At 66.2% G+C, this 95,543-nt stretch carries 69 protein-coding genes and 1 tRNA gene (1 of these 70 running past the window's edge); 32 read left to right on the top strand and 38 right to left on the bottom strand.

Translation table 11 applies throughout. The annotated features are described in order from the left end of the window. Positions 1-82: 82 nt before the first annotated feature. The 3 genes from ACFPOB_RS15780 to ACFPOB_RS15770 form a co-directional block, all read right to left on the bottom strand. Positions 83-4,606, bottom strand: a complete 4,524-nt coding sequence (locus ACFPOB_RS15780; RefSeq protein WP_377799363.1) for a hypothetical protein — start codon at positions 4,604-4,606, stop codon at positions 83-85. 160 nt (positions 4,607-4,766) lie between these two features. Beyond that, positions 4,767-5,339, bottom strand: a complete 573-nt coding sequence (locus ACFPOB_RS15775; protein WP_377799362.1) for an RloB domain-containing protein — start codon at positions 5,337-5,339, stop codon at positions 4,767-4,769. Further along, positions 5,336-6,562 (bottom strand): AAA family ATPase, encoded by a 1,227-nt coding sequence (locus ACFPOB_RS15770; protein ID WP_377799361.1) that lies wholly within the window; start codon positions 6,560-6,562, stop codon positions 5,336-5,338. The genes ACFPOB_RS15775 and ACFPOB_RS15770 overlap by 4 nt, the downstream gene beginning before the upstream one ends. A 462-nt stretch (positions 6,563-7,024) precedes the next feature. Between ACFPOB_RS15770 and ACFPOB_RS15765 the strand changes: the two genes are divergently transcribed. The 5 genes from ACFPOB_RS15765 to ACFPOB_RS15745 all read left to right on the top strand — a co-directional run bounded on the left by ACFPOB_RS15765 (position 7,025) and on the right by ACFPOB_RS15745 (position 12,373). Continuing rightward, positions 7,025-7,471: a hypothetical protein gene (locus ACFPOB_RS15765; RefSeq protein ID WP_377799360.1), complete on the top strand. Its 447-nt coding sequence runs from the start codon at positions 7,025-7,027 to the stop codon at positions 7,469-7,471. Between the two features lie 10 nt (positions 7,472-7,481). Then, positions 7,482-8,891 carry an exonuclease domain-containing protein gene (locus ACFPOB_RS15760; RefSeq protein ID WP_377799359.1) on the top strand — a complete coding sequence of 470 codons (1,410 nt, stop codon included), beginning with the start codon at positions 7,482-7,484 and terminating at the stop codon, positions 8,889-8,891. A 92-nt stretch (positions 8,892-8,983) separates the two neighbouring features. After that, complete coding sequence (locus tag ACFPOB_RS15755; RefSeq protein ID WP_377799358.1) at positions 8,984-9,931, top strand: hypothetical protein; 948 nt, start codon at positions 8,984-8,986, stop codon at positions 9,929-9,931. Positions 9,932-10,044: 113 nt separating this feature from the next. Beyond that, entirely contained in the window at positions 10,045-11,031 is a 987-nt protein-coding gene (locus ACFPOB_RS15750) for a hypothetical protein (RefSeq protein WP_377799357.1), read from the top strand. Beyond that, complete coding sequence (locus ACFPOB_RS15745; RefSeq protein WP_377799356.1) at positions 10,988-12,373, top strand: AAA family ATPase; 1,386 nt, start codon at positions 10,988-10,990, stop codon at positions 12,371-12,373. Before ACFPOB_RS15750 ends, ACFPOB_RS15745 begins: the two co-directional genes overlap by 44 nt. A 187-nt stretch (positions 12,374-12,560) precedes the next feature. Here ACFPOB_RS15745 and ACFPOB_RS15740 read toward each other — a convergent pair whose 3' ends face one another. Both ACFPOB_RS15740 and ACFPOB_RS15735 read right to left on the bottom strand, forming a co-directional pair. After that, positions 12,561-14,291 carry a tyrosine-type recombinase/integrase gene (locus tag ACFPOB_RS15740; protein WP_377799355.1) on the bottom strand — a complete coding sequence of 577 codons (1,731 nt, stop codon included), beginning with the start codon at positions 14,289-14,291 and terminating at the stop codon, positions 12,561-12,563. An 81-nt stretch (positions 14,292-14,372) separates the two neighbouring features. Next, positions 14,373-14,459: transfer RNA gene (locus ACFPOB_RS15735), tRNA-Leu, on the bottom strand. 181 nt (positions 14,460-14,640) lie between these two features. Between ACFPOB_RS15735 and ACFPOB_RS15730 the strand changes: the two genes are divergently transcribed. After that, positions 14,641-15,642, top strand: a complete 1,002-nt coding sequence (locus tag ACFPOB_RS15730) for a complex I NDUFA9 subunit family protein (protein WP_377799354.1) — start codon at positions 14,641-14,643, stop codon at positions 15,640-15,642. A 6-nt stretch (positions 15,643-15,648) separates the two neighbouring features. On the opposite strand, the gene ACFPOB_RS31165 is transcribed toward ACFPOB_RS15730, so the two are convergent. Both ACFPOB_RS31165 and ACFPOB_RS15725 read right to left on the bottom strand, forming a co-directional pair. Next, positions 15,649-15,741 (bottom strand): zinc-binding dehydrogenase, encoded by a 93-nt coding sequence (locus ACFPOB_RS31165; RefSeq protein ID WP_465248447.1) that lies wholly within the window; start codon positions 15,739-15,741, stop codon positions 15,649-15,651. 59 nt (positions 15,742-15,800) lie between these two features. Next, complete coding sequence (locus tag ACFPOB_RS15725) at positions 15,801-16,796, bottom strand: 2-hydroxyacid dehydrogenase (RefSeq protein ID WP_092155441.1); 996 nt, start codon at positions 16,794-16,796, stop codon at positions 15,801-15,803. Positions 16,797-17,039: 243 nt separating this feature from the next. Here ACFPOB_RS15725 and ACFPOB_RS15720 point away from each other — a divergent pair, with 243 nt between their 5' ends. Next, positions 17,040-17,576, top strand: a complete 537-nt coding sequence (locus ACFPOB_RS15720) for an SH3 domain-containing protein (RefSeq protein ID WP_092155440.1) — start codon at positions 17,040-17,042, stop codon at positions 17,574-17,576. Positions 17,577-17,774: 198 nt separating this feature from the next. On the opposite strand, the gene irrA is transcribed toward ACFPOB_RS15720, so the two are convergent. Beyond that, entirely contained in the window at positions 17,775-18,236 is a 462-nt protein-coding gene (irrA, locus tag ACFPOB_RS15715; protein ID WP_210187991.1) for an iron response transcriptional regulator IrrA, read from the bottom strand. 259 nt (positions 18,237-18,495) lie between these two features. On the opposite strand from irrA, the gene fabA reads away from it, so the two are divergent. The 5 genes from fabA to ACFPOB_RS15690 all read left to right on the top strand — a co-directional run bounded on the left by fabA (position 18,496) and on the right by ACFPOB_RS15690 (position 22,177). Continuing rightward, entirely contained in the window at positions 18,496-19,008 is a 513-nt protein-coding gene (gene fabA / locus ACFPOB_RS15710; RefSeq protein ID WP_092155438.1) for a 3-hydroxyacyl-[acyl-carrier-protein] dehydratase FabA, read from the top strand. Positions 19,009-19,239: 231 nt separating this feature from the next. Next, positions 19,240-20,466, top strand: coding sequence for a beta-ketoacyl-ACP synthase I (gene fabB / locus ACFPOB_RS15705; protein ID WP_092155437.1), 1,227 nt, complete (start codon positions 19,240-19,242; stop codon positions 20,464-20,466). 147 nt (positions 20,467-20,613) lie between these two features. Next, positions 20,614-20,886, top strand: coding sequence for a DUF3303 domain-containing protein (locus tag ACFPOB_RS15700; RefSeq protein WP_092155436.1), 273 nt, complete (start codon positions 20,614-20,616; stop codon positions 20,884-20,886). 108 nt (positions 20,887-20,994) lie between these two features. Next, a complete protein-coding gene (gene fabI / locus ACFPOB_RS15695; RefSeq protein ID WP_377799353.1) occupies positions 20,995-21,828 on the top strand; it encodes an enoyl-ACP reductase FabI in 834 nt (277 codons plus the stop codon). Between the two features lie 103 nt (positions 21,829-21,931). After that, a complete protein-coding gene (locus ACFPOB_RS15690; RefSeq protein WP_092155432.1) occupies positions 21,932-22,177 on the top strand; it encodes a DUF2188 domain-containing protein in 246 nt (81 codons plus the stop codon). 9 nt (positions 22,178-22,186) lie between these two features. Here ACFPOB_RS15690 and ACFPOB_RS15685 read toward each other — a convergent pair whose 3' ends face one another. The 5 genes from ACFPOB_RS15685 to ACFPOB_RS15665 all read right to left on the bottom strand — a co-directional run bounded on the left by ACFPOB_RS15685 (position 22,187) and on the right by ACFPOB_RS15665 (position 26,458). Further along, a complete protein-coding gene (locus tag ACFPOB_RS15685) occupies positions 22,187-22,552 on the bottom strand; it encodes a hypothetical protein (protein ID WP_377799352.1) in 366 nt (121 codons plus the stop codon). A gap of 56 nt (positions 22,553-22,608) precedes the next feature. Next, positions 22,609-23,802 carry an O-succinylhomoserine sulfhydrylase gene (metZ, locus tag ACFPOB_RS15680; protein ID WP_377799351.1) on the bottom strand — a complete coding sequence of 398 codons (1,194 nt, stop codon included), beginning with the start codon at positions 23,800-23,802 and terminating at the stop codon, positions 22,609-22,611. A 99-nt stretch (positions 23,803-23,901) separates the two neighbouring features. Further along, positions 23,902-24,699, bottom strand: a complete 798-nt coding sequence (locus ACFPOB_RS15675) for an ABC transporter ATP-binding protein (RefSeq protein ID WP_377799350.1) — start codon at positions 24,697-24,699, stop codon at positions 23,902-23,904. Then, the gene (locus ACFPOB_RS15670) at positions 24,675-25,427 is read right to left on the bottom strand and encodes an ABC transporter permease (RefSeq protein ID WP_377799349.1); all 753 of its coding nucleotides are present in this window, start codon (positions 25,425-25,427) and stop codon (positions 24,675-24,677) included. Before ACFPOB_RS15670 ends, ACFPOB_RS15675 begins: the two co-directional genes overlap by 25 nt. A 14-nt stretch (positions 25,428-25,441) precedes the next feature. Further along, complete coding sequence (locus ACFPOB_RS15665) at positions 25,442-26,458, bottom strand: ABC transporter substrate-binding protein (RefSeq protein ID WP_092155427.1); 1,017 nt, start codon at positions 26,456-26,458, stop codon at positions 25,442-25,444. Between the two features lie 156 nt (positions 26,459-26,614). Here ACFPOB_RS15665 and ACFPOB_RS15660 point away from each other — a divergent pair, with 156 nt between their 5' ends. From ACFPOB_RS15660 to ACFPOB_RS15645, 4 genes are all read left to right on the top strand, one after another. After that, positions 26,615-27,085 (top strand): Lrp/AsnC family transcriptional regulator, encoded by a 471-nt coding sequence (locus tag ACFPOB_RS15660; protein WP_164547550.1) that lies wholly within the window; start codon positions 26,615-26,617, stop codon positions 27,083-27,085. A 104-nt stretch (positions 27,086-27,189) separates the two neighbouring features. Then, on the top strand, positions 27,190-27,876 hold the full coding sequence (locus ACFPOB_RS15655) for a fumarylacetoacetate hydrolase family protein (RefSeq protein WP_377799348.1): 687 nt from the start codon (positions 27,190-27,192) through the stop codon (positions 27,874-27,876). A gap of 141 nt (positions 27,877-28,017) precedes the next feature. Beyond that, a complete protein-coding gene (locus tag ACFPOB_RS15650) occupies positions 28,018-28,947 on the top strand; it encodes a dihydrodipicolinate synthase family protein (RefSeq protein WP_377799347.1) in 930 nt (309 codons plus the stop codon). 222 nt (positions 28,948-29,169) lie between these two features. Then, complete coding sequence (locus ACFPOB_RS15645; protein ID WP_377799346.1) at positions 29,170-29,328, top strand: hypothetical protein; 159 nt, start codon at positions 29,170-29,172, stop codon at positions 29,326-29,328. 69 nt (positions 29,329-29,397) lie between these two features. Here ACFPOB_RS15645 and ACFPOB_RS15640 read toward each other — a convergent pair whose 3' ends face one another. From ACFPOB_RS15640 to aroQ, 3 genes are all read right to left on the bottom strand, one after another. Further along, positions 29,398-29,877 carry an invasion associated locus B family protein gene (locus ACFPOB_RS15640; protein WP_377799345.1) on the bottom strand — a complete coding sequence of 160 codons (480 nt, stop codon included), beginning with the start codon at positions 29,875-29,877 and terminating at the stop codon, positions 29,398-29,400. A gap of 595 nt (positions 29,878-30,472) precedes the next feature. After that, positions 30,473-31,507, bottom strand: a complete 1,035-nt coding sequence (locus ACFPOB_RS15635) for a Gfo/Idh/MocA family protein (protein WP_377799344.1) — start codon at positions 31,505-31,507, stop codon at positions 30,473-30,475. A 7-nt stretch (positions 31,508-31,514) separates the two neighbouring features. Next, positions 31,515-31,964: a type II 3-dehydroquinate dehydratase gene (aroQ, locus tag ACFPOB_RS15630; protein ID WP_377799343.1), complete on the bottom strand. Its 450-nt coding sequence runs from the start codon at positions 31,962-31,964 to the stop codon at positions 31,515-31,517. A 102-nt stretch (positions 31,965-32,066) separates the two neighbouring features. Between aroQ and ACFPOB_RS15625 the strand changes: the two genes are divergently transcribed. Further along, a complete protein-coding gene (locus ACFPOB_RS15625; protein WP_377799342.1) occupies positions 32,067-32,543 on the top strand; it encodes a hypothetical protein in 477 nt (158 codons plus the stop codon). Positions 32,544-32,556: 13 nt separating this feature from the next. Here ACFPOB_RS15625 and ACFPOB_RS15620 read toward each other — a convergent pair whose 3' ends face one another. From ACFPOB_RS15620 to ACFPOB_RS15590, 7 genes are all read right to left on the bottom strand, one after another. Continuing rightward, positions 32,557-33,522: a succinylglutamate desuccinylase/aspartoacylase family protein gene (locus ACFPOB_RS15620; protein WP_377799341.1), complete on the bottom strand. Its 966-nt coding sequence runs from the start codon at positions 33,520-33,522 to the stop codon at positions 32,557-32,559. Between the two features lie 210 nt (positions 33,523-33,732). Continuing rightward, positions 33,733-34,554 (bottom strand): ABC transporter permease, encoded by an 822-nt coding sequence (locus ACFPOB_RS15615; protein ID WP_091841505.1) that lies wholly within the window; start codon positions 34,552-34,554, stop codon positions 33,733-33,735. 8 nt (positions 34,555-34,562) lie between these two features. Then, the gene (locus ACFPOB_RS15610) at positions 34,563-35,498 is read right to left on the bottom strand and encodes an ABC transporter permease (RefSeq protein ID WP_377799340.1); all 936 of its coding nucleotides are present in this window, start codon (positions 35,496-35,498) and stop codon (positions 34,563-34,565) included. 229 nt (positions 35,499-35,727) lie between these two features. Then, positions 35,728-37,320 carry an ABC transporter substrate-binding protein gene (locus ACFPOB_RS15605; protein WP_377799366.1) on the bottom strand — a complete coding sequence of 531 codons (1,593 nt, stop codon included), beginning with the start codon at positions 37,318-37,320 and terminating at the stop codon, positions 35,728-35,730. A 132-nt stretch (positions 37,321-37,452) separates the two neighbouring features. Beyond that, a complete protein-coding gene (locus tag ACFPOB_RS15600) occupies positions 37,453-39,081 on the bottom strand; it encodes an amidohydrolase (RefSeq protein ID WP_377799339.1) in 1,629 nt (542 codons plus the stop codon). 204 nt (positions 39,082-39,285) lie between these two features. Beyond that, on the bottom strand, positions 39,286-40,773 hold the full coding sequence (locus ACFPOB_RS15595; protein ID WP_377799338.1) for a M81 family metallopeptidase: 1,488 nt from the start codon (positions 40,771-40,773) through the stop codon (positions 39,286-39,288). A gap of 153 nt (positions 40,774-40,926) precedes the next feature. Further along, entirely contained in the window at positions 40,927-42,054 is a 1,128-nt protein-coding gene (locus ACFPOB_RS15590) for a saccharopine dehydrogenase family protein (RefSeq protein WP_377799337.1), read from the bottom strand. A gap of 120 nt (positions 42,055-42,174) precedes the next feature. Here ACFPOB_RS15590 and ACFPOB_RS15585 point away from each other — a divergent pair, with 120 nt between their 5' ends. Then, complete coding sequence (locus ACFPOB_RS15585) at positions 42,175-42,606, top strand: Lrp/AsnC family transcriptional regulator (protein ID WP_377799336.1); 432 nt, start codon at positions 42,175-42,177, stop codon at positions 42,604-42,606. Between the two features lie 2 nt (positions 42,607-42,608). Here the strand turns inward: ACFPOB_RS15585 and ACFPOB_RS15580 are convergent, their stop codons facing one another. Beyond that, positions 42,609-43,433: an IclR family transcriptional regulator gene (locus tag ACFPOB_RS15580; RefSeq protein WP_377799335.1), complete on the bottom strand. Its 825-nt coding sequence runs from the start codon at positions 43,431-43,433 to the stop codon at positions 42,609-42,611. Positions 43,434-43,590: 157 nt separating this feature from the next. Between ACFPOB_RS15580 and ACFPOB_RS15575 the strand changes: the two genes are divergently transcribed. From ACFPOB_RS15575 to ACFPOB_RS15545, 7 genes are all read left to right on the top strand, one after another. Then, positions 43,591-45,147 carry an ABC transporter substrate-binding protein gene (locus tag ACFPOB_RS15575; RefSeq protein ID WP_377799334.1) on the top strand — a complete coding sequence of 519 codons (1,557 nt, stop codon included), beginning with the start codon at positions 43,591-43,593 and terminating at the stop codon, positions 45,145-45,147. 108 nt (positions 45,148-45,255) lie between these two features. Next, positions 45,256-46,233: an ABC transporter permease gene (locus ACFPOB_RS15570; protein ID WP_377799333.1), complete on the top strand. Its 978-nt coding sequence runs from the start codon at positions 45,256-45,258 to the stop codon at positions 46,231-46,233. Beyond that, positions 46,230-47,066 carry an ABC transporter permease gene (locus ACFPOB_RS15565; protein WP_377799332.1) on the top strand — a complete coding sequence of 279 codons (837 nt, stop codon included), beginning with the start codon at positions 46,230-46,232 and terminating at the stop codon, positions 47,064-47,066. The genes ACFPOB_RS15570 and ACFPOB_RS15565 overlap by 4 nt, the downstream gene beginning before the upstream one ends. Further along, complete coding sequence (locus ACFPOB_RS15560) at positions 47,066-48,673, top strand: ABC transporter ATP-binding protein (protein ID WP_377799331.1); 1,608 nt, start codon at positions 47,066-47,068, stop codon at positions 48,671-48,673. Before ACFPOB_RS15565 ends, ACFPOB_RS15560 begins: the two co-directional genes overlap by 1 nt. Before the next feature lie 140 nt (positions 48,674-48,813). Continuing rightward, entirely contained in the window at positions 48,814-50,103 is a 1,290-nt protein-coding gene (locus ACFPOB_RS15555) for an ArgE/DapE family deacylase (protein WP_377799365.1), read from the top strand. Positions 50,104-50,326: 223 nt separating this feature from the next. Continuing rightward, positions 50,327-51,211: a DMT family transporter gene (locus ACFPOB_RS15550; protein ID WP_377799330.1), complete on the top strand. Its 885-nt coding sequence runs from the start codon at positions 50,327-50,329 to the stop codon at positions 51,209-51,211. A 67-nt stretch (positions 51,212-51,278) separates the two neighbouring features. Then, positions 51,279-53,255, top strand: coding sequence for a hybrid sensor histidine kinase/response regulator (locus tag ACFPOB_RS15545; protein WP_377799329.1), 1,977 nt, complete (start codon positions 51,279-51,281; stop codon positions 53,253-53,255). A gap of 6 nt (positions 53,256-53,261) precedes the next feature. Here ACFPOB_RS15545 and ACFPOB_RS15540 read toward each other — a convergent pair whose 3' ends face one another. The 7 genes from ACFPOB_RS15540 to leuA all read right to left on the bottom strand — a co-directional run bounded on the left by ACFPOB_RS15540 (position 53,262) and on the right by leuA (position 62,064). After that, on the bottom strand, positions 53,262-54,284 hold the full coding sequence (locus ACFPOB_RS15540; protein WP_377799328.1) for a LacI family DNA-binding transcriptional regulator: 1,023 nt from the start codon (positions 54,282-54,284) through the stop codon (positions 53,262-53,264). A gap of 224 nt (positions 54,285-54,508) precedes the next feature. Next, complete coding sequence (locus tag ACFPOB_RS15535; protein WP_377799327.1) at positions 54,509-55,633, bottom strand: ABC transporter substrate-binding protein; 1,125 nt, start codon at positions 55,631-55,633, stop codon at positions 54,509-54,511. Positions 55,634-55,710: 77 nt separating this feature from the next. Further along, a complete protein-coding gene (locus tag ACFPOB_RS15530) occupies positions 55,711-56,694 on the bottom strand; it encodes an ABC transporter permease (RefSeq protein WP_377799326.1) in 984 nt (327 codons plus the stop codon). Further along, a complete protein-coding gene (locus tag ACFPOB_RS15525) occupies positions 56,691-57,668 on the bottom strand; it encodes an ABC transporter permease (RefSeq protein ID WP_377799325.1) in 978 nt (325 codons plus the stop codon). The genes ACFPOB_RS15530 and ACFPOB_RS15525 overlap by 4 nt, the downstream gene beginning before the upstream one ends. Next, positions 57,665-59,179, bottom strand: coding sequence for a sugar ABC transporter ATP-binding protein (locus tag ACFPOB_RS15520; protein ID WP_377799324.1), 1,515 nt, complete (start codon positions 59,177-59,179; stop codon positions 57,665-57,667). The genes ACFPOB_RS15525 and ACFPOB_RS15520 overlap by 4 nt, the downstream gene beginning before the upstream one ends. After that, positions 59,176-60,051: a sugar phosphate isomerase/epimerase family protein gene (locus tag ACFPOB_RS15515; protein WP_377799323.1), complete on the bottom strand. Its 876-nt coding sequence runs from the start codon at positions 60,049-60,051 to the stop codon at positions 59,176-59,178. Before ACFPOB_RS15515 ends, ACFPOB_RS15520 begins: the two co-directional genes overlap by 4 nt. A 345-nt stretch (positions 60,052-60,396) precedes the next feature. Continuing rightward, the gene (gene leuA / locus ACFPOB_RS15510; protein ID WP_377799364.1) at positions 60,397-62,064 is read right to left on the bottom strand and encodes a 2-isopropylmalate synthase; all 1,668 of its coding nucleotides are present in this window, start codon (positions 62,062-62,064) and stop codon (positions 60,397-60,399) included. 533 nt (positions 62,065-62,597) lie between these two features. Here leuA and ACFPOB_RS15505 point away from each other — a divergent pair. Then, the gene (locus tag ACFPOB_RS15505) at positions 62,598-62,780 is read left to right on the top strand and encodes a hypothetical protein (RefSeq protein WP_377799322.1); all 183 of its coding nucleotides are present in this window, start codon (positions 62,598-62,600) and stop codon (positions 62,778-62,780) included. Between the two features lie 9 nt (positions 62,781-62,789). On the opposite strand, the gene ACFPOB_RS15500 is transcribed toward ACFPOB_RS15505, so the two are convergent. The 7 genes from ACFPOB_RS15500 to ACFPOB_RS15470 form a co-directional block, all read right to left on the bottom strand. Continuing rightward, on the bottom strand, positions 62,790-63,419 hold the full coding sequence (locus ACFPOB_RS15500) for a Rossmann-fold NAD(P)-binding domain-containing protein (RefSeq protein ID WP_377799321.1): 630 nt from the start codon (positions 63,417-63,419) through the stop codon (positions 62,790-62,792). A gap of 65 nt (positions 63,420-63,484) precedes the next feature. After that, positions 63,485-64,360, bottom strand: coding sequence for an alpha/beta hydrolase family protein (locus tag ACFPOB_RS15495; protein ID WP_377799320.1), 876 nt, complete (start codon positions 64,358-64,360; stop codon positions 63,485-63,487). Continuing rightward, positions 64,357-65,364, bottom strand: coding sequence for an ABC transporter ATP-binding protein (locus ACFPOB_RS15490; RefSeq protein WP_377799319.1), 1,008 nt, complete (start codon positions 65,362-65,364; stop codon positions 64,357-64,359). Before ACFPOB_RS15490 ends, ACFPOB_RS15495 begins: the two co-directional genes overlap by 4 nt. Next, positions 65,361-66,344, bottom strand: coding sequence for an ABC transporter ATP-binding protein (locus ACFPOB_RS15485; protein WP_377799318.1), 984 nt, complete (start codon positions 66,342-66,344; stop codon positions 65,361-65,363). Before ACFPOB_RS15485 ends, ACFPOB_RS15490 begins: the two co-directional genes overlap by 4 nt. Continuing rightward, on the bottom strand, positions 66,341-67,249 hold the full coding sequence (locus tag ACFPOB_RS15480) for an ABC transporter permease (RefSeq protein ID WP_377799317.1): 909 nt from the start codon (positions 67,247-67,249) through the stop codon (positions 66,341-66,343). The genes ACFPOB_RS15485 and ACFPOB_RS15480 overlap by 4 nt, the downstream gene beginning before the upstream one ends. Continuing rightward, complete coding sequence (locus tag ACFPOB_RS15475) at positions 67,246-68,223, bottom strand: ABC transporter permease (protein WP_377799316.1); 978 nt, start codon at positions 68,221-68,223, stop codon at positions 67,246-67,248. The genes ACFPOB_RS15480 and ACFPOB_RS15475 overlap by 4 nt, the downstream gene beginning before the upstream one ends. Before the next feature lie 271 nt (positions 68,224-68,494). After that, complete coding sequence (locus tag ACFPOB_RS15470) at positions 68,495-70,120, bottom strand: ABC transporter substrate-binding protein (protein ID WP_377799315.1); 1,626 nt, start codon at positions 70,118-70,120, stop codon at positions 68,495-68,497. Between the two features lie 97 nt (positions 70,121-70,217). Here ACFPOB_RS15470 and ACFPOB_RS15465 point away from each other — a divergent pair, with 97 nt between their 5' ends. The 6 genes from ACFPOB_RS15465 to ACFPOB_RS15440 form a co-directional block, all read left to right on the top strand. Further along, positions 70,218-71,090, top strand: a complete 873-nt coding sequence (locus tag ACFPOB_RS15465; protein ID WP_377799314.1) for a MurR/RpiR family transcriptional regulator — start codon at positions 70,218-70,220, stop codon at positions 71,088-71,090. A gap of 311 nt (positions 71,091-71,401) precedes the next feature. Beyond that, positions 71,402-71,995, top strand: a complete 594-nt coding sequence (locus ACFPOB_RS15460; protein ID WP_377799313.1) for a TetR/AcrR family transcriptional regulator — start codon at positions 71,402-71,404, stop codon at positions 71,993-71,995. Between the two features lie 207 nt (positions 71,996-72,202). After that, positions 72,203-73,126 (top strand): hypothetical protein, encoded by a 924-nt coding sequence (locus ACFPOB_RS15455; protein WP_377799312.1) that lies wholly within the window; start codon positions 72,203-72,205, stop codon positions 73,124-73,126. Further along, on the top strand, positions 73,120-74,472 hold the full coding sequence (locus tag ACFPOB_RS15450; protein ID WP_377799311.1) for an MFS transporter: 1,353 nt from the start codon (positions 73,120-73,122) through the stop codon (positions 74,470-74,472). Before ACFPOB_RS15455 ends, ACFPOB_RS15450 begins: the two co-directional genes overlap by 7 nt. A 522-nt stretch (positions 74,473-74,994) precedes the next feature. After that, on the top strand, positions 74,995-75,378 hold the full coding sequence (locus ACFPOB_RS15445) for an invasion associated locus B family protein (RefSeq protein ID WP_377799310.1): 384 nt from the start codon (positions 74,995-74,997) through the stop codon (positions 75,376-75,378). 2 nt (positions 75,379-75,380) lie between these two features. Then, positions 75,381-95,543, top strand: the 5' portion of a protein-coding gene (locus ACFPOB_RS15440; protein ID WP_377799309.1) for a leukotoxin LktA family filamentous adhesin. Its footprint extends 462 nt past the window's final position; 20,163 of the gene's 20,625 nt are visible here — the first part of the coding sequence; its start codon is at positions 75,381-75,383; its stop codon lies beyond the right edge, outside the window.

Genomic DNA, 95,543 nt, shown 5'->3' with positions numbered 1-95,543 from the left:
ATCGCCTTAATGGACACTGACCACCCTCACGCGCCAATCATCGGCACATCATCGGCCATCGACATCTGCGGAAAAAGGCGGCTCACGCCGGAGGGCTACGCTCAAGCGCAGGTCTCACAGTCAGCTCAAACGCCTCAAAGATAGCGCCTCCACTGTCGGCACCTGTCGACCAGAGATCAAACCGGGCATCGACAGTTTTCGAGAGCATCACGGAGGCTTGCCAGAAGGTCTCCTGATCCTTCGCGTCGATCATTTGCTGATACCAGACCTTTGACCAGGCATTGCGTTCATAGGCCGCCTGGGCAGCCCGATAGGCCTGTCCAATGAAACCTTGGGCATTTACGAAGCGGGCGAGCACCGCAGAGGCGTGATCGCTGCTATCGGAAAAGCCCGACACCATCAGCGCGAGACAACAATCGATCGGTTCTCCTCGATGAAGAAGCTCATCGACAACCGCCTCGACAATCCCCTGACGTGCGGACAATGAAGCGGCCAGAACCTCGAAAGCGATATCGGCGTCATGATGGCGAGAAACCAATCTCTGCCTGCAGATGGTCTCGATCGAAGCGACGTCCGCGTTAGCCCATAGCAAAAGGGTTTCCATGGGAAGCTTGGCCGCCCCCGTGATACGGCGGATTGTCGGCTTGATATCCGCAACCCGCCGCACCAATGCTAAAGCCGTACCGTTGCCCGTCCTGGAAAGCGCAATACCAAGCTGAAATGCGACGTGGTGGAGGTGACGGAGCTGGGCGTCGTTGGCGGAATCAAGCATCGACAGCCATGTCTTCGCAGCATCGGGATCAGCATCCGCCAGTGCCTTGACGCCGTCATAGGTCAGGTCTGTCAGGATCAGCTTCGCATCGGCTGCAGAAAGTTCGCGGGTGAAGCCCTGATAGGCGCGCCCGATGCGCTTCTGCCGGTCGTTGAACTCGGCAGTCGTTTCCCCGAAGCGATCCAGTTGTTCCCGGTGATCCTGCGCCGGCGGATCCTCCAGCGACATCAAAGGAGGCTTGGGATCCCGAAGGTTCGGCGACGTGGTGGTCATACCCGGCAGCTGAGGCGCGTCGCCATACCCGAGCGCCTTCCGGAGAGCTGCTTCGATCCGCGGAATAACAGCCGCTGCCCCACTTGCACCAAGGCCTATCGCAGCAAACCCATAATGATTGAGATGCATGCGATCGAGCGCATCCTCGATAGACAACTCGCCCAGTTTCGCGGCCTCAAGGATCGCCGAGGAGCCGTACCAGGCCTCGAATGTCGCCGTCTCCGATTTCAGCTTCCGTGCATCCCAACCGGTCGCCACCACTGCGGACAAAAGAGACGGATTAGCAGACGCAGCCGCCACGCCAAGCGCCTGGCTGCGCACAATGGCTTTTTCCGACTGGCAGAGGTCGGCAACAATCCTGAGCGCCCGGTCCGACATCGCGGGGCCGGAATATATCAGCGCGGCGAGCACGGCAGCCTGGGCGCTCTCCGAACCGTTCTGAAGCACCTTTTCGAGAACGCTTTCAACCTTTGCTTCTGACGCCGGCAGAAGCTGTTCGATCGTATTGAGGATAAACAAGTCGCCACGAACATCCGCGATGGCGTCCAATTGTTCGTCCGGCGGAAGATGGGGAACTGCGAGCCGAACAGAGTGCTGAGCTGTCAGCCACTCGTCCCTTCCATCGGCGTCATCCTGCTTATGGGATATCGTGCTGGATTGCCCAGCTACGAGGAAGCCTCTGGCCTGCGCCGGTGTCAAAATGGATGAATGCTCCAGAAGGCCAAGAACACCCTGGCGGCGAGGAAATCCGCTTCTGCCAAGAACGTTATCGGCAAGGGCACGATGAGGAGAAACAGCATCAGCCAGATGGAAGCGCGCCACTGCGCAGCGGGCACCGCCGAAGAAGTGGTCGCCTTCCGCCTGGCCCATGTGAGTGAGCAGCTTGGCGGGATCAATGGCGCGATACGCCTGTGCTGTCGCGTCGACATTGTCCGGCTTTGCCGAAACGGGGTCGCATGGATCTGAGGCGCAGTATCTTTCCCGACGGGAAAAACCGGAGAATGACTCTCGATCGCGGACGAGCCACTCAGCCAGAGTTTCGGCTTTCAGGCCGTCATCGCATGCGCCGGTCGCTCTCAACACCTCGACGCGCGCCCACTTGCCGACGTTGGAGCTTTCAGCCTCGGGCAGAGTTTCCAGCTCCGCCAAAAGAGCATCCCTCGTCGCGTTCCAGTCCGTGCGATTGAAACGGATGAGCTGACGGAACATTTTATCAGCGCTGTGTATGGACGGGCCGTAGGCATCAGAGAAGCAATAGCGCATGAAGAATGGCGCGAAACCGGCCAGAGGCTTGCCGGCAAGCATGTAAAATGTTGTCTTCAGAAGCGGATCGAAATCCCAACGATCTGTCTCGGTGAGATTCTTCTCGATGTAATCCCGCTCAGGTTTCGTAAGATGGCCGGTGGATTCTGAAATTTTCTTCAGACGTTTTTCTCGTTCTTCATCCACCTGCTCGACCGGATCCCGCCCCGGTGTTTTGAACATCATCCGCTCGGGAGCGAGCGAATAATAGGACAGCCAGCTCTTTGCGTTGGATGCGATCTCGCTCCAGACAGCCGGCACATCGCTGTGATGCATCAATGCGTAAAGCAGCCATTCGGCGTTGGTGTAATGGATTCTCGAGCAGTGCACATTTTCCATGGCTGCGAGGAACGCCGCCGGCGCTTTTTTGACCAGAAGTGCGAAAGCGTCGACCTCATCGGCCGGGGGATTCTGTAGCGATACCAGGTGCTCCAGCAGCGCGGTCCTCACCTCGGTGTGAATATCGTCCTTCAGACATGCGACCTGGATGGCCGTAAAGACAACTTTGGCGACTTCATCGAGGGCTGCGATGGGTTCGAGAATTGCCGCCAGGATGTCTCGCGGATTGCGCTTGTTTCGATGTTCCTTGGAAAGGGCGTCGACGAGGTAGAGAGCCAGTCCGACGTTAAGACCGTCCGGCTTTATCTCGTATTCCAGGTCGGAGCCGGCGACAGGTTCAAAGAACCGGGTCGTTGCAGCGGCCTGAAGCGCATCGCGGCTTGTCGCGTTGAAAATCAGCAGGTCATCCGGCGACGGGCCGCTGAGGCGACCGATGACGTCACTCGCCAATTGCTTCAGGAGCTCTGCGAATTCAACAGGCTGGAAAGGAAGAGCACCCGTGACGGTCGCCTTCCGCACCTGTTCGAATATCAGACGCCCGACGCTCAGCTGTCCGATACGCTCGACATCCTTGTTCTCCAAAAGATCGATGGCTAAGCCGAGTACGCGCGGATTGCGCAGAGAATTCAGCACCTCGCTTCGTACCTTGCCGGCGTCGATGCCCCGGCTCGTCAGCAGCGATTTCACGTCTGCAATCGTCCAGGGCGCGATTGTGAGGAGCTTTACCGCCGAGACAAGAGACCGTTGAATGGACGCCCAGTGCGCGGACCTTGTCGTCACGACAACACAGCCGCCCATCGAACCAAGTTCCGCAGCCGCGCGATCGATCCATCTCGCCCAGTCGCCGTTTCGAGGCTGATTGAGGCCATCGATCAACAGCGTTATCCGGACATTGCCCGGCGACGGATTGGCACGCCAACCTTTTATTCGTCTACGCCAACGAGCAAGCGCCCTTTCCGAGACGGACCCGCTGGTCTGCCGGATAAGCTTCCGGACCAAAAACGTCTCGAAATCCGAAGTTGCCTCTTCTTCGAGAAGTTCGTCGGCCGTGCAGATTAAAAGCAGGGACCGCGGAGCTGCCTGAAGCCACGCATTTGCGCAAAGCCATGTCTTTCCGACGCCCTCATCCCCGATAACGACGTAGAGTTCGCCAGCCGGTCGTCCGGAGAACGCATTTATCAGCTCGGATTGCTTCGGCCTGTGAATAGCCGTCAGCCCTGCCGGGTCGAGCGGCGCCAGTGGTTGCCCGAATTCAGCACGCGCGAGGACCCGGCTTTTGAACAACCGCTCCAGCCATTCATGGTTCAGAGTGCGAGCGCTCCCGAGGCCCGCCTCTTCCACAGAAAGCGCCGCCCTCAAGGTTGCGATCCGATCGGGCATATCAGCCTGCCCCGAGAAATAGTCGATGGCCGCGTGCGCCGGCGGGACCAGATGCGCATCGGGCGTTCCCTCGAGCATGTCGGTCAGGAAAATTTTGACTTCGTCTGCGGCCGCAACAGTGCCGATGAGGAGCGCGCCAAGATTTGTGTCGGACCAATCGAGCGTGGCGATCCCGATTCCGAAACGAGCGGCGAAAGCACGTGCGTCCGTGACGGTCTGGGCAACGACTTCGCACGTCGCTCCCAAAACCCACAAATCAACCTGGCCTTTATCATCAATAGCGAGGTCGTACAGTTTCGCTGAGATTTCTTTCTTGTCGGGGCTGGTTTCGTAGCGCTTGCCTTCAAAGTAGGTTTCTCCGCCATCAAATGCGGAATCGCCGTCTCGGCCCCGTTGTGTCCCGGAACTGGCAAGCCGAAAGGGCTGCCCGGTCAACCGGCCAAGCACAATCGCAAGCAGCCCCTCGAATCCGTTGGGACCAGAGTGATAAAGTTTTTGAAGGGCAGCCCGGAGGTCGTCCGAGTGCTTTTTGCCCAGCACATTCATAAATTGGAAGATAGACCGATTCGGTTCAGAAAAAACGCACTAGGGCTTTGAAATCGGAAGAAGAAAATACTGGCTAGTGTGCGGAAGAAATCGCCAATCGGGTAGTGCAAACCAACCCCAGCAGTATTATCAAGCTGTTCCACTACGTCGCCGGTCAGTTCTCGCCGATCAGGCCGATACATCGAAGCATAGCTTTCAAGTCCGGTTCAACGGCACTAGCGCGGACAACGCCTTGTAGATCGACCCTGCGCGCCAACTCCGCTCGGCTGGCAGGTTTAGCGTACCCCGCCCATTCCCGCTCGATCGCGCGCTGTGCAGCCTGGTTATCTGGCGGCCGATTGGCGGCACGATTTGGAAAGTGCCGGAGCAAAAGGGCCTCAAAACATGGCTCCTGCCAAACGATCTGTATCCCCTCTTGCCCGGCGAGACGCCGAGCACGTTCCGCGCGGTCACGGTCCATCTCTGCCTGATCAGTGTCCAGAAGAACAAATCGTTCGACCGGCGCAGCCCGTGTCCTTCTGAGATGGGCCAGCTTTCGCACGGCCATTTCAACGCGGCTAAGGGGGTCACCCGCGCCTGGCCCGAGCACTTCGATCATAAGATGGACGGGGAGGTCCGCTTCTCTGACGAGATCCTGGAGAAAGCCGGCATAGCCCTGTTCAGACTCACCCTCGCAGCCGATGAATATGGGTCTCCGTGGCGGAATAAAGGCGCGGCGCGTTCTCATCCGAGTTTCGGAACCCCGCCATACACACCGCTGAGATATTTTCGGTAGTGGTTGTCGTCGCGGCGGACTTTGACATCCATCAGGCTGTAGACGTTGGTACGGCCATCGCGATCTTTCTCGCAAAGGACGATCTCTTCCTTGTTCAGGTCGTCCAGAAGCGACGCCGAATGGCAGGTGAACCAGAGCTGGGCGTCCAACGGGTTCTTGTTGAGGCAATCGTAAAACCAGCGTGTGATCTCGGGCAGGACAAGCGGATGGATCGCGAGATCAAACTCGTCAATCACGCATAGGCCGCCCCGGCGCAGTGTGATCGCCAGCGCCGGAAACATTCTGATGAAGCTGCGCGTCCCGTGGCTCTCGAGAGCCCAGGGCATTTCCAGCTCGAGGCCGGAATGCTTGAACATGGGCTGCGGTCCGTTCGGTGTGGGCTCGAAGCGCATGCCTTCAACGCCGACGTCGATCCTGTTCAGCTCTTTATTCAGCAGTGGGAGCAGATCCGGTGAAGCGCCCAAGAAGTCGATTACGCTTTTGTCCTGAACCAAGTTCGCGTTGCCGACCAGAAAAAATGCCTTTCGGGCCTCTTCGACAAATAGCGATGCCGCCGGGTGCTGGAACAGCGCGAACGAGGAAATTACCGAGACATTTGGCCTGAGCGTGTTGAGCAGGTGGTGAAAACCCGAAAGCGGAAACGTCTTGGAGTCCTTGACCTGCCCGTCTTCCGAGCGCTCGAAAACCCGCTGCCACTTCCCCTGGCCCTTGGGCTTTTGCCGAAGCGCCTCGGTCAGAATTCGTTGCGGCAGGCCATCTACGACTTCAAGCACAAGCTCATACCGATAGACGCCATATTCAACGTCTTCGCCAGCCTCCATCCGCCGGAGCACGTCGTGAGAGAGATTCATTGCGCCGCCAAGTTCAACGGCCATGCGAATGGGACGCGAGCGCGACGCGTCGTCGTTGAACCTCTCGCATGGAAATCCGGGAACCGTTCGCTGCGCGCTGTCGCGGACTAACGTGAACAGGAATTCGAGCGCGCGGAGCACAGTCGTTTTGCCGGACGCATTGGCTCCAAAGAGCGCGACGACCTTTGGCGCACGCAGTTCCGAGCCCGGGAACACCGGTGCAAAGCGGCAGTCCGGATCGGGCACATTGGGCGCGATCGTGAGATCCAGCACTTGGGGGTCCCGGATCGACGAAAAATTCTCGATCTCCAATCGATAAAGCAACTGAGACTCTCCTGCTACTGTCTATAATAGCCATTTCAACGAAATTTTGTCAATCATCTGATTATAGGCTTCAGAATTCGCGCGATTTTGCGCCGTGCCGTCGCCGCTGATGTCAGCGGCCGCGCTCTATCCCGGCTAGCATGCGCCTGCCTCCACCAAATCGGTACAGAGGCGGTATTATGGACAGGCCTACGATAATGACCTGTCTTCCTGTATTGTCAGACTGCGTATTCGTGGCTCGTAATCCACCCAAAGCGGCCGATTTGCTTGCCCGAAACCGGACGCTCCCAGAGTCGGATATGGGCCAGCCTTTCCCCTCCGTGGCGGGGCGGGGGAGGCGGATTCCTGCCTGATGTCCCAGTGAAGCGAAGAGATCCGGAACCCGAAGTCGGGAACCCCCGGGAATGAGCAGGTGAGGCCGTCCCGGGTCCTGGAACCCGAACGGACCATCCCATGAAGACTGTGAATGACGGCGCTGCGGCGGCCGAAGACGACGCGCGCCCGACGGCCGCTGATCTCGCGCGATATGCGCGAGCCTATCGGCTCAGCACCAAGCATAGCCAGATGTTTCCGATGTGGCAGGCGGCGATGGCGCACGCCCTGCTGCTCGATCATGATGGCGACCGCGTGTACGAAGACCATGGCGGCCTCAATGGCCGGCAGATGGCGGAGGGGGCGCGATCGATGGCGCGAACCTTCGCGCTGCTGATCGCCGAGGTTCCTGCGCGCGATGAGCATGAGCTCGCTCATAAGATCGAGATTTATGAGTCGATGAGCTTTTTGCCGGATGAGATGAAGCGTTCGCGCACGGCGTACATGGTGGAGATCGCCATGCATGCTGATGCGAGCGCGCTCGGGATCGAGCTGCGCAAGACGTCTTACGATGCCGGTCCGAGCGGCGTGCAGTAGGGTCGCCGCCATGTCCTCGTTCATTATCTACGATCTCGAGACGACCGGTCTCGATCCGGCCTGGAACGTGCCGTTGCAAGCCGCCCTCATCTACACGGATGAGGAGCTGCGTCCGCTCGGTGAGCTCTCACTGCGCTGCGCCTTGCCGGCCCATGTCGTGCCGAGCCCCGGAGCGCTGCTGACCACTGGGATCCGGCCATCTCAGCTGGACCAGGCACCCATGTCGTGCCTTGACATGCTCGGCCAGATCGCCCGCGCGATCCGAGCGTGGTCGCCCGCCACGATCCTCGGCTATAACACCCTGCACTATGACGAAGAGGTGCTCCGGCACAGCTTCTTCAGCCATCTCCTGCCGCCCTATTCGACCCAGGCGATGGGCCTGAAGCGAGCCGATCTCCTCGTCATGCTGCGGGCGGCGATCATGCTGGAGCCCGACGCGATCGCGATTCCCGTCGGAGAGGATGGCAAGCGCTCGCTCAAGCTCGGCGCGGTCTGCCGGGCCAACGGCATCCCGCTCGCCGAGGACGAGGCGCATGACGCGCTTTTCGATGCGCGCGCGACGCTCGCGCTGTTCCGCCTGCTGAAGGAGCGCGCCCCGGGGACGGTCGCACTCATGCTCGCCAATGCGCACAAGTCCGGGCCGATCCGGCTGCTCTCCAGCGGCGATCTGATCTGTCTCGGTGGGCATTCGGCGCTGGTGCCGGCGGTCGGCATCATGCCCAGCCCCGACAATGCGACCTCGTGGGCCACGGCCGATCTCTCGATCGATCCGGTGAGCTATCTCAATGGGACGGCGGAAGAGGTCGCGAAGCTGCTGACGCGTTCGGGCTCGCGACCTGTGCGGATGGTGAAGACCAATTCGCAACCGATCGTGCTGGCATGGGAGGATGCGCAGCATGCGCTGTCGGCCGATCGGCTCCCGGACGCGGTCTACCACGACCGCGCACGCATGATCCGACAGCACCAGGCCTTCCAGCGCCATCTCACAGCGGCGCTGCAGAACCGCTTCGCTGATCGGCAGCCGTCGATTTATCCCGATGCGACTCTTTACTCGGGCGGATTCCTGACCGATGCGGACGCGCGCATCAGCGCCCGCTGGCATGAGCTACCTTGGGACCAACGCGGTGCGCTCGTGCGCCATTTGGGGGACGTTCGCCTCCAGGCCTTTGCCAACCGGCAGATGTTCCTGCAGGCGCCGGAATGCCTGTCTCAGGAAGCCAGACGCAAGGGCCGCGATTGGCTGCGCGACCGGCTGACGACAGAAGAAGACGTCCCCTGGCTGACTCTGCCGCGGGCACTTGAGGAGGTCGCGGAACTGCGCGCCGCGGTCGATCAGCAGGATGCTGACAGCAACGCTCATCTCGATGCCATCGAGAGCTGGCTGCGCGAGCGAAATGAGCGCCACCAGACGGCGGCGTGATAGGAAAGTGGCCGGCGCCCAAGGCGCCGGCCGTTCGGAAGGAAAGCGGAGAGGCGCTGCCACGAGGCAGTTACCCCCAAAAACTTCTGGACATGACCATGCAGACCAACATTCCGCCCGCCACCTCGCTCGAAGACATCGTGTTCGAGCCCGCAATTCATCCTGTCGTCGATGATCTCGACGGAATCGCGCGCCAGCTTCGTAGCTCCGGCGATCGCGACGCGGCCTACGCGAACGTCGCGATTGAGCGTTTCCTCATCAGCGCCGCCGCCGGCCGCGCCCTCGGATTCGCGCAGGAGACCGAGCGCTTTCTCGCGCTCGCCCAGGCCTCGCCGAAGCCGCAGGTCGTCGAATGCCTCGACATGCTGACCGCGCTGACGGTGCTCAACTCCGCGTCCACCATCGCGGTGGCGATCATGCCGCCGCGAACCGCCGACGATCTCCTAGCACGCGAGTTCGTCGCCGAGAGCGTCGATTCCAAGCTGCACGTGTCCGGCGATGCCGCCATGATCGAGGCCGCCGCGCTCGCTTTCGAGATCGGTCCTCTGCCGATAGCCATTGGCGAGCGCCAGCGCAGGACCTTTGTTCTGGCGAGCGCTGCCCCGCCCGCTGCGGCGATCATGCGAGACGGCGTTCCCGCCATGTTCCGTCTGGAGCAAGGCCCGAGCTTGGTCGATTTCATGCAGAATCTCCCGCAAGTCGCGGAACTCGTCGAGCGCGCTGGCCTCTTGCTCGACGATGCGGAGCGCATCGCTCGCATGATCGCCGTAGGCAATCTTGGCGCAGAGACGCTCAACCGCCTCGAACGCGCGCGGCGCGGGGCCACGCTGTTGGCAACGGCCGATCTCGCGCGCACTTGCCTCTACGCCGACCTCGTCAACGGAGGCGCGTTCCCCAAGGATCGGGCGCTTGCTCTCGCGCCGCGCCTGCCTGAAGCGCGGCTGCGCAGCATCATCGCCTTCGCCGCCCTGACCGGCGGCGTCATCGGCGAGCTCAGCAGCGCGGCCCAAGCGCTTACCACAGCCATCCGGGGCCACTGAACGTCAAGCACGGAACGAGCGAAGACGAAGGGGCGCCTTTGGGCGCCCCTTCGCGATTCCGGGATCCGGGAGGGGATGCAGTCGAGATGGCTGTCACCCACGGAAAACACATCATGTCCAATAAAGATCAGGGCCGGCTTCCGCCACCCGCCACGAACCTCACGCTTCGCGAAGGCGAGCGCTTTCGCGATCCGATCGAGGCGCTGACCTCTGGCATCGGCAACGATCCCGCGCTCGGCGAGCTGATCGCATTCCGGCAGAGCCAGCCCAACTTGAAGGAGGCCGCGCGGATGTCGCGGCAACTCGACCACGAGGCGCATCGAGTTGCCTATGCCGATGCCCGGCATCCGGAAGCGAATACCATCGCAGCCAGCATGGAGCTCGCGGCGCTTCTCTTCGACAGTTTGGTCTGCGCCTGGCCGGCCGACACGCTCGATGAAGTCGATGCCAAGCTTGCTCTCGCTGACGGGCGTGGACCGTTCGGCACGGATCAGGAGGCGGATTATGTCGCGTCGCTCGACTCGAAGACCGCCCGGCGGATCCGGGTGATGCGGGCCGCCTTCCATGTCGGCGAACTGAGCGTCCCGCCGGCACCGCCGGCTCCCGGACCTGACGACCGCAACCTGTCGGCCTGGCCGCGCAGCCGCTACGATCTGCGCGATGCCCTACCGATCCGCGGCGGTCAGCCGATCCTCGAGATCACGCCCGAAGCGTGGATCGCGTTCGCGCGCAGCGGGCCCAGCTTCAGCCACCTGCGCGAGCGCGTCGTCACGATGTTCACGACCGCCGAGCGCCTGTTCGACCTCGCGCGCTCGAACGTCGACGGCGCAAGCCGCGAGCTGCGGATCGGTGGTGAGGGCGCGCAGATCCTCGCCTATCTCAGCGCCTGCCAGGCGATGATCTGGCCGGCGCGGTTCAAGGCCGATCTCGACGAGAAGCGAGCGGTGGCGCGGATCATCAACGACCGCACCTGCCGCCCCGACCCGCTCCACATGCAGGCGATCGTCCGGCATATGGTTGACGAGGCGATCTGGGTTCATCGCCGGCTGGGACTTCATGACCAGGCGCTGTTCACCAGCGACTGGATCGAGATCGTCTGAGCCAATCATCCGGCTGCGACGACAGGAAGGCGGCGCCACCCGGCGCCGCCTTTTTCGTTGGGATTGCGGCAGGCGGAAGACCGAAGCGGTCGACCCCGCGGAAAGCATCGAGCGCCGCGGAGCGCGGATCACGATGATGCACACACCTGAAGACGAGACGCCGGACGATGCAGATAGCGACGACATCGGAGCTGAGATCCTGCTGACACATCTGACGGACCAGCGGCCCAACGGCGGCCCCGGGAACGCGAACGGTCCTGGACTCTCCGGTCCCGAGATCCCGGAGCCGGAGGCCCAGATCGCTCGCGGGCCGGAGACGGACTGGCGGAAGACCACCGCGCTCATCTTCGGTCATGCCGACGTCGGCGAACAATTGCGTCTTCTCGCCATCGAGAATGGCGACACCTCCCATCTTGGCAATGAGGAGGCGTCTCGCTTCAACAAGCTGTGCTGGCTGACCGAGCAGCCGACCCGGAAGCCGCTTCTGTTCGGGGCGCAACGGATGCGCGAGCAACTCGATGAGCTGCGCAGGACGTCTCCGTCCTTCGTCGCTGTCACCGATCTCGTCGACCGAGCTATGGCGCTCTCGCTGCTAGCCGAGGCGCCGGTTGCGATCCCGCCGCTCTTATTGGTCGGGCCCCCCGGCGTCGGAAAGACGTATTACACAAAGGCGCTGGCGGCCATACTGGGCGTGCCGGTGCACGCATGGTCCTGCGCGATGAACTCCGACGCAATGCAGCTGATCACTGGGCACCCGACGAGCTGGCGCGGCGCCAGGATGGGCCTCCTGACCGAAGCGCTCGTTACGTCATCATCAGCGAGCCCGGTCTTCCTCCTCGACGAGGTCGATAAATTTATGACCCATAGGGATGAGCAGCCTTACAACATCCTGCTCAACGTCCTCGAGGGCGAGAACTCCGCGACCCTGCTCGACGAGTATCTACGCGTTCGCTTCGACGTCTCGCATGCGATCTTCATCGCGACGGCGAACGACGTCTCTGTCCTGCCGGACTTCATTCTGGATCGGTTCCTGGTCATCCCGATTGCCACACCGATAGGTGATGCCCTCATCGCAGTGACGCAGCAGATCGCGGCAAAGATTATCACGCCGCTCGGTCTGCCGATGCCGGGCGACGCGGTCCTCGCCGTCCTCGCCAGGCGCAATCCGCGTCGGATCGGCCGCGTGCTGCGCCTCGCGCTCGGGTTTGCTGCCGCTCAGGGACGAAAAGTCCTCGAGTCGGCCGACATCAGAGCCGCGGATACCCTTGCGTCCCGCGAGGCGAGCCCCGCGCAGATCGGGTTCATGAGGCCCAAGACGGAAGGCGAGGCAGATCGAGAGTGAGGCAAGGTCGGGAAGGCCTCCTGGAGAGAAGGGACCGGCGTTGCCTTCGTCGCCTGCGAGGTGGACTTCAGCGGAAGTCAGTTCGCAAAAGGATGGGCCGCTTCGCCGTTACGACGCGTCCTCCGATCTGGTCGACTGCCTGTCGCAACCAGACCGGTCAGAACGGTAGAATATCGTCAATCCGCGGTTAGGTCTTGTCCGTGTTCATCACACCATCCAGTTCATAGCGGGGATACGCATCGATCCTCATCTTGAGCGCTTTGGGGCGCGCTGAGAAATACCCGTCCGACACATCCTTTCCGTGATTGTGACCGCAGATCTTGTTCACGTAGCGCTTCTTGATGCCGGCCTCTTCGGCGCGCGTGATGAAGGTGTGACGCCAGCCATGGTTCGGGCTGATGTCGTCGTCGAGCTTGACCTGTTCCCGGGTCCACTCGGCCAACTCGCTCGCGCGCTGCTCCTGCTGGGTGCGCGTCGAGCCCGGCTTCTGGGGGGTGTCGCCGACGAAGAGATAGCCGTCCGGCGCCTTCTCACAAAACGCCAGCAGGCCTTCTTCGACGAGAGCATCGTGGATCGGGATCGTCCGCTCGACGTCTGTCTTCGTCTTCTGGAAGTGGATCACCCAGATGCCGTCCTTGATCCTGATGTCCTCGCGCTTCAGCCAGCACACCTCCTGAATGCGGGCGCCGGTATAGGCGCAGATCCATGAGGTCCAACGCCGCGACGCCGCGGCGCGGGGGTAGCGCGGATTGGGACGGGCAGCGCGAGCAGCTTTCAGGATCGCCGCGACTTCGTCGTCGCCAAAGCCCTTGTCATCTTTCTGTGTCTTCTTGTCGGGCTCAACGCTCACCCCCTTTGCCGGATTGACACTGAGAAGCCGTCCCGACGGGTATTGCGTTGCCCATCCTAAGATCGAAGAGATGGCGACGAGGTCGTTCTTGTTGACGGTGTCAGCGCGGACCCCTGGCTTCTTTTCTCGCTGCAAGGCCCACTGCCAGATGTCCTCCTGCGTCAGGAGCCGGACATCCCGATCACCCCAGAATTCGCGGAACGCCGCGATCGAGTGGCCGTAGCGCCTGTATGTAGCTGGCGCTCGTTTCGTTCCCTTGGCCTCCTTCCAGCGCTCGAACAGGGCGTCGATCGTCAGGACGTTCTCGCGGCGAGCCGATTGCAGCGGCTGTGCCTGAGGATGGCGCGGGGGAGGGGTGAATGAAGGCAGGTTCTCGCCGACCGGGTCTCGATAATCGTACTTCGTCAGGCGCCGTTCGGCGGCCTCGACAAAGTCCTGGCCGAGCTGCTCGGCGGCGTTGAGGAGTTTGGCTCGCGTGCCTGCGTCGACCCGCATCTGATACTTCGCGACGAGGTCATCGACCATCGTGCCGAAATAGCGCTCGAGCAGTTCTTCGCGCGAGATCATCGGGTCGCCGTATTTGAGGCCCCAGGCAATGAGCGCGCGCTCGCCCGGCATTTCGATGGCCGCCTCGAGCTCGGCCATCTTCTCGCTCTCGCCCGCCTCGAGATGCTGCGCGGTTACGCTGGCGAGTTCGTCGCGATAGGCTTGGAACTCCTCCGCGATCGCGCCGTCGTGGTCGACCTCGTGGACGGCTTGCTTGTAGATCTCGCCGGCCAGCGCACGCACCTGAACAGGGCCGAGAGTCTGTGGCGGTTGCCCGAGCGATTCATAGAAGGCTTTGAGGGCGTTGAGCGCGAGGGGAAAGCGTTCCTTGGCGACCTTCGCTTCCTTGGTCCGAAGCGAGAGGAAGACCTTGTCGCTGATCACGACGCTGCACTGCTCGCCGGCGACAGGCAGGCTGACGCGCTGCCCCCGGGCCAGCGCGCGAAGGGCCAGCGGCACCTTCACGTTGAGATAGTAGGATCCCGACTTGGTAGCGAAGGGACGAGGCATCTGAAGGGCCATGGTGTGAAACCGCAGTGTGAAAGCGGATACCACCTAACCCGTTATCAATGCTTAACTCTTTGACGCAAAAGCGAGAAAGAGTGGTGCCCAGGAGAGGACTCGAACCTCCACGCCCTTGCGAGCGCCAGCACCTGAAGCTGGTGCGTCTACCAATTCCGCCACCTGGGCAACGGCGGTTCGTTTACGGGGGCCGAACGCGCCTGTCAACGGGCGAAGCCGGCTTTTTGACAATAGTGTATCGGTCGCGCTGGAGGCGGCGTCTCACCGCCTTCACAGCCGCGCTGCTATGCACTAGGACAGGCACAATAGAGTCAGTTTTCAGCGCTTCCAAACGGAGCTTCGCGTCATCATGACGGTCCTGCCTCCCGCTTCGCAACTCGTCACGGTCTTCGGCGGCTCGGGCTTCCTAGGGCGGCATGTCGTGCGGGCGCTGGCACGACGCGGCTATCGCGTGCGCGCCGCCGTGCGCCGCCCGGACCTTGCCGGCTTCCTGCAGCCGCTCGGCAGCGTCGGCCAGGTCACTGCGGTGCAGGCCAATCTGCGCTATCCCGATTCGGTCGCGGCCGCCGTCAAGGGCGCCGATGCGGTGATCAACCTCGTCGGCATCCTGCGCGAGAAGGGCCGGCAGAGCTTCGCCTCGGTGCAGGCGCAGGGCGCGCGCGGCGTGGCGCTGGCCTGCGCCAATTTCGGCGTTGACCGGCTGATTCAGGTCTCCGCGCTCGGCGCCGATGCCGATTCGAAATCGGCCTATGCCCGCGCGAAAGCGGAGGGCGAGGCGGCAGTCCATGCTCTGGTCAAGCAGGCGATCGTGTTGCGCCCCTCGGTGATGTTCGGGCCGGAGGACACCTTCTTCAACCGCTTCGCCTCGCTGGTGCGCATGCTGCCGGTGCTGCCGCTCGCGGGTGCGGACACAAAGTTCCAGCCGGTCTTCGTCGGCGACGTCGCCGAGGCGATCGCCCGTGCCGTCGATGGCAAGGTCGCGGGCGGCAAGGTCTACGAGCTCGGCGGCCCCGAGACGAAGACGCTGCGCGAGCTGGTCGACTATGTCTGCGAGGTCACCGGCCGCAAGCGCCTGATCGCGCCGATGCCGCTCGGCCTCGCCCGCCTGCAAGGCCAGATCCTCGAGATCGCCGACATGCTGACGCTCGGCCTCCTGCCGGACGAACTCATCCTGACGCGCGACCAGGTCAGCCTGCTCGAGAGCGACAACGTGATCTCCGAGACGGCGGAGAAGGAAGGCCGCACCTTGCGCGGGCTCGGCATCGCCCCCGTCTCGTTCGAGGCCGAGGTGCCCGGCTATCTCTGGCGCTTCCGCAAGGCGGGGCAGTTCGCCACCGCCCGCGCCAGCTGATCGACTTCAGGGCACACGCACGAGTTTGCCAGTGGTTTGCCGGCTCTCGAGCGCCGCGTGGGCGGCGCTCGCTTGTGCCAGCGGAAAGCTGGCGCGGATCAGTGCTTGAGCACCGCAAGCGCAGACTGTCGCGTCAGGCGTCAGTCTCGGTAGACCTCTCAGAGCATGCTGGGCAGGACGCGATCCGGCGGCTTGTGCCCATCCATGAAGGTCTTGATGTTGACGATGACCTTCTCGCCCATGTCGGCGCGGCCCTCATGTGTGGCCGAGCCCATATGGGGCAAAACCACGACGCGGTGCTGGCGGGCGAGCTTGAGCAGGCGCGGATTGACGGCCGGCTCATGCTCGAACACGTCGAGCCCGGCGCCGGCGAGCTCGCCGGCTTCCAGCATGCGCGACAGCGCGGATTCGTCGACGATCTCGCCGCGGGCCGTGTTCACCAGGATGGCGTCCGGCTTCATCAGCTTGAGCCGGCGGGCCGAGAGAAGGTGATAGGTCGCCGGTGTATGCGGGCAGTTGACCGAGACCACGTCCATGCGCGCCAGCATCTGGTCGAGCGAATCCCAATAGGTGGCGTCGAGCGCCTCCTCGATCCGCGAATCGAGCCGGCGGCGGTTATGGTAGTGGATCGACAGGCCGAAGGCGGCGGCGCGCCTGGCCAGGGCCTGGCCGATCCGGCCCATGCCGACGATGCCGAGGCGCTTGCCGGTGATGCGGCGGCCGAGCATCCAGTTCGGCGACCAGCCGGCCCATTCGTCATCGGTGATGATGCGGGCGCCCTCGGCGATGCGCCGGGCCACGGCGAGGATCAGCGCCATCGTCATGTCGGCGGTGTCGTCGGTCAGCACGCCCGGCGTGTTGGTCACGGTGATGCCGCGCTGCACAGCGCTGGCGACGTCGATATTGTCGACGCCGTTGCCGAAATTGGCGATCAGGCGCAGCTGCTCTCCGGCCTGGGCGATCAGACCGGCATCGATCTTGTCGGTCACGGTCGGGACCAGCACGTCGGCAGTCTTCATCGCCTCGACCAGAGCGGCCTGGCTCATCGGCGTGTCGTCGAGATTGAGCCTGGCGTCGAACAGCTCGCGCATCCGCGTCTCGACCACGGCGGGCAGCTTGCGCGTGACGACGACCAGCGGCTTCTTCTTCGACATGGGCGGCTCCTTGAAGGCCCGTCAGGCTGCGATCTTCCCAGTATACGCCCTGCCGGGCGCGACCAGTGGCCGCACTGTCGCCTTTCCGCCTCAACCCCCCATTAACCGAGGCGCATCAGGAATTGAGTCGGATAGTTCTTACGATCAGCGGCCGTCTCGTTGTCTAGCAGCGTTGCGGCGGAACACAACCTGACCCTTCGGCGCGGCGCGTGTCGAAAGTGGGCAGGTTTAGGAGTGGGTTGGATGACGGTTCAGACGATGCGCGATGCGCTCGGCTTCGTGCTTGCCGCGGGGCTTGCCATGGCGGCGATGCCGAGTGCCGCCCAGGAGGTCGCCAGCGGGCCCGTCTCGGGCCTGCCGCTACCGCGTTATGTCAGCCTGAAGTCCGACCGGGTCAATCTGCGCGAGGGGCCGTCGAAGGAGCACCGTACCAGCTGGGTGTTCCAGCGCGCCGGCCTACCGGTCGAGGTCACCGCGGAATTCGAGACCTGGCGGCGCGTCCGCGATGCTGACGGCACCGAAGGCTGGGTGCTGCACAGCCTGCTCTCCGGTCGCCGCACCGTTCTGGTCTCGCCCTGGTCGAAGAATAAGGGCGAGACCTTCTCCCTGCGCGAGACGAACAGCGAAAGCGCGCCGGTGGTCGCGACGCTCGAGCCCGGCGTGATCGCCAACGTGCAGTCCTGTCAGAACACCTGGTGCCGCGTTACGGTCAGCAAGATCGTCGGCTACATCAAGCAGGATCGGCTCTGGGGGGTCTATCCCAATGAGACCGTGCAGTAGGGGCCTGTGGTTCCAACAGATTCGTGAAATGAGCCGGTCTTCCCGGGCGTAGCGAAGCGAAGACCCAGGACGCATTCCGGAACCTTTATCGGCAAGGCTCCGGAATGAGTTCCGGATCGGCGCCGCTGGCGTGGCTTGTCCGGGATGGCATGGTGATTTCGGTCGAAGCGCCAAAACACGCCCGCGCCGCCGGGCGCTTCAGCCGCCGACCTTGCGCAGCCTGACCACGACGTCGACCCGGCTGATCTCGTAACCATCGGGCGGCGGGGGCAATTCGGCGACGTCGACGGCCGAGGCCGGGATGTCGATCACCTTGTCCTCGCCATCGACCACGAAATGGTGATGGTCGCTATTGTCGGTGTCGAAGAAGGTCTTGGCGCCGTCGATGGCAAGTTCGCGCAGCAGGCCGGCCTGCGTGAACTGGTGCAGAGTGTTGTAGACCGTCGCGAGCGAGACCGGCACGCGCGCCTTCATCGCCTCTTCATAGAGCATCTCGGCGCTGATGTGCCGGTCGCCCTTGGCGAAGAGCAGCCAGCCGAGCGAGACGCGCTGGCGTGTCGGCCGCAGGCCAACCCGGCGCAGCTTCTGGCGCACATCGTGGAAGGGGCAGCCCTGCCGCGCGTCCGATCCGTAGCCCTGGTCCTGCGTCTGGCCGTCCATGCCGCGCGTCGACTCCGTGAAACCCGTCCCCATGATCGGGACACCATCGTTTGGATTCGATGTAAGGCCTTGGTTGCCCAGCCGCAAGCATCGCGGCGCTGCCGGCAGGCTTGGACGCGGTGCCTTGGCAGGAAACGGGCTGCGATCTTCCACGGTCGAACCGCGCCGACCCTTTTGCTCTGCAGCGACGCCGTGTTAGGCACGTCGCATCGGGAGTTGGCCGACGGATCGTGGCGGCCGAAAGGGAGTGAAGCCGGATATGGAGCGGCAATCGTCATTCAGCTACGAGGAGATCCTAGCTTGCGGGCGCGGTGAGCTCTTCGGGCCGGGCAATGCGCAGCTGCCGCTGCCGCCGATGCTGATGTTCGACCGTATCGCGCAGATCAGCGAGACCGGCGGCGAGCACGGCAAGGGCATGGTGCGGGCCGAGCTCGACGTCCGGCCGGACCTCTGGTTCTTCGACTGCCATTTCAAGGGCGATCCGGTGATGCCGGGGTGCCTCGGCCTCGACGCGCTCTGGCAGCTCACCGGCTTCTTCCTTGGCTGGCTCGGCCTGCCCGGCCGCGGCCGGGCGCTCGGCGTCGGCGAAGTCAAGTTCGCCGACCAGGTGCTGCCCACCGTCAAGCACGTCGTCTATGGCGTCGATTTCAAGCGCGTCTTCAAGTCCAAGCTCGTCCTCGGCATCGCCGATGGCTGGCTCGAAGCGGACGGGAAGCGTATCTATACGACGACCGATATGCGCGTCGGCCTGTTCAAGCCCGAAGCGGCCTGAGCAAAATAAGCCCGAGCGGGATGCAAAAAAGTGGGCACCAATTTTTGCTGAAATCCCGCTCGGAATCATTGAAATCGGTCACCTTTATGATTTTGGATCGAGGTGATCCGAAATCATGGTGATCGAGGCGCCTTGCCTTCGCCGGCCGCGCAGTCCATTTGCGCGGTAGGCGATCTATTACAGGTCCGGGGTTGGCCTCCCGGCCCGTCACCAAAGAGCCGGAGAAGCAGCATGAGACGCGTTGTGGTCACCGGGATGGGCATCGTCTCGTCCATCGGCAACAATACGCAGGAAGTGCTGGCCTCGCTGCGCGAAGCCAAGTCCGGCATCTCCTATGCGGCTGATTTCGCTGAGCACGGCTTCCGCAGCCGCGTCGCCGGCGTGCCCACGCTCGATCCCTCGACCGTGCTCGACCGCCGCGCCATGCGCTTCCATGGCGGTGGCTCGGCCTGGAACCAGGTCGCGATGGAGCAGGCCATCCGCGACGCCGGACTGGAAGAGAAGGAAATCAGCCATGAGCGCACCGGCATCGTCATGGGCTCCGGCGGCCCCTCGACCCGCGCGCTGATCGACGCCTATGACAAGGCGCGCGAGAGCGGCTCGTCCAAGAAGGTCGGCCCGTTCGCCGTGCCCAAGGGCATGTCCTCGACCGCCTCGGCAACGCTGGCGACCTGGTTCAAGATCAAGGGCGTCAACTATTCGATCTCCTCGGCCTGCGCGACCTCGAACCACTGCATCGGCAACGCCTACGAGCTGATCCAGTGGGGCAAGCAGGACGTGATCTTCGCCGGCGGCTGCGAGGAGCTCGACTGGACGCTCTCCGTGCTGTTCGACGGCATGGGTGCGATGTCCTCCGACTTCAACGAGACCCCCGCCGTCGCCTCGCGCGCCTATGATGCGCGCCGTGACGGTTTCGTCATCGCCGGCGGCGCCGGCGTCGTCGTGCTGGAGGAGCTGGAGCACGCCAAGGCCCGCGGCGCCCGCATCTATGGCGAGATCGTCGGCTATGGCGCGACCTCGGACGGCTACGACATGGTCGCTCCGTCAGGCGAGGGCGCCGAGCGCTGCATGCGCATGGCGCTGCAGGGCGTTAAGGCCAAGATCGACTACATCAACCCGCACGGCACCTCGACCCCGGTCGGCGACGCCAAGGAGATCGAGGCGATCCGCACCGTCTTCGGCGCCGGCGAGAAGAGCCCGCCGATCTCGGCGACCAAGTCGCTGACCGGCCATTCGCTGGGGGCCACCGGCGTGCAGGAGGCGATCTACTCGCTCTTGATGCTGAACAACGACTTCATCTGCGAGAGCGCCCATATCGAGGAGCTCGACCCGGCCTTCGCCGACATGCCGATCGTGCGCAAGCGCATCGACAATGCCGGCCTCGGCTGCGTGCTTTCGAACTCGTTCGGCTTCGGCGGCACCAACGCGACCATCGTGATGAAGCGGCTAGAGGCCTGAGAGACCTTCGATCATTCTACCGGCATGGCCGTCTGACACGGCCGCCTGCGCGTCCGGTGCTCACGGACCAATGGTCCGCTCCGCTCCGGTTCTCGGTAACCGCGCCAGCCCACTCACGCTGGCGAATTCTCGGAAGGTCTCTCCTCCATGCTGTTCATGGTGATCGAGCATTTCGACCAGGCGCGGGTGAAGGAGATCTACACCCGCTACCACAAGCATGGCCGGATGATGCCCGAGGGCCTCACCTATATCGACAGCTGGATATCGGCCGATTTTTCCCGCTGTTTCCAGGTGATGCAATGCGACGACGTCACCTTGCTGCAGGAATGGGTGCTGGCCTGGGGCGATCTCGCCCGCTTCGAGATCGTCCCGCTGGCGAGTTCGAAGGACACGGCCGAGGCCGTGCGGAAGCATTTGTAGTGGCCACGGCGGCGCGCTTGCGCTTTATGGTTGATCGGTCGTGCCAGCGGCACTGTAGCGTCCTTCCTCCGTCCCCTCCCGGTTCCTGAATCCGTTCGAGACAGGCATATGCTCCCCCTGATGCACAACAAGCGCGGCCTCGTCATGGGCGTCGCCAACCAGAACTCGATCGCCTGGGGCATCGCCCGGACCCTGCATGCGCATGGCGCCGAGATGGCCTTCACCTATCAGGGCGAGGCGCTGGGCAAGCGCGTCAAGCCGCTGGCGGAGAGTATCGGCTCGAAGCTGGTCATCCCCTGTGATGTCGAGGATGTTGCCACTGTCGATGCCGCCTTCGCCGCGATCGACGAGGCCTGGGGCGGCGATGCCGAGCGCAACACGCTCGATTTCCTGATCCACGCCATCGGCTTCTCCGACAAGAACGAGCTCAAGGGCCTCTATGCCGACACCACCCGCGAGAATTTCTCGCGGACCATGGTGATCTCCTGCTTCTCGTTCACGGAAGCCGCCAAGCGGGCCGCGGCGCGCATGCCCAATGGCGGCAGCATGATCACGCTGACCTATAGCGGCTCGAACCGTGTGATGCCGAACTACAACGTCATGGGCGTCGCCAAGGCGGCGCTGGAGGCGAGCATGCGCTATCTCGCCGCCGATTACGGGCCGAAGGGCATCCGGGTCAACGCGCTCTCGCCCGGGCCGGTGCGGACGCTGGCCGGCGCAGGCATCTCCGATGCGCGCGCCATGTATTCCTGGCAGCGCGCCAACTCGCCGCTGCGCAAATCGGTGACGCTGGAAGAGATCGGCGGCTCGGCGCTCTACTATCTCTCCGACCTGTCGGGCGGTGTGACTGGCGAGGTCCACCATATCGACGCCGGCTACCACATCACCTCGATGCCGGTGCTCGAAGGTCTGCGCGCGGCCGATACCGGCAACGGCGACTAAGTCGAACAGGCTCTTTCGCCGCTCGGGCGGCGGGGCTATCCTCCCCTCCGGTGGAACCGGGGCGTGCGCCAATGGTTCGATCAGTGAGCCATGGAGGACGCTCATGGTCACGGTGAAGTACGAGATCGTCCAGCACGATGGTGGCTGGGCCTACAAGGTCGGCGACGCGCTTTCGGAGACCTTCCGCTCGCATGACGCGGCGCTGAAGGCAGCCAACAAGGCGGCTGCCCGCCAGAAGCGGCCGGGGGTCACCGACGGCATCGTCTACCAGGACGCCAAGGGCGAATGGCACGAGGAACTGGCCGATGGTCGTGACCGGCCCAATACCCGGATCGTCGACGGCGGCTGAGGCGGTGCCTCAGCGCTGCGTGAAGAAGGTCAGCAGCACCTTGCCCTTCTCGCCGATGAGGCAGAGGAAGCGGCGCGGCTTGTCGGACTTGTCGGTCTTCAGATAGGCCTCGCCCATGATGATGCGCGTGACCGGGGTATCTTCGACCTTGGTCTCCGCCACGGCGACCGTCAGCCCGTCCTCGTCGATATAGATGTCCTTGATCTCGGGCTCGCGCGCCGTCAGCGCCGCCATCGCAGTCGCCTTGCAGGCGGAAAGCTCGGGGGAGGATGGCTTTTCCGGTGCAGCAGGCGAGGCCGGCGAGGTGGTCTGAGCCAAGGCCGGGGCGGCGAGCAGAGCGAACAGCGTGGTCGTACAAACGGTCTTGCGGAGCATGTTGAACCTCGGGTTGTTGCCGAGGTTCAAACGCGCCGTCGCCGATCTGGTTCGGATCAGCCGTCGAGCGCCTGCTTCAGGTCGGCGATCAGGTCGTCCGGGTGCTCAAGCCCGATCGAGAGCCGGACCAGCCCGTCACCGACGCCCATGCTGGCGCGCACCTCCGGCGTGAAGCGCTGATGCGTCGTCGTCGCCGGGTGGACAATGAGGCTCTTGGCGTCGCCGAGATTATTGGAGATGCGGATCAACTTGAGCCGGTTGAGGAAACGGTAGGCCGTGTCCTTGCCGCCCGCGACCTCGAAGGCGATCAGCGTCGAGGGGCCGCTCATCTGCCGGGCGATGATGTCGGCCTGCGGATGGTCGGGATCGCCGATGAAGGCGACATGCGGCAGGTCCTTCCGGCCCTTCAGCCATTTGGCCACGGCTGTTGCATTCTGTGCCTGTTGGCGGACACGCAGCGGCAACGTCTCCAGCGATTTCAGCATCACCCAGGCGTTGAACGGCGACAGCGCCGGGCCGGTCTGGCGCAGATAGGTCTGGATGTCGGCCTCGATCAGCGCCTTCGAGCCGAGGATCAGCCCGCCGAGGCAGCGGCCCTGGCCGTCGATGTGCTTGGTGGCGGAGTAGACGACGAGATCGGCGCCGAGCGCGAGCGGACGCTGGAAAAGCGGCGTCGCAAAGACATTGTCGACTACGAGGATGACACCGGCCTCTCTGGCGATCGCGGCGACGGCGGCGATGTCGATCACCTCCAGCGTCGGATTGGCCGGGCTCTCCAGGAAGAACAGTTTTGTGTTCGGCCTGATCGCGGCGCGCCAGGCGGAAAGATCGGTGCCGTCGACCAGGGTCGACTCGACGCCATAGCGCGGCAGGTGATCCTCGATGACATAGCGACAGGAGCCGAACAGGGCGCGCGCCGCGACGACGTGATCGCCGGCCCGCACCGGCGCCATCACCGCCGCGGTGACGGCGGCCATGCCGGTTGCGGTGGCGCGGCAGGCCTGCGCACCCTCGAAGGCGGCCATGCGCTGCTCCAGCATGGCGACGGTCGGGTTGGAAAGACGCCCGTACTGGAAGCCGGGATCGGTGTTGAGGAAGCGGCCCTCGGCCTGCTCGGCGCTGTCATAGACATGGCCTTGGGTCAGGAAGAGAGCTTCCGAGGTCTCGCCGAATTGCGAACGCAGCGAACCGGCGTGGACGAGCTGAGTTTCAGGGTGCAGCGCTGCTGTATCTGCCGCTTCGATTGCCATGATAAGTCGCCCGGTCCGTTCTATATAACGGACGAAGGGAATATCATTGTCGGTGGCGTTCGTAAAGGCGAACGAATTTTCTGCGTAGGGAACGCTTCGTCAAATAGCTGCGCCGTCGGCAACGATGTCCGCACCGAGATCGACGCGCACCGCCCGCACGATCTGCGCCTCCGCTTCTGCTCCGCGCCGGCGCGGGTGAGCCGCCGAAATCTTGTGCTCTGCGATGATCTGGCCGGGCGCGCCGGAGAGCACCACGACCCGGTCGGCGAGATAGGCGGCTTCGTCGATGTCGTGGGTGACGAACAGCACCGTCTTGCCGGTGCGGCGGCGGACCTCGATCAGCTCGTCCTGCAAGGTCTCGCGGGTGAGCGCATCGAGCGCCGAGAAGGGTTCGTCCATCAGCAGGATCTCGGGTTCGACCGCAAGCGCGCGCGCCAGCGAGACGCGCTGGCGCTGGCCACCGGAAAGCTGGCGCTGGCCACCGGAAAGCTGGTGCGGCCAGCGTTGGGCGAGATGGCCGAGGCCGACAAGGTCGAGCGTCTGCTGCGCCTTGGCGAGACGTTCTGCCCGCGGCGCCTGGCCTTCCAAGCCGAAGCCGACATTGGCGATCACCTTGCGCCAGGGCAGCAGCCGCGAATCCTGGAAGACCAGCGCGACCGGCCGCCTTGTATTGTCCCTGGCGTTGATCACGACCTCGCCGCCGCTCGGCCGGGCGAGGCCGGCGATGACGCGCAGCAGCGTCGACTTGCCGACGCCGGAGGGGCCGACAATGGCGAGGAATTCGCCGCGGGCGACCGAGAGGTTCAGCTTGTGCAGGACTTCGGTCGCTTCGCCGTCGCGGGTGAAGGTGAGCGACAGCTCCTTGATGTCGATCACGCTTTCCAACGCAGCACCCATCCCTGGAAGGCGACGAACAGCGTGTCGAGCAGGCCGTAAAGCGCCGCCATGGTCAGCATATAGATCACGACGAGGTCCGTCGCGAGCAGGCTGGAGGCCTGCATCATACGCTGGCCGACGCCGGCGACGCCGAAAATCTCGGCCGCCACGACCGCCATCCAAGCCTGGCCGAGCGCGGTGCGCACGCCGATGAGGATGCCGGGCAGCGCGGCGGGCAGCAGGATCTTGGTGAGGCGCTGGAGCGGCGAGCGGAAGCCGAAGGCGTCGGCGACCTCGATCAGGTCGCGGTCGACGCCGCGGATCGCGCCCTGTGCCGCGAAGAAGACGATCCAGAACACCCCGATCGCGATGATGAACACCGCCGCCTGCGGGTTGACCCCGAACCAGATGATCGCGAACGGCACCCAGGCGAGGCCGGGGATCGGCCGCAGCAGACGGACCACCCAGGCGGTGGTCTCCTCGGCGATCTTGGACATGCCGGTGAAGACACCGAGCGCGATGCCGAGACCGGCGCCGGTGAACAGGCCGATGAAATAGTGGCCGAGCGAGCCCATGATCGCTGCGAGCCAGGCGCCGGACTTGACCTCGCGCAGGAAGGCGCTCGGCAGCGCGCTCGGGCCCGGCAGGAAGGCCGGATTGACGATGCCGAAATAAGGGATCGCCTCCCAGAGCAACAGAAAGGCGACGAGGCCCGTCAGGGCAAGGGCCGGAGCCCGCAGTGAACGCAAATGAATAAGCCCCGTCAGCCCTTGATGGCGCGCTCGTAATACTGCGTCTCGAACAGGCCGTCGAACGGAAGTTCCTTTTCGAGCGAACCGAGCTTGACCTGATAGGCCTGCATGGCGCGGGCGGGCTCGATGATCTTGCGCGGGTCGATCTCGAAACGGGTCGCCGGCGAGGTCAGCGCTTTCTCGATCAAGGCGGGATCGACGATGCCCTTGCCGAGCGCGGCGCCGACATGGGGGGCGGCCTTGGCGGGTGTCTTGACCAGCACATCGGCAGCCTTGACCAGGCTGGAGACCAGCTTCTGCACCGCGTCGGGGTTCTTGGTGGCGAAAGCGCCGGAGACGGCGACGACGGTGCCGGGCTGGCCGGGGAAGACGTCCTCGCCGCCGGCGATCAGTTTGATGCCGGGGTTGCGGGTCTGGATGATGGTCAGGGCCGGCTCGCGCACGATCGCGCCCTCGACGGCGCCGGCGAGCACGGCCTGCTGCGTCGCATCGATGCCCATCGGCACGATCTCGACATCGCCCTTGTCGGCCTTGGCGACCTCCCAGAGCCAGTATTGCAGCACGGTGTTGGGCACTGACCCGGCCGGCTGGGTGGCGAGGCGGGCCGGCTTGCCGGTCGCGGCCTTGTGCGCCTTGAAGGCGGCTGCGGCACTGGTGCCCGTCGTAAAGAATTTCGCCAGGGCCGGGGCAGCGACGAAGACGTTCTCGCCGGTGGCGGTCGAGGCGACGACGCGGATGTCGACACCGCGCGAGCGCGCGACGGCGAGCGGAGCGACGCCGGCGACATAGAGATCGATCGTGCCCGAGGCGAGCGCCTGGATCATGTTCGGGCCGGATTCGAACACGGTGAAGGCAGGCGCGATGCCGGCCTGCTTCAGCCAGCCCTCGCCGTTTGCGACGAAGATCGGGGCGGTGCCGATGATCGGGATATAGCCGATGCGGGCCGGGATCGCCTCCTGGGCGCGAGCGCCAAACGGCAGCGCGGCAGCGAGCGACGAGCCGGCGAGCAGGAACTGGCGGCGGTCCATGATCGGAATTCCCTGAACGGTGCGTGTTTTCGAGCCTATTGACGTCTGATAAAAGGATTTTCTATCTAAAGACAAGCTTAGCTCTTCAAAAAGAAGAAAATTCTCCGTTGCCTCGATCAGGCAAAGGGTTTTTTCTACATCGCCATGGATCGAGAGATGGACGCCATCGACCGCAAGATTCTGACCGTGCTGCAGGCAGACTCCAATATCTCGATCGCGGAGCTCGCCGATCGGGTCGGGCTGTCGCAGACCCCGTGCTGGAAGCGCATCCAGCGCCTCGAACAGACCGGGGTGATCATCAAGCGCGTGGCGCTGGTCGCGCCCGAAAAGATCGGGCTCGGGCTCACCGTCTTCGTGCAGATCGAGACGGCCGACCATTCCGGCCCCTGGCTGGAGAAGTTCGCCCAGAGCGTTGCGGCGATGCCGGAGGTGATCGAGTTCTACCGGATGGCCGGCGACGTCGATTACATGCTGCGCGTCGTCGTCGCCGACATGGCCGCCTATGACACCTTCTACAAGAAGCTGATCGAGACGATCCCGCTCAAGAACGTCACTTCGCGTTTCGCCATGGAGCGGATCAAGGCGACGACGGCCTACAAGGTGCCGGACCTGCCGAAGGCGTCGTAGGCGTCATTGCGGGGAGCGCAGGCCCGCCATCGCATGCCCGGCACTTGCCCCGGCGGGCGCGCTCCCGCATGAACGCTCCCGGATTTCTCGAACGGGGCGCGCCCATGTCCAGCTATGTCATCGATCAGCCGAAGGTCGCCGCCATCCCGGTGGCCGGCGGCGGGCTCTTCCCGGTGCGCCGCATCTTCTGCGTCGGCCGCAATTACGCCGAGCACACGCGCGAGATGGGTGGCGATCCCGATCGCGAGGAGCCGTTCTTCTTCACCAAGCCGTCCGACGCCGTGCTGACCGGCGGCGCCGACATGCCCTATCCGCCCAAGACCGCCGATCTGCATCACGAGATGGAGCTCGTCGTCGCGATCGGTAAGGGCGGCAAGGACATCGCCGAGGCCGATGCGCTCTCCCATGTCTACGGCTATGCCGCCGGCTTCGACATGACCCGCCGCGACTTGCAGGGCGCTGCGAAGAAGGCCGGCAAGCCCTGGGACATGGGCAAGGGCTTCGACGCTTCGGCGCCGATCGGCGAGCTCGTCCCCGCCGCCGAGGCCGGCCATCCCGACGAGGGGCTGATCGAGCTCAAGGTCAACGGCCAGGTCCGCCAGAGCTCCGATCTCGCCAAGATGATCTGGAACGTGCCGGAGACGATCTCCTACCTATCGGGCTTCGTCACTCTGGCTCCGGGAGACCTGATCATGACCGGCACGCCCGAGGGCGTCGCGGCCGTCGTCAAGGGCGATGTGCTCGAAGGCGTCATCGCCGGTGTGGGCACCGTCCGCACCAAGATCGTCTAAAGCCAGATAGTGTCATCCCGGCCGGAGCGTAGCGCAGAGCCGGGATCCATTCCTGAACCGTTCCGGAATGGGTCCCGGGTCTCCCTCCGGTCGCCCGGGACGACCGCTTCTTGAATGTCGTGAATAGCTAGGATCGAGCCCATGCGTCTGACCCCCGAAGCCTCCGGCGTCTTCCCGATCGCGCCGACGCCGTTCCATCCGGACGGCAGCGTCGACTGGACCTCGGCCGACCGGCTGTACGAGTTCTATCACGGCATCGGCTCTGACGGCGTCACCGTGCTCGGCATCATGGGCGAGGCGCCCAAGCTGGAGCCGGAGGAATCGATCGGCATGGTCAAGCGCGCCGTGGCGAAGCTGGGCGGCAAGCCGATCATCGTCGGCGTCTCCGCGCCGGGTTTCGCGGCGATGCGCTCGCTGGCGCGGCAGGTGATGGATCTGGGCGCCGGCGGGGTGATGATCGCCCCGCCGACCAATCTGCGCACCGACGACCAGATCACCGGCTATTACGCGCAGGCGGTCGAGGCGATCGGCACCGACATCCCCTTCGTCATCCAGGACTATCCGCTGACGCTCTCGGTGGTGATGACGCCGGCCGTGATCCGCAAGATCATCCAGGACAACCCGTCCTGCGTGATGCTGAAGCATGAGGACTGGCCGGGCCTCGAGAAGATCTCGACCCTGCGCAGGTTCGAGGCGGAAGGGACGCTGCGCCGCGTCGCCATCCTCACCGGCAATGGCGGCCTCTTCCTCGACTTCGAGATGGAGCGCGGCGCCGACGGCGCCAATACCGGCTATGCCTTCCCGGAATTGCTGATCGATGTGGTCAAGGCCAGCAAGGCCGGCCGCCGCGACGATGCGCACGACATCTTCGACGCGCATCTGCCGCTGCTGCGCTACGAGCAGCAGCAGGGCGTCGGCCTCGCCGTGCGCAAATATGTGATGATGAAGCGCGGCATCCTCGCCAGCGACGCCCAGCGCAAGCCCGGCCCCGGCCTGACCGCCGCGGCGAAGGCCGAGGTCGACTATCTGCTCGGCCGCCTCGCCAAGCACGATCCGCGCGCGAAAATCTGAGGCGTCGGTCGCTGGTCGATCAGTCGAGATGCCAGGCCGCGCGGTCGAGCGCGGCTCTCAAAGCCATGGACGCATATCGCCAGGCTATGCAACCTTGAGCTGCGGCTCAAGGGATTTGGTATGCGTCTTGTTGTTCTGCTCGGCGGTGCCGCGCTTGTAGCTATTGCTTCGTTGGGGTCTGCACCGGCGCAAGCCGGTGGCATCCGGCCGGAATGCCGCAGCATGGGAAATCCGCGCGCCTGCACCTGCGCGCTTAACAATGGCGGCCAGATCAAGAACGATCCGGGCCGCAGTTCCGGGCGCCAGCGCTGGACCTGGGCCAAACCGGGCACGGCGGCACATATGGCCTATATGAACTGCGTCAACGGCTCGGGGCGGTAACCAAGCCGCACTCTAGTTCGCTTATTCGTTGGGGCCCTCGCAGCGCGTAACGCTGCGAGGGCTACCTCGTCAGTTGGCCAGTTGCACCAGCCGGTCGAGCGCCGGGCCGAAACCGTTGAGAGCGATGTTGAACGAGACTACATCGTTGTTCGACAGGTTGAGCGCGGCTGCGGTCAGCGTCTTGCCTTTCTTCATCGCGTCGGTCGCGACGGTCGGAAACGAAACCGGCAGCAGGCAGCCCGACGGCGTGCAGGTCGAGAACCGCAAGCCCTGGCCGAGATCCTTGTCGTCGAGCTTCAGCACCGCGCCGTTCTCGAGCTTGAGCCAGAACGGCATCAGGATCGTGCCCTCGGCGCGGCCATCCTTCGGCACCCGCAGCTCGATCGCGAAGACGCGCTGATTGGTGCGGCTGTCGCCTTGCGATTGCGACAGCAGGCAGAGCTTCTGGCCATCATTGATGCGGCAGTCGACCGTCCAGTCGCCATAGACCTCGTTGACCGCCGAGGCGCCGTTCGGGAGGCGCGCCGTTGCTGTGGCGGGCTGGCCCACGCTCGGTGTCGCGGCCGGTGCCTGCGCGGTGGCGGGGCGAGCGGGTGGGCTTGCCGGGCGAGCCGGTGAGTTTGCGGCTGCCGGGCGCGGTGCGGGAGAAGAGCGGGTGGCCGGGGTGCGCGGCGCTGGTTCAGCCTGCGCTTCGGTCGCCTCCGTCGGTTCGGTCACCTGCGGCTCGCGCTGGGCAAGAGCCGGAGACGCCAGGAGAGCGAAGGCGAGAAGCGAAACGGAGAGAGATGTGCCTGATCGGATCATGAGAGCGTGTTTCGACAGAAGCTGGAGCATCGACCAAGGATCGATGCTGCGTTCTAGCAAAAAACAAGGTAGCGTCTACCATTAAGCTTTCGCTATGATTGTTTTTGGTCATCCATTTAGTGGTTTGATACTGTAATAATTCTAAGATCGAATTCTGTTCATAACCTCGACTTTGACCGCGGGATCAGGCCTCTCGAACCAGGGGCGGAGCGGCGCACGGCTATCGCTGCCCGTCATGGCTGATGCGTTGATCACCACTCCGGCGCGCAGGCACCCGGATGCGGCTCGGGTGTTGACAGGCTAAGCGAACGCCTGTGCTGCGCCTTCCACGGCCGGCGCGTCAGGCGATCTCCACCATCGCTCCGATCTCAACTGAACGCTGCACAGCCGAGATCACCTTCAGCGTGTTCAGCCCCTCGCGGCCGGACGCGATCGGATTTGCGCCGTTGCGGATGACGTCGCAGAAATGCCGGATCTGGGCCCGCAGCGGGTCCTCCTGCACGACGGGAACGCGCTCACGCACCAAGGGCTCCCACCAGCTGCGCTTGCCCGGGTTGGACCAGACTTCCAGCTGCGGGATCGTCAGCGAGCCATGGGTGCCGCCGATCTGGTAGCAGGACTGGTCCTGCTGCGGGTAGACCGGGTTCTCGCCCGTAGTCATCTCCCAGCTCCACGGCGCCACGATCGAGTCCGAAACGGTGACCGTCCCCAGCACGCCACTGGCGAAGCGCAGCAGGATCGCGGCGGTCTCCTCGACCGCATGACCGCGCACTGCGTTCGAGCTATGGGCCTGCACCGAGACGATCTCGCCGCAGAGATAGCGGAACAGGTCGACATCGTGGATCAGGTTGAGCAGGATCGGCCCCGCTCCCTTTTCGCGCCGCCAGTCCGCCTCGAAATAGTCGTCCGGCTTCATCAGCCAGAAATGCCCGCTGAGCGCCAGCACCTGGCCGAGCCGGCCGGAGTCGATGATCTCCTTGGCCTTGCGGATCATCGGGTTGTAGCGCCGGTGATGGCCGATGAGCAGCGGCACGCCCGCCTTCTCGGCCGCCAAGACTAGGCGTTCGCCCTCGGCGAGATCGTCCGCCAGCGGCTTCTCGACGATCGCCGGGATGCCGGCCTCGATCGCCTCGAGCCCACCCTGGACATGAAGCTGATTCGGCGTCGCGATGATCACGCCATCAGGCCGGTCCGCGGCCAGCATCTCGGTGAAGGACGCGAACCAGGGTGCGCCGAGCGCCGCCGCGACGGTGCGGCCCGCCGGGGTCGGATCGACCACGGCGGACAGGATGGCGCGCGGCTCGGCCGCGGCATGCTCGGCATGACGCCGGCCGATCAGCCCGGCGCCGATGACAGCCAGCTTGACCTCGGTCATTGCCGGTTCAGTCCTTGGTTTCGTCGGCGAGCCTGGCGACCCGGCGCAGCGAGAGCAGGTAGCCCTGCGTGCCGAAGCCGGCGATGACGCCATCGGCGCGCAGCGACATGTAGGAATGGTGCCGGAAGCTCTCGCGCTTGTGGACGTTGGAGATGTGGCACTCGATCACCGTGCCGTCGAAGGCGTTGAGCGCATCGAGGATCGCGACCGAGGTGTGCGTGAAGGCACCGGGGTTGATGACGATGCCGACGGCCTGCTCGCGCGCCTCGTGGATCCAGTCGATGATCTCGTATTCGCGGTTCGACTGGTGGAAGCGGATATCGAGGTGGAGCTCCTTGGCCAGCGCCCGGCAGGCATCCTCGACGTCGGCCAGCGTCTCCGAGCCGTAGATGTGCGGCTGGCGCTTGCCGAGCAGGTTCAGGTTCGGACCGTTGAGGACATAGACGAGACGGGACATGGGTACTCCTGAAGCGATGCGCGCAGCATGTTGCCTTTATCCAAGCAGGAGGCAACATGGCGAGCCTTGCCGTTCCGTCATGGCGGGTTTCGGAGGGGTACGATGGAATTGTGGCGCGGTCTCGCTTTGGGTGTGTCCTTTATTGCTCAGTTCGGCTCTGGCGCCTCGGCGCAGCCGGCGGTTCCCGCCGAGGTCGCCAAGGTGCGCGCCGAAATCCGGGATACCTGCGGCGGGCGCGCGACGTTCAAGCCGGGCTTCCAGCGGACGGCCGATTTCAACGGAGACGGCCAGCCCGATTATCTGCTCGATTATGGCCAGTCCGAATGCGTCGGCGGTATCCTGACCAATCCGTTCTGCGGCTCGGCCGGCTGCACCCTCGACATTTTGATTTCGAGCGGCGGCGGCTACCGTCAGGCTTACGGCAGCAACGTCCAGGACTGGTCGCTCGCCCAGGCCGGCGGCAAGTCTGTGCTGGTGTTGTCCCTGCACGGCAGCGCCTGCGGCCGCTCCGGCCATATCGGCTGCCAGCGCCGGCTCGTCTGGAACGGCGACAAATTCGTCGCCGCCGGCCGCCGATGATCGCGTTCGCGCGTCAGACGACTTGAGCGGCGCGAGCGCTGGCGATGCCGAAATGGCAGATCGCCTCGCCGAGCTTGGGCGCGGTGTTCGGGAAGATGATGTAGCCGTCACCAGGCGCCGTCACCTTGGAGCCGTCGGCGCGGTGGGCGAGGGTGGCGCCGGCCTCGACCGCATCGCCGGTGCGCCAGCCGGCCTCCGCGCGGTCGCCCTCCGTCTCGCAGAGCAGGACCTCGACCATCTCGATCACATCGCGCAACGCCGGCTTCGGCAAGGGCGCATCGACCAATTGCAACTGCGCCAGCGTGTTGCGGATCGCGGCATAGCCGATGTCGGCCGCCTTGGGATCGTCATGCGTGCCGCATTCCAGCGTCACCGCATAGCCGCCGCAAAAGCGCATGAACTCGGTCGTGCCATAGCCTTCGGTGACGTTGAGCCTGGGCACTGGCAGGCGCGAGCGGATGTCGAGCAGCCTGGCGTAGTTGTCGAGCCAGCCATGGATCGCCGTCGCGACGCCGAGGCATGACGCGAGCGCCAGCTCCTCCTCCGCGCGGGCGAAGGGCTCGAGCTTGCCGCGATTGTTCGCAGGGCCAAAGAAGACGAAGGGCTCGCCCTCCTGGCGGAAGGAGTGGATGTCGAGCAGCGCGTCGTGCCGGCGCAGCAGGGCGCAGACCGGGTTGCCGATCCGGTCCTCGTAATCGCCGGCCAGCGGCCGCTCGCGCAGGTCGCGGTTGAAGTTGCGGTCGCCCTCACGCGTCTTCTGGCGGAAGGCCTTGGGATTGGTGACGGGCAGGAAGGTGACCTCGCCGCGCAGGATCTTGATCCGGCCGGTCCGGCACTCCTCGATGGCCCGCCGGATCGCGGTCGGCCCGCAGGGTTCGTTGCCGTGGACGGCGCCGGTGACGATCAGTTTCGGGCCGGGCTTCAGGCCGATGAAGCTGACGGTTTCGAGCGGGCCGTCGTCGAGGTCGGTGGTGGTCAAGGGTCGTGTCTTTCGGTGAGAGGATTTTGCACGGAGCCTCCTTCGTCATTCCGGGGCAGGCCGCAGGCCTGAGCCCGGAACCCATGAACACGACGATAGCCCACGATGATACGGGATCCGCCGCGCCTTTCGCTAGGAAGCGGTGTTCATGGGTTCCGGGCTCTTCGCTCCGCGAAGCCCCGGAATGACGAGGGAGGTTCCGTGCGAAGCTCAGGCCTTGCGCGTCTGCGAGTGCGGATCGAGGATGTCGCGCAAGCCGTCGCCGAGCAGGTTGAGGCCCAGCACGGTCAGGAAGATGGCAAGGCCCGGGAAGATCGAGATCCAGGGTGCGGTCGAGATCTGGTCGCGCGCATCCGAGAGCATCGACCCCCAGCTTGGGAAGGGCGGGCGGATGCCGAGGCCGAGGAAGGAGAGCGAGGCCTCGGCCAGCACGGCGCCGCCCATACCGAGCGTGCCGATCACGATGATCGGGCCGGCGATGTTCGGCAGGATCTGCGTGAACATGATCCGGAAGGTGCCGTAGCCCAGCGATCTCGCCGCCTCGATATAGCCGAGCTGCTTGACCGAGAGCGTCGCCGCCCTGGTCAATCGGCAGGTGAAGGACCAGTTGGTCAGGCCGAGCGCGATCAGCAGGCTGGTCAAGCCGGGTTGCAGGATCGCCATGATCGCCAGCGCGAAGACCAGCGAGGGGATCGCCAGCATCATGTTGGTCAGGCCGTTGACGAAATCGTCCCACCAGCCGCCCCAATAGGCGGCGGAAAGGCCGAGCGCGACGCCGATGCAGGTATTGATCAGCTGCGAAACGATGCCGACCGTCAGCGAAATGCGCGCGCCATGCAGCACGCGGCTATAGATGTCGCGCCCCTGTGCATCGGTGCCGAACCAGAATTCGGAACCGGGCGGGACTTCCGCGTTCATCAGGTTGGCGTCCATCACCGGGTCGGTATGGGCGAGCCAGGGCGCGAAGACGCCGCCGGCGACGACGAGGGCGAAGCAGGTGGCGCCGATCCAGAGGTTGGCACGGAACTTCATCGGAAAGCCTAGCTGTATTTGATGCGCGGATCGACGACGGCGCAGAGCACATCGACGACGATGTTCACGACGAGGAAGAAGAGCACGATCGTCAGGATGCAGCCCTGCACGGCCGGGATGTCGCGCCAGGTGACGCTGTCGACCAGGAGCGAGCCCAACCCCGGCCAGGCGAAGAGCTTCTCGACGACGACGGCCTGGCCCAGCACCGAGCCGAACTGCAGGCCGAGCGTGGTCAGGACGATGACGAGCGCATTGCGTGCGACGTGCCAGCGCATGACGCGGTAGGCGCTCGCGCCCTTGGCCCGGGCGGTGCGGACGAAATCGGCATGCATGATTTCGAGCACGGCGGCGCGGGTGGTGCGGGCGAGCAGGGCCAATGGCGATACGCCGAGCGCGATCGCCGGCAGCACGATATAGCGCGGATCGCCATTGCCGTAGCCGAAACTGGGAAACCAGTTCAGCGTCAGCGCGAAGGCGTACATCAGGAGCAGGCCGAGCCAGAACATCGGCAGCGATAGCCCCGAGACGGCAAAGACCATGGAGAGCATGTCGACCCAGCTTCCCGGCCTGAGCGCGGCGAAGAAGCCGCGCGGCACGCCGATGACGATGGCGAAGAACATCGCCGCGAGCGCGAGCTGCAGGCTCGGCCAGAGCCGCTCGCCGATGAGCGTGGTGACGGGCTGGCGGGTGCGGAAGGAATCGCCGAGATCGAAGGTCGCGAGCCCGCCGACATATTTGGCGAAGCGCAGCGGCAGCGGATCGTTCAGGCCAAACTGCTGGTTCATCCGCTCGATCGTCGCAGCGTCGATATTGCTGCGTCCGTCGGCCATCTGGCTCGTGGCGAAATTGCCGGGAATGACGCTGAACAGCACGAAGATCAGCGCGGCGACCGCGAGCAGGATCGGAATGGCCTGCAGCAGCCGGCGAAAGACATAAGGCAACATGATGGAGGGCTCCTGATTGCGACTTGGCTGCGTGTCGCGATCGGAAACATGACGTTCGCGGTCATCCCGGGCGACCCATCGGGTCCGACCTTCGGTCGGCCCGAAGACAGGCTCCGGGAGACCCGGGATCCATTCCGGAACAGTTCAGGAATGGATCCCGGACCGGCGCCGCTCGCGCGGCTTGTCCGGGATGACCGCGCGTTTCTCGCTACATCCGATGGGACGAGGCTTACTTCGCCGCAGGCGAGGTGCTGTCGACCCAGAGCTCTTCATAGCGCTGCAGCGCCAGCTCGGTCGCATTCGGCTGGAGGCCGTGCAGCCAGGGCTGATAGGCCAGCACGGCCTTGTTGTAGTTGAAGAACCAGACGGGCGCCTCTTCCTGCAGCATGGCGTTGGCCTTCTTTAGCAGGTCGAGCTGCTTGGCCGGGTCGGCCTCGTTCGAGGCGTCGTCGATCAGCTTGTCATAAGCCGGATTCTTGAAGGTGGTGTAGTTGCAGGACGAGCGCGGCGTCGAGGAGTGGAAGCACTTCAGCGCCGTCAGGGAGTCCGGGCCCGAGGTGTTCGACCAGATATAGGCCTGGAAGTCGCCGCCGACGACGACGCCGCCGAGCGCCGAGGTCTCGACCGGCTTGACCTTCACCTTGATGCCGACCTTGGCGAGCATCGGGATCGTCGCTTCGACGATCGGCACGCCCCAGCTTTCGTTCGGCGTCGCGGTCCATTCGAACTCGAAGCCGTCGGGATAGCCGGCCTCGACCAGAAGCTTCTTGGCCTTCTCAGGGTCGAAGGCGTAGGGCTTGGCGTCCTTGTCGAAGGCGGGCGAGGACAGCGGCAGCCAGCTCACGGCGCGGTAGGCCTTGTCGCGGACCAGGCGCTTGATGATCAGCTCGCTGTCGATGGCGTAGTTGATCGCCTGGCGCACGCGCTTGTCGGAGAAGGGCTTGAAGGTCGGGTTCATGCCCATATTGCGGGTGAAGACCTCGGCGACCTCGAGGATGCCCTTCGACAGGTTCGGATCGGCCTTGTAGGCGACGTACTGGGTCGAGCCCAGGATCGAGACGTCGACCTCCTTGTTGCGGAAGGCGACGTCGCGCGCCGCCGCCTCGCCCATCGGCGAGATCACGAGCTTGTCGGCATAGGGCTTGCCGGCGAGGAAGTACTTGTCCCAGCGCTCGAAGGCCATGCGCGAGCCCGGCACGTGCTCGACGAATTTGAAGGGCCCGAGGCCGATCGGCTTGTCGAAGAATCCGGGCTGCTGGGCTTCCTTCGCCGGCAGGATCGCGGTCTGCGCCTGGAACAGGAAGTAGCCGGGATCGGCCTTGTCGGTCAGCGTCATCGAGAAGGTCGAGTCGTCGATCTTCTTCAGGCCGGAGATTTCCTTGGCCTGGCCCTTCTGCACGTCGGTCGCGCCGACGATGCGGGCGACATAGCGCGCGCCCGGATAGTTCTTCGAGCCGTCCATGATGCGGGTATAGGACCAGATCACGTCGTCGGAGGTCAGCTTGCGGCCGTTATGGAAGAGCGCGTTGTCGCGCAGCTTGTAGGTGTAGGTCTTGCCGTCGGCCGAGACCTGGACGCTCTCGGCGATGTCGAGCACCGGCTTGCCGTTCTTGGCATCCCATTTGTAGAGCATGCCATGCAGCGCATAGCCGTAGATCTCGTCCTGGATCTGGTTCGAGACATGGCTGTCATTGCTGACGAAGGAGGCGCCGTAGGGCGCGGTAAAGCGGATCGTGCCGCCGCGGCGCGGCTCCTGGGCCTGCGCCTGCAGGGTAAAGGCGGCCGCGACTGTCAGCGCGGTCGTGAAGGCAAGCTTTTTCAACACGTCGAAACCTCCCATTATGTTGGTGAGCTCTTCTGAGGTCGGCGCCGTTGGCCGGCGCCGGTATTCGTTCCATTTGAGACCATAGCGGGCTTTCACGCCCTGTCTTCTTGTTTCCATTGTGCAGCGCGGTCAGGCCATGCCTGAACGCTCGTAGACAACCTTGCCGCCGCGAATGGTGATGTCGCAGCTTGTATCCTTCAGGATCTCCTCCGGCGAGGCCGAAAGCAGGTCGCGTGAGAACACGGCGACGTCGGCGAGGAAGCCGGGCACAAGCTTGCCCTTCACCGCTTCCTGCTTCTGCGAGAAGGCGCCGTATTCGGTATAGGCCTGCAGCGCCTCCTCGATCGAGACGCGCTGGCGTTCATCCATCACCGTGCCGCGCCAGGTCTGGCGCGTCAGCATGGTGTGGAAGTTCGGGAACGGATCGGGGTCGCAGACCGGCGCGTCGCTGCCGGTTGCCGGCTTCAGGCCAAGGTCGAACCAGGTCCGGAACGGATAGCTCGGCAGCGCCCGCTCCTCGCCGAGTACCTTGACGTAGGCGTCGCCGAAATCGTGGATGAAGACCTGCTGCGGGCAGGGATAGATGCCGGCCTTGACCATCCGCTCGTGCTGCAGCGGCGTCGAGAAGCCGCAATGCTCGATGCGGTGGCGCCGGTCGGGATCGGGATGGGCGGCCAGCGCCTTCTCATAGGCGGTGATCAACTGCTCGATCGCGGCATCGCCGATGGCGTGGCAGGCGAGCTGGTAGCCCTTGGCGTGGGCGTCCAGCACCTGCCGCTCCAGATCCTCGTCCGAGAGCATCTGGACACCGGTGGTCTTGTCCTCGCCGAGATAGGGCTCGCTCATCCAGGCGGTGCGCCCGCCGGCCGAGCCGTCGAGGAAGATCTTGACCGCGCCGATCATCAGCATCTCGTCGCCGGTGCCGGAGATCAGTCCTGCCGCATGGCATTGCGGTACGATCGAGCGGCCCTCGTCGCCGAGCAGAGCGAGCCAGGTGCGCACCGGCAGGCGGCCGTCGCGCTTGGCCTTGTGATAGGCGGCGATCTCGTTGAAGCCGGTGACCATCCCGACCGCCGCATCCATGCAGCTGGTGATCCCGAGCGAGAGCAGGTACTGGCCGCCGCGCTCGATCGCGGCGATGAGCTGCTCTTCGTTCGGTGCCGGGATCGCGGCCTTGACCGGGGCGCGGGCGTTCTCCGCCAGCAGGCCGGTGAGCCGGCCGTTCTGCTGCTCGATCAGCCCTCCCGGCGGTGTCGGCGAGGTCTCGTCGATGCCCCCGAGCTCGAGGGCCAGAGAATTGACGATCGAGATGTGACCGCAAGTCCTGACCAGCATCACGGGGTTGTTCGGCGCGGCGCGGTCGAGTTCCTCGCGGAACGGGTGGCGGCCGGTGTCGAGCTTGGTCTGGTCGTAGCCGCGCGCCAGCACCCACTCGCCGGGCTTCGCCTTCGCGGCGCGGGCGGCGATCTGGCCGAGCAGCGCGTCCAGCGTCGGCGCCGCGGCAGGACGGGCATCGACCCAGTCCATGGTTAGGCCGACCGAAATCAGGTGCAGGTGAGAATCGTTCAGCCCCGGCGTCGCCAGCCGGCCGGCGAGGTCGATGACCTTGGTCGAGGGCCCGATCAGGCTGGCGATCTCGGCGTCCTTGCCGGCGGCAAGCACCTTGTCGCCCCAGAGCGCCAGCGCCTCGACCACGCCCTCCTGCCTGCCGCACCAGATCGGCCCGCCGCGCAGCACGATATCGGCCTTGACGCTCATGCCGCTTGCTCCGTCGTCATCGTCGCTTCCTGTTGTCCTAAGGGCTCAGAATTCGGTGGAACACGGTCAGCCCTCATCCTGAGGAGCAAGCGCAGCTTGCGTCTCGAAGGATGCTCCAGTTGGTTCCGGAGCCTCCTTAAACATCCTTCGAGACGCCGCTTTGCGGCTCCTCAGGATGAGGGCTGTAGGTGTGCACGTCACCGCTCAGATATCGTCGAGCGGGAAGATCGGGCGGCGCACCTTGCGATAGGCCCGCCCCTTGAAGTTCTTGGTCGAGAGCGCGCCGGTGTCGACCTCGATCACCTCTCGCGCGATCGGCTCGAAGGCGGCACGAAAATGCTGCATCGATTTGACGATGACGGTCGATTTCCGGGTGGGATCGACGCCGAGCGAGGTGAACTGGGCAAGGTCGGTCGCCTGGCCGTTATGAGTGATGACGATGATCTCGACATCGTCGACCCGCAGCAGGGCCGAGAGCCCGTAATTGCGCCAGACGCCACCGGCCATCGGCCCGTAGCAGATGAAATGCCCGTCGGTCAGCGCGACGACATGGGCATCGAGATCGAGCGGGCCGCCGCCGGTCGACGGATCGACCTTGCCGCCGAGCTTGAGCCTGATGCGGTTGCCGACGCCGGCCGCCTGCGCCGCGAGCGCGGCTTCCGGATCGCGGATCGCGTGGAAGCCGACATTCTTGAGGCCGGCGTCGAGCACGGCGCGCAGCAGATTGGTCGCGTCGCCATAGGCGCCGGAGCCGGGATTGTCGGAATAGTCGGAGATCACCAGCGGCTTGCCTCCGGCCTCCGGCCCGAGCGTGCCTTCGCCGGCCTTGGCCCTGGCCATCGCCTCCTTCAGCGGGGTGAAGTGGATCGAGGAGAAATGCCGCTGCTCCCAGGCATAGTCCATCAGCTCCTCGGCGATGGCCTGCGCCTTGCCGCGATCGTCATGGGTGACTGCGATGGAGGGGCCGATATCGTGGACATCGGCCGAGGAGAAGCCGGCCTGGACGCTGACCACGAGCGCATCGCCTGCCGCCTCCAGCGCATCGCCCCGGCGCAGCAGTTCCATGAAGGGCGGCGAGGTCGTGCGCCCGCCATCGAGCGCGTAGAGGATCGGCCGGCGTGCCACCGCGACGCGCGGCCTGATCTCGCCCTTCATCGCCCGCTCAAGCAGTTCGGCGCCCTGCCAGGTCCGCTCATACTGGTCGATATGCGGATAGGTCCGGTAGGAGATCAGCGCATTGGCGTTGTCGGCCATCAGTTGGGTGAGCGTCGCGTGCAGGTCGAGGATCGCGACGACCGGCACGTCGGGGCCGACCTTGGCGCGGATGCGCTTCAGCAGTTCGCCCTCGCCGTCGTCGGAACTCTCTGTCGCCATCGCGCCATGCAGATGCAGCAGCACGCCGTCGAGCCGCTCGCAGGCGGAAAGGATCAGCCCGGCGAAGACATCGAAGGCCGCATCGGTGACGCGGCCCGAGGGGTTCGCTCCGGTGACGAGCGGGTGGACGAGGCTCCAGCCGAACTTCTCGGCGGCCTCGAAGGCGGCGCCCATCGAGGTCCGGGTGCCCTGGAAGGCGGCCGGCACCTCATTGTCGCGGAAGACGCCGTGATGGCGGAACACCGCCTCATCGGTGAGCTGAACACTGAAGGTGTTCGTCTCATGCATGAATTCCGCGATCAGGACGCGTCTGGCCATCGTGCGATCGTTCCCCCGAAAACGTTCCCTATGGAACCATTTTTTGTTTTGTAGCGTGGGTCCGGGCGTTTGCCAGCCCGGACCCGTTCATGCTCCCCCTGACTTTGGCCCGCTTGCGGGACAGGGGCGAATATGCTTGGCGCCGCCGAATGCTCAGGCGGCGCGGGCCGCATGGGTCTCGCCGGGGGCGTGGCCGAGATCCTCGGGCCGCGCATAGGCGCGGCCGAAGCGGTTGGCGAGGAAAGCATCGAGGCCGATGTCCTCCTGCTTGACGAAGCCCTTCTGCGGCAGCTTGCCCTCTGCCAGCAGGTCGAGCACCGCGCAGATGCCCGACGCCGTAGTGATCTGGATGGCGCTGCGCATCACCCCGCCGATTACGGCGCTATAGACCTTGTTGGCATAGGTCTGCTGAGTCAGCCGGCCGTTCAGCCGGCCGCTGGCGGTGACGAAGATCACGACCACGTCCTGCAGCGTGCTCGGGAGGGCATTCTCGAAGATGTCCTTCAGCACGTCGCGACGCTCGGACAGGCGCAGGTCCTGCAGCAGCGCCTTCATGATCGCGCAATGGCCGGGGTAGCGGATGGTGCGGTAGTTCAGCGTGCGCACCTTGCCGGCGAGCGTGTCACAGAGCGTGCCGAGCCCGCCCGAGGTGTTGAAGGCCTCGTAGGTGATGCCATCGAGCGAGAACTCCTCGCGCTCTTCCATCGCCGGGACCAGAGTCCGTTCGCCGTTGACGACGGCCTCGCAGGGCTCGCAATACTCGTTGATGACGCCGTCCGTGCTCCAGGTCAGGTTGTAGTTCAGCGCGTTCGACGGGTACTGCGGCAGCGCGCCGACCCGAAGCTTAAGGCTGTCCAGCTGGTCGAAGTCGCGGGCGAGGTCGGCGGCGACGATCGAGATGAAGCCCGGCGCCAGCCCGCATTGCGGGATCAGCGCCGCCTTGGCGGTCAGCGCCAGCTCCTTGACGCGGCGGGTCGAGGCGACGTCCTCGGTCAGGTCGAGATAGTGCACGCCCTGGGTGGCGGCGGCCTCGGCGATGCGTGTCGTCAGATCGTAGGGCGCGGCCGAGAGCACGGCGAAGGCGCCGTTCAGGACCTGGGCGAGCTCGGCCGCGTCGGCGATGTCGACCCGGCGTGTGGAGATCGTCGGGCCGGTCTTGATCGCGGCGAGCTGTTCGTTGGAGCGATCGGCGATCACCACGCGGTAATCCCCGGTAGCGCCGAGCAGGTCGGCGATGGTGGCGCCGATCTTGCCGGCGCCGATGACGACCACGTTTTTCATGGTTCCCCCGATGAATCTGTTTCTGCCAGACAGATTCGCTCGGGGCTTCGTCGGATAGAAGTGGGCGACGCGACGATTCATATGGGATTTTTCAGCGAAACGCCGTAAGTTTTCGGCGCTATGCCGATAGACCCGACCGATCGCCATCTCCTGACCCTGCTCACCGAGAACGCCCGCGCCCCGGTGGCCGAGCTCGGCCGCAAGCTCGGCCTGTCACGCACGACGGTGCAGAGCCGGATCGAGCGGCTGGAGCGTCGCGGCATTATCGCCGGCTACACCGCGCGGCTTTCGGAGGATTACGAGAAGGGCCAGGTCAAGGCGCATGTGCTGATCACGGCGTTGCCGAAGCTTGCGGTGCGCGTCGAGACGGAGCTGCGGCGCATCCCTGAGATCAGGACGCTGCATTCGATCAGCGGCCAGTTCGACATGATCGCCGTGGTCGTCGCGCCCTCGATCGGCGAACTTGATGGTTTGATCGACCGGATCGGCGCGCTGGAAGGCGTCGAGCGCACGATGTCCTCGATCATCCTCTCGACAAGGATCGAGCGTTAGCCTCAATCCGGCAGGACGCGTCCTCCGATCCGCGCCGCAGCGTCGCGCAGCGCATCGAGATGCACCGGCCGCCCCTGTGGCGCGACGATCGAGGTCAGCGAGGAGATGCTGAGCGCGCCGGCGAGCGCGCCGGAGCGGTCGAAGATCGGTACGCCGACGCCGGTCAGGCCGATGAAGAAATCGTCGGCGGCGAGTTCCCAGCCCTGCGCCCTGATGCGGTCGGCCTCGCGCCAGAGCAGCTCCGGATCGGTCTGGCTCGCGGGCGCGCGCTTGGGCAGATCGAGCGACAGGGCCAGCCGGCGCTGCTCGTCATCGAGATAGGCCAGCAGCACGCGCGGGCCGCCGCCGCAGTTCAACGGTGCCTGTGCGCCGACCGCGAACCAGGTCGCATCGACATGCGGCAGCGAGGCGCGCACGCGATCGACGCAGAGCCCGCGCCCGGCGATATGGACCCAGAGGAAGGCGGTGGCGCCGGTCTTCTCGGCGATCTCGGTCAGATAGGGGCCGGCGATGTCGCGCAATTCGCGCCCGGTCGTCACCGCGCTGCCGAGCTCGATCAGCCCGACGGCCAGCGCATAGCTCTGGGAATGCTCGTCATATTCGACGAGCTCATTGAGCTGCAACGTCAACAGCAGACGCCGCGTCGTGCCCTTGTCGAGCCCGACCTGCCGGGCGAGCTCACTCAGGCGGAGCCGCGGCTGCTCCGGCCGGAAGGCCCGCAGCAGCGCGATGGCGCGGTCGACGGCGCGGACGATCGGCACGCCAGGTGGCAATTGCGCGGTCCTGTCCTTCTCGTTTCGGTTCATTGCAGGTGCAGCGCGCGCCATGTTCGTTTGCTGAGCGTGTCGCCGAATAACACGCCATGTCAAGCATTGACACGCAATTTGTCTCTCGCTTTCATGGCTAGCGAGCTTGCCAACGGGCACCCGATCGGGTGCGATCGGTGGGAACTTGCCGCGAACGACAAAACGGGGGAGAACGACGATGACCGGATTGAGATTTGGCCTGGCGCTCGCCGCCTCCGTCCTGGCGCTCGGCGTGGCGCAGGCGCAGGAACCGAAGAAGGGCGGCACGGTCCACGTCGTCGTCCAGCCCGAGCCGCCGATGCTGATGCAGGGGCTCAACCAGAACGGCCCGACCAACATGGTCGCCGGCAACATCTACGAGTCGCTGCTGCGCTATAACGAGAAGCTCGAGCCACAGCCCTCGCTGGCCAAGAGCTGGGAGATCTCGCCGGATGCCAAGGTCTACACCTTCAAGCTGCAGGAGGGCGTGACCTGGCATGACGGCAAGCCGTTCACGGCCGATGACGTCGTCTTCACCCTCGACAAGTTCCTGCGCGAGGTCCATCCGCGCTGGCGCCCGATCGTCAACGCCCAGGTCGACAAGATCGAGAAGGTCGACGACCTCACCGTCAAGATCACGCTGAAGCAGCCCTTCGGCCCGCTGATCATGACGCAGGAAGTCGCCTCTGCGCCGATGATCCCCAAGCACATCTATGACGGTACCGATTATCGCGCCAACCCGGCCAACAATACGCCGATCGGCACCGGCCCATTCAAGCTGAAGGAGTGGAAGAAGGGCTCCTACATCCACCTCGTCAAGAACGAGAACTACTGGCTCAAGGGCAAGCCGAACCTCGACGAGATCTACTGGCAGATCATCCCCGATGCGGCGGCCCGCGCCGTCGCCTACGAGACCGGCAAGGTCGACGTGCTGACCGGCGGCTCGGTCGACGTCTACGACGTGGCGCGGCTTTCCAAGCTGCCCAACACCTGCGTCACCACCAAGGGCTGGGAGATGTTCGCCCCCCATGCCTGGCTGACGCCGAATGTCCGCAACGGCATTCTCGGCAACAAGCAGTTCCGCCAGGGGCTGATGTACGCGATCGACCGCGAGTTCGGCCGCGAGGTGGTCTGGGGCGGGCTCGGCAAGCTGCCGACCGGCCCGATCTCGTCGAAGACCAAGTTCTATTCGGCCGACGTGCCGAAATACGCTTTCGACCCGGCCAAGGCGAAGGAACTGATCAAGGCCTCCGGCTACAAGGGCGAGACGATCCGCCTGCTCAACCTGCCCTATGGCGAGACCTGGACGCGCTGGACCGAGGCGATCAAGCAGAACCTCGAGGATGTCGGCGTCAAGGTGCAGGTCGAGAACACCGACGTACCCGGCTGGACCCAGAAGGCCAGCAACTGGGACTTCGACCTCAACTTCAACTTCCTCTACCAGCTCGGCGACCCCGCCATGGGCGTGGCGCGCAGCTACATCACCTCCAACATCGCCAAGGGCAATCCCTTCGCCAATGTCGGCGGCTATTCCAACCCCGAGGTCGACAAGCTCTTCGCCGACGCGGCGATCGCACCGACGGAGAAGGAGCGGCAGGAGCTCTATACCAAGGTGCAGAAGCTCCTTGCCGACGAACTGCCGGTGCTCTGGCTGCTCGAGATGGATTTCCCGACCATCTACCGCTGCAACGTCAAGAACCTCGTCACCACCGGCGTCGGCGTGAATGACGGTTTCCGGGATGCCTGGAAGGAGTGACGTTATCCGACAGGATCACGTCATGCTCGGGCCTGACCCGAGCATCTCCTGCAAGAGATTCTCGGGTCTGCGCTGCGCTTGCCCGAGAATGACGCCAGCGGAACCTGAATGAACCTCGCGCAATTTCTCGCCGGCCGGCTCGCGAAGGGGATCATCGTCCTCTTCGCCATCGCGGTGCTGAACTTCTTCCTGATCCGGGCAGCTCCTGGCGACCCCGCGCAGGTGCTGGCCGGCGAGGCCGGCGCAGCCGACGAGCAATTGCTGATCCAGCTGCGCGAGCGCTTCGGCCTCGACCAGCCGCTGCTGACCCAGCTCTGGGTCTATCTCAAGGGCTATCTCACCTTCGATCTCGGCTTCAGCTACCGCCAGCAGCAGAGCGTGCTCAGCCTGATCCTCGACCGTTTGCCGGCGACGCTGCTGCTCACCGGCGCGGCCTTCATCGTCTCGCTCGGTCTGGGCACGCTGATGGGCGCGCTCGCTGCCCGCCGCGCCGGCCGCTGGCAGGACAGCATCATCACCACTTTGGCGCTGGTCTTCTATGCGACGCCGCTGTTCTGGGTCGCGCTGATGAGCCAGATCGTCTTCTCGCTGAAGCTCGGCCTCGTACCCAATGTCGGCTACGAGACCATCGGTGCCAACTATACCGGGCTCGCCCGTGCGTTCGATATCGCGAGCCACCTCGTCCTGCCGGCGCTGACGCTCGGCCTGTTCTTCACCGCGCTCTATGCGCGGATGATGCGGGCCTCGATGCTCGAGGTCGCCGGCGCCGATTTCGTCAAGACCGCCCGCGCCAAGGGCCTCAGCCCCGGCGCGATCTCGCGCCGCCACGTCGCCCGCAACGCCATCCTGCCGGTGGTGACGCTGGCGGGCCTTCAGGCCGGCCAACTCGTCGGCGGCGCGGTGCTGACTGAGACCGTCTTCGCCTGGCCCGGCATCGGCCGGCTGATGTTCGATGCCCTGGTGCAGCGCGACTATTCGGTGCTGCTCGGCGTCTTCTTCATGTCCTCGGCCATGGTCGTCGGCTTCAACATCCTGACCGATCTCGTCTACCGATTGGCGGATCCGCGCATCGAGGCGGTGTCATGAGCTTCCTTGAGCGCTTTTCCCGCAATCGCGGCGCCCTGATCGGCCTTGCGATCCTGATCGTGGTGATCCTGTTCGCGATCATCGCCCCGCAGCTCTATCCGCAATCGCCCTGGCGGACGGTGGCGCGGCCCTTCCTCGCGCCCTTCGTGATGGACCGCTTCCCGCTCGGCACCGATACGCTCGGCCGCGACATCGCTTCGGGTCTGGCGCATGGCGCCCGCGTCTCGCTGACGATCGGTCTGGTCTCGACGCTGGTCGCGCTGCTGATCGGCGTGCCGCTCGGCGCCATCGCCGGCTATGCCGGTGGCATCGTTGACGATGCGCTGATGCGCTTCACCGAGTTCTTCCAGACCATCCCCTCCTTTGCGCTCGCCATCGTCCTCGTCGCGATCCTGCAGCCCAAGCTCGGCTCGATCGTGCTCGCGATTGGCGTCGTGAGTTGGCCGCCGGTGGCGCGGCTGGTGCGTGGCGAAGTGCTCTCGCTGAAGACGCGCGAATATGTCCAGGCCGCGATCACCATCGGCCAGCCGACCGCGCGCATCATCTGGAGCCAGGTCCTGCCCAACACGATCGCGCCGATCATCGTCATGGGCTCGCTGATGATCGGCTCGGCGATCCTGCTCGAATCCTCGCTCTCCTTCCTCGGCCTCGGCGATCCCAATCTGATGAGCTGGGGGTACATGGTCGGCGCCGGCCGCACGCGCCTGCTCGACGCCTGGTGGATCAGCTTCTTCCCAGGCGTCGCGATCTTTCTGACGGTGCTGGCGCTCAACCTCGCCGGCGAGGGGCTGAACGATGCGATGAACCCGCGCCTTGCCCGGGAGAGGGAATGATGGCCGAGCCCGTCCTCTCGATCGAAGGCCTGAAGCTCGCTCTGCCTGTCATGGCCGACCGCCCCTATGCGGTCGAGGATGCGACGCTGCGCATCGCCGCGGGCGAGACGCTCTGCGTCGTCGGCGAATCCGGTTCCGGCAAGTCGATGATCGCCCATGCGGTGATGGGCCTCTTGCCCAAGGCAGTGAAGCCGGTCGCCGGCGCGATCAAGCTCGCCGGCCGCGACCTGCTGGCGCTGTCGGAAGACGCGATGCAGGACGTGCGCGGCCGCGAGGTCGGCATGATCTTCCAAGAGCCGATGACCTCGCTCAACCCGGTCATGCGCGTCGCCGACCAGATCGTCGAAACTTTCGAGGCGCATAAGCTGCTGAGCAAGCCGGAGCGCTATGCGCGAGCCGTCGCGCTGCTGACAGAGGTCGGCCTGCCCGAGCCGGAGCGGCTGGCGCGCGCCTATCCGCATGAGCTTTCCGGGGGCCAGCGCCAGCGCGTGATGATCGCGATGGCGCTGGCGCTCGAGCCCAAGCTGCTGATCGCCGACGAGCCGACCACCGCGCTCGACGTCACCACGCAGGCGCAGATCCTCAAGCTGATCGACAATCTCCGCAACAAGCACGGCACGGCGGTCTTGTTCATCACCCATGACATGGGCGTCGTCGCCGAGATCGCCGACCGCATCGCCGTGCTGGAGAAGGGCGTGCTGGTCGAGGAGGGCACGGTCGACCAGGTGCTGGGCTCGCCCCGCCATCCCTATACGCAGAAGCTGCTCGCCGCCGTGCCTTCGCTGACGCCGCCGGAGCGGCCGCCGCTGCCGGAAAGCAAGCCGGTGCTCACGGTCGAGAAGCTCGGCAAGGTCTATCGCAAGCGCGCCTTCTTCCGGCCCGGCCGCGAGGTGAGGGCAGCCGACGATGTCAGCTTCACGCTGGCGCGTGGCGAGACGCTCGGCCTCGTCGGCGAGTCCGGCTCGGGCAAGTCGACGGTCGGGCGCTGCTGCCTGCGCCTGATCGAGCCGGATTCAGGGCGCATCACCCTCGGCGACCTCACCATCACCGACCTCAGCGTCGCGGCGCTCCGCCCGCATCGCAAGCGGATCCAGATGGTCTTCCAGGACCCGTTCGCCTCGCTCAACCCGCGCCAGACCGTCGGGCGGATCATCTCGGACGGGCCGGTCGCGCATGGCGTGCCGCGCAAGGACGCGCTGGCGCGGGCGAAGGAGCTGCTCGAACTGGTCGGGCTCTCCGCCAATGCGATCGACCGCTACCCGCATGAATTCTCCGGCGGCCAGCGCCAGCGCATCGGCATCGCCCGGGCCCTCGCGCTCGAGCCGGACGTCCTCGTCGCCGACGAGGCGGTTTCGGCGCTCGACGTCTCCGTGCAGGCGCAGATCCTCAAGCTGATCAAGGACATCCAGCAGCGGCTCGGCCTTGCCATCCTGTTCGTCACCCACGATCTGCGCGTCGCCGCGCAGATCTGCGACAAGATCGCGGTGATGCAGCGCGGCCGGATCGTCGAGGCCGGCCCGACCGCCGTGCTCTTTTCCGCCCCCCAGCACGCCTACACCCGCCAATTGCTCGCCGCCGTCCCCGGCGGCGAGCGGTTCGGGCGGTGAGTTCCATGCGTCATTCTCGGGCGTAGCGAAGCGCAGACCCGAGAATCTCATGACCAGATGGCTGGTTTCCGAGATGGTCGGGTCAAGTCCGACCATGACGAGCCGGCCGAATGCCTGCCTATCTACCGGAGACCCCAGCCATGCCGCTCGATCCCGCCCTGCGCGACCGCATCCTCGCATCTGTCGAAGAAGGCTTTGCCGAGCAGATCGCCTTCACCCAGGAGATGATCCGCTTTCCCTCGACACGCGGCGACGAGCACACCGTCCAGGACTTCATCTTCCGGGCCTTGAAGCAGCGCGGCTTCACCATGGACCGCTTTGCCATGGACCGCGAGGCGATCGGTCGCCATCCCGGCGGCGCGCCGTTCTCGGAGACGCATTCGGACGCGCCGATCGTCGTCGGCATCCACCACCCGCGCGAGGAGACGGGTCGCTCGCTGATTCTGCAGTCTCACGTAGATGTGGTGCCGACCGGCCCGGCCGAGCTCTGGACGCATCCGCCCTTCGATCCGGTCATCGATGGCGACTGGCTCTATGGCCGCGGCGGCGCCGATATGAAGGCCGGCGGGGCGGCCAATCTCTTCTGCCTCGATGCGCTCCGGCGCATCGGCCTGCAGCCGGCGGGAACCGTCTATGTCCAGTCGGTGGTCGAGGAGGAATCGACCGGCAACGGCGCGCTGATGACGCACTTGCGCGGCTACACGGCCGATGCCGTGCTGATCCCCGAGCCGGAGGAGGAGATGCTGGTGCGCGCCAATACCGGCGTGCTCTGGTTCCAGTTCGAGGTCCGCGGCGTCCCGGTGCATGTCCGCGAGATGGGCGTCGGCGCCAATGCCATCGATGCCGCCTATCGCGTCATAGGCGCGCTGCGTGAACTCGAAGAGGAGCTCAATCGCGAGAAGGCGGGACGGGAGCATTTCGAGGAGATCGCCCACCCGATCAACCTGAATATCGGCAAGATCGAGGGTGGCGACTGGGCTTCCTCGGTGCCGTGCTGGTGCCGGGTCGACTGCCGCATCGGGCTTTATCCCGGCATGTCCGCCGAGGAACTCGGCAAGCGCATCGAGGCCAAGGTGCTGGCCTTCGCGCGCTCCGATACGTTCCTCTCGAACAACCCGCCCAAGGTCGTCTTCAACGGCTTCTGGTCGGAGGGTTACGTGCTCGAACCCGGCAGCGAGGCTGAAGCCGTGCTCGGCAACGCCCACAAGGCCTCGACAGGCCAGGCGCTGAAGAGCTTCATGACACCCGGCTATCTCGATACCCGCGTCTATGCGCTCTACGACAAGGTGCCGGCGCTCTGCTACGGGCCGATCTCGCAGAACATTCACGCCTTCGACGAGCGCGTCAGCCTCGCCTCGCTGAAGCGGATCACCGGCACCATGGCGCTCTTCGTCGCCGAATGGTGCGGGGTGGAGGCGATCGAGGAGTGAGTTCCTCCCTTCCCCCTTGTGGGGAAGGGTTGGGGATGGGGGGCGAGCGACCGGGTGCGAGGCTGCTTGTAGAGGCGCTCCGACGGATCTCCCGGGGAGCCCGCTCCGACTTTCCGCCCCCCACCCCTGCCCCCACAAGGGGGAGGGGTTCTCGCGCGTCATGCATCAAGCCACCATCGAAATGACATGACGGCGCAGGCTCGCCCTCACGCATAGTCACGCCATGCCGCAAGCCTCCGCCCGCTCGCTCCTGCTCGTCCCGCTGCTCGGGCTGCTCTGGGGCTTCAACTGGCCGGCGGTCCGGATCTCATTAACCGAGATCGCGCCATGGACCTTGCGAGCCGGCGGCATGACCTTCGCCGGGCTTGGTCTGGTCGCGGTCGCGCTGGCGCGCGGCGTCCGTCTCAAGGTGCCTGCCGCGCACTGGGCGAGGCTGATCGTCGCCGGCATCCTCTCGATCGCCGCCTTCAACGTCCTGCTCGCCTTCGCGCAGTTGATGGCGCCGACCTCGCGTGCCGCGATCCTGACCTTCACCATGCCGGTCTGGGCGACCCTGATGGCCTGGCCAGTACTGGGAGAGCGTTTCGACCGCCCGCGGCTGATCGGCCTGGGGCTCGGCGTCGCCGGATTGCTCTGCCTCGGCCTGCCGCTGGTCCGGGCAGGTCAGTTCTCGCCGGGTCTTGCTCTCGCTTTGCTCGCCAGTTTGAGCTGGGCGCTCGGCACCATCATCACCAAGCGCTGGCCGGTCGCGGCGCCGACGCTGTCGATCGCCGCCTGGCAATTGCTGATCGGCGGCGCGGCGGCCGGGATCGGCATGCTGGTCTTCGAGGGTGTGCCGGTTCCAAAGGCCCTATCGGCGCCAGTCACAGCCGCGCTCGCCTTCCATATCCTCGGCGCGCAGGCGCTTGCCTATTTCCTCTGGTTCACCGTGATCGCCCGGCTTCCGGCCGGGATCGCCAGCCTCGGCACCTTGATGGTGCCGGCGGTCGGGGCGCTCGGCTCGGTGCTGCTTCTCGGCGAGCGTCCGGCGGCCAGCGACTGGGTCGGTCTTGTGCTCGTCATTGCTGCTGCGGGCTCGATCCTGGTCTCGCCGAAACCAGTCCGTTGACCATAGGTCAATTTTTGTTTGTCCCAACGGGAACCTTTCGTGTTCCGCCGCGTTGAGCGCGTTCGACATGTCAGACGCCAAGGTTCCAAACGTGCTTCAGACTACGGAAGGTCCGGTGACCGCCGAGCGTTACCGCCTGCTGGTCGAGTCCGTCACGGACTACGCGATCTATATGCTCGATCCGCAGGGCACCGTGATCAGCTGGAACCCCGGCGCCCGGCGCTTCAAAGGCTATGAGGACCACGAGATCATCGGCCAGTCCTTCTCGCGCTTCTATACCGAGGAGGATCGCGCTATCGGCCTGCCGGAGCATGCCCTACGCACGGCCGCGGAGGAGGGCCGCTTCGAGAAAGAAGGCTGGCGTGTCCGCAAGGACGGCACGCGGTTCTGGGCCCATGTCGTCATCGACCCGATACTCAATCCGGCGACCGGCCGGGTGCTCGGCTATGCCAAGGTCACGCGCGACCTGACCGAGCGGCGCCAGGCGGATGAGGCGCTGCGGCGGTCGGAGGAGAAGTTCCGCCTGCTGGTGCAGGGCGTCACCGACTACGCGATCTACATGCTCGACGCCGACGGCATCGTGACGAACTGGAACGCCGGTGCGGAGCGGATCAAAGGCTATGCGCCGGACGAGATCATCGGCCGGCATTTCTCGCTGTTCTACACGCCGGAGGATCGCGAGAAGGGCGAGCCGCAAAGGACGCTCCAGGCTGCGATCGACAATGGCAGCGCCGAAAAGGAAGGCTGGCGGGTCCGCAATAACGGCGAGCGCTTCTGGGCGAGCATCGTCATCGACCCGATTCGCGGTGAGGCCGGCGAGATCATCGGCTTCGCCAAGGTCACACGCGATCTGACCGAACGGCAGAAGGTCCAGGCCGAGCTCGACGCGGCGCGCGAGGCCTTGTTCCAGGCGCAGAAGATCGAGGCCCTCGGCCAACTCACCGGCGGCGTTGCGCATGATTTCAACAATCTGCTGACCGCCGTGCTAGGCAGCCTCGAGCTCGTGCGTCGCCAGATAAGCGATGAGCGCCAGCTCAACCTGATCGACAATGCGATCAAGGGGGCGAGCCGGGGCGTCTCCCTGACCCAGCGCATGCTCTCCTTCGCCCGCAAGCAGGAACTGGCGCTGCAGCCGGTGGCGGTCGACGTGCTCGTCGCCGAAATGGGCGATCTGCTGCAGCGTTCGCTGGGGCCGCTGATCCGGATCGAAACGGATTTTCCGGCCGATCTCGCGACGGCTGCCGCCGATCCGAACCAGCTCGAAGCCGCCGTGCTCAACCTCGCGGTCAATGCACGGGATGCCATGCCGGAAGGCGGAACACTGCGCATCGGGGCCAGCAACGAGGCGATCTGCAGCGGACACCGTACCGGCTTGCCGAAAGGCGACTATATCCGCCTGTCGATCGCAGACACGGGGAGCGGGATGGACGCCAGGACGCTCGCCCAGGCGACCGAGCCGTTCTTCACGACCAAGGGCGTCGGCAAGGGCACGGGGCTCGGGCTCTCGATGGTGCACGGCATGGCCGAGCAGCTCGGCGGCCGGTTGCTCCTCGACAGCCGTGTCGGGCAAGGCACGACCGTGGAGATCTGGCTGCCGGTGGCTACGACGGCCGCGACCGCCGAGCTTGCCCATCTACCTGCCGAGACGAAAATGGAGACTGCCATGGAGCCGCGCCCGCTGACCGTGCTCGCGGTCGATGACGATGCGCTCGTGCTGATGAACACCACCGCACTGCTGGAGGACCTCGGTCACAAGGTCATCGAGGCGAGTTCGGGGCGGGAAGCGCTCTCCTTGCTGGAGAGCAACGAGATCGATTTGCTGATCACCGATCATGCCATGCCGCAGATGACTGGTGCGCAATTGATCACCGAAGTCGCGCAGCGCTGGCCCAATGTGCCGGTCATCCTCGCGACCGGCTATGCCGATCTGCCGGCGGGCGCCGGAGCGGGCGTGCTGCGGTTGAACAAGCCGTTCTGGCAGGCCGATCTGGAGAAGGCGGTTTGCGCCGCCATGGCTCGGCGTGCGACGGCCGCCGCAGCCTGAGCTGAGCTATCGGAGCTGATCGGCTCGTTTGGGCGGCGCAGCCGCCGAGGCGCGCTCGACCAATCGCGTCGGCAGCACGAGGTCGCGGTGACCGCCGTGCCCAGACAATTGCTCGATCAGCAGCTTCATCGCCGCCTGGCCGATCTCGCGGCGTGGCTGGTGGATCGTTGTGAGCTGCGGCTCCACCGCCTCCGCCAACACGATATCGTCGAAGCCGACGACCGAGACGTCGTCGGGAACGTTGCGGCCGCGGGCGCGCAGCTCGCCCATGGCACCGACCGCCATCTGGTCGCTGGCGGCGAAGACGGCGGTATAGCCGGCGCTCCTGTCGGCGAGCGTCCGGATCGCGGCACGGCCGGCGGCGAGGCCGAAATCGCCCTCGACGATGAGGCTGGGATCAGCCGGAATGCCGGCGTCGGCGAGGCCGGCGAGGTAGCCGTCGCGACGGTCGAGGCTCATCGGGTCAGGCATCGGCCCGGCGATGTGGGCGATGCGGCGATGGCCGAGCCCGGCGAGATGGGCGACCGCGGCGCGCGCCGCGGCGTGGTTGTCGACCCTGACCGTCGGTAGGGTGAGGCCGGGCAGCATCTCCAGCGCGACGACGATGGGCGGCAGGCGGCTGCGTCTGGCGAGGACCTCGGGGAAGCGGCCGACCATCAGGATCAACCCGTCGGCATGGCGCTCCCTGACCATGTCGACATAGCGCAGGATGCGCTCGTCATCGTCGCGGGCATCGCCCATCAGCACCTTGTAGCCGGCGTCGATCGCGGCTTCTTCCACGCCCTTGTAAATCTCGAGATAGAACGGGTTGCTGATGTCGCGCACCAGCAGGATCACGGTGCGGGTCGCCTGCAGCCGAAGATTCCGTGCCTGTGCGTTGGGGATGAAGCCGGTCGCTGCGACCGCCTCCAGCACCCGCTCGCGGGTGCGCGCCTTGACCTTCTCTGGCATCGCCAGCGCGCGCGACACCGTTGCGGTCGAGACGCCGGCGAGGCGCGCGACTTCGGCGATGGTTGGGCTGGCGGTCATCTGGAAGGTCTTGGCTCTGAGGCTAGCGCGAATCGTCGAGCAGGGGCGGGACGTGCATCATGCCGAAATCCCGCCTCCTCGGGCAATGGACACAAACTCCATTGTCGTCCCGGACGGAGCGAAGCGGATATCCGGGACCGATGCCGGAACGGTTCAGGCATGGGTCCCGGGTCGAGCTGCGCTCGCCCGGGACGACTCACATCCTGATTGCTCGGACGCGTGGGTTACTTGCCGCCCCAGCGGGCCGGATAGTTCGCCATCTGCTCGCAGCCGCAGAGCGCGTAGTGCAGCGGCGGCATCTTGTCGTTGACGAACTTGTCGAGGTTTTCCGCCGTGATCGCCGGCTGCGGCAGCTTCCAGGTCGGGCCCACGACCGGCTCGCCCTTGAGGATGCGGATTGCCGCGATCACCGGGGTGCGCCACTGATAGGTCGGATAGGTCGGCGCGATCGCGGTGAGCTTGTTCTTCTTCCACTTCTGCAGGAAGTCCTGCTGGTCCTCGCCATTGATTACCGGATAGGGCTTGCCGGCATCCTCGAAGGCCTCGAGCGCGGCGACCGCGGTCGCCCCAGCGTCCATCCAGACGCCGTCGATCTTGCCGAAGCGGTTGAGATAGTCCTCGACGATCGCCTTGGTCTTGGCGTTGTCGCCATTGGTGAACTCGGCGCCGACGACCTTGATGCCCTTCTCCTTGAAGATGCGCTCGGCCGCAGCCCAGCGGTTCTCCAGCACGTCGACGCCCGGCAGGATGCGCAGCGCCAGCACCGAGCCGCCGGCGGGAATTTTCTCGGCGATGAAGCTCGCGCCCTGGATGCCGAAGCCGTAGCCGCCGATCGGGTTGATGAAGGTCACCGGGGCCTTGCTGTCGACGCCGCGGTCGAAGACCACGACCGGCAGCTTCTTCGCGGCCGCTTCCACCGCCGGCGTCAGCGCCGCCGTGGTGTTCGGCGAGACGATCAGCGCATCGCACTGGCCGCTGTTGACGAAGGCATTGATGTCCGAGATCTGCTTGTCGTCCTTGCCCTCGGCATCGGCATGGGTGAACGAGGCGATGTCGGCCTTGTTGGCCTCGACCTCGGCCTGCATGTTGGTGAAGCCGACGACGCGCCAGGGATTGTTCACGCCGGCGTTCGAGAAGCAGAGCTTGTAGGGGCCGGGCTTCTTGTACTTGGCGGTGTCGACCTTCTCGCCGCCGAGATTCTGCTCCCAGGGCTTGCCTTCGGGGCCTTGCGGGGCGACCGTCAGTAGCGCCTTCTGGCGCTCAAACTCGGCTGGGTCGTTGAAGTTCTGGGCGATGGCGCCCGTCGACAGTACCGCCAGCAGCGCCGCCAAACCAATCTGCGTCTTCATGTCCACCTCCCTCTGTCGCGCCGCCTTGCCGGCGGCCTCTGGCGGAGCGCGTGGGATCACGCGCCTCCGAAAACTCGTTACGCCCGCCGCATGCGCCAGGCGCTCGACGCCACCGCGGCGATCAGGATCAGGCCCTGCACGGTCTCGCGCAGCGGCTGCGGCAGGCCCATCAGGTTGAGCAAAGTGAACAGCGCGAACAGGCTGAGCGCCCCGGCGACGGCGCCGGTCACGCTGGCGCGTCCGCCGAGCAGTTGCGCCCCGCCGATGACGCAGGCGGCGATCGCCTGCAGTTCGAGCCCCTGTCCGACCGCGGTCGAGACCCCGGCGAAGCCGCCGAGCAGGATGCCCGCCGTCACTGCCGACAGCGCCGATATGACGAAGACCAGCACCCGCGTCGCGCCGACCGGCACGCCGGAGAGTTCCGCCGCGCGCGGATTGTCGCCGACCGCCAGAACCTGCCGGCCGAAGACGGTTGCGTGCAGCAGCCAGGCGGCAAGTGCGACGAAGCCGGTGAGGATGAGCACCGAGAGCGGCATGATCCCGGTCACCGGCACGTCGCGATAGACGAGGCGGCCGAGCGCCCGGAAATTCTCCGGCAGATAGCCGCGCGGCGCCCCGCCCGACCACATCAGCGCCGCGCCATTCAGTGAGAGCAGCATGCCGAGCGTCGCGATGATCGAGGGCACTTTGAGCAGGGTGACGACGAGCCCGTTGACGAGGCCGACGCCGAGCCCGATCAGATAGAGCACGCCGATCGTCCACCAGGTGTTCTCGGGATTGCCGCCGGCGAGCATCGAGCCGCCGAGCACGGTCAGCGTCACCAGCGAGCCCATCGACAAATCGAAACCGCCGCCGGCGATGACGAAGAGCTGGCCGCAAGCGAGGATGATCAGCGGCGCCGCCCGGCGCAGGAAGTTGAGGAAGCCCTCGACCTCGAAATAGCCGGGCTGCAGCACGGCGATGGTGCCGTAGAGCACGAGGAAGACGGCGACGCCGACATTGATGCCGCGGGCGAAGCGCAGCGCCGCCGAGGAAGCAGTATGGCTGGCGACGGCGCTCATGCGACATGGCCCTTGCTGCGCACCGCGTAGACGGCCACCGCGAGGATGACGATGGCGCCGCGCAGCACCTGCTTCGGGAAGGCGTCGATGCCGGTCATGTTGAAGACGGCGTCGAGCGTGGCGAACAGGAAGACGCCGGCGAGCGTGCCCCAGACGCCGCCGCGCCCGCCGGCGAGCACGGTCCCGCCGATCACCACCACGGCGATGGATTCGAGGTCATAGACGCCGTCGCGGCCGACCCACGGCGCCCCGGCGCGCAGGCGGCTGGCGAGGTAGAGCCCGGTGAGGCCGGCCATCAGCGAGCACAGCACATGCGCGCCGATCATCACGCGCTCGGTGCGGATGCCGGCGAGACGGGCGCCGTCGCGGTTGCCGCCGGTGGCGTAGAGATGCGCGCCGAAGCGGGTGCGGCTCAGCAGCAGCCAGATCGCGAGCGCGAGCACGAGCAGCAGCAGCACCGACCAGGGCAGCGGCCCGATCCGGCCATAGGCGAAGGCCTGGAAGGCTGCCGGAACCGAGCCGGCGAAATTGCTGAAGCTCGCCGAAAGCAGCCCCTGCAGGATCAGCCCGACCCCAAGCGTCGCGATCAGCGGATTGACGTCGAGCCTTGCGATGATCAGCCCGTTGACCAGGCCGACCGCGGCCGAGAGCGCTAGCACCGCCAATACGGCGGGAGCGATCATCCCCGGCTCGCCCTTCATGATGAAGGAGGCGAGTACGGCCGAGACGCTGATCAGGTTGGCGACCGAAAGATCGATCGAGCCGACCAGGATGGCCAGCGTCTGGCCGAGTGCGACGATGCCGAGCGCGACCATGCGCTGGGTCAGGCCGACGAAGCCCTCGCCGGTGAGATAGGCATGCTGGCCGGTTGCGAGCGCGGTCGCGACATAGAGCACGAGCGAGCCGGCGAAGAGCAGCGGCGCCACCGGCACGTCGCGCGCCGGGCGAGGGGCTGCGATATCAGCGACGCTCATGCCGCGGCCTCCGTCGTCCCGGTGCCGAGGGCGAGGTGCATCACGTCTTCCTCGCTGGCGCCGCGCTGGAGTTCGCCAGCGATGCAGCCTTCGTGCATGACGAGGATACGGTCGCTGACGCCGATGATTTCCGGCAGATCCGAGGAGATCATCAGGATGGCGCGGCCGCGATCGGCGAGGCCTCGCATCAGCCGGTAGATCGCCGCCTTGGCGGCGACGTCGATCCCCCGTGTCGGCTCCAGGAAGATCAGCACTTTCGGATCGCGCGCTAGCCAGCGGCCGATCACGACCTTCTGCTGGTTGCCGCCGGAAAGTTCGCGAATCTCCTGAGTGAAGCCGGCGGCACGGACGTCGACCTGCGTCAATTGCCGGTCGGCGGCAGAGCGGGCCATGTCGCCGGACCCTGGCGGCAGCAGTCGACCCGCAAAGGCGCGCAGGGTCATCAGGACATTGTCACGCAGCGATTGCTGCGGGGCGATGCCCTCCTTCTTGCGGTCGTCTGAGAGGAAGCCGACCCCTGCTGCGATGGCGGCGCGGGGCGAGGCGATCAACGCATCTTGACCGTCTATGGTCATGCGGCCACGGGTGAACGGCTCGTCGCCGAAGAGGGCCCGTCCGAGCGCGCCCTTGCCGGAGCCTTCAAGCCCGGCGACGCCGACGATCTCGCCGGCGCGAAGGTCGAGCGTGATGTCGGAGAGGATGGCGTTGCCGGCACCCTGCACCGACAACACGACCGGGCCGAGCTTTGCGGGATCGCCCGGAGGCGGAAAGAAATCGGCGAGGTCCCGTCCGACCATCAGCCGGACGATCATCGCCGGCGTCAGCGCCGCGGCCGGGTGCGTCGCGACGAGCTTGCCGTCCTTCAACACGGTGATGCGGTCGGCGATCGCCTTCAGCTCGGCCATGCGGTGCGAGATGTAAAGGATCGCGGCGCCCTCGCGCCGGAGCGTGCAGACCAGGTCCAACAGCCGGCCGGCATCGCGCTCGTCGAGCGCAGCGGTCGGCTCGTCCATGACGATGATGCGGGCATCGAGCGCCAGCGCCTTGGCTATCTCGACCAGTTGCTGCTCGGCGATCGACAGCGATTTCACCAGCGCAGCGGGCTGGACCCTGGCGCCGACGCGTTCCAGCAGCTTGCGCGCCCCATTTCGCATAGCAGCACGATCGAGCAGGCCACCACGGGTCGGCTCCAGGCCGAGGAAGATGTTGTCGGCGACGCTGCGCTCGGGCAGCAGGCTGAGTTCCTGGTGGATGATGCTGATCCCGGCCCGGCGCGCCTCGACAGGATGCCGGAAGGCGATCGGCTGGCCGCCGAGCAGGATTTCGCCTTCGTCGGGCCGGTAGACGCCGCCGAGTACCTTCATCAGCGTCGACTTGCCTGCGCCGTTCTCGCCGCAGATGGCGTGGACCTCGCCGGAACGGCAATCGAGGCTGACATCGTCGAGCGCCCGCACGCCGGTGAAGCTCTTGCCGATGCCGCGCATCGAAAGGACCGGCGCGGCGGCGCTCATGCCGCACCCGTCTTGGCGGGCGCGGCGGCTTCGGCCCAGCCGCGCCGAATGAAGTCGTGGCTTTCGCTCAGGAGCGTGTCGAGGTCGGGGAAGAGGTCGCGCCAGACCCGTGTCGCCGCGGCGAGCGAGGGTAGCGCCCGGCCGAAAGCCTCGACCGTCAGCCAGCCATCATAGCCAGTGGCGTGGATGGCGCGGAATGTCTGCGCCCACGGCACATGGCCGCGCCCGACGATGCCGCGATCGTTCTCGGAGAGATGGATGTGGTTGATCTCGGGCGCATGGCGACTGTAGGCGCCGACGGGGTCGCGCTCCTCGATATTGGCGTGGAACGTGTCGTACATGTAGCCGAAGTTCGGATGCGCGACCTTCGCCTTCAGCGCGCTCGCCGCCTCCATCGTGGTCAGCGCGTAGCATTCGAAGCGGTTGATCGCTTCCAGCGAGAGCGCAATCCCGGCCTTGCCGGCGTCATCTGCCATTGCGTGCAGCGCTTCGGCGAGATGGGCGAGTTCGTCCTCGCGCGGGCCTTCGCCGGTGAAGACGCCGACCGGCGAGTGATAGGGGCCGGCAATGACGGTCGCGCCGAGAGCTTCGGCGCAGTCGACCGCCCAGCGATGACGTTGGCGCGCTTGGCCGCGGATGGCCGGATCGGACGAGAGGGGATTGCTGTCCTCGCCGACGATGGTGACGATGGTGCGCTTCAGACCAAGCGCGTCGAGGCGGCGGCCGAGCCGCTCGTAATGGCCGACATCGCCCTCGAAGACGGGAATCTCGACGCCGTCATAGCCGATCGCGCGGATGCGCTCGCACAAGGGCAGGTGCGCCTCGTCGATGAAGCCGCCGACCGTTAGCAGGTTGAAGCCGATCTGGACCATGGCCCGGGCTTTCGCGGCGCGCTCAGCGCAGCCGCAACGCGGTTGCATGGCCGGAAAAAGTCGATGATTCGACGCTGCCTGTGCGCATGCTCGGCACTCCTCCCAATGACGGCTCGTTCTACGAAGCCAGCTTGGAAGTGATTATGTAATCGATTGCAAAACTGTCAACCAGCCATTTCCGACTGTCGGTTGCCGAAGCAGGGACGGGTCCGGTCGCGTTGAAAACGTCTGGTTGGCACCACTGATGCGGAGGGCACAGGCCCGGCTCGACACCGGGCGCAATCGGATCAGCATGAAGGGCGCGCGGCGAAAGCTGCCGCGCCTTCGATCCTTGCTGGCGATGCCTCAGCCCGTCTGCCCGGCCATCACCCGCTGCATGCCGCTGAGCACGGCCTTCAGCGAGGCCATGACGATGTTCGGGTCGATGCCGACACCGTGGACTGTACGGCCGTTCCCATCCTCAAGCTTCACATAGCAGGCGGCGGTGGCGTTGGCGCCGCGGCCGACCGCGTGCTCGTGATAGTCGAGGAAGGAGAATTCGACGCCATAGGTCGTCTTCAGCGCGTCCACGAAAGCATCGATCGGTCCGTTGCCGACGCCCTCGATCGTCCGGACCGCTCCGTCCTGCTTCAATTCCGCCGTCAGCGTGCGCGAGCCCTGCGCGCCCGGGAAGGTCTTGTGGGCGAGCAGCTCCAGCGGCGCGTCGCTCAACAGGTAGGTCTTGCTGAACAGCGACCAGAGCGCCGCGCTGGTCAGTTCCTTGCCTTCCTCGTCCATCTGCTCCTGGGCGATCTTGGAGAAGGCGATCTGCAGCGGGCGCGGCAGATCGAGGCCATGATCGGCCTGCAGGATATAGGCGATGCCGCCCTTGCCGGATTGCGAGTTGATCCGGATCACCGCCTCGTAGTCGCGGCCGACATCCTTGGGGTCGATCGGCAGATAGGGCACCTGGAAAAGGGGGTCGTTGCGCTTCTCCTGCGCGTCGAAGCCCTTCTTGATCGCGTCCTGATGCGACCCGGAGAAGGCGGTGTAGACGAGCTCCCCGACATAAGGGTGGCGCTCGTGCACCGGCAGCTGCGTGCAGTATTCGGCGATACTGCGGATCTCGTTGACATCGCGCAGGTCGAGCTCGGGGTCGACCCCTTGCGTGAACAGGTTCAGCGCCATGGTGACGATGTCGACATTGCCGGTGCGCTCGCCATTGCCGAACAGCGTGCCCTCGACTCGGTCGGCGCCGGCCATCAGCGCGAGCTCAGCGGCCGCCACCGCGGTGCCGCGGTCATTGTGCGGATGGATCGAGAGCAGCACGCTGTCGCGGTCGGAGATATTGCGGCCAAACCATTCGAACTGGTCGGCATGGACATTGGGCGTCGCCATCTCGACGGTCGCCGGCAGATTGAGGATCAGCTTCTTCTGCGGCGTCGGCTGGATCACCGCCTTGACCGCCTCGCAAATCTCCAGGGCGTAGTCGAGCTCGGTGCCGGTGAAGCTCTCCGGCGAGTACTCGAAGGTGAAATTCGTCTCGGGCGCCTGCGCGGCCAGTGCCTTGATCTGGGCCGCCGCATCGGTCGCGATCTTGATGATTCCGGCCTTGTCGGATCGGAAGACCACGTCGCGCTGCAGCGTCGAGGTCGAGTTGTAGAAATGCAGGATGACGTTCTTGGCGCCCTTCACCGCTTCGAAGGTGCGCTCGATCAATTCGGAGCGGCACTGGGTCAGCACCTGGATCGCGACATCGTCGGGAATGGCGCCGCGCTCGATGATCGAGCGGACGAAGTCGAAATCGGTCTGCGATGCGGCGGGGAAGGCGACCTCGATCTCCTTGAACCCCATCTTCACCAGCAGCTTGAACATGCGATCCTTGCGATCGACGCCCATCGGCTCGATCAGCGCCTGGTTGCCGTCGCGAAGGTCGACGGAGCACCAGATCGGCGCTTTGGTCAGCACTTGCGAGGGCCATTTGCGGTCCGGCAGGTTGACCGGCGCATAGGCGCGGTATTTGGAAATCGGCATCGTGGACATGGGACAACCCTTGCGAAGGATGCGGCGTCAGGCCTGCTCGGGACCTTGCTACGCCGTCATGCGATGGACAGGCCTTTGAACCCCGGCGCGCTCACAGCGCCGGGCGGCTAAGTCGCAGGGTCAGGCCCCGGATGACGGACCGAAATCGCATGGTCGGACCTAACCATCTCAACGGATAAAGATCAATCCTGACGCGGTGCTCGGATAGGGCAGTGACGTTGCCAGTCACTGCCCGAACCGTTTCAGGCAGCTGCCGCTGACCGCGGATCGCGACTGGCGGGAGGTTCGACGCGTTGAAACACGCGGAACTTGGATGATTTCTAATCTATCGCTACAGTCTTGAGGCAGGTATCGATTGAATTATGCTATGTGCAAGACCTCGATCAAGCCAGCTTACAATCACGAATAATTGGTAGGATTGCAGCTGTTCTTGCGGCAGCTGTCGCGATCGGCCGGGATATTTCCGTTTCCCCAGGGCGAGCGCATCACCCAGGCCGATGCGTCGCGGTTTCAAGATCGCGGTCATGCTCGACGGGCGGCAATCCCTGACGACGCCAGAAGGATTCAGCTTGCGTCGGCTCCATCGCGATGACGCGGCGGCGGGCCGCTATCTGCGGCCAAGGATCGACGCGCATCTCGCCGTCAGCGACTGGCGCGCCGGCGTCTTGGAGGAGCGGCACGCGGCGGAGAAGCGCAAGGCCGCGTAGGCGGCTTGCTCAGGCCAGCTCCGCCGAGCTGAGGACATGCGTCCCGGGCCTGGCCGTGATGGCGGCTTCGATCATCGCCGCGGCGATGCGCCCAGCCGGATTGATGCGCCAGGCGCGCGGCAGCACCGGACCGAGGATGCCGAGCAGGATGAGGGCCGCGCGCTCGGCGGTTCGGACTTCGCTCCGCTCGCCGCCAATCAGGCCGGGCCTGACAAAGGTGAGCGAGGCGAAGTCGAGGCCGGCGAGGTCACGCTCCAGCTCGCCCTTCACCCGGCTGTAGAAGACGCGCGAGGCGGGATCGGCACCGAGCGCCGAGTTCAGGACGAAGGCCGGGGTGCCGTTTTGGTGAGCGAGCCGAGCGACAGCGAGCTGGTAGCCGTGATCGACCCGCCGGAAAGCCTCCTGCGAGCCGGCCTTGCCGATGGTCGTGCCGAGCGCTGAGATCGCGGCATCCGCCGCCCACCAGGACGCATCGTCAGACAGAGCCTCGAAATCGACGGTCGGTGCGAGCAGCTTGGGATGTGCGGGCAAAGCGCGGCGCGTGGGAGCTACGACCGCATCGATGCGCGGGTCGGCGAGCGCCTGCGCCAGCACATGGCCGCCGACCAGCCCCGTAGCCCCCGCCAGCAGCAGCTTCATCTCGAACAGTCTCCAGCCATGCCCGCTGGTCAGATGTCGCAGATCGGGCTCGGCTGGTCGAGCCGTCAGGCGACCGCGGTCGCTTCCGGCTTCAGCTCCTCGACCGAGGGGATACGGCCCTCGAACCAGTACGCTGCGGCGGCCCGCGACATCGCCGCCCCGTCATGGCCGATGCCGGGCACGGTGATCAGCGTCCAGTTGCAGGGCAGGCCGCGCCTGGCCGCCTCCGCCTTGGCGAAATCGAGCATGAAATGGGCGCGGGCATAGCGCATCGGCCCCTGCGCGAGCGCCTCCGCCTGAGCCGGCAGGTTGGGGTCATCCGTGACGATGTCCCGGTCGCCGGCGAAGATCACCATCGGCCAGGCGAGCCAGCGCTTGAGGTCCGCCTCGCCGAGGCCGAGCTCGCCGAGCCCTTCCGGGAAGCGCCGCTCCAGCGTCGGCAGCGTGTACCAGCCGGAATTGGCGGCGAAAGCGGTCTCGAAGGGTGTCTCGCTTTGCGTCGCCGCCAGGCGGTGGACGAACTGGCCGCCAGCGGAATGGCCGAACAGCCTGACCTTGTCGCGCGTGGTAACGCCGGCCTGGCGCAAAGCCGCCAGCACGCGGGCCGGCACGGCGTAGAGCCAATCGTCCTGCGCGGCAAGCGTGCCGTCCTCGCCGACAACGAGGCCGTTATTGTAGCCCTCTGCCTTGGGGAAGTGCGCGTTGCCGAAGGTCGGCGCGACGATCAGCAGATTGTGCGTCTCGGCCGCGTCCATCCAGAAATCGCGATAGTCGTCGCCGTTGCGCAGCATGCCGTGCTGGACGAAGACGACCTCGTCGCCCGGCTGATGTCGAGCCGGTCTGTAGAAGTTGATCTCCAGCGGCCGCTGCGGATGGCGGGCGTCGACGAAGGGCAGGGTGCTGCGCCCCTGCGGCGGATCGAGAGTAAGCGTCGTGCTCATGCGGCTTTCGCTGTCGTGTGCAGGTGGCAGGCGGCGCTGCGGCCGGGCGCGATCTCCGCGAGGTCCGGGCGGACCTCGCGGCAGACCGCCATGGCGTGCTCGCAGCGCGGATGGAAGGGGCAGCCAGGCGGCGGCGCCAATGGCGAGGGCAATTCGCCCTTGAGCGGCTGGAAGCTGCTCTTGCGCCGCGCCGCAGAGGGGATCGCCTTGATCAGGGCAGCGCTATAGGGGTGCGCCGGCTCGGCGAAGATCGCGGTGGCGCTGCCGATCTCGACGATGCGGCCGAGATACATGATCGCGACTCGGTCGCTGATATGGCGGACGAGGCCGAGATCGTGGCTGACGAAGAGATAGGTCAGCCCGTGCCGCTCGCGCACATCCATGAACAGGTTGATGACCTGCGCCTGGATCGAGACGTCGAGCGCCGAGACCGGCTCGTCGCAGACCAGGAAATCGGGCTTCACCGCCAGCGCCCGGGCGATGCCAATGCGCTGGCGCTGGCCGCCGGAGAACTGGTGCGGGTAGCGCTCGCGATAAGCGAGATCGAGCCCGACCTCGCTGAGCGCCTGGTCGACTGCGCCGTCGATCTCGGCCTTCGGCACGAGCTTGTGGACCGAGAGCGCCTCGCCGACGATGCGGCTCACCCGCATGCGCGGATCGAGCGAGGCGTATGGGTCCTGGAAGATCATCTGCACCTTGAGCAGATAATCGAGCCGGTCCTTGCCCTTCAGCGCCGCGGCCGAGCGCCCCTTGTAGAACACCTGCCCTTCCGTCGGCGGCAGGATGCCGGTCGCGATGCGCGCCAGGGTCGACTTGCCGCAGCCCGACTCGCCGACGAGGCCGAGCACCTCGCCCTTGCGAACGCTGAGATCGACGCCGTCGACCGCCTTCAGTGTCGCAGGCGGCGGATGCTTGCCGATCGCGGTCAGGATACGCTCGGCCATATTGGCCTTGCCGCGGAAATATTTGCGGACACCGCGCAGCTCGAACAGGGTCTCGCTCATGCCGCCACCTGCTCCGGCACGGGGTTGTGGCAGCGCAAGGTGCGGCCGTCATGGGCCTGCGGCTGCGGATCGCTCTCGGCGCAGACCGGCAGCGCCCGCTGGCAGCGCGGCCGGAACGGGCAACCGGAGGGGCGCGAGTCGATGCGCGGCGCCATGCCGTCGATCTGGTGCAGGCGCTCGCCCGGCTCGACCATCGTCGCCGAGGAGTTGAGCAGGCCGAGCGTATAGGGATGCCGCGGCCGGTCGAGCACGATCGCGACTTCGCCGATCTCGACGATGCGGCCGGCATACATCACCGCGACCCGGTCGGCGAGTTCGGCGACGACGGCGAGGTCGTGGGTGATCCAGATGACCGCGGCGCCTGTCTCGCGCGAAAGCTTTTGCACCTCGTAGAGGATCTGCGCCTGAATGGTGACGTCGAGCGCGGTCGTCGGCTCGTCGGCGATGATCAGGTCGGGATCGTTCAGCAGCGCCGTCGCGATCGCGACGCGCTGGCGCATGCCGCCGGAGAATTCGTGTGGGTACTGCTTCAGGCGTGCTTCCGGTGAGGAGATGCCGACACGCGTCAGCGCCTTGGCGGCCTTTGCGAGCGCCTCCTGCCGGCTGCAGGCGCGATGTTCGAGGATTGCCTCGCTCATCTGCTCGCCGATGCTGAGCACCGGGTTCAGCGTCATCAGCGGGTCTTGGAAGATCATCGCGATCCGGTCGCCGCGCAGTTGCCGCAAGCGTTCCGGCGAGGCAGTGCGCAGATCGGCGCCGTCGAACAGGACTTCACCGGCGACAACCTCGCCCGGCGGGTCGATGAGCTGTACCAGAGAGAAGCCGGTCACCGACTTGCCCGAGCCGGATTCGCCGACCAGGCCGAGCACCTCGCCCTTGGCGACGCTGAAATCGACGCCGTCGACCGCCGGCCAGGCGCCATCCTGCGCATGGAACACGGTCTTGAGGCCGCGCACTGAGAGGAGAGGAGTCTCGGTCATGCGCGCACGTTGAAGCTGCGGCGCAGGCGATCGCCGACGAGGTTGAGCGACATGATCAGGAGCACGAGCGCGATGCCTGGGAAGACGGCGATCCAGTATTCGCCGGAGAGCAGGAATTCGAAGCCGTTGGCGATGAGCAGGCCGAGCGAGGGCTGCGTCACCGGCACGCCGACTCCGAGGAAGGAGAGCGTCGCCTCCAGCGTGATCGCCGAGGCGATGCTGATGCTGGCTACGACGAGCACAGAACCGACCGAGTTCGGCAGGAGATGTGCCAGCATGATGTGGCGGGTCGGTAGGCCGAAGTTCACGGCCGCCTCGATATATTCCTTGCGCCGCTCGACCAGCGCCGCCGCCCGCATCAGCCTCGCGTACTGCGCCCATTGCACCAGCACGATGGCAAGGATGACCTTGTCGACGCCGCGTCCGATCGAGGCGAGCAGCACGAGCGCGACCAGGATCGAGGGGAAGCCGAGCATGAAGTCGACGATGCGCATGATGATGGCGTCGACCACGCCGCCGAATTGCGCCGCGGCGAGCCCGGCGAGGATGCCGATCGAGAGCGCGCCGATGGTCGAGGCGAGCCCGACGAGCAGGCTGGTGCGCAGGCCGTAGAGGATGGCGCTCAGCATGTCGCGGCCCTGCGCATCACTGCCGAGCCAAAAGGTGAAGCCGCTCATGCCCTGCTCGCCCGGCGCCAGCCGGTTGTCCATCACGCTGAGCGAGGCGAGGTCATGCGGGTTCTGCGGCGTGATGAATGGAGCCAGCAGAGCGAGCGCCACCATGATCCCCAGCAGGATCGCTGCGCCGCGCGTGGTCGGGCGGTTGCGCAGATGGCGCAGCACCTTTTCGCGCAGGGGCGTGTCGGCCTTGATGGGGCCGGCGAGGCGAGGAGTGTCGAGACTCATGCCTGCTCTCCGGCGAGCTTCACCCGCGGGTCGAGCGCGGCATAGAGCACGTCGACCAGGAAGTTGACGGTGACGAAGAGCAGCGTCGCCAGCAGGACATAGGCAACGACCACCGGGCGATCGAGCTGGTAGACCGAGTCGATCAGGAGCTTGCCCATGCCCGGCCAGGCGAAGACAGTCTCGGTGATGGTCGAGAACGCGACGAGGCTGCCGAACTCGACGCCGACCACGGTGACGACCGGGATCAGGATATTGCGCAGGATGTGTCGGTTGACGATGCGCCTGGGGCGCACGCCCTTGGCGCGGGCGTATTTCACATAGTCCAGGGTCATCGTCTCGGCGGTGCCGGCCGCGACGAGCCGGATGATCAGCGCAAGGTTCGGGATGGCGAGGTTGAGCGCGGGCAGGGCGATGTGCTGCAGCCCGTCGAGCGTCAGCAGGCTGGTCTGGACGCCGAGGAGCGAGACCGTCTCGCCGCGCCCGGCGGTCGGCAGCCAGCCGAGCCAGACGGCGAAGAGCAGGATCAGCATCATGCCCTTCCAGAAGCTCGGCAGTGAGAATCCGAGCACGGTGCTGGCCATGACGATGCGGGCGCTCCGGCTGTCGGGGTTGAGACCCGCCATCAGCCCGAGTGGGATGCCGGCGGCGAGCGCCAGCGTCATCGCCAGCAGCACCAGTTCGAAGGTCGCTGGCAAACGCTGCAGAATCAGCTGCAGCGCGGGGACGCCATGCACGAAGGAGCGGCCGAGATCGCCCTTCAGGGCATTGGCCATGAAGGTCAGGTATTGCTGCCAGACCGGCAGATCGAGCCCGAGGCGGCGGATCAGCGCCTCGCGCTCGGCTGCGCTGGCCGAGGGCGAGACCAGGAGCTCGATCGGGTCGCCAATGCCATAGACGGCAAGGAAGACCACGACCGAGACCGCGAGCAGCACGAGCACGCTCTGGATCAGCCGCTGCAGGACAAAGGCGGTCATCTGGATTGCCCGAACAGTTGCGCCGTCTTTCCGGGGCGCTGCGCAGCAGCGAGCCCGGAATCCATGAACACTGCCATTCTGAGGAAGGCTCCGTCATTGCGAGCGCAGCGAAGCAATCCAGGGAGACGTAGAGCTCGGCCGCCCCTGGATTGCTTCGTCGCTGCGCTCCTCGCAATGACGGGAAGCGCGGTGTTCATGGGTTCCGGGCTCAGGCCTTCAGCCTGCCCCGGAATGACGGTGCGGGTCCCTGTCGCCATCGAGCGCCGCCGGCTTACTTCGCCGGCTTCACCGACATGGCGAGCATGAACTGGTCGGCGCGGCCGGTGACTGCGAGCTCGGCCTTGTGAGCCCAGATGCCGCTTTCGAAATGCAGCGGGATGAACGCGCCGTCGTCAAGGACCAGCTTCATCGCCTGCTGCAGCAGTTCGGCGCGCTTCTTGTCGTCGAGCGTCGAGACTGCAGCGCGGATCACCTTGTCGAATTCGTCGTTCTTGTAGCCGCCATAGTTCGAGCCGCCGAGGGTCTTGGCCTCGTTCGGGGTCGGCGGCCACTGGCGCAGGAAGGAGGCGGCCTCGCCGGTCGCCGAGCCCCAGCCGCCGATCGCGACGCTGAATTCCTTCTTGGCGCGCCGCGGGAAGTAGATCGCGCGCGTCATCGCGTCGACCTCGGTCTTGATGCCGATCTGGGTCAGGTATTGGGCGACGGCCTGGGTGATCTGGCTGTCGTTGATGTAGCGGTCATTGGTCGAGGACAGCGTCAGCTGGAAGCCGTTGGGATAGCCGGCCTCGGCCAGCAACTTCTTCGCCGCGGCCGGGTCATAGGCGAGCTTGGGCGGGTTCGGCAGCGTGCCGAACATGCCGGTCGGCAGGTACTGGTAGGCCGGCTCGGCGGCGCCGTCCATGATGCGCTTGACGATCGCCTCGCGGTCTATGGCGAGCGACATCGCCTTGCGCACGCGCGCATCCTTCAGCGGGTTCTTGCCGTCGGGCGCCTTGACGAAGGGGCTCTCGTCGCGGGCGACATCGAGCTGGAAATAGATCACGCGGGTCGAGGGCGTGATGACCGAGCCGAAGCGCTTGTCGCTCTTGATCCGCCCAAGGTCGCGGGCCGCTGGGTTCTCGATCACGTCGTAGTCGCCGGCGAGCAGGCCCGCGAGGCGCGGGCCGGCATTGGTCACCGGCAGGAATCGCACGCTTGCCCAGGGCTGCTGGCCACCCCAGTGGTCGGGATTGCGCTCGAGCTCGATCGCCGAGCCGCGGACATAGGACTTCAGCTTATATGGCCCGGTGCCGATGGCCATGGTGCCGTCGTTGAAGTTGTTGACCGCCGGCCAGGGTCCGGTAACCCCGCACTTGCTGGCGATGTCGTATTTGATCTCGCCATGCTGGACGATCGAGGCCGAGAGGATCGGCAGGCCCGAGAGCAGGTTCGGCAGCAGCGGCTCGGGCTCTTTGGTCTCGATGATCAGGGTGCCGGCGTCGGGCGTCTCGACCTTGGCGAAATTGCCGGTGATGTCGGCGAAGGAATCGGAGACCTTGGTCTCGTTCTTCAGCGTGCGGCAGAAGGTGAAGACCACGTCCTGCGCGCCGAAGGGCTGGCCGTTGGTGAACTTGACGCCCTGGCGCAGCTTGAACGTCCAGCGGTTCTTGCCGTCATTCTCCCAGGAGGTGGCGAGGCCGGGCTGGAGCGCCTGCTTCTCGTCCTGGCGCACGAGACTGTCGAAGATGTGCTGGGCGAGCGCGTTGTTGGGGGTGAGGTCGTGATAATGCGGGTCGACCGCGGTCGGCTCGGAGGCAAGCGCGATGCGCAGCGTCTGCGCCATGGCAGGAACGCTGAGCACACTCGCGCTGAGCATGCTGGCGCCGAGCAGAAGGGTGATGAATGCGCGCTGACGCATCGGTCGGTCTCCGTTCCCGTAGCTGATGGTTTTGACAGCTTTATTTTCACGCGGTAGCAAACATGAAAATGATCCGACGTCAATCACCGGGAGAGCCATGTCACGCGCCCTGAAGCCGACGACGGATCTCGCCAATCGCATCGCCCGGATCTACCCCTCGCTGAGCGAGGGCCATCGCAAGGCGGCCGACTTCGTGCTGCAGAGCCCGCTCGATTCGGCAACAGTGACGATCGAGGGGCTGGCCGAGAAAAGCGGCACCTCAACCGCGACCGTGACCCGCTTCGTCCGGGCGCTGGGCTACCGCAACTATGGCGATTTCCGTACGGCGCTGTCGACGGCGCTCAAGGTCGCGCTCGCGCCGGTCGAGGGGCTCGCCGACGCACGTGCCACGGCCGGATCGGTCTTCGCCACCATGGCGACGACGCTGAAGGGCGAGGCCGCCAATCTCGACGAGGCGATCGCGACGCTGGAGGAGAAGACGGTCAACCGCGCCATCGGCCTGATGCTGAAGGCGCGCCGGATATTCATCGTCGGCTCCGGCGCCAGCCACTATGTCGGGGCCTTCCTGGAGGATGGGCTGGCGCTCTACCTCGACGCCGAGGTCGTCTTCGCCTCCTCGCGCGGCGGGCCCGAGCGCGCCGTCCGCCACATGCTCTCGGCCGGCCCGCAGGACGTCGTCATCGCTATCTCGCTGCCGCGCTATTCGCGCGCAACGCTGGAGCTCGCGAAGTTCGCCAAGAAGCGCGGCGCCGTCCTGGTCGCGCTCACCGACGGGCCGTCATCGCCGCTGGTGCCGCTGGCCGACATGACCTTCTTTGCCCCGGCCCGCAACAGCTTCCTGCCGAACTCGCCGACCGCCGCCTTCGCCGTGGCCGACGCCCTGATCACCACGCTGGCGCGCGAGCGTCCCGATGCCGTCGAGGCCCTGAAGGGGCTGAGTGAAAGCCTGCTTTGGACTTTCCATTATTAGGCTTCGGTTCACTCGTTGCCCTATCGTACAACCAGGCCGAGCAATAATCCCATGTACGCGGCCGCTATCTGATTTGAAAATGATTCGTGAATACCGGATGTGCCCGTAGAAAAAAGGAGGGGATCGAGAAGCACCGCCTGCCAAATAAAGGGCTCGATCGTTGTGACCTGCCCGATGGAGGTTATCCGAACGGCCGGCGGGCAGCGGATTGCAGCAAGCCGGGAAATCGAGGCAAGAAGAGGCTGTGCCGAATCGTCGGACCATAGTTGCTCGCTGAAGCGAGCATCCGGCGCGCAAAACGGACGATCTGAATGGTCACACGCCTGGAATTCGTGTCGCGGCTGGAGCGGGCGTTTCTCGACCACGGCTACGAGAACCTGACGATGACTGCTCTCGCCAAGGCTGTCGATGTCACGCGGCGGACGCTCTACAATTATTTCAGCAGCAAGGAGGAAGCGTTTAGGTTCCTGATCGAGAACGTCAATACGCAGGCGGTCGAGGTCGGAATGGCGGCCGGGCGGGCCGCTTGGGCTGATGGGCGCGATGTCGTCGATATCCTGGCGACGATTCTCGACACCCGCTACGGCAATACGCGCCGGCGCCTCGCCCGCTCGCCGCATGCCATCGAGATCAACGATCAGGCTTTTCGGCGCTGCCGCGACATCATGATCGCATCGGCGATCGGGTTTCAGTCGGAGCTCGCGCGCTTCATCGCCGAGCTGGAGGCAGGCCGCATCCTGCGGGTCAGGCCGGATGTCGGCCCGGGTACCCTGGCGCAACTGCTCGCCGACGGAGCCCGCGGCACTAATCAGAGCCTGCCGCCGATCGACCCCTCCAAGCTTCATCTGCGCTATCGCGGCATGGTCGGCGCGCTACTTCACGGCACGATCGAAGCCAATCCCTGAGCTGGCGCAGCCGGTGGTCGGTCCATCGGTCGTTGCCAATGCCTTCGAGGCTGATTGCGATTGGCGCGCTGGCGCATTGTGAACGGCTGTTCAAAAGCCACCGGGCTTGCAGGCACTTTCTGACGCCAGGCCAGCTGTATTGCAGTTGGCAATCCGGCAATATCTGCGCGGCGCGCGCGGGGCTGCGCCGCGGGGTCTGGGGGCCGGATGCAGACGCTGGAAGCGGAGATCGAGCGGCTGCTCGTGCATCCGCGGTTCGATCGCGCCGTGCGTCGCCTGGCGGAGGGCTTTCTCGAGGTGCAGGTCGCTGCGCCTCGGCTGGCCTCGCAGTTCGCCACCCAGCAACGCTGGCTGATGTCGCATGCAGCGCTGTCCTATTATTTCCGCGGCCTCGAGGCCGGGCGCCCCGGATTGTCGCGGCGGGAATTCGTCGATGAGGCGATCGCTCACGGGCTGGCGAGCCGAAACACCGCGGCAGCCTTCTTCGCCGAAGCCCTGCAATACGGGCTGACCCAGCCGACGAAAACGCATCCCAATCTGGTCGAGCCGGCGCCTGCGACCCTCTGGGCCTTGGTCGAATGGTACGCCATCCATCTGGGCGCGCTCGATCTGCTCGATGACGGCAGGAGGGTACAGCGCCTCCGGGAGGACGACGCTGTTCTGGTGGGGTTGGAGCCCGCCACCGCCGACGCGCTGCTGTCCTGTGCTGCGATCCGCAGGCCGCCATCGGGCTATGCGGTGTTTGCCTCGGTCGATGACGGCGGCAGCCTGATGGATCGGCTGGTCATCGGGGTCGACAGCGCTATGCCGCGGGATCAGGAGCGGGCACTGACCGACCTGACGTCAGTCTCGGCTTTGGCGCGACCTTTCAATCTGTCCCGAACTCATGCTGGCCGCACGCTGGCTGCAGCGATGGCGACGGGCAGCATCGGCTGGAGCGGGGCACGCGGGCGTTCGCCGATCTGGTTGTCGCGCGAGTTTCGTGACGACTATGCGCGGTTCCAGGCCGTGAAGCTCGCGATCGTCGCGGCAGCCTTTGAAGGCGCCGCGAGGTTTCCTGAGCCGGGATGCGTGGGCGCCGCCTTCGGGGCGACGGGCACCTGCGTAGCCGCGGACAGCCCTGCGTGCTGACCAGGGTGCAGAATGCGAGCGCAGCTGTGCAGGCGATTGGCGCGCGGCTCGACGCCTTGCCGTTCTGCCGATTGCGGCTCGCGCTGTTTGGCGTCCTGACGCTCGCTCTGTTTGCCGACATCGCCGAAGTCGCGCTCGGCAATGCCCTTGGCGCCGTGTTTCAGGCTCCGCCACGCACGATGACGCAGACCGAGCTGTCGCTGTTCCTGGCGGCCATCTTCGCCGGCGGCGCGGTCGGCGCGCCGCTCTTCGGCCTGGCAGGGGATCGCTTCGGCCGTCGCCTCGCTTTGCAGCTGGCGCTTGTCGGGATCGCGCTCGGCTCGTTCGGCGCCGCCGCGAGCCATGATCCGGTCGCGCTGATCGGCTTCCGCTTCCTGTCGGGCCTCGGCATCGGTGCCTGTCCGCCGCTGATCGCCGCCTATATGGCCGACGTCATGCCACCGCACCGGCGCGGAACATTGTCGTGCCTGTGCGCCGGCTTCGCCTTCCTCGGCGCTCCTGCGATCATTTTCTTCCTGCGCGCTGCCTCGCCTACGCTCCTGGGCCTCGAAGGCTGGCGCTGGGCGCTCGGTTCCGGCGCGATCCTCGCCGTGATAGCAGCGGGCTTGCTCGTCTTCATGCCGGAATCGCCACGCTGGCTCGCCGCTGCCGGGCGCCTTGCCGAGGCCGAGCAGGCGCTGCGGCGTTTCGGCAGGCGCGGTACCGGTCCAGCAGGACCTTGGATCGCCGCGCCGAGCGCAGCCGGATCGACCCGTCCGGCGAACGACGCGTCAGCGCCTGGACGGCGCGGGCTGCTCCTGCTCTGCGCGCTCTACGCGCTCGCGCCCTGGGCGACGATCGGCTTTCCGCTGATGAGCGGGGCCGTGATGGTGGCGAAGCAGTTTAGCATCGGCGATTCCGTCGTCGCGGCGGGCCTGATCATGTTCGGGCCGGCGCTCGGCAACCTGCTCCTCGCCCCGGCGATCGACCGGATCGGCCGCAGGGCCAGCCTGATCTGCAGTGGCGGTGCCATGGCGGTGCTGGGGCTGGCATTCGCATTTGCCACCGGCTTCCTGCCGCTCGTCGCCGTCGGGATCGCCTTTGCGCTGGCGAGTGCGATCTATGCCAGCGTTCTCGCGATCTATGCTGCCGAGATCACGCCGACGACCCTGCGTGCCTCAAGCACCTCGATGGCTTGGGGGGTCGGCCGTTTCGTGTCGATCTTCGTGCCCTTGGCCTGCTTCGCGCTCATTCACCATCTCGGCCTCTGGAGCATGTTCGTACTGATCGCCGTCGCCTTGGGTCTGAGTGCGATCCTGATCGCGGTCGCCGGACCACATGGGCGATCACGGCAGGCGGTCGCTTGAGGCAGGCCCGTGGACGCCGATCGCGGTGTCGCCAAGTGAACCACTGTTCGCATTCGGCTCTCAGCGCGTTGATTGGTCACGCAGATCCCGCATTATCGATGTGACCATTTTTGACTCTCGTATTGCGCAATTCTGAGCAATTTGAGAAATCATTGCCGTTCTATGTGCGGCAACGTCCGGGCTGAGCGACGCATCGCGGCTGCCGGGCGCTTCGAGCGAGTTGGCGAGACCAGCCGCCGCGCACGGGGAGCGAACGCAGGCTCAAGGCCTGGGAGTTGATCTGGGTTGGGGGCTGACGTGCGAACAATAGTTAACTTCGTGATGCTGGGCGCTGCCCTGGTCGCTGGCGTGGGTGCTGCTACCGCGCAATCGGCGGCGCCGAAAACCGCCGGCCAGAGCCCGCCGCCTGCCGCATCGGCTGCGCCTGCCGTTCAGCCGGTCTCGACGGAGCCCAGCAGCACGACGGCGAGCTTCGGCGACTGGTTGCTGCGCTGCCAGCGTGTCTCCGACGGAGCCAAGATCATGCGCGTCTGCGAGGTTGCGCAGATCCTGCAAAGCCAGGGGCAGCAGGCCCCGATCGCCCAGGTCGCTCTTGGCCGGGCCAGTGCCGGCGAGCCGCTGCGCGTCACGGCCGTCATGCCGGTCAGCATCTCCTTCCCGAGTGTCGTGCAGATCACCATGGGCGAGAAGGATGCCAAGCCGCTCGATCTCGGCTGGCGGCGCTGCCTGCCGACCGGGTGCTTCGCCGATACGGCGCCGAGCGACGATGTGATCAAGCAGTGGCGCAAGGCGAGCGAGCCCGGCCGGATCGTGTTCAAGGATGCCGCTGGCCGCGACCTGACCTTGCCATTGTCGGCTCGCGGTCTCGATCAGGCCGTCGAGGCCCTCGCTAAGGAACGGCTCTGATCATGAGCCGGCGCCGCGCAACGCGTTCGCAAGCCCTCGCCCGCTCCGGCGAATCGGTGCTGCGATATGTCGTGGCGCCGAGCGAGCGCCGCCCGGTTCTGGCGACCCTGAGGCAGCGCTGCCTCGTCGGCCAGGCGATGGCGCTCGCGCTCTGGAACGCGCCGGCCTTCGCGCAGAACATCATCACGCCTGACGGGCGCACCCAGACCAGTGTCGCGGTCAGCGGCAACACGACGACGATCACCACCCAGACGATCGCCGGCGCAGCCGGCTACAATTCGTTCTCGCGCTTCGAGCAGGGCGCCGGCTCGACGGTCAACATGCACTTGCCGCAGGGCACGGGCGCACTGGTCAACATCGTTCGCGATGGGCCGGTGGTCATCAACGGCATCCTGAACTCGTACCGGAACGGCCAGATCGGCGGTCATGTCTACTTCTCGGACTCCGCCGGTTTCACTGTCGGGCCGAGCGGCGTCGTCAACACCGGGCGCCTCACGGTCAACACGCCGACCCGTGAGTTCCTCGACCAAGTGATCGGGCCGAACGGCGTCGTCAACGAGACGATGGCCGCCAGGCTCAGGGCGAACGACGTGCCGATCTCGCCGGACGGCAGGATCGCGATCGACGGCGCCATCAATGCGCGCCGGGGCGTGTCGCTGAACGGACATTCCGTCAGCGTCGCCGGGCAGATCAAGACCAACGCCGCGCCGGTCGACGTGGCCGAGCGCCGCGAGCGGCACCGCACGGCCTTCTCGCAGAGCGTCAACACCGCCGGGCTGAGGCATGGCGCGGCCATGGTCGCCCGCAAGGGCGGCGGCATCGAGATCGTCGCCGCGGGCAGTGTCGGCATCTCCGGCCGGCTGAGCGCCGACGCGACGGGGCGGCGGGCTGCCGGCAGCGTCAGCGTCCGCTCAGGTAGAGGCACGACGATCGCTCCGACGGCGCGCATCTCGTCTACGGGCACCGCCCCCGCACCGCGCCCGGCCGGAGCCGCCTCTGCAGCGCCGGCGGTCAACACCGCAGACGGCGGCACGGTCTCGATCACCTCGGGGGCTGCGATTGCGATCGCCCGTGGCGCCACGATCGACGTCAGCGCTGCACGCGATGTTGCCGGCAAAGCCGGCTCGGCGATCGTCTTCGCCGACACCAATCTCAATGTCGAAGCCGGTGCCGTGTTCCGCGGCAGCGCCGGCACGAGCGGCGATGGCGGTTTCCTCGAGCTCAGTGCCAGGCGGACGGTCGATCTCGGCGCAATCGACATTGACCTCTCGGCGCGCAACGGCAAGGCCGGCCTGCTCTATATCGACCCGACCGATGTCGTGATCGGGACTGGCGGCAACGCCAATATGGTCTTCAGCGGTACGGATGCCCGGATCACGGCGACCGACAGCATCACTATTCTCGGTGACGGCCTCGTCGACACCAGGAACTTCAATCGCAATGCCAATGGCGGGGTTCTCTCCGCCGCCAATCCATCTCTCGGTAATTCAGGCAATATCGAGATCACGGCGCCGCGGATCACGGTGGCAGGCCAGCTGCTCGCGGGCGTCAGCCCCGGAAGCCTCTATTCCGGCGGCGACGTCACGCTGACGGCGACTGCCGTCGACAGGCGCAATTCCGGCAAGGCGAGCGCCGAGGCGATCATCGAGGTCAGCGGCACGATCACCGGCCGTGACATCAAGCTCCTGGCGGATGCGACCGGCGTCTCCTCCTTCATCAATCTCGGCCCCGGCATCGCCATGTTCGCCGGGCTGACCAATCTGTCCATCTTGACGGGCCTAAACGGTGGTTATGTCGCGAGCGACATCACCGCCCGCGTCTCGGTCAAGGACGGCGCGTCCATCACCGCAACGCGCGACCTGGTCATGAGCGCGACCGGTTCACAGGAGGCGACGCTGCCGTCGGTCTCGGTCACGGCCGTGTCGCCGATGGCGATCTCCGTCACCTATGCCGACCTCAAGGCGCGGGTGACCGCCGAGGTCGAGAGCGGGGCGACTCTGACAGCCGGCCGCAACCTGACCGCCGAAGCGAAGAACGAGGCGACATTGGGCGCGACGGCACTCGCGGTGTCCGCCGGGCAGACCGTTGCGGAGTTCGCGGTGGCGGTCGGCACCACCGACATCGAGACGAAGGCGATCGTGAGTTCGGGGGCGGACGTCACGGTTGGCTCGTTGAGCAACGTCCGGGTTTCGGCGATCAACGAGAATTCGTTTTCGACCTCGGCCACGGCGATGTCGATCAGCGGTGGCATGGTCGGCCTGTCCGTAGCCTATTCCGACACGAGGGCCAGCGCCGAGGCGCGGCTCGGCGCGTCGCTCGGCTCGAGCGGTAGCCGGGCCGGCAATGTCACGGTCGAGGCGCTCTCGGACACCAGCAAGAACGCCACCTCTTCGGCGGTGACGCTCGGCCAGAATCTGGTGATCGAGACGCTCCAGATCGCCAATGCGATGGAGGTGCTCTTCGCCCCGCTGACCTCCCGGCTCGGCTCGCGCGAGATCGGCAAGTTCGGCAGCACGCTGACGCTGGCCAAGAGCGATCTTTCGGCCATTTCCTCGATCGCGGCGGACGCCGGCGGCACGGCCCCGACGGTCTACGCGACGAAGACGGCAGTCGTCAGCGATATCCGCGACTTCGCCTTACGCGCTGCCGCCGACGCCGCGATCAGCTCGAACTCGAAGAATCCGACGGCCGTCAATCCGGAAGCGATGGTCGCGATGTCGGCCGGCGTGGTCTATGGCGACTTCCGCCACACCTCGCGCGCCTCGGTCGGCGCCGGCGCCACCGTCGACTCCAACCGCATCGGCGTTTCCGCAACGACCGCTATCCCGATCGCCAACACTTGGACCAATTGGGCCGGTTTCGGTGAGACGCTGTCCCACCTGAACGGCACGTTCGGCGTCGCCGGCAACATCCTCACGAGCTATGCCAGCGCCACGTCGGAATCGAGCCAGCTCGGCCTCGCCGGCGCCGTCAACTACTACAAGGTCACGAACGACACCGAAGCCTATGTCGGCCCCGGCGCGAGGTTGCGCCAGAATAGCGGTCTCGATTCCTGGACCATCGCGCTCGGCACTGGTGCGCTCCAGAGCTTCGACAAGGCCGTCACCATCGCCGCTAGCACGAAGACGGAAACCATCGACGTCGCCGGCAATTACGGCATCTTCTCCGGAACCGGCACCAGTGGCGGCGCCGGCTCGGCGATCGGCGGTTCCTTCGCCGATCTGCAGCGTGAGAGCCGCACTGTCGCAGCGGTCGGTGCCGGTGCCACGATCACCGCGCTCGAACTTGCGGTGACCGCCAAGACCGAGGACAAGATCTTCGCGATCGCTCCGACATCCGGCAAAGCCGCGGGCACCTTCGCCGCGAACGGCATCGTCGTGCTCACCAGCATCGACAACCACACGCTCGCCTCGATCAGCAACCAGGCGATCGTCGACGTCACCTCGATCGATGTCAAAGCCCGCCAGTTCGTCTCGCTCTTCACGCTGACCGGCGCCATGACCTATGGCAGCGAGAATTCCGTCGGCATCTCGGTGGCGGCTCTCGATACGGCCGCTGTGACGCGCGCCTATGTCGGCGACAACTCCGATGACCTGTCGAACAACCGGCTCGGTGACGGCTATGGGCGAGGGCTGATCACCGCCCGCTCGCTCGATGTCGACGCGGTGACGGACGGGCGCATGCTCGTCGCCTCGGTCGCCGCGGCGATCTCCGATCCCAACGCCTCCAAGCTCAGCTTCTTCAAGGGCATAGCCGCCGGCGGCAAGGCCGACGCCGCCGTGCTGCGCTCTGGCGCCAGCGGCAGCATCAGCCTGACGGCCGCCGGCAGCGCCGCCGTCGCGACGACGACGCTGGGCACTTCGGCCTGGATCGACGGCGCCGCCGTCATCGGCAAGGACAATGGCATCGTCGCCACCGATGTCGCCGCGACGAACGCCACCGTCGCCGATGTCGGCTCCGGCACGGCGGCGGTGAATCTGGCCGGCCGCTCGAGCCCGCTGAGCGGCTCGCTCGCGGGCGCGGTCGCGATCGCCACCTTCGACAACAGCACCGATGCGCGCATCGCCGGCACGACGATCACGCGCGCCGGCGACATTTCGGTGCAGTCGCTCGCCGGCGGCCGCCAGACCGTAGTCGGCGTCAGCATCGCGGCCGGGCAAAGCAATAGCGGCGCCGCGGCGATTTCGGCAGCGGTCGGCATAGTCACCGACAGCGTCACCGCCCAGATCCGCAATTCCGTGATCGGCGGCCTGTCCGGGGCCTCCTCCGGCAACGACGTGCTGGTAAACGCCTATCGCGCGACCGATATCGGCATCGGGGGCGGCGCGGCCTATGCCGGCGTGCAGGCCGGCATAGGCCTTGCGCTCACTTATAGCTCGATCACCGATCCTTCCGGGCGCGACGGGGCGGCCGCGCTCATCACCGATACCTCGTTCTCGGCGGTCGATAAGCTGACGGTGGCGGCACAGACCTCAAGCCGCATCGTCTCGGGCGCCATCGCCGGCGGCGGCGGGCCCGATTCGAACGGTCTCGTCGGCACAATCGTCATCAACGAGGTCAGCCCCACGACGCGAGCCGCCGTCACGGGCAGCACGGGCGCCGCCTCGCGCATCGCGATGGATGGCGATGTGCTCGTCGTCGCCGATGGCGGCAGGGACAGCACCCATGACGCCGCTTTGGCCAGCCGGCTCGCCAATTCCGATCAGGGACCGATCGACTTCACCGGCCGGGCCACGAATGCGAATGCGGCGGCGAACCCCGTCGGCGCCTCGATCATCGCCATTGCGGGTGTGCTGCAGGGCGGCGCCAACAATGCCGGCGTCTCCTTCCTCAGCAACACGATCAGCCAGTCGCATATCGCACTCGTCGAGAACATCGACCTGACGAGCTCGACCACGGTGAGTGTGCGGGCGCAGGACGGCTCGCTGATCACCGGCGTCGCCGTCGGCGCAGGAGTCGCGACCGGCCCGTTCGCCGGCGTCGCCTCGGTCGTGCAGCAGACGATCGACAACGTGATCAGCGCCCGCATCAGCGGCGGCAGCATCACGAGCCGCGATGTCGCGGTGCAGGCGCAGGCCGCCTCCGTGATCCGTGGCAGTGCCGGCTCGCTCGGCATCGGCATCGGCGCAGCAGCCGTCGGCCTCTCGATCGTCGAAAGCAGCATTGCCAACAACGTCGCGGCGGCTGTCGCCGGGGCACAGATTCGCGCCTCGCGCGATGTCGTGCTCGCCGCAGCGTCGACCGCGACGATCGAGACGATCGCCATCGGCATCGCCATGTCGCGCAATGTCGGCCTCGCCGGCTCGGTCGCCAACAACACCGTCGCCACCGATATCGGCGCGACCATCACCGGCGCCGACATCATTGCCGGCAACAATCTCGGCGTCTTCTCGGGCAACACCGACCGGATCACGGTCTCGGCCGGCGCGCTCGGCGCCACGGCCGGGGCGCCCAGTGCTGCCGGCGGCGTCTCCGTCGTCAACAACACGATCGGCGGCGATACGCTCGCCAGTATCGCGAACAGCAGTGTCGACGCTCGCGCCGGCGGCACTGGCTCGCTGAGCTATAATGCCGGCCAGCTCGTCACCGCATTCGACCTGAGCTCGGCCAACGGCCCGAGCGCGGCGCAGCCCTCGCTGGCGATGACGGCGCGCAGCATCCATGGCCTCGGCGTCGTCGCGACCTCGCAACAATCGGTGCTGGCCAATGCGGTGACCGGCGGTGTCGCGGTTTTCCCGATCAGCGGCGCAGTCGCGATTGTGCCGATCCGCAATGTGCTCGGCGGCAGCACGGGCGCGACGATCGATGCGAGCTTCGTCGACACCCGTCTGACCGGCACAGGCAGCACAGCGGTCGCCGTCGAGGCGGCGAGTCATTCCTATGCCGGGACCTTCATCACCGTTGGTTCGGCCGGCGGCGTCGCCGCCAGCGGCGCCAACACCACCAATGTGATGGAGCGCAGCACCAGGGCGGCGCTGACGAACTCGACGACCGGCACCACTACACCCGGCTATACCGGGGCCGGCATCAGTGCGCTCGACGTCGCCGCCAACGCTTCGCAATCGGCGGCGAGCAATGTGCTGGGCTTCGCCCTTGGTGCCGGCGGCGCCGCGGCGATGGGCATCGTCAACACCTTCGCGGCCTCGACGAGCGCCTCGCTCGACCAAGGCCTGGTCACGGCCGGGCGGGTGGGCATCGCCGCCGACACCCGCAATGGCTTCCATGCCCAGACCGGCACCGCCGTCGGCGGGCTGGGGGTCGGTATCGGCGGCGCCTTCGTCGTCGGCACCAGCCGCAACGAGACGCTGGCGACGGTCGGCGGCGGTTCCGGCCAGACGGTGCTCAACCTCAATGGCGGCCTCGCTGTCGCCGCGACCAGTCGCAATGTCTTCGCGACGGTCGCGACGGGTGGCGCGGTCGCCGGCGTTGCCGGCGTTGCCGGCATGGTCAGCTTCGTCGATGTCGACAACGAGACACGGGCGGGGCTTTACGGCGCGCAGGTCGCGATACGGCCGAGCGCGACGCAGACCATCGGCGGTGTCACCAGCGCCGCCGGTGTCAGTGTCTCCGCCTCCGAGACGACGAGCATCACGCCGAAAACCGCGGCGGGGGCGAACGCCAGCTTCGCCGCCGGCGCAGCCGCCAACATCGTTAACCTCGACAGCCTGGTCCAGGCCGACATCCAGGGCTCGGGCGTGGTCGCTCCGGGCGCAGTTTCGGCGTCCGCCGCCTCCGACCGCACGGTCAGCGCGGAGACGACCACCTTTGGCGTCGGCGGCAGCGTCGGCATCGGCGCCTCGGTCGCGCTGATCTCGGTCGGCAAGAGCACGCCTGAGGGCGTGTCGGGCGAACTGACCTCTGGCGGTAGCGGCACGCTCTCCCGCATCGGCCAGCTCACCGCCGGCAATGCCGATCTCGTCCTGAGCGCGGCCGGGCTCGCCAGCTATCGCAGCTATCGCGGTGCGGCCGGTGCGGCAATGACCGACAGCGCGCTGCGCGACGCCGCTCAGACCGAGTATAATCTCCTGCTGGCCAACGGCACCGTGTCGGGCGGCGCGCTGACCTTGACCACTGCCGGCGTGACCGCGCTGATCAGTGCGGCGGCGACGGGGCTGGGCATCGCCGATCCGAACGAGACCCAGGTGCGCGACTGGGCGGCTACTCGCTACTCGGCGTTCCGCAACGGGGCAGTCGCTTATCTGCTGAGCGATGCGGGCGTCAGCTCCTATCGGGCGCAAGTGCTCCCGACCACCCCCGACGCCACTGACGACCAGGTCCGCAGCGCCGCCAACAGCGCCTATACGCGCCTGCTGGCCAACGGCACCGTCAGCAACGGCGTCCTGTCCCTGTCGACCGCTGGAGTCGCATCCTATCGCGCCGAGGCGGAAGCCAGCCTCGGGCGCGCCGCGACCGAGGCCGAAGTCCGCGACTACGCGGCCCGGCAATACGGCTTCTTCGTCGCCAATCGCAGCCGCATCGCCGCGCCGGAGGCGCAGAGCGCTGCGGCGCTGCTCGAGAGTACCGGTTCAGGCACCAAGGCGGCCGTGAGTGGCGGCAGCATCACCAGCGGCTCCGTCGCCGTCTCCGCGCTGTCGCGGACGACGACCAGCAGCATCGCCAGCGGCCTCGGGGCGGGTGGCGCGGTCGGTGTCGGTGCGGCGACCGCCTATACCGATGTCGGCGACAAGGTTTCGGCGCGCCTCGATCAGATCAGCGTGAGCACCGGCTCGATCGCCGTGACGGCCAGCTCGACCGACGGGACCGGCTCCGCTGCCCGGGTCGAAGCCCGTGCGGGCGCCGGCTCTCTCGCAGCGGCGGCGGGCGCCGCGGTCGCGGACGGTTCGATCGCCAACGAGGTCAAGGCGACGCTCGGCGGCACGCTGACCGTGACTGGCGCGACCACCGTCAATGCCAGCAACGGCCAGACCAGCCGGTCGGACGCCGTCGGCGCCGCCGTCGCGGGCGGCCTGGCGCTCGGCATATCATTCGCGTCGAGCCGTGCCGACAGCACGGTGGAAGCGAAATATGTCGATGGCTCCAGCCTCACCGGAACCGGTCTGACGATCGGGGCGCAGAGCACGGGCGCGGCCCATGCCGCGGCCATTGCCGGCGCTGGCGGCCTGCTCGCGGCCGGGTCGGGCGCGGAGGCGAAGGCAAGCGATACGACGGACGTCACTGCCTTGATTGGTGCTGGCGCCCGGGCGAGTGTCGGAACCGGCACGATCACCGTCTCGGCGACCGCATCGCCCGACGCGAAGGCTGCGGCTTATGGCAGTGCAGTGGCGGGCGGCCTTGCCGTCGGCGCGGCGGTCGCCAGGGCCGATGTCGGCGCGATGGTCAACGCGCAGATCATGGGCAATGCCAGCCTGATCGCCAACCAGTTCATCGCCGGTACCCTCTCCGTCACCGCGACCGGCTCGGTGTTCGGCACGATGGCGGGGGACGCTGCGCGGCTGGCGGACGCCACCTCGGGCTTTGCGCGCGGAGGAACCTCGGCCGCCGCCACGGCGATGGCCGGGTCAGGCGCCTATTACGTCAGCGCCGTCGGCACCGATGCACGGGCCAACAACACCAGCAGCGTGACGGCCAGGGTCGGCAGCTATGTCGGCCTGTCAGCCGGCTCGGCCACCATCAGCGCGACGAACACGACGCTCCAGACCGCCAACGCGACCGGCGTCACCGTCGCCGGAACTGCCGCCGTCGGCACCGTCAATGCGCAAGCCGATGCGGGAACCGCGACGAACCCCGGGAGGACGACGGCCTCGCTCGGCGCTCATTCCATCATGACCGGAAGCAGCACCGGCCGCTTCACCCTGACCGCGACCGGCCAGGACACGCAGATCGTTCGCGCCCAGGCGGGCAGCGGCGGCCTCTATGCCGGCTCCGGCGCCACCGGTTCGACCTCCAATGTCTCGGACGTGACCGTCTCGGTCGGCGACAACGCGGCGATCCAGGCCGGGCTCGTCACGATCGGTGCCAGCCACCTCGCGCAATATGCCTCCCTGGTCGACAGCCTGCAGGCCGCGGCCCTCGGCGCCAGCGCCTCGAAAGCGACGAACAGCGCCAATGTCGACGTGTTGAGAGAGTTGGGCGCAGGCGCCCGGATCACCGCCGCCGGCCCAGGCACGGCCGGCTGCTATCTGACGAGCTGCCTGCAGGCGATCTCGGTGACGAGCCGCAATGCGTACGTTCAGCTCGACCTCGGCGATTCCGTGCGCGCTGCAGCCGGTGGCGGCATCAACGGTGCCGGCGCGACCTCTCGGACCGAGATCGACGGCACCTCCCAAGTGACGCTCGGTGATGGCGTCAACCTCATCGCCGGCCTGAACCCGCTTGCCGCACCCGGTCCGATCCTGGTGCAGGCGTGGACCGAGCTGACAGGCAAGGACACCGCGACGCTGACCACCGGCGGCCTGCTGCAGGGCGCGGGCGTGTCGTCGCATTACCGGGCCGATGTCGACAACACGGTGACGCTCGGCAACAACGTCCTCCTGGACTCCTTTGGCGTCGTCAATCTCGGCACCTATACGATCGCCGATGTCGAGGCGAACGCCTATGTCAGCACCTATGGGCTCGCCAGTGTGGGGGTCGCCAAGGCCGACGTCACCATCCGCACCGACAACCAGGTGCTGATCGGTACGAATTCCCGACTGATCGGCCTCTATGACGTTAACGTGACCGCTGGCCGCGATGGGGCGGGCCTGCGCACGAACACGCTCACCGGCACGGCGACCGCGCTCGGCTATGTCCGCGGCGTCATCGCCGTCCCCGACGCCGACGCCTCGACCAATCTGCAACACCATGCCCGCGTCGAGGTCGGCAGCGGCACGACGATCTCCAGCGCCCAGAACGTCACGCTCGGCGCCTATGACGGTGCGCTCAACGCCGATGCTGATGGTACCGGCCACGGTTATCAGCTCTATTTCATCCCGGTCACCGAGGGCTCGAGCAGCCCCGGCAGGTCGTCATCCTCGACCTTGGTGATGAACGGCACGGCGACGGCAGGCATCTACAACACTCAGCGCATTGAGATCGGTTGCGGCGTCAACGCCTCGGCCCAATGCGGGCCGAACGAGACTCCGACGATCCGTTTGATCAGCGGCGCACCGGTGACGGCCGGCTACACCGAGACCTTCGATCCCGTGGCCTACATCACGGCGCGTTACGATGCCGCGGTCGCGGGCACGCTCATCTCCGGTGTCAGCACTTCCCCCGTCAAGGCGGTGCGGCTCAGCCAGCTCTATGCGGCGGGCGGCAACATCTTCGTCAACGGCAGCACGGTCCAGGGCAGCGGCTCGCTCACGGCGAATGGCGGCCCCTCGATCACCGTGATCAACCGCAGCAACGCTTATCTCGTGCTCGACGGCGGGGCTTATATTCCGGATTCGACCGGCGGCCAGATCGTCGGCTCCAGCGGGTCCCTGACGCGCCGCAGCAATCCGGATGCGACACCGAGCATCATCATCGACAACGCCTATGCCGGCCAGCTCGATGCCAGCGGCCACGGGCCTGCGCTGCTGATCTCGGGCGACATCACCAATCTCGGCGGCTTGGTTTCGCTCAACAATACGTTGGGCTCGTTCGGCTTCTCCGGCCAGCGCATCGACGCGCTGCAGTTCAACGTCACCGTGCCGAATGGCGCGGTCGCGGTCTCCTCGAACGGGCCGAACGGCCTGTACAATGCCGGCGCCGCGCCGGAGTCGGAATGGGGCCACGCCATCACCTATCCGGGCGCTGTACCTGGCGCGCTGCCGCAGACCTACGTCATCAACGACACCATCAACGCCATCGCCAACACGCTCTATTTCGGCAACGGCGCCACCCTGAACTACAATCTTTACCACCGGATCGAGGACGGCGGGAATCCGGGCAACCGCTACAGCACGATCATGTACGGCAACTGTATCGGCTACGGTGCGACCGGCATGAACTGCGTCGGCGGCTATGATTTCGGCAACGGCATCTTCTTCGCGCAGATTCCGGTCGTGCCGAAATACCGAGCGAGCAATGATGTCCAGGCGCAGGGCGGCGGCACCAAGATCTATGGCGCCCAGGTCGCGATCAAGGCGACCACCATCAACATCAACGCCTCGATCGAGGCGGGGCGTGTCACCAACTGGCAGGGCAATATCGGCGGGGTCGTCGGCGACATCCTGCGTAATGGCCGCCAGGGCTGGCTCGATGACGGCACGACAACGGTGAGCTTCGCCGGCCTCTTCGGCGGCGGCTGGGCCGCTGCAGGTGCCGCGCCGGTTTCCTACGACGTCATCAACAATCGGCTGGTCATGGCCGACGTGAATGCGTCGTCGGGCGGCGGCTCGGTTCTGCTCGACGGCCAGATCATCAGCACGAACACGCTGGGCAGGATCAAGATCAATGGCGGCTTCGGCGATGTCAGCCTCAACAACCAGTCCGGGCTCGATCTCGTCGTCAACCGCATCAACACCGGCACCCAGGCCGGCGTGAACGCCGGCATCAGCAAGATCACGATCGTCGACCGGCTCATCACCTCCGGCCCGAACACGACGGTCTACGCCTACACACCGGGCTCGGGCATCGCGAAATACCAGACGCATAATGGCGCGCAGCCGATCCTGAGCGGCCCCGGCGCCTCGGCGCCCGTCCAGTTCATCGCTGGCGACACGACGCGCTACAGTCCCGTCTCCGGCACCCGCTACGAGTGGACGCAGCAATTGTTCGTCCATAAGGACGGGCTCATCGTCAACAATCCCAACGCGCAGGGCGTCTGGCGCTATAATTCTGGAACGTCCACCAACCCTTGGGTCTATGTGCCGGCTCCGGCGACTGGAATCTGGGGCGACGGCAACTCCTCCGGACCCGACTACTGGAACCAGACGAGCACACCGCAGGGCCGCGTCGTCAACAACCCGGGCGGTGCCGGCACTGTCTTCTTCCAGACTTTGCAGGGCGGCGTGATCGAGCTCATCAACGCCATGCAGCACTATGAGAACTGCAATGGCGGCAATCCTAGCTTCTGCAGTCGCGACTTCCGGCAGGAGCCCGGCAGTACCGCCAATACCTGGTGGAATTACAACTACGTCAAGGACGCTTGGCTGCAGATCACGGCCTCGGTCAAGGCCGACAATCCGTTCGAGGTCAGCTTCGCCGGCAATGCGGCGGGCCGCGTCAACATCGCCTCCAACAGCTCGGTCATCCAGCAGGGCAATATCGTCAATCCGAGCGGCACGACGACGATCATCGCCTCTGGCGGCAGCTTCACTCAGGTGAACAACGCCATGATCCTCAGCAACCACCTGACGCTGAATACGCGCGACTCGGTCGGCACGGCCTCGGTCGCCGTCAAGGCGACGCTGACCTCTGCTGCGCAGCTCGATATCGTCACCGGCAGCGGCGGCATCAATCTCGACATCACCGGCAGCGCGCGCGTGGTCGCGCTGCGCGCCGACCAGACCCCAGGCGTCTATGGTGACGTCAAGCTGCAGGCCACCGGCAGCCTCGAGACCGTCGTCACCGGCGCGCCGAACGTCGTCGGACGCAACATCACGCTGGTGAGCGAGGAAGGCAGCGTCGGCTCGACCACGAACCTGATGCAGATGCGCGCGGTCGCGACCCAGCTGCCGAATGGCAGCTATGTCGACGGCGTCGCCACCGTGACGGCGCGTGGCGACATCGGCATCGCACAGATCGCCGATGACCTGCGCGTCGGCCAGATCGCGAGCCAGGCCGGCAATGTCCGCATCGACGTCAATGCCGGCCGGCTCGTCTCGGCCTCCGGGCAGACGGCCGCGCAGGCGCTGAGTGCCGAGCAGCTCTCGCAGGTCTCGCGCTCGCTGAAGCTCACCGCGGCCGATGGTGCTGCTGCGGCGGCGCAGGCCAGCGTCGCAGCTTTCGAGAAGCAGGTGACGCAGACCTATTCCCAATATGCCACGCTGCTTCGCAATGGCGGCTTCGTGCTCGAAGACACCAACGGGGATGGCGTCAACGAGCGTATGTTCAAGCTGAACGACAACGCCATCGCGCTCTACCAGGCCTTTGCCGATGCGGAGCTCGGAGCCGGCGCGAACGTCGACTCCTACGCCGCGCAGCGCCTTGCCGCCTATGGCGATGTCTTCGCCAAGGTCTATGGCAGCGGCTGGGCTGACCAGGCCCGCTTCAAGCCGGCGACGCTGGAGAGCAATTACAACTTCAGCTTCAGCGGCGCCGATGTCACGCCGGGCCTTGCGACCCAGATTACGGGCGATGCGGTCTGGACCGAGCGGCAGCTCGTCTCGGCGATCAACAAGTCGGCGCTCGAGCCGGCCTCAGGCGTCGTCGGCAACGGCACAGCGCTGGTCATCGGCCGTGATGTCACGCTGAATACGGCCGGCAGCATCGGTTCGCTAGCACCCGACGTTCAAGTCGCGCTGTCCGACATCCGCAATGGCACGATCTCGAACACGCAGCTCGCCGCGCTCGCAGTCGCGACCACGGCCGGAACGGTCAAGATCTTCGGGCAGAAGCAGGACGGCAGTCTGGTCGAGGTCACCGATCTGAACACTGTGCCCAACGGTGTCACGCTCACCCGCGTCGACGTCAAGCAGACCGCGCCGCTCTTCATCAATGCGAGCGGCGCCTTCTCAGGCTCGGCACAGGGCGACGTTTACGTTCAGTCGACCGGGACGCCGCAAGCGGCCGGCGGCACGCTGACGATCGGCCGGATCACGGCGACCGGCACGATCAATCTGCAGGCGCCGCAGGCGATCGCCGTGGCGACGCAGGCCGATGGGACCACGCCGCGCAATCCGGTCCAGATCCAGACCAATGGTGATCTCGTCCTGGTCGCGGGCGGCGGTGGCATCGGTTCGGCGGCGACGCCGCTGACCTACCAGATCGGCGGCAAGCTGGTCTCGGCCTCCGCGGCTGCGGGCGACGTCAATCTCGTCGTCAAGGGTGGTGACGGGCAGATCGGCCGGATCTTCGCCTCCGGCACCGCTTCGCTGACGGCGACCGATGGTGGCATTCACGGATATCTGCCCGGTGTCGCGATCTCCGCAAACTCGATCAGGCTGAATGCGACTGGCAATGTCGGCTCGGCCACGGCTGCGCTCGGCCTGCGGGTCGGCCCAAGCGGAGACGTTTCGGGGATGGTCGGCGGCTCGGCCTGGCTCTCCGGGCCGGCGCTGGCTGGTCAGACGCCGACGGCTCTCCGCATCGGCGAGCTGGCCGCTCGCAACGGGCTCGGTGTGCTCGCCGACGGGCAGATCGACGTCCTCTCCCGCGCAACTTCCAGCGCCGGCGCCGTTTCCCTGACGGGCGCCAGGATCGTCATGGCGACCGATGCCGCTGTTAGCGCCGCCGGGCGCGTCGCTCTCGCCTCCAGCAGCGATATCGTACTCGGACGTGTCGCCAGCGCGATCGCGGCGCCCGCGGGAAGCGCTTCGATCGCGGTGACCGCAACAGGGGCGATCACCGGCAACGGCGATGGCGGCATCCTGCTCGATGTCCGCCAGGCGGGCGGCGCGGTCTCGCTCTATGCAGGCGACGGCATCGGCACGCAAAGCATGGCGCTGAGCTTCGCTGCGCCGACAGTCTCTGCGCGCAGCCTTCGTGGTGGTGTCCGCCTTGCCGCGACCGGAGCGACCCGCGCCACGACGCTCCAGGCGGATACGGGCGCTCTGGCGATTAGCGCCGATGGTGACCTGGCTCTCGACATGGTGAGCAGCGGCGCCGGCGCGACTCTTTCGACCAGCAATGGCCGCCTGACCCTCGGGACGTTGACGGCCGGCAGCGGCAGTACGCTCTCGGCGACCGGCGCTATTGCGATCACCGCCGCTTCAACGAGCGCCGGTGATCTCTCCATCACCTCCACCGGTGCCGGGGTCACCGCAGCCAGCATCGCGGCGGCTCGGGATGCGACGCTCGCGGCTGCAAGCTTCGTCTCGATCGCCAATCACCTGACCGCGGGCGGCGTGGCCACCGTCGCAGCCAATGGCGGGGCGGTCGACATCGTCGCGCTGACGGCGGTTACGGACGCGGTCCTGACGGCCTCGGGCGCGGTCACGCTCGGCTCGGCTATGACGATGGCGGGAGATATCGTGATCGCGTCGACAGGCGCGAGCATCGCGGCAGCGAGCATCGGCGCGGCTCGGGATGCGACGCTTACAGCTGCAAGCTTCGTCTCGATCAGCAATCACCTGACGACGGGCAGCGTGGCCACCGTCGCAGCCGATGGCGGGACGCTCGACATCGTCGCGCTGACGGCGGGTACGGACGCGGTCCTGACGGCGTCAGGCGCGATCACGCTCGGCGCGGCTAGGACGATGGCGGGAGATATGTCGGCCGCCTCGACCGGTGCCGGGGTCACCGCAGCCAGCATCGCGGCGGCGCGAGATACGACGCTCACCGCCGGAACCTCGATCGCGGTTACGACTAGCCTGACGACCGGCGGCGCGGCCACCGTCGCAGCCAATGGCGGGACGCTCGACATCATCGCCCTGACGGCGGGGACGGACGCGAGCCTGACGGCGTCGGGCGCGATCACGCTCGGCTCGGCTAGGACGACATCGGGCGATCTCTCGATAACCTCCACAATCGCCGGCATCATGGCAGGGGGCATCGATACGGCTCGGGATGCGACGCTCACAGCTGCAAGCTTCGTCTCGATCGCCAATCACCTGATCGCGGGCGGCGTGGCCACCGTCGCAGCCAATGGCGGGGCGGTTGACATCGTCGCGCTGACGGCGGGTACGGACGCGGTCCTGACGGCGTCAGGCGCGATCACGCTCGGCGCGGCTAGGACGATGGCGGGAGATATGTCGGCCGCCTCGACCGGTGCCGGGGTCACCGCAGCCAGCATCGCGGCGGCGCGAGATACGACGCTCACCGCCGGAACCTCGATCGCGGTTACGACTAGCCTGACGACCGGCGGCGCGGCCACCGTCGCAGCCAATGGCGGGACGCTCGACATCATCGCCCTGACGGCGGGGACGGACGCGAGCCTGACGGCGTCGGGCGCGGTCACGCTCGGCTCGGCTAGGACGACATCGGGCGATATCTCGATAACCTCCGCAACCGCCGGCATCATGGCAGGGGGCATCGCGGCGGCGCGAGATGCGACGCTCACGGCTGCAAGCTTGGTCTCGATCACCAATCACCTGACGACGGGCAGCGTGGCCACCGTCGCAGCCGATGGCGGGACGGTCGACATCGTCGCGCTGACGGCGGGGACGGACGCAGTCCTGACGGCGTCGGGCGCGATCACGCTCGGCTCGGCTACGACGATGGCGGGAGATATCGCGATCGCCTCGACAGGCGCGAGCATCGCGGCAGCGAGCATCGGTGCGGCTCGGGATGCGACGCTCACAGCTGCAAGCTTCGTCTCGATCGCCAATCACCTGACCGCGAGCGGCGCGGCCACCGTCGCAGCCAATGGCGGGGCGGTCGACATCATCGCCCTGAATGCCGGCGCGACTTCAACCGTGACCGCTTCGGGTGCTGTGACACTGGTTTCAGCCATGACCATAGCAGGCGATCTCTGGATCACCTCGACTGGCGCCGGCATCACCGCTGCGAGCATGGATACGGCCCAGGACGCGACGCTGACCGCGGGGACTTTCATCTCGGTCACGACCAGCCTGACGACCGGCGGGGCGGCTACCATCGCTGCCAATGGCGGGACGCTCGACATCGTTGCGCTGACGGCGAGCGCAGGCGCGACCCTGACGGCGTCGGACGCGGTCACGCTCGGCTCGGCCAGGGCGACCGCAGGAGGCATCTCGGTCACCTCTACGAACGCTGGCATCACCGCTGCGCGCATCGAAGCGGCGCGGGACGCGACTCTTGGTGCGGCGGCCTCGATCAGCATCGCCAACAGCCTGATGTCGGGCGGCGCGGTCAACGTCACCGCTCGCGGCGGGGTACTGGCGATCGACAGCCTGCTCGCGGGCGCAAACGCGTCGCTGAAGGCCGTCGGGGCGGTCACGCTCGGTAGTGCCAGGACGACCGATGGGGACCTCTCCATCAGCTCGACCGGCGCCGGCATCACTGCTGCCGACGTCAAGGCTGAGGACGATGCGATCCTCTCAGCAGCGACCGGCATCGTCGTCACGAACGGTGTGATCGCGGGCGGTGGTGCTAGGCTCGACGTCAGTGACGGAGCACTTGAGCTCAGGAGCCTGAACGCTGGCGCGACGTCGGCGCTGATGGCATCAGGGGCGATCACACTAGGCAGTGCCGCGACGAGCGCGGGCGATCTCGCGATCGCCTCGGCCAATGCAAGCATCACCGCTGCCGGCATCGACGCGGCTGCCGCTGCGACGCTGACCGCGGGCACGTCGATCGCGATCACGACGAGTCTGACCACGGGCGGTGCGGCTACCGTCGCCGCCAATGGCGGAGCGCTCGACATCGTCGCCCTGACGGCCGGTGCAAGTTCAAGCCTGGTGGCGTCGGGGGCGGTGGCGCTCGGCGAGGCCACGGCGACAGCGGGGAAGCTCTCTGTCACCTCGTCAAATGCTGGCGTTACCGCTGCGAGCATCGATGCCGCCCAGGACGTGACGCTGACCGCGGAGACGTCGATCGCGGTGAGCGGTCACCTGACCGCGGGCGGTGTGGTTACTGCCGCCGCCAATGGCGGAACGCTCGACATCGTTAGCCTGACCGCAGGTGCAGGCTCGACGGTGGTGGCTTCGGGCGCGGTAAGGCTCGGCTCGGCGACGAGCGCGGCTGACCTGTCGGTGATCTCGACGGGCGCTGGTGTCGCGGCCGCGACCATTGCCGCGGCAGGCGATGTAACCCTTGCTGCGCGGACCGCCATCGCCGTCTCGGCCGGGATGACGAGCGGAGGAGCTGCTCATCTCGACGTCAGCGATGGAACGCTCGATGTCGCCAATCTGGTTGCGGGGCGCAGTTCGGTGCTGACGGCACGGGGCGCGGTCAAGCTCGGTAGCGCGACGACCAGCGCGGGCGATCTTGCCATCGCCTCGACCGATGCCGGCATCGCGGCCTCGAGCATTGTCGCAGCTGGCGACGTAACGCTCGGCGCAAGGAGCGTCATCGCTGTCGCGAGTGGGCTGTTCAGCGGCGGGGCAGCCCATCTCGATGCCGGCAGCGGGTCGCTCAATGTCGCGAGCATGCTCGCCGGCGGCAGCTCGACACTGACCGCCTCGGGTGCGGTGACGCTCGGCTCGGTCACGACGACGGCGAGTGATCTCTCGGTCACGTCGACGAATGCCGGCATCACGGCGACGAGCATCGATGTGGCGCGGGATGCAACGCTCAGGGCGGGAGCTTTCGTCTCCGTCGCCACTGGCTTGCGGGCCGGTCGCGGGGCGACAGTCAATGCCAATAGTGGGCCGCTCGACATCGTCGCCCTGACGGCCGGTGCGAGCTCGACCCTGACCGCCTCGGGTGCGGTGACGCTCGGCTCGGTCACGACGACGGCGAGTGATCTCTCGGTCACCTCGACGAATGCCGGCATCACGGCGGCCAGCATCGATGTGGCGCGGGATGCAACGCTCAGGGCGGGAGCTTTCGTCTCCGTCGCCACTGGCTTGCGGGCCGGTCGCGGGGTGATAGTCGATGTCAATAGTGGGCCGCTCGACATCGTCGCCCTGACGGCCGGCGGCAGCTCGGCCCTGACCGCCTCGGGTGCGGTGACGCTCGGCTCGGTCACGACGACGGCGAGTGATCTCTCGGTCACCTCGGCGAATGCCGGCATCACGGCGACGAGCATCGATGCGGCTGGGGATACGACGTTGACGGCTGGACGCTCCATCGCGGTCGCCGATCACCTGACCACGGGCGGTGCGGCTACTGTCGCCGCAGATCGTGGGAGGCTCGACATCATCGCTCTGACGGCAGGTGCCGGCTCGACCCTAAAGGCTTCGGACGCGGTGACGCTCGGCTCGGTCACGACGACGGGGGGTGATCTCTCGGTCATCTCGACGAACGCCGGCATTGCCGCCGCGAGCATCACGGTGGCGGGTGATGCGACCCTCGCCGCGAGGACCGCCATCGCCGTCACAAATCAGCTGATCAGCAGCGGAGCGGCGCGCCTCGACATCAGCGATGGGACGCTTGATCTTGCCAATCTGGTTGCGGGGCGCAGCTCGACCTTGACGGCTTCGGGAAGGGTCGCGCTTGGTCGCGCAGCGACCGATGCGGGCGACCTGATCGTCACCTCGACGAACGCCGGCGTTGCTGCCGCGAGCATCACGGTGGCGGGTAATGCGACCTTCGCCGCGAGGACCGCCATCGCCGTCTCAAATCAGCTGATCAGCAGCGGAGCGGCGCGTCTCGACATCAGCGATGGGACGCTTGATCTTGCCAATCTGGTTGCGGGGCGCAGCTCGACCTTGACGGCTTCGGGGAAGGTCGCGCTTGGTCGCGCAGCGACCGATGCGGGCGACCTGATCGTCACCTCGACAGGCGCGGGCATCGTGACGACGAGTATCCGCGCCGAAGCGGGCCTGACGCTTCGGACACAGGCCGACTTGTCGGCTCAGCTGCTCGCTGCCGGCGGAACGGTCCGCCTTGCCGCGGGGGGCTCGGCGACCGTCGGCACCGTCTCCGGGGGGCAAGATCTCGCCGTTTCTGCAGAAGGACCCATCGTCGTCGGTCGCGTATCGGCTCGGTCGGGCGAGGTTTCGATCAATTCCCTGGGTGGATCGATCAGCGTCGGCGCGGTCGACTCTGCCGGGGCCATTACGGGCGCGACGGCGGGTGACATCGCCTTTGGCCTGGTGCGCAGCGCGACGGACGTCCTGCTCGCGTCGTCTGCAGGGCTGATCCAGGTCGAAACGCTCATCAGCGGTCGCGATGTCGGCCTGCAGGCTCGCTCCATCGCGTTCGATCGCGTCGATGCCGGCCGCTCGGCGGCGCTTTCGGCCAACGAGAACATCGTCGGTGCCCGCCTCGTCGCGACCGATGCGCTGGTGCTGCAAGCTGGGCGCAGTGGCGTCGGCTCGATCACGCTCGGAACCGGGGCGGCTCGCGGCAGCACTTTCCGAGCCCCTGACGACATTAGACTCGGGCGCTTCGGCGCCGGCGATAGCATCGTCATCCGCGGCACGCGGATCGCCGCCGACATCGTCCAGCTTCCTGGCGGAGCGGAGCTTCCGCTCAGGCTCGACCTCGCCGGCCTGCGCGAACGTAGCGCACAGGGCGTCGACCTGCGCGTCGATGCAGGGCGGTTCCAAGCCGGC

The sequence above is a fragment of the Allobosea eneae genome, assembly GCF_042657265.1.
Lineage (GTDB): Bacteria > Pseudomonadota > Alphaproteobacteria > Rhizobiales > Beijerinckiaceae > Allobosea > Allobosea eneae.
Note: the sequence above shows the minus strand (reverse complement) of the source record. Positions and strands in the feature narration are given on the sequence as shown.

What these genes read in the sequence shown, in the direction of transcription:
- ACFPOB_RS15775 (WP_377799362.1), bottom strand. Translation starts at nt 5,339, where the DNA reads ATGAGAACGCGCCGCGCCTTTATTCCGCCACGGAGACCCATATTCATC.
- ACFPOB_RS15760 (WP_377799359.1), top strand. Translation starts at nt 7,482, where the DNA reads ATGTCCTCGTTCATTATCTACGATCTCGAGACGACCGGTCTCGATCCG.
- ACFPOB_RS15755 (WP_377799358.1), top strand. Translation starts at nt 8,984, where the DNA reads ATGACCATGCAGACCAACATTCCGCCCGCCACCTCGCTCGAAGACATC.
- ACFPOB_RS15750 (WP_377799357.1), top strand. Translation starts at nt 10,045, where the DNA reads ATGTCCAATAAAGATCAGGGCCGGCTTCCGCCACCCGCCACGAACCTC.
- ACFPOB_RS15745 (WP_377799356.1), top strand. Translation starts at nt 10,988, where the DNA reads ATGACCAGGCGCTGTTCACCAGCGACTGGATCGAGATCGTCTGAGCCA.
- ACFPOB_RS15740 (WP_377799355.1), bottom strand. Translation starts at nt 14,291, where the DNA reads ATGGCCCTTCAGATGCCTCGTCCCTTCGCTACCAAGTCGGGATCCTAC.
- ACFPOB_RS15730 (WP_377799354.1), top strand. Translation starts at nt 14,641, where the DNA reads ATGACGGTCCTGCCTCCCGCTTCGCAACTCGTCACGGTCTTCGGCGGC.
- ACFPOB_RS15725 (WP_092155441.1), bottom strand. Translation starts at nt 16,796, where the DNA reads ATGTCGAAGAAGAAGCCGCTGGTCGTCGTCACGCGCAAGCTGCCCGCC.
- ACFPOB_RS15720 (WP_092155440.1), top strand. Translation starts at nt 17,040, where the DNA reads ATGACGGTTCAGACGATGCGCGATGCGCTCGGCTTCGTGCTTGCCGCG.
- irrA (WP_210187991.1), bottom strand. Translation starts at nt 18,236, where the DNA reads ATGGACGGCCAGACGCAGGACCAGGGCTACGGATCGGACGCGCGGCAG.
- fabA (WP_092155438.1), top strand. Translation starts at nt 18,496, where the DNA reads ATGGAGCGGCAATCGTCATTCAGCTACGAGGAGATCCTAGCTTGCGGG.
- fabB (WP_092155437.1), top strand. Translation starts at nt 19,240, where the DNA reads ATGAGACGCGTTGTGGTCACCGGGATGGGCATCGTCTCGTCCATCGGC.
- ACFPOB_RS15700 (WP_092155436.1), top strand. Translation starts at nt 20,614, where the DNA reads ATGCTGTTCATGGTGATCGAGCATTTCGACCAGGCGCGGGTGAAGGAG.
- fabI (WP_377799353.1), top strand. Translation starts at nt 20,995, where the DNA reads ATGCTCCCCCTGATGCACAACAAGCGCGGCCTCGTCATGGGCGTCGCC.
- ACFPOB_RS15690 (WP_092155432.1), top strand. Translation starts at nt 21,932, where the DNA reads ATGGTCACGGTGAAGTACGAGATCGTCCAGCACGATGGTGGCTGGGCC.
- ACFPOB_RS15685 (WP_377799352.1), bottom strand. Translation starts at nt 22,552, where the DNA reads ATGCTCCGCAAGACCGTTTGTACGACCACGCTGTTCGCTCTGCTCGCC.
- metZ (WP_377799351.1), bottom strand. Translation starts at nt 23,802, where the DNA reads ATGGCAATCGAAGCGGCAGATACAGCAGCGCTGCACCCTGAAACTCAG.
- ACFPOB_RS15675 (WP_377799350.1), bottom strand. Translation starts at nt 24,699, where the DNA reads ATGGGTGCTGCGTTGGAAAGCGTGATCGACATCAAGGAGCTGTCGCTC.
- ACFPOB_RS15665 (WP_092155427.1), bottom strand. Translation starts at nt 26,458, where the DNA reads ATGGACCGCCGCCAGTTCCTGCTCGCCGGCTCGTCGCTCGCTGCCGCG.
- ACFPOB_RS15660 (WP_164547550.1), top strand. Translation starts at nt 26,615, where the DNA reads ATGGACGCCATCGACCGCAAGATTCTGACCGTGCTGCAGGCAGACTCC.
- ACFPOB_RS15655 (WP_377799348.1), top strand. Translation starts at nt 27,190, where the DNA reads ATGTCCAGCTATGTCATCGATCAGCCGAAGGTCGCCGCCATCCCGGTG.
- ACFPOB_RS15650 (WP_377799347.1), top strand. Translation starts at nt 28,018, where the DNA reads ATGCGTCTGACCCCCGAAGCCTCCGGCGTCTTCCCGATCGCGCCGACG.
- ACFPOB_RS15645 (WP_377799346.1), top strand. Translation starts at nt 29,170, where the DNA reads ATGGGAAATCCGCGCGCCTGCACCTGCGCGCTTAACAATGGCGGCCAG.
- ACFPOB_RS15635 (WP_377799344.1), bottom strand. Translation starts at nt 31,507, where the DNA reads ATGACCGAGGTCAAGCTGGCTGTCATCGGCGCCGGGCTGATCGGCCGG.
- aroQ (WP_377799343.1), bottom strand. Translation starts at nt 31,964, where the DNA reads ATGTCCCGTCTCGTCTATGTCCTCAACGGTCCGAACCTGAACCTGCTC.
- ACFPOB_RS15625 (WP_377799342.1), top strand. Translation starts at nt 32,067, where the DNA reads ATGGAATTGTGGCGCGGTCTCGCTTTGGGTGTGTCCTTTATTGCTCAG.
- ACFPOB_RS15615 (WP_091841505.1), bottom strand. Translation starts at nt 34,554, where the DNA reads ATGAAGTTCCGTGCCAACCTCTGGATCGGCGCCACCTGCTTCGCCCTC.
- ACFPOB_RS15610 (WP_377799340.1), bottom strand. Translation starts at nt 35,498, where the DNA reads ATGTTGCCTTATGTCTTTCGCCGGCTGCTGCAGGCCATTCCGATCCTG.
- ACFPOB_RS15600 (WP_377799339.1), bottom strand. Translation starts at nt 39,081, where the DNA reads ATGAGCGTCAAGGCCGATATCGTGCTGCGCGGCGGGCCGATCTGGTGC.
- ACFPOB_RS15595 (WP_377799338.1), bottom strand. Translation starts at nt 40,773, where the DNA reads ATGGCCAGACGCGTCCTGATCGCGGAATTCATGCATGAGACGAACACC.
- ACFPOB_RS15590 (WP_377799337.1), bottom strand. Translation starts at nt 42,054, where the DNA reads ATGAAAAACGTGGTCGTCATCGGCGCCGGCAAGATCGGCGCCACCATC.
- ACFPOB_RS15585 (WP_377799336.1), top strand. Translation starts at nt 42,175, where the DNA reads ATGCCGATAGACCCGACCGATCGCCATCTCCTGACCCTGCTCACCGAG.
- ACFPOB_RS15580 (WP_377799335.1), bottom strand. Translation starts at nt 43,433, where the DNA reads ATGGCGCGCGCTGCACCTGCAATGAACCGAAACGAGAAGGACAGGACC.
- ACFPOB_RS15575 (WP_377799334.1), top strand. Translation starts at nt 43,591, where the DNA reads ATGACCGGATTGAGATTTGGCCTGGCGCTCGCCGCCTCCGTCCTGGCG.
- ACFPOB_RS15570 (WP_377799333.1), top strand. Translation starts at nt 45,256, where the DNA reads ATGAACCTCGCGCAATTTCTCGCCGGCCGGCTCGCGAAGGGGATCATC.
- ACFPOB_RS15565 (WP_377799332.1), top strand. Translation starts at nt 46,230, where the DNA reads ATGAGCTTCCTTGAGCGCTTTTCCCGCAATCGCGGCGCCCTGATCGGC.
- ACFPOB_RS15560 (WP_377799331.1), top strand. Translation starts at nt 47,066, where the DNA reads ATGGCCGAGCCCGTCCTCTCGATCGAAGGCCTGAAGCTCGCTCTGCCT.
- ACFPOB_RS15555 (WP_377799365.1), top strand. Translation starts at nt 48,814, where the DNA reads ATGCCGCTCGATCCCGCCCTGCGCGACCGCATCCTCGCATCTGTCGAA.
- ACFPOB_RS15550 (WP_377799330.1), top strand. Translation starts at nt 50,327, where the DNA reads ATGCCGCAAGCCTCCGCCCGCTCGCTCCTGCTCGTCCCGCTGCTCGGG.
- ACFPOB_RS15545 (WP_377799329.1), top strand. Translation starts at nt 51,279, where the DNA reads ATGTCAGACGCCAAGGTTCCAAACGTGCTTCAGACTACGGAAGGTCCG.
- ACFPOB_RS15540 (WP_377799328.1), bottom strand. Translation starts at nt 54,284, where the DNA reads ATGACCGCCAGCCCAACCATCGCCGAAGTCGCGCGCCTCGCCGGCGTC.
- ACFPOB_RS15535 (WP_377799327.1), bottom strand. Translation starts at nt 55,633, where the DNA reads ATGAAGACGCAGATTGGTTTGGCGGCGCTGCTGGCGGTACTGTCGACG.
- ACFPOB_RS15530 (WP_377799326.1), bottom strand. Translation starts at nt 56,694, where the DNA reads ATGAGCGCCGTCGCCAGCCATACTGCTTCCTCGGCGGCGCTGCGCTTC.
- ACFPOB_RS15525 (WP_377799325.1), bottom strand. Translation starts at nt 57,668, where the DNA reads ATGAGCGTCGCTGATATCGCAGCCCCTCGCCCGGCGCGCGACGTGCCG.
- ACFPOB_RS15520 (WP_377799324.1), bottom strand. Translation starts at nt 59,179, where the DNA reads ATGAGCGCCGCCGCGCCGGTCCTTTCGATGCGCGGCATCGGCAAGAGC.
- ACFPOB_RS15515 (WP_377799323.1), bottom strand. Translation starts at nt 60,051, where the DNA reads ATGGTCCAGATCGGCTTCAACCTGCTAACGGTCGGCGGCTTCATCGAC.
- leuA (WP_377799364.1), bottom strand. Translation starts at nt 62,064, where the DNA reads ATGCCGATTTCCAAATACCGCGCCTATGCGCCGGTCAACCTGCCGGAC.
- ACFPOB_RS15505 (WP_377799322.1), top strand. Translation starts at nt 62,598, where the DNA reads ATGCTCGACGGGCGGCAATCCCTGACGACGCCAGAAGGATTCAGCTTG.
- ACFPOB_RS15500 (WP_377799321.1), bottom strand. Translation starts at nt 63,419, where the DNA reads ATGAAGCTGCTGCTGGCGGGGGCTACGGGGCTGGTCGGCGGCCATGTG.
- ACFPOB_RS15495 (WP_377799320.1), bottom strand. Translation starts at nt 64,360, where the DNA reads ATGAGCACGACGCTTACTCTCGATCCGCCGCAGGGGCGCAGCACCCTG.
- ACFPOB_RS15490 (WP_377799319.1), bottom strand. Translation starts at nt 65,364, where the DNA reads ATGAGCGAGACCCTGTTCGAGCTGCGCGGTGTCCGCAAATATTTCCGC.
- ACFPOB_RS15485 (WP_377799318.1), bottom strand. Translation starts at nt 66,344, where the DNA reads ATGACCGAGACTCCTCTCCTCTCAGTGCGCGGCCTCAAGACCGTGTTC.
- ACFPOB_RS15480 (WP_377799317.1), bottom strand. Translation starts at nt 67,249, where the DNA reads ATGAGTCTCGACACTCCTCGCCTCGCCGGCCCCATCAAGGCCGACACG.
- ACFPOB_RS15475 (WP_377799316.1), bottom strand. Translation starts at nt 68,223, where the DNA reads ATGACCGCCTTTGTCCTGCAGCGGCTGATCCAGAGCGTGCTCGTGCTG.
- ACFPOB_RS15470 (WP_377799315.1), bottom strand. Translation starts at nt 70,120, where the DNA reads ATGCGTCAGCGCGCATTCATCACCCTTCTGCTCGGCGCCAGCATGCTC.
- ACFPOB_RS15465 (WP_377799314.1), top strand. Translation starts at nt 70,218, where the DNA reads ATGTCACGCGCCCTGAAGCCGACGACGGATCTCGCCAATCGCATCGCC.
- ACFPOB_RS15460 (WP_377799313.1), top strand. Translation starts at nt 71,402, where the DNA reads ATGGTCACACGCCTGGAATTCGTGTCGCGGCTGGAGCGGGCGTTTCTC.
- ACFPOB_RS15455 (WP_377799312.1), top strand. Translation starts at nt 72,203, where the DNA reads ATGCAGACGCTGGAAGCGGAGATCGAGCGGCTGCTCGTGCATCCGCGG.
- ACFPOB_RS15445 (WP_377799310.1), top strand. Translation starts at nt 74,995, where the DNA reads ATGCGCGTCTGCGAGGTTGCGCAGATCCTGCAAAGCCAGGGGCAGCAG.